The following is a 115,343-nucleotide window of genomic DNA, read 5'->3' as shown; positions in this document are numbered from 1 at the left end:
AAGGACTCACGGACGGCAGCTTAATTCGAGTCCTTCCGGAGTACACGCTGCAGAAGATGAACATATACGCGCTCCACCCGTCACGCAGATACACCGACGCACGCATCCGAACCTGGCTTGAATTTTTGCGTCAATTCATGCCCACCGTCATTGCTCGGGACGCGCATTTGCTTGAGGAGTATTCGGCGGCGCACTGATACGTCGGGGTTGGCGAAATCCGACTCACTAATCCCTTTCGGAATTGCACCCGACAATCCGGAACTTAGGCCCCAACGTCGGAGACCTTTCTTTCTTGTCCACGCGTGAATTCTTTTGATGGCTGCTGCGAAAAAGCGACGACGACACGATAGTTTCCGTCGTTCAGCCACGTTTGGGTGGACTGACGCAGCACGGTATCTTTCGCAGGCGTCCGGCATAGATAGTACGCTCGCTTTCAATGCATAAGCCTCAGGGATGTGTTCGAGGCGGAAGCCTGCCTGCGTGTACGGGGTGATGGTTGGTCGCCCAAAAGCACTTTGGCTCCGTCAGGGACTGACCAACCCAACCATGCAGTCTGGCGTGGCGAGTCAAGCGTCTGGATTTTTAGATGCCTAGGATGCCTCCTATCAGTCACGAGGAGCGTTCAACGTTCACCATAGATTGAAGCGGGTCCCGGCACTATTTGTATGGTAAGCCTGGGCTAAACATCTCGTATTTCTGCACAGACGAAAATCGTCAAATCTAATTTATACAGGTGAAGCCATGAAATTGAGATTTTCGATAAATTTCGGAATCTGGGTTGGAATCACGGCTGGAGCATACGTCTGGCTCTACCTCGTAAGTCCGCTCGCTGCCTTTGGTGTGCTTCCATGCACCTTCGTCGCGGTCCCGATTTTCATCAATGCTGGTGCCAAGCTCGAGCAAATTCCAAATCACATGACGAGTGCCGTCGCTGGTGTGCTATGGGGGCTCGTCTATCTTAAGGTGAGCAGTTTTATTATTTCCGCACACATCTCACCGCCGGTCGCGCTCGCCATCACTGTTCTAGTTGTAACTGCAGTATTGGTGGCTATCCATGTGTCGGTCAAACTATACGGGCTCTTTAGCAACATTCCACAGATGTTTGGTGGGATTGCGTGCTCGTTCCTTGTAGGCGGTGACAAATGGCCCTATGTGATGCTCACGCTGTGTCTTGGTGTCGTTCTTGGGTACATCAATTTTTCAGGCCTGAAGTTCCTCGACGAGGACGGACGTTGGCTGATTCACCGCAACAAAATCAAGCGAACCGCTTTCTAACCCCTTGAATGGAATGGAGTGCCTGCTCGTAAGTGTCGAACCATTCGAGCTCAGTTCCGGCAGCGCTCCGCGGATAAGTCGAAACGCCCGATTGCGCCAATCTAAGGCGCGCCCGCTGGTCCGTCGGCGACCACGGTCTGCTAATGGAACGCCGCACGGCACTGCCGCGCCCTCGGTGCCGAAACGATGGCAACGTCGCGGTGGCGAAAAGCAAGCAGCGTTGGTGTTCTGATGGCTTCGAGTTTCGTTGCGACAACGGCGAACCGCTGCGTGTCCGTTCCCTCAGGATTGCTGCGACCGCGAAGCAATGAGCTGGGCGGCGACGACCGGCGGCCACAGTCGCGACGTAGTGCGCGACGTCATGCTGGCCGCCGTTGAGAGATGCCGGGGCAAATCCAATAAGCGTATGGGCGATAGCAGTGAATCGATAGTGAGCTCGGGAAACCGTCGGCGTATCGGGGCGCAGGGCACAGCGGCTCAGTTACGCCGAGGCGCAAACCTTCCGAAGTTGGCTCCCGGCTCGGCGTGCACTCTCAACGAGTCCGCCTTCTCTTCTGTATGTTGTCAGTTGGTAAGGGAGCCCGTTTTGGCGACACCTGAGGCGAGATAGCCGCCGTCGACAGGCAACAACACGCCATTGATATAGCCCGAACTCCTGGCTGCGAGAAAGAGAATTGCGTCCGCCATCTCATAGACCGTCCCAAGTCGTCGGCTTGGGATCATCGACGAACACTCTGCGATTGTCTCTTCAGTAAAGCTTTCAGCTGTCATCGCAGTTCCGACGGGCCCCGGTGCAATAGCATTCGCAGTGATTCCGAGTGGACCAAGTTCCATAGCCAACTGTCTAGTTAGTCCAACAACCGCAGCTTTGGACGTCCCGTACGCCGCTCGTCCAATGCCCGCACGTTCCGCACTAACCGAGGCAACGTTAATAATTCTGCCATACCGAGCTCCGGCCATTGAATGGGCGGCACGTTGAGAGGCGAGAAACGTTCCTGTGACGTTAATGTTAAACACTCTCTGCCAATCTTCAAACTTGTAGTCGGAAAGGGAACAGATGCCGATAATGCCCGCGCTGTTCACCAATACAGCGGTCGGTCGACCTTTCCAGTCTTCGGCGGCCGAGAATGCAGCATTCACGGACTCTGGATTCGAAACATCGAGGTTCACGCTTAATGCGTCGGACCCCGCTTCCGAAATGGAGGCTGCCACGGTCTGCGCGCTCTTCACATTCAGGTCTGCGACCACCACAGAGGCGCCCAGAGGCGCCACACAAGCCGAAGGCTCTCGCCGTCCTTGCCCCAATTCCAGACCCTCCGCCGGTCACTACAACAGTCGTCGATTCAAAGCTCATTTTCGTCTCCGTTCAAGTCATCGCCAGATCGTTCAATCAAGTGCTTCCTCGCTGTCTACGGGTAAGAATCGCACAACTGCTTGATGAAATGGCGGCCGTTTGAGCGTCTGTCTTGTCGAGTCAAGCGCATTGGCAAGCTTGTCCAAGCGGGACCAAAAGTGGCTACCTACCATCGGTTGTCAGGTATAGCCCGAGACCGGGATTCTGGCTCGGTTGACCGCCTCACCTACCAAGTGCGACAGAACCCTGTCGCGGAAGTTTTTCTGAGAGAGATTGCTATGGACCGCCGCTCGTTCATCCGAAATGTCGCAGTAACGGCCGCGACAGGTGCCGCCGGATTTCCAATTGCGACCTATGCCGCCGACGAAATCGTCGTAGGCAGCATCCTTGACCTATCTGGCGGACTCGACATCTACGGCAAGCCCATGGCCGACTGTTTGACTTTAGCGGTCGACGAATGGAACGCCCGCGGGGGTCTTCTCGGTAAGAAGCTCCGACTTCTCTCCTACGACACGCAATCGAGCATGCAACTCTACGCGCAGTTTGCGCAGCAGGCCGCGTTAAAGGACAAAGTCTCCGTTGTGCACGGTGGTATCAGTTCGGCATCTCGAGAGGTCATTCGGCCTGTGCTTGACCGGTACAAGACGCTGTACTTTTACGAGTGCCTGTACGAGGGTGGTGTTTGTGACCGGAATACGTTCTGTATCGGGGTTACGCCCGGTCAGACAGTCGCAAAGTTGGTTCCATACGCTATGAACCTGTGGGGGAAGAAGGTTTATGTTCTGGCCGCTGACTACAACTATGGGCAAATTACGTCCCAATGGGTCAAGAAGTACGTACAGGACAACGGCGGCTCCGTCGCATCAATCGACTTCTTCCCGTTAGACGTAACGAATTTCGCATCTAGCATCGCAAAGATTCAAGCAGCTAAGCCTGACTTTGTCGTGTCTGCGCTTGTGGGTGGGTCACATATCTCATTCTATCGTCAGTGGGCGGCAGCAGGGATGCGCACGAAAATCCCCTTGGCTTCGACCACGTTCGGGCTCGGAAATGAGCAAGTCGTTTTGTCACCCGAAGAAAGCGACGGTTTCCTTGTCGCATTCAACTATTTTGAGGAGTTGAACAATCCTGCAAACGTGCAGTTTAAGGAGCGCTTTGCAAAACGCTTTGGGAACAATCATTCGCATGTCAGCGCCCAGGCCATCGGTACCTATCAAGGCTTCCACATCTGGGCGCAGGGCGTTGCGAAAGCCGGAAGCTTAGACAAATTGAAGGTTATCGAAGCTCTCGAATCAGGGGTCAAGTTCGACGGACCGGGAGGCAAAGTATCTGTCGACGCCGCGACGCATCACTGCATACTCGACGTCAGCCTGGCGGAAGTTCGCAATCACGGCTTCCGGATTGTCCAGACCTTCAATGCTCAGCCTCCGAGTGATACGAGCGCCGTCTGCAATCTCATCAAGAACCCTCGTGACAATCGGCAATATGTCATCAAGATTTGATGAGTGAGTCTGTCATGGATACCCTAATCATATCTGTCATTCAAATGCTTTATGCCGTTGCCAGTCTCGTCGTTGTGGCGTCAGGACTGGCAGTTATCTTCGGCATGGTGAAGGTCATAAACCTCGCGCATGGCGAATTTATGATGCTCGGTGCGTACGCGACAATTGAGTTCGCTCAATTGGGAGTCAATATCTGGGTCGCGATATTTCTTCTTGCGCCGGGGTTTGTCGCGTTAGTCGGGCTTGTTCTCGAACGTCTTGTCGTCAGACACCTGTACGGCCGTATGGTGGACACGATGCTGGCAACATGGGGGCTATCTCTGCTCCTGGTCGGAGTCGTCACTTCAATCGTTGGCAACACAACGACCGGAATCTCGGCCCCTCTGGGTACATTCACTGTCGGGGCCTACAGTGTCAGCACCTACACGCTGGTCATCATTTTTGTCGCCGTCGCAATTATCGTTGCAATGCGTTGGATTTTGACTCGAACGTCGCTGGGACTCATCGCCCGCGGCACCATGCAAAACGCGAAGATGGCGGACGTGCTTGGAGTGGACCCGAGAAAGGTCTACTCGGCAACCTTCGCCGTCGGCGCCGCGCTGTCGGGGCTCGCGGGCGCTCTGCTCGCGCCGCTGACAGGGGTCGTTCCCACGATGGGCGGCGCATTTGTTGCCAGAGCTTTTATTACGGTTGTAGGCGGTGGGCCGGCGTTGGTTTCGGGTCTCTTGAGCGCATCGAGCCTGTTCGGCGTGGTCAATCAGTTCGCGACATACATGTGGACTCCTGTAGCAGGGGAGGTTGCCTTGCTGCTTGCCGCAATCATCATGCTCCGTCTTCTGCCTCAAGGCATTACCGGTAGATTTTTTCGGAGGTCTCTGTGAGCACACGTACGAATCACGAATCGGTCGACGCCGGGTGCTCTTTAATAGAACACTTCTCCAAGTCCTGGTGCAGCGCAGCCTCTACGCTCGTCATTGGCTTCGGTTTCTATCTCGCGCTTCCCCTAGTGATGGACGAATTTTCGCTCATCCAAGCGACCGTTTACGCAGTGATGGGAATCCTGGCGCTCAGTCTAGGACTGGTTTGGGGCATGGGAGGAATATTGTGCTTCGGGCAGTCCGCGTTCTTCGGGCTTGGCGCCTATTCATATGCCGTGGCGGTCAGCAACATGGGCGACAGCACGGTGCCCGTGCTGCTGGCGATTGCTGTGCCTTCTGTTTTTGCGTTGATTCTCGGGTACCTCATCTTCTATGGGCGGCTCTCGGACGTCTACATGGGCGTCATTACCCTCACCGTGACATTGATTCTCTTCAACTTGATGAATTCCACAGCAGGTCCGGAATGGACGATTGGGAGCGCGGCGCTAGGTGGCTTCAACGGGATGCCGAATGTAGCGCCGTTGAATATGCCAGGGAATATCGACGACACCATCGGTCCACGGGGATTGTTCCATCTTGTCGTGGGCGCTCTTTTGGGCATCTACGCTTTGCTTCGTGTTCTGATGGCGCTCAAGTTCGGCCGCGTTGTGGTAGCGGTCAAGGAAAACGAGCAGCGCGCGTTGCTTCTTGGATATGACACTCGAGTCTATAAGCTTCTCGTCTTTGTTAGCGGCGCCGCAATTGCAGGGCTCGCGGGCTGCTTCTTCGTCAACTGGGGGGCATTCACTAGCCCAACTATATTTGGCCTTGCTCAGTCCGCGCAAATCATCATTTGGGTTATGGTCGGTGGCCTTGGGACGTTCATCGGACCTGTTCTCGGTGCCATTTTCATTCAATGGCTCACTACGCAGCTTGGCACACAGCAGACATTCAATGCGAGCCTAATTCTCGGCGCGATACTGGTTGTATTCGTTTTGCTGGTGCCTAGAGGAATAGTGCCGTCAGTAGGCGTTGTCATAGGATACTTCTTGCCCAGGAGGCAGAGACCCGTAGAGCTGCTGGATGGAGGCGGGAGTTCACTCGGCTCGGATACCGACTACAAAGGGCCATCCGACGTGAATCGCGGTAATTCTTCGCTCGATGTCGAAAAGGATGCTGTGCGATGACACTTCTGCTCGAGACAAGAAATCTGAATGTACGGTTCGGCGGCGTACATGCGACACGAGACGTCAACTTCGCGCTTGCCGAGAACGAACTGCGATGTGTTATTGGCCCAAACGGGGCCGGAAAAAGTACTTTCTTCAAGCTGTTGACCGGGCAGGTTAAGCCCACCTCCGGAGAGATTCTCTTTCGAGGAACCAACATCGCTGGAGTGCAGCCCCATGAGCCCGGGCGTCTGGGGATCGGTATCAAAACCCAAGTTCCCAGCCTTTTCAACGGACTAACCGTCTGGGAGAACATCTGGCTGGCCGCACGACGAACGCACAAGCCGGCGGAAATGAAGCGTGTTGTGCGGGAAGTACTCGAGCGAGTCGGGATGTCGCGCTTCCACGATTCGGTCGTTGGCGTGATGGCGCATGGCCAACGTCAGTGGATAGAGCTCGGTGTGGTCATAGCCGCGGACCCGCCGCTGATTCTTCTGGATGAACCGGCGGCCGGAATGAGCGACAGCGAAGTTGCGCGGACTGCGGACTTGATACTCGAAATAAATCGGAGACACGCGGTGGTCGTTGTCGAGCACGACATGAGCTTCATTCGTCGGATTGCGAAAAAGGTGACGGTTCTGCATCAAGGAGCCATCCTCAGGGAGGATTCACCCGAAAAAATCATGAGTGACCCCTTCATCCAGCAAATCTATCTGGGAAAGAAGCCGCAATGAGCGACACGAAGCCTATATTGGAAACAGAGAGCGTTCACGGTGGTTATGGCTCGATTCCTGTGTTGTCCGACATCTCACTGTCCGTTCAGGCAGGAGAGGCGGTCGGGATTCTGGGCCACAACGGAATGGGCAAAACCACATTGATGAGGACACTGATTGGGGCATTACCCGTTACCGCCGGCGAGGTTATATTTCAGCAGGAGCAGGTAACTGTGCTCCGCCCGCATCAGCGCGCGCGTCGAGGAATGGCTTACGTGCCGCAGGGCCGCGATATTTTCCCGCCGCTTTCGGTGTATGACAATCTCTTATTCGGCGCGCTGAAAGCTGGCGGCGACACTAAGTCCATCATCGAGGAATTGCTCGTTGATTTCCCCCGACTCGAGAGGCTGCTCGACCGCCTTGGGGGCTCACTTTCTGGTGGTGAACAGCAACTGCTCGCCCTAGCGCGTGCTCTGGCCGGGCGTCCGTCGCTACTGCTGCTCGACGAACCGACCGAAGGAATCCAACCTTCCATCATCGAGGAAATCGCGGAGACGTTGACCGAGCTTCGCAAAAAAAAGAACTTGACCGTTGTGTTGGTCGAACAAAACCTCGAATTCCTAATAGCGGTCGTCGAGCGGGTGCTCGTAATCCGAAGGGGACGGTTGGGAGGGGAGATTCCTCGAGAGTACTTAAACGACCTCGACCTCGTGAACCAATACGCTGGTGTTCACGCATAAACGGATGACTTGACGGGTCCATTCTTGGCTGGCTGAGGTTCCCTCGGTTTTTTGCCTTCCAGAGGCCCCTGGTCATGCAGCCGCATTCTCGGTCTGCCGAGCGTCGATCCAGTCTTGCAGGAACTGAACCGGTGATGAGAAGCAGAGCGAAGAATGACGACGACGGCGGGTATAAAACACTTCGATGTACTCGAACAAATCCGCAACGGCGTCACGTTGCGTGCGCTACTTCGTGCCATGCACCCGCTCATTCTTCAGGCTGTTCAAGAAGCATTCAGTCGGCGCATCCCAACAGCTGCCCTTGCGGCTCATCGAGCAGCGCATGCCGTACGAGCTCAGCTTGCACTGGAAGTTGTGGCTAGCGTATTGGCTGCCTCTGTCCGAGTGGTGGTGCACGCGGGCGCGGGCCGGCGGCGGAACCATGCCATCGTCAGCGCATTGGTCACGAGGTCCGCGGTCATGCGTGGCTTGACGGACCAGCCCACGACTTCCCGATTGAACAGGTCCTGCGTGACGGCCAGATACAGCCAGCCTTCGTCGGTCCAGATGTATGTGATGTCCGAAGTGAACAACTGATTGGGCTCGGCCGGCGTGAAGTTGCGTTTCAACGCGTTCGGCGTGACCGGCAGCTTGTGACGAGAATCGGTTGTCACGCGATAGCGGCGCTTGATACCGTTGTCGCTCATCAGGCGCTCCACTCGTGCTTTGCTGGCCGGAAAGCCGCGAGAACGAACCTCTTCGATCATGCGCGGTAAGCCGTACGCGCCTTTGAACTCGGCATGAATCGTCCGGATCAACGTCAGCAACTGTGCATCGGTCAGCCGCTGACGCTCGAGCGTGCCGCCGCGTTTCCAGGCGCGATAGCCGTTGACGCTCATGCTAAGGACCTCGCACAGCGCCGCCAGCGGATAGTGCCGGCATTGCATGTCAATCTAGGCGAACTTCACAGGAGGTCCTTCGTGAAGAACTCCGCGCTTTTTTTGCGATTTCCAACTCGATCTGCAAACGCTTATTCTCCGCGCGCAGACGAGAGAGTTCCATCTGTTCAGACGTGACGATCGTCGCCCCGGGGCAATTGAGCTTGCCGGCCTCGGACGCCTTGCCAGTTGCGCACCGTCTGCGTCGATATGCTCAACTCGCGGGCTACCGGGCTCACACTTTGCCCGTCCTTGACTCGCTGCACGGCTGCGGTCTTGAACTCTGCCGTGTACACCTGGTTCGGTACTTTGAACATTTCTTCTTCCTTCCTCTGGGTCGAGTTTACACACGACCTGCTGGAAGGCGGAATTTCGGGGGAAGCTCAGGCAGTTCTAGTCCAGCCGATTGGCAGGGCTGAACAAGACCTTCGCTTTTTCGCGCCATAGTCTCTCGTTGTGCGCACTTGATGGACGATATCCAAGCGATGCTCCTTCACAACGAGTAACCCAAAGACAGTGTCGCGCGACACCGCGCCCCAACCAATGTACTGCGCTGTTTCAAAATTGTGTAGGGCTTTGGACCGGGGAACAATATGCCGTCATACTAAATAATTGCCATGAAGAAACGAATCCTAACTGCGTCGCTCATTTCTCTCGGACTGAGTGGGGCCGCCTGGGGCCAAAGCGCGGTCACACTCTATGGACGCATCAATGCAAGCCTTGATTACGTGACAAATCAGGGGACCGCAGAAGGCTCCAAGAACGTCTTTCGGTTTGGTGACAACCGCTTTGCGGGGAGTTGGTGGGGTCTCACCGGAAGCGAAGACCTCGGAGGGGGCACGCATGCGGTCTTCAAACTCGAAAGCATGTTTAGCCCTGCAACGGGGAAGTTGGTGGAAAACCCGAGCGAATTCGACCGATACGCTTACGTAGGTCTCGAGAACGCAAGGTATGGTTCTCTGTGGCTCGGTCGCTCGATGAGCTTGACCGACACCATGGGATTCTATCTCGACCCGTTTGGTGAGCACGAGATTGGAATCGGCTCATTTGCTAAGGGGCGCGCATGGGGCTCACGTGCTAACACCGCGACCTATAATTCGCCCCAATGGGCTGGTTTCTCGTTCCGGCTGCAGAACGGTTTCGGCAATGATGCAAACGGATTTCAGCATAGTCGCCAGTTCAGTGCCGAGGCGCAATACACTATTGGAAACTTGACGGGCTATGGACTTTACGAAGAAGTACGGGACGCGAACGGGAAGTTATCAAGTCTTTACAGCGCTTCCCGAGAGTATATGGCTGGTGCGACTTACAAGCTGAACAATCTGATGTTGTACGCGGGCTATCAGCAGCTTGTTTCTTCGGGACAAGACACGGTCGCCGATACGAACAACCCGATGGCTGCAACTCGCAATCAGCAAGAGTGGGTTGGTCTCACTTATCAATTTAGCCCCGCGTTCCAGATGCAAGCGGCCTACTATCACGCGAATGTGAACAACGGTGGAGGGGTCGGGAACCTCGGTGTGATTGGTGCCTCGTACGCGCTGTCAAAACGCACTACAATCAATGGGACGTTCGGGGCGATTTTCAACGGCGGAAAGGCAAATTTCGCGCTGGAGACTGCAGACGTTGCTCCGCTACAAGGACACAACCAGCAAGGCGGATACGTCGGCATCGTGCATACGTTCTAATGATGAGTGGTGCCGGAGGTTTGCCGACGAAAAGGGACCGGCCATATATTTGGTGCGGCTTGAGCCTTCGGAAAGAGCCTTCGGCGCTCGAGATACTGTAGGCCTTCCGCCGCGCTTTGAAAGGAAGAACGGCGTGATTTCAATCTGCGCCGTTCCTGTGACGGTGTCGTCTGCGGTGCACAACGAAGCGATTTCTAGCATGTGTCTTGCGCGCCATTGCTGTTCGCGCCTGTCAGAAGGGTACTGGGCGCAGCGTTGAACGTCTTCCTAAAAACCCGCGAGAAATGCGACATATCGCTGAAGCCGCACTGGTAGGCGGCTTGCGTCACCATCTTGACGCGATGCTCGGAGAGGAGCGTAAAGCTGCGTTCGAGACGCCGGCGCCAAAGCTCCTGCATCGGTGCCAAGCCGTGACGAGCGAACACCCGCGAAAGCGTTCGCGCGGAAACATTGAGGCCGTGGGCGATGCTTGCGGCGGTCAATTCGCATTCGTCGAGGTGCGCATCCATATAGTTTAGAGCACGCCGGTAGACGAGATCGTAATGAGCTGGCGCCTCGGCTTGGTCCCATTGGACTTGCGTTTCCATCGCGGATGCGAGCGTATCTACAAATGCGCTCGCTAGCCTCGCCTGCGCGACCTGCGGTGCGTCCGGGCGCATGGCCATCGCTTCACGCAGCATACCCCTGAAAACGCCGGAAATTGGCCGGTCTCGGGCAATTGCGATGTTCATCATCGACTCGACGCGAGCAAGGCGAGAAGTCATCGCTTTACGCGGGATTCGAACGAGCAGCATCGAGTCCACGCTCAGGTCATGCACGAACGGACGGCCGGCGTCGTACAAAGCAATGTCGCCAGGCTGCAGCGATAACTCTCTGGTTGCCTGCGTCATTCTGCCGACGCCAGATTCAACCAGAATTGCCACGAAGTCTTCGTCTGGCGCCTGTCGAATGAACTGACTTGTGCGGTCGAAAACATGCTGGCGCGCACAGAATTCCGCAACCACCAGATTGCCCACAGTCTTGCCGTGGAGGGCACCTTCGAAGCTGTCGCGGCAACTAGAACTGCTTGCTGACGGAATGAAGTGCCTGCATATGGCATCGTTCCAGTACTCAAATCGCCGACCAGCTTCGGCCTGAGTAGTTGAGTAAATAAATTCCATGGCCGCTTCCATCATGTCGCCCCGTTTCGCGCCGTTCTCCGTCGGAGAATCGGCCCTTCTACGCTAACGTGGCAAAAATCAATTGGCAACCAGCGCGACTTCGGTAGAGGCTACTTGACCTCGTCGGTTTGGCCGGCGCGAGATGTCACCGATGCGGCGCGGTAGGATGCGATGCACCCTACCGGTTTCGCAACGTCAAAGGGGCTGGATTCCCTCGCAATCGACAAGAGCACCGATGCGGGCGTTACGCTTCTTCCCCGAAACGTTGTGCGTTACCGCGGAGATGCGTGGCGCGTCGGGAGGCGAGAGAGTCCGCAGGTTTCTCAAAGCTTAAAGAGATGGGCGCTCGACGTATATACGTGAAAACGTCCACTATGTAGCCATATGTGGCGGCACAACCCAAGGCTGACCACTTTCCCCGGTCTTGCGTGTCCCGCGCAGTCGACTATAGATGGCTGATTGGGACAAGCGGCTGGATTTTGACACTCCTACTATGGCTTGGAAGTCCACCGTGCTTACGGCAGGGTGACCCCATAGCGCAAAAGGAGAGCACAGGGAATGTCTATAGGTCCCGAATTGGCGTCAACCAGCCAATTGATGAAGATTGCGAGCGATTACGGCATCGAACTCGACCAATATGAGGCGGATGCTTACAAAGGGATGCTCGCCGCCTCTATCAAATCTTACCGCCGTCTCGACGCTATTCCGGAGCGCAAGCTTCCCGTGAAATATCCGCGTACGCCGGGCTGGCGGCCGACGGCCGAGGAAAACCCGCTGAACGGCTGGTACTACCGCTGCGAAATCAATGGAGCGAAGGAGGGCATTCTCGCTGGTGAGCGTATTGCGGTGAAGGACGTGGTCTGTGTCGCTGGCGTTCCGATGATGAACGGCTCGAAGCTGCTTGAAGGGTACGTCCCAGACGTCGACGCCACAATCGTCACACGAATGCTTGACGCCGGCGCCATCATCGCCGGTAAAGCAAACTGCGAAGACTTTTCGTTCTCCGCTGGTGGCATGACATGCAGCACGGGGCCGGTGGGAAATCCCTGGAAGCCGGACCATAATCCTGGAGCATCCTCGAGCGGAAGCGCGGCGCTGCTTGGCACCGGACAAGTCAATATGGCTATCGGCGGCGATCAGGGCGGTTCCATTCGTCTTCCCGCAGCGCTCTCGGGGTGTTACGGACTGAAGCCCACATACGGTCTCGTGCCATACACGGGCTGCGCGATGATTGAGACCACGCTCGACCACATTGGCCCGATGGGCAATAGTACGAAGGACGTCGCTCGACTCTTGACTGCCATCGCAGGCTACGATTTAGACGACCCCCGTCAGCAAGGCCGAATCATCCCGACGTACCGCGTGGACTACCTGGAAGGGCTGCAGCGCGGTGTTAAGGGCTTGAAAATCGCCGTGTTGAGGGAAGGTTTCAAGCAAGACAACACCGAATGGGGCCAACTGTCTTCAGAGCCTGAAGTTGACGAGTGCGTCCTCGGTGCGATTTCGAAGCTGCGGGAGATGGGTGCCACTGTCGAGGAGGTCTCCATCCCGATGCACTTGGAAGCGTTCCATATGTGGAATGCGATTGCGCTCGAAGGCGCGAACGCCTTCATGCTCAACGGTTTCGGCATGGGGTCGAACTGGCAAGGTTGGTACAACACGGGCATGGCTGAGGCATTGGCACGAGGGCTCAAGACGCATGCGCATGATATGCCGCCGACGGTGCGCTCCGTGCTTATCCGCGGCGAGTATATGCGCCGCTTCTATAACGGACGTTACTACGGAAAGGCGCAGAATCAGCGCCACTTGGTCAACGCTGCATACGATGCCGTCCTCGCGGAGTATGACGTGATTGCCTGTCCGACCACACCTCATCGCGCCACGAAGATGGTTGGACGTGACGCTTCTGCGCTCGAGACTGTGTCGAACGCGTTGGACCAGTTGCGTAACACCGTAGTCGCGAACCTCACAGGGCATCCGTCGATGAGCATCCCCTGCGGCGTCCGCGACGGCCTCCCGATTGGTCTCATGCTCACCGCCAAGCACTTTGATGACGCCACGCTTTTGCGCGCTTCGGCGGCTCTTGAGTCAGCGGGAGATTGGAAAAAATTCTAACGCGCGAGGGGGCAGTGGCCCCTAATTCACCTTGAACACATCGCCGTGCACAACCGTGACGTAAACGTCTCGAAACCTCCCGCGGCTAAATGGAGCAATGCTATGAGTCACGACCATCATCACACTGCGCCGCCAGCAGACATCGACTTGCGCGTAAAAGCGCTGGAATCGCTGCTGACGGAGAAGGGCATCATCGACCCAAGCGCCTTGGACGAACTGGTCTCTATTTACGAGAACAAGGTTGGTCCAAGAAACGGTGCACGTGTCGTTGCACGCGCCTGGGCTGACCCCGAGTACAAGAAGCGCCTGCTGGAAGATGGCAGCAATGCAATTGCTGAGCTGGGCTACAGTGGCGTTCAGGGCGAAGACATGACTGTTGTGGAGAACACGTCCTCTGTTCACAACGTCATCGTCTGCACACTTTGCTCATGCTATCCATGGCCGACATTGGGGCTGCCTCCCATTTGGTACAAGTCCGTCCCGTACCGTTCGCAGGTGGTTATTGACCCGCGTGGCGTCCTCAAGCAATTCGGCGTCAACGTGTCGTCGGAGAAGGAGGTGAGGGTCTGGGACAGCAATGCCGAGCTTCGGTACATGGTCCTTCCCGAACGACCGGCAGGTACCGAAGGCTTATCTGAAGACGAGTTGGTCGACCTAGTCACACGTGACAGCATGCTCGGCACTGGTTTGCCGAAAAATCTCTGACCCGCACGAGAGGTGGAAACTAATGAATGGCATACATGATTGTGGTGGCATGCAAGGTCTCGGTCCTATCGTCATTGACCAGGACGAAAAGCTTTTCGCGGCCGAGTGGGAAAAGCGTGCATTCGGGATGTTCATCGCCGTTTTCGCTGCCGGCGTATTCATTGTTGATGAGTTCCGGTACAACATTGAGGTAATGGACCCTGCCCATTACCTTGAGTCGAGCTACTACGAGCACTGGATTTTCTCGCTTGAGAAGATGTTGAACGACAAGGGCGTGCTGTCGCACGAAGAGGTTCAGGCGCGCATCAATCAATTGAAAGGGGGGCACTGATGCCAGTTCTAACGAAGGAAATGGTTTTGCCCTTGGTCATGACGGGCGCTTCGGCGCGCTCACCGCATCTGGCTCGCGCGAACTTCAACGCTGGAGACATGGTCAGAGCCAAGAACATCAACCCCGTCACTCACACCCGCTTGGCAAGATATGTGAGAGGCAAGGTCGGCACCGTTGTGCGCGACCAAGGTGTTTTCGGCACGCCGGAGACGATGGCGCATGGGAAGGGCGAGAGCCCACAGCACGTGTACAGCGTCGTCTTCTCAGCGACAGAACTGTGGGGTGCCGATGCCATGCCCCAAGACAAGGTCTACATCGACCTGTGGGACAACCACTTGGAGAAAATCGAACCATGACTTCAGAAGTCGATTTGGCTCAAGTTGGGCTGTCCAAGGAGGAGGGGCCGAGCTTCGACCAGCCTTGGCAGGCGCAGGCATTCTCCATCGTTGTGCAACTCTCGAAGGCCGGTGCGTTCACCTGGAAGGAGTGGGTGAAGACTTTCAGTTCAGAGATTCGTGAGCACCCCGCCAAAGCTGGCGAATCGACGAACTCGGCCTACTACCGCCAATGGATGGCCGCGCTTGAGACCATCGTCGCGCAACTTGGATTGGCTTCTTCGGAAGATGTGGAGACCCGCAAGGAAATGTGGCGCCAGGCCTATCTGAACACGCCGCATGGCGAGCCCGTCATGCTTCAGAACGCGCTGTGCGCACCTGCGCACTCGCACGAACATGTGGCGATGCGGACCCCCATCACTGTTAGCCCCGGTTTGTAATTTTCGTCCCGCTCTACAGCTAGTCTCGGCCGTTTGACCGAGACTAGCTGCGGTCTTGCGTCTCGAAAGAGTTCTTTCTGTCGAGAGGAATTAAATGCGGCAACACTACCTCCGGACACAACATGAATGTTAGCGTTGACTTGGCTCGCAGTCCCGGTACATTGCGAAGCAAGCTCGTCGGTATCTATTCCCTTCTCGCGCTTTTCAACGTTGGCGTCTGGGTTTGGGCATATTTGGCTCTGCGCGGGCACCCGCTGCTTTTTGGCACGGCTATCTTGGCTTACTCATTTGGCCTTCGCCACGCTGTCGACGCTGACCACATTGCGGCTATCGACAATGTCACCCGAAAGCTGATGCAGGAAGGTAAGCGCCCTGTCACTGTCGGATTCTTCTTTGCGCTGGGGCATTCAGCAGTAGTCGTCCTGGTCGCATTCGGCGTTGCAATAACTGCATCTGCCCTCCAGCAGCGCGTAGAAGGGTGGAAAGCGGTAGGTGGAGTCATTTCTACCAGTGTCTCCGCGCTTTTTTTGTTCCTGGTCGCGGCGATGAACATCGTCATTCTTAGGGGCGTATGGCGAGCTTTCCGTCGTGTTCGTCGAGGTGAGTCGTACAGCGAAGATGACCTTGACCTTCTACTTTCGAGCCGAGGACTATTGTCGCGGCTGTTCCGACCAGCGTTCAAGATGGTTTCCTCGGCTAAGTGGATGTTCCCGCTTGGGTTCTTGTTTGGCCTGGGGTTCGACACTGCAACCGAGGTGACCCTTTTGGGACTATCTGCAAGCCAGGCACAACAAGGCTTCTCGCTGGGCGTCATCATGCTTTTTCCGGCACTGTTTGCAGCGGGTATGTCCCTCGTTGATACGACAGACGGCGTTCTGATGCTAGGTGCATATGAATGGGCGTTCGTGCGGCCCATTCGTAAGCTTTACTACAACGTTGTCATCACACTGGTCTCAGTACTCGTGGCCGTGTTGATTGGTGGAATCGAGACGTTGGGCTTACTCGCAGGGAAGTTCAAGCTTGACGGCGGAATGTGGGAGTTTGTTGGCGCGCTCAATGAGAACTTCAATAACCTAGGATTCGCCATCATTGGCGTCTTTGTCTTGGCGTGGGCGCTGTCCTTCGTCTTTTACCAATTGATGGGTTATGACTCTCAGGACGCGTCGCAGAACAAGTCGGCGTGAGTCCTAGGTAGTCTGCTGGTTGTGGTCTCGTTGCGATGTCTTGTGGCCGAAATAGAGTCCTGGCGTGGAAGCTCGGGGCGCCGTCCTCTGTCCACATTGATGGGCACACCAGGCGTCTCAAGATTCGAAGTGCTGCTCCGTGGCACGATCAAGCATGTGCCGCAATTGCGCCGACCGGGTCCTTCCGTATTCCGACTCGAAGCGGTCTTGCGCCAGCACCCAATGCGGGTACGCCTCCACGATTTTGGCAATGCCAGCCTTGGTGACGCTGACCAACCTGGCACGGCGGTCCGCCTTGTCGACAGCGATTGTGATATAACCGTCGCGTTCAAGCGGCTTCAGATTGTGTCCGATTGTCGCACGGTCCATCGCAAGCAGTTCGCCGAGCGCCATCATCCGTAGTGGCCCGTGCTGCCTAAACAGATAGCCCAGGATCGTAAACTGGTTCGTGTTGATCCCTGTGGGAGCGAGGCACTCGTCGTACAACCGTGTTACAACGCGAGCGGCACGCCGCAGGCGCGCGCAGTTGCAATGCAACGGTGTGTCAGGATCGATTTCGTTTCTCTTGGTCATTGGTGAAAATTCATTGACAAGCCGCAAGCGCGGACTGGCGTCGACCGCGGCGGTCTCGACGCCGCCACGATGCTGTCATCATTCTCTTCCATAACGTCAAACGCGTTGCGTAGCCGGCGTTCCCAGCAAATATTAGTCTCGCATGATAGTGTTATTTGTATTATTGGTCGAGCGAAGGGATATTCATCAACAGGTGGAATGTGCGCCAATGTCCGCGCAGGTGCCTCCCCGTGGGGGCGTCACACGGCGCGGAAGTTGAAACTGGAGCCGTCTCCCACCGCTGTTAAGCGTCAAGGATCACATTGTCGAAACGTCGCAGCTGGCCGGGGGCGACGCCAACATTGTCACCTTTCCACGCTCGATTCTGGCGACGACCCCATCAACGTCGAGAACAAGGCGTTCGCGGCGCTGCATACCCGTCTCGAAGCGCAGGCCATGTTCGCGCTCGGACCGACGTAGGCGGTGCCGTAGCTGCGTGCAAGATTTGCACGGGTTGCTTGGAAAAGTTGGGTCATTTGTTTTCCTGATTAAATTTTCGAAGCGCGAAGAAAAGATCGCGCATTGAATCGAGATCAATCAGCCTCACAAATGCAAGCGTATCCTCGTAGGCTCGCAACCAGGGGGCCATTGCGGAAGCGACAGCTTTTCTTCCCTCGGTCGTCACGACGAGCTGACGTTTCCGTCGATCTCCCTTGTGGGTGATCGTAGAGATAAGCTTGCGGCGGAACAATGGTGCCAGATTGGCGGACAGATTCGATCGGTCCATTGCCAGTTCTACTGCCATGTCGCCGAAAACCAGTGGCTCTCGTTGATGCAGCAAGGCGAGCATACAAAACTGGGACGCAGTAACGTCGGTATGCCGGAGCTCGTCGTCAAAATGAGCCCAAAAAGCGCGCATTGCGCGCTGGGCGAAGAAATGGTTCAGCGCGAGAGCGGAGATTTCTCCGATGGAGAGCATCGACGACTCGCAATTCTGCGTTTCCATATCTGCGGTTCCGGGTGCGTAAGCGCTCAATTGCCAAGATTTTCGTGCTGCCGCAGAGGTCGTTGCAAGGCGCAGAAGTCGTCATGATCATGGCCCTGAAGCTAGTTACTCGTCTGTGCAAGGCTGGCCTCGTGAACGTGAAGCGCCGGCCATGCTGCGGCGGGAAAGAGGAGTTCACGCGAGCCCGAACGTTTTTCTCAAACTTGCATCGACTGGAGCGGCCGGCATAAAGCGCCGCAATTTGCGCAACAGGGATGCCTCGCCGGCCCGTGTGCGACGCATGCGCCAGGTGCCAAGCGCCGCTTCGACAATGGTGTTGGCCACCCCATCGGGTGGGGGAGCCCCTTTGATGCTGGCCACAACAGCGCTAGACGCAAGGGTGCGCTCACGGTCATAAGCGGGAATCGTGAGGCTCGCCTGAGGCGCGTTGATGTCCAGATTGGTCTTCGTAAAGGATGGTTCGACCAGCGCGACTCGGATACCGAACTGGCGGACCTCATGATCCAGTGTTTCGGTTAGGCCCTCGACGGCATGCCTGGACGCCGAATAGAGCCCCATGTAAGGGGCATGGAGGAAACCGGGCACGGAGCTGACATTGACGATCCTGCCGCTGCGCTGTGCCCGCATATAAGGCAGTACCGCTTGTGCCGTGTGTAGGATGCTCAAGACGTTGGTGTCGAACAGAAACGCGGCTTCGGTCGTCGCTGTTTCCTCCACCGCGCCGATCAGGCCCGTTCCGGCATTGTTGACGAGCACGTCGATCCGTTTGGCGCGGTCGATGATGGCTTGAATTCCCGACTGAACAGAAGCATCGTCGCGTACATCCATCTCGATGAATTCGACGCCGGCTAATGGCGCCGTTTTGGTGATGCTACGCACGGTGCCAAAAAACACGCCAACCGCGTTTGGCAAACTTCTCGGCAGCGGCGCGTCCGATACCTGACGACACGCCGGTCACAACGACAACGGTCGAATTCGACACGGTGGTTCCTTCTATACGATGAGTTAAACTTGTTTTAACTGCGGCTGTCGAGCGCGTCATGCAGCCTTTGTTCGGAGGGGTGTGCCTGCTCGCCTTGGTCCTTGCGTGAGCCAGCGAGACTACCGGGGCGGATCTTGAACCAGATCGAATACATCGCAGGCAGAAACATCAACGTCAGAATCGTCCCTGCGAACGTGCCGCCGATCAGGGTATAAGCGAGCGTTCCCCAGAACACTGAATGGGTCAGCGGCATAAATGCCAGGATCGCCGCCATGGCCGTCAGAACCACGGGCCGCGCGCGCTGCACGGTGGCCTCGACGAGCGCGTGAAATGGGTCCAATCCCGCGCGCTCGTTTTGGTGGATCTGCCCGATCAAAATCAGTGTGTTGCGCATCAGGATGCCTGACAGCGCAATCAGGCCGACTAGCGCATTGATGCCGAACGGCTGCCGGAACAGAATCAAGGTCGGCACCACCCCGATCAAGCCCAGCGGGCTGGTGAGGAACACCATCACCATCGCCGAGATCGAGCGCACCTGGAAGATGATGATGATGAGCGTGACCGCCAGCATGATCGGGAATAGCGGCAGCATGGCTTTCGTCGCTTTGCCCGACTCTTCGATGGTGCCGGCCTGCTCGATGCGGTAGCCAGTCGGGAGCTTGTCCATGATCGGCTGAAGCTGCTTGGTAATCGCCGTCGATACATCCGGCGGCTGCAAGCCGTCGGCGATATCGCCCTGCACCGTGATCGTCGGCACGCGATCGCGCCAGCGCACGACCGGCTCCTCCATGCGCACCTCGACCTTGCCCACTTGCGACAGCGGGACGCGTTGGCCGCCTGCGCCAGCCAGCGTGAATTCGCCGATTTTGGCCGGATCGAGCCGGGCGTCGCCGGCCGAACGCGCCATGACCTGCACGGTTCGAATATCCTCACGCACCGCGGTGACCGGTACGCCACTAAGAAGGAACTGCAGTTGTTGCGCCACGGCACTGGAGGTCAGCCCCATGGCCTGTAGCCGGTCCTGCTGCAACGTGAAATGCAGCGTGGGCGTGCGTGTACCCCAGTCAGAGTTGACCGTGCGCATCATTGGGCTGCGATCCATCACGTGCTCGACGTCGGCCGCGATACTGCGCAGTTTGTCCGGGTTCGGGCCGGAGATGCGGTAAGCAACCGGAAATGGCGAATACGGGCCGAATACCAGTTGCGTGACCCGCACGCGCGCTTCGGACGCGAGGCCGCCCGCGATTGCCTGACGCAGTCGCTGTTTCAACGCGTCGCGCTCTTCCTGGCTGTCCGTGCGCACTACGATCTTGGCAAACGACGGATCGGGCAGTTCCGGCCCCATGGCCAGGTAAAAGCGTGGCGCACCCTGCCCGATGTAAGCGGTGACGATCTTGGCTTCCTTCTGTTTAGCCAACCACGCCTCCACCTTCTCCGTAGCGGCGCTGGTTTGGGAGATAGACGTGCCATAGGGCATCTGCACCTCGACCAGCACTTCAGGGCGGTCGGAGATTGGGAAGAATTGTTTTTTGACCACGCCCATGCCGAGGATGGCCAAGACGAAGAGCCCCACGACTGAACCGGCAACCAGCCATTTGCGCGCGATGACGCGCGTGAGCAGTTGACGGAAGCGGTTGTAGCGCGGCGTGTCGTAGATCGCGTCGTGACCGCCTTCGACCTTCTTGAAATCGGGCAACATCTTCACACCCAGGTACGGCGTGAAAATCACCGCGACGAGCCAGGATGCGATCAATGCAATGCCGACGATCCAGAACATGTTGCTGGTGTATTCGCCGGCAGTCGATCGAGCAAAGCCATTGGGCATAAAGCCGACGGCCGTGACCAGCGTGCCCGACAGCATGGGCGCGGCCGTATGGCTCCATGCATAGGCCGATGCTGCGATGCGGCTATAGCCCTCCTCCATCTTCACCACCATCATTTCGATGGCGATGATGGCGTCGTCCACCAGCAGGCCCAGCGCCAGAATCAGAGAACCGAGCGTAATGCGGTCGAAGTTTTTGCCCGTCGCGGCCATTACCACGAACACGACGGCGAGCGTCAACGGCACGGCCGCGGCAACCACCAAGCCCGCGCGCCAGCCCATGCTCACGAAGCTCACGAGCATGACCACCAGCAAAGCGGCGAAAAACTTGAGCATGAACTCGTCGACCGCCGAATGAATGTTGACGGCCTGATCGGTGACTTTGGTCAGGCTCATGCCCAGCGGCAGTTCGGCGTTGACTGCGCCGACTTCGCTGTCCAACGCCTTGCCGAGTTCGAGCCCGTTCCAACCGTCGCGCATGACGATGCCCAGCAGCAGCGCAGGTTCGCCGTTGTTGCGGATCATGAATGTCGCCGGATCTTCATATCCGCGCGTGACGGTCGCGATATCGGACAGCTTCAGCGTGCGACCTTGCGCCACGATGGGCGTATCGCGGATCTTCTGCAGTTTATCGAAGGCGCCGTCCAGGCGAATGAACACCTCCGGCCCCTTGGTTTCGACCGAGCCGGCCGGCGTCAGGGCGTTCTGGCCATTGAGCGCGGCGAACACGTCTTGGGGGCTGACACCCAGCGTGGCCAAGCGGTCATGGGAGAATTGGACGTAGATACGCTCGGCCTGCTCGCCGATGATGTTGACCTTCTTCACGCCCGGCACGTGCAGCAATCGCTGGCGCAGCGTCTCCGCATCGCGCACCAGCAGGCGCTGCGGTTCACCCTTGGCCTTCAGTGCGAATATCGCGAAGGTGACATCCGAGTATTCGTCATTGACCATCGGCCCGATCACGCCGGCCGGAAGGTTGGCTGCCTCGTCACTGATTTTTTTTCGGGCTTGGTAGAACTGTTCCTGCACTTCCGACGGCGGGGTGCTGTCGAGCAAGGTCAACGTCGTGAAGGCCAAGCCAGGGCGCGTGTAGGTCTCGGTCCGGTCGTACCAGCGCAGCTCCTGCATGCGTTTTTCGATTTTCTCGGCGACCTGATCGTGCATTTCCTGCGCGGTGGCCCCAGGCCAGGCGGTGATGATGGTCATCACCTTGACGGTGAAGGCTGGGTCTTCCGCTCTACCCAGCTTGAAGAACGAGACGAGCCCGGCCAATGAGATCAGGCAGATGAGGAACAAGGTGATGGAGCGCTCGCGCACGGCGAGCGCTGAGAGATTGAATCGACCTTCGCTCACGGGCGGCCTCCCTCGGAAGCCACGGCGACGGCTCGAGCTGCGACCCGCACTTGCTCGCCTTCGCGCAACAGTTGCGCGCCGAGCGAGACGATCCGCTCGCCTTGCTGCAGTTGACCGGCAACGCGAGCGCTATCGTCATCCACATGCTGGACGGCAACCGGCCGCCAGGCGACCTTGGCGGGCTCGCCGCTGACGATCCACACGCCGGGGCCCTTGCCCGCGTCGAACAAGGCACCTATCGGCACCTGCAAACCGCCCTGCACCGAGGAACGTGCGTCGGTAATCTGGATCGTCACCGTCGAGCCCAACGGGGCGGCGGCCAACGCGCCTTGCAGCACATACCGCGCTTCGAAGGTGCGTGTACGAGGATCGGCCGCATCCGAGAGTTGGCGCAGCGTGGCCGGTTCGCTCGCGTCGTTGTTGCCGAACAGTGTGGCTTGCGCGACCGAACCGATGGCCGGGCGCAACGTTTCGGGCAGTTGGATCACGGCCTCGCGATGCCCGGCGTGCGCCAGACGCACGACGGGCTGCCCCGCGCTGACGACCTGACCGGGCTCGGCCAATGTTTCCATCACGACCCCATCGCCGTCCGCTACCAGCTCGGCATAGCGAGTTGCGTTGCGAGCAACGTCGGCGTCCGCCTCGGCCGCACTGAGTTGCGCTTTGGCGGCATCGGCTGCCGCCTTGACCTGATCGTAGGCCGATGCCGATATCGCACCGGTGCCGCGCAGGTCGCGGTAGCGCGCTTCCTCCTGCGCGCTCTGCTGCGCCCGGGCTCGCGCGGCCGTGACCGCGTCCTGACGGGCTTGCGCGGCAAGCTTTAAATCGATGGGATCGATGCGCATCAGCGGCTGGCCGCGCTTGACGGTTTGGCCGGCATCCACAAGCCGCTCCAGCACCTTGCCGGAGACACGAAAGCCCAAATCGCTCTGTACTCGCGCCGCGACGATCCCTGTGAACGAACGAGATGCGGGAATTGCGCCCTGAACGATGGCGGTCCGCACCAGCGGCGCCTCGGTGCGCGGATCGGACGGCGCTTTTGCGCCGCAGGCAGCTAGCGCGAAAGGCAGTGCTGAGACGACGGCAGAAATAGCGAGGCGACGCTTGCGCATGAAGGACCCATTGAAGAAGTAATCGGGGCCTTCATTGTGGTACCAGTGACTATGTTAGTCAATAGTCACAAAACCATTCTCACCTTACCGCATTTCACTTTCCCCTCAGGGCGACAGGCTGCGCAGCACGAGACTGGACAGTTGCGCCGGCGCCACTTCGATGTGGTCGAAGCTGTACTGCAGCAGCAGCGGGTTCAAGTACGGGCGTGCGACCAGATAGATCGCCATCGCAGTTTCGTCGAGCGGCGTTTTGCGCTCGAAGTCTCCGCTTTGCCGGCCTTCGCTCACGATGTCCCGAAGCAGTACCTGCGCGCGCTCTTCGTAGGCGAGCACGGCCTGCCAACGCTCAGTCGCTGCCGATGCGGCGATCTCGTAGAGCTTACGGTCCTGAAAAAACAGGCGGAGGCTCGCTTCGATGGAGACTTTGAACATGCGCCGCAGCTTCTCGGTCGGCAGATCCGTCTCTGCCACGGCCGCCGCGACCTCGGCTTCGATCTCGCGCAAGCAGTTCGCACAGATCATCTCGCCGATAGCCTGTTTCGACTCGAAGAACTTGTAGATGTAGGCCTTGGAAAAACCGATGGCCTTGGCGAGGTCGGCGACGGTCGTCTTTTCATAGCCGTACCGGTTGGAGTGCTCGGTGGCGGCGATAACGATCTGATCTCGTACCTCGTGGTCAGCGGGGCCGCGTGCGGGGGTGGGGGAGGTAGTGGCTTTTTTCATGGGTGTAGCGCAGAGGAATGGACAACTAGTGACTATTTGGTATTATAGTCACAACCAGACCTTGCGAAGACGCTCATGCTGCCCAAACACATCTTTGCCGCGCTCATTGTCGCCAGCCTCTCGGCAGGCTGCGCTGTAGGCCCCGATTATGTCCGGCCCAATGTCGCTATGCCCGAGCAGTTCCAGGGCCAGGTCGCGGTGGATCGCCGGCACGTGACGGCCAGTGCTGACCTTGTTACGTGGTGGACGGGTTTCGGTGATCCGCAACTGACACGGTTCGTCACGCTCGCGCTGGAACAGAACCTGGACCTTGCGCAGGCCGCCGCTCGCGTCTCGCAGGCGCGCGCGGGACTCGGGGCCGCGAACGCCGCGCTCCTACCGTCCGGCAACATCAGCGGCCAGGCGGCGCGAGTCTATCAATCTGTTGAGACCCCGCTGGGGCGAGTCCTGAATTCGACGCCCGGCTTCGACCGCTATGGCAATGACTACGAGGCCAATTTCAACGCGAGTTGGGAACTGGATGTGTTTGGGGGCCTGCGTCGCGGGCGGGAAGCGGCACTTGCCGAGTATCGGGCTTCGGAAGCGGGCGCGGTGGCCACGCGCCTGGCTGTAGCGGCTCAGACTGCCGATACCTACATCACCATTCGTGGATTGCAGGCCCGCCTGAAGGTTGCCCGCAAGCAGGTGCGGACGCAGCAGGATCTGCTCTCGACCATCAACCTCCTGTATGGAAAAGGCCTGGCGGCCGACCTTCAGGTGAGCCAGGCTGAAGGTGCGCTGGCCCAGGTTCAGGCATCCGTGCCAGTGCTCGAGACGGGTCTCGACGCAGCCATGAACGCGCTGGACGTGATGCTGGGTTCACAGCCTGGGACGCATCGGGCGGAGCTGGTTGAAACGGGCGACATCCCGGTCGCCCCGCAGATCGCGGCTACAGGATCGCCGGGAGAATTGCTCCGGCGCCGGCCCGACCTGATCGTGGCCGAGCGTCGTCTGGCTGCATCGAACGCGCGCATCGGCATGGCCATCGCCGAGTATTACCCCAAGGTATCGCTGAGTGGACTGCTCGGCAGCGCCACCTCGGTGGCCAGCGGTAACCTGTTCAGTAGCGGCGCCAATCAGGCCGCTGGTGTGCTGGGGCTGCGCTGGCGCCTGTTCGATTTCGGCCGCATCAATGCGCAGATCGAGCAGGCTAGGGGTCAGGAGGCCGAGATGTTGGCTGCGTATCGGCTTGCCGCGTTGCACGCTACCGAAGATGTCGAGAACTCGTTCTCGGCACTCGTCAAGCGCGAGGAGCAGGCCGCGGTGCTTACCCAGGGAGTGGACTCGCTTAGCCGTGCGCGAGCGGCCTCGTTCGCCGCCTATCAAAAAGGCGTCGTCAGCCTGATTGAAGTTCTGCAGGCCGACGAAAACTTGCTGCGCGCCTCGGATGAGCGGGTGCAGGCGCAAACGGAATCGGCACGCGCAGCCGTTGCTGCTTTCAAAGCACTCGGCGGTGGTTGGCAATCGAGCGATTCCGAGGCCGTGGCAAGCAAATAGCAACTGCAGACCTGATGGAGGGAAGAGGAGGAAACTTCGTCATCTGCGTTGCTTCATGGCTGTCGCCGAAGAGCTTCATTTCGCTGCGCTGCGGAGCGATCGAGCATCAAACAGTCGCCGCTCGGGCCTGCGATCAACTCACTTTCGCTGAGCCGAAAGTTGCCGAATGCCGGTGTTGCTGAATTCGGTCGTTCCAATCACTGAAAGAGATGAAAATGGAAAGCGATCAACCAAGGATTTCGCAGCAGGATTTTCTGCTCGCCGCAATGACGCAGTGCAGTTTGAGCCGCTATGAATTTGCCGCGCTTATTTCAGTCGGGCGGAGCACGCTCGACAAATGGCTGCTGCCTGACGACTCGGCGGATTTCAGGGCGCTTTCCGGAAGGGAACGCGCCTACATAGCTCAGGTCGTGCGTTCGAAGTGACGAGGGCGGCGATCCCACCCTCTACGGTGGCCGGTTTTCGCCATCCATTAAGCAGTGAGCTATCCGCGAAATTTCGTCTTCCAGGAGGTCGCATGCAATCTCGACCACGCTCCAGGGTCCGGCTGACGATGTCGGCGGACAGCAGCGCGAGTGTGTCGCTGTAAAAGCGCAGGACCAGCGTGCAGCGCAGATGGACACGGTATGTGAACCGATTATTGGATCTCCTTTTCGTGCTGGCGCGAGTGTTAAATCGCGCGGACGGCGGAGGTGAGGTGCTGTGGCCCCATTAGCGCGTGATCAGTCTCAGCTAATCGATCGTCTGCTACTCAACGTGGAGCGGCGTGGCAATCGCGCAGTATTTCGATCAGCGAAGTCGGGAAGTTTCGGAGCGAGTGATTGTGTGCGACTCGCCGTCCATTCTGGCGCGCGGTCGCAGGGAGGGGACGAACAGCCTCGCCGATCCAGTCCCTGCTTGGCATTGCTATCCCTTGCCTCAAAGCATTGGATGGACTGACTAGTGGTGCTGGAGGGCACGATGTTGAACATGTTGCAGTTAGAAACATTTGCCACCGTGGTCGAGCATCGACACTTCACACGCGCCGCCGCAGCGTTGAACATCTCGCGCGGTGCGGCTTCACGGCGGGTGAAGGTCCTTGAAGAGAGTTTAGGGGCATTACTGTTGAGCCGCGAGCCGCCTCTCACGCCAACAAAGGTGGGTGAAGACGTTCTGCGATACTTCATGTCGGTCCGGCTGCTGGAAGACGCGCTGCTTCAGCGGACCATGCCGGGTAGCGTGGCGAGGACTGCCATCGCGCTCGCTGTTAACGCCGATTCGCTTGCAACATGGTTCGAGCCTGTCGCGCGACAACTTGCACTCAATCATGTGGCGCTTGAGATCGTCGTTGACGATCAGGATCATACGCTTGAAGCCTTGGCGCGCGGTGACGTCAAGGGTTGCCTATCGACGCAACGCAAGCCCGTCGAAGGTTTTCTTGCCGACGCCGTCGGGCAGATGCGGTATCAGTGCGTGGCTACACCCCAGTTTGCTTCCGAGTACTTTTCGGGCGGCATGACTTTGCCCAGGGTACTGAAGGCCACGGCAGTCCTGTTCGATAGAAAGGACACGTTGCACGACACGTTTCTTGAGTTGTGTTTCGGCGTGTCAGTGGGCAAGTACCTGAAGCATTATTTTCCCTCCCCGGCGGCGCTGCTCAATGCAATCCGTGGCAACCTGGGATATGGACTCGTGCCCTCGATGCAGGCTGAGCCGCTGATTCATGCTGGAGAATTGGTTGCGCTCGCGCCCAGACATGACTTGATGATCGACCTTTATTGGCACCACTGGGAGTCGGAGCCTGAGCCACTTGCGAAAATCAGTGCATTGGTTGTCGATGCCGCACGCAAAAGCTTGGTGCAGGCTCACGGCAGGGAGGTTGCACCTCACGCGTCGGTATGACGCGTGGCAGTTCGTCCAGTTTCCGTCACACGTCGCCGACTACAGAAGGCAGCATGGTGCTGTATTTAGGAGCTCGCGCGCCTGACACCGAGCGTTATCTGCCGCGCAAGCAATATGCAGGTGGAGGCAAAAAGGCCGGCCGGCAGCGGGAGCCAACTCGCTGCATCGCTGATTCCGGTCCAATGGATGGCGGCAACAAGCAGAGATACCCCGGCACCGGCGAGCAACATCGTGGCTGCGCAGCGAGGGGGCACCCGCTGCCCGGTCTCATGAAGGATGAACAGCAATCCGACGGCCGCGACGTAGACGACGTTAAGTGAAACGATGGTCGAGACAATCGCCTGCCCGTCAGTCGCAATCGCAGATCCAATTGCGATAATCAGTATGCGCCGCCAGTAACCGCGGTGGCTATCGCCCCGCACTAACCCTTCCACTGCGCATGCCATCGCTCGGGTGATGGCGCTGCCCGAACCGAGCGCAGCAAGCAGAATGAAGCCCATGCACAGCGGCCCGATCTGCCCTCCGGTCTGAAGGATGATCCGAGGGATCGCGCTTGCAGCGTCCGTCAGACTGAACAGCTTTCCAGCATGTAGCGCCGAGACTACGGTTGCGGCGGGAAGAAATCCGGTAGCCAAGAGGAAGAGGCCTGCGAGTACGCAGCCGAGCCACGCATCCCGCGGTCGGCGCGCTGCGATGACAAATTGTTGATAGTCCGAGCCGGTGATCACCAGAAACCCGACTGCGGTGATGGTTACCAACGTCTCAGCTCGTGGAGCTCCACGCACTTCGCTGGCAAACGACGGCCATGCATGCAGGTATACGGGGAAGCCGCTTGACGAAATTAGCGCATGCACGAGTGCGACATTCGTTGCTAGCAGGCAGACCATGAAGACCGTCGCTGCCATGCCGAGGTCAATGGACGACATGACGAGCAAGCCAGCAGCAACGAGTGTCAGAGCATGCCTTGCCGGTAGTCCCATCGCGACAAGTACGGCGATACCGCCGTGGATCTGGGCGGCAAGCACGCCGGACATCCAAAAGAGCGAGAGAAGCGCCACAAGCTTGCGGACCACTGGCCCATAGCGCTCGCCGAACAGGTTCCAGATGAGTTCCCGTGTCCGCCACAGTGCCGGCGCCGCAAGTGCAAGTGCCAGCATGCCGAGCGCGGTGACGATCGCATACAGACTCCCGGCCATCCCTGCATGGATGGCCATCTCGCCCGAGCCAAGCAGGAACGCGACGCCATAGCTCGCGGAGACAAGCAATGCACCGACACCAACGGCACCAAGATTACGCTGCGTCATTGCTCGCTCCCGAGGAAATTGTCCATTCTTGGACGACCGCGTCAGGGCCGCGAAAATACGTATGGCAGACCCTGGCCGCTCCTGCGAAGGCGGGCAATGCCAGCAACGCCCGTTGCGCGTGAGCGAGGCGGTGATAGGGAATCGACGGAATCAGATGATGCGTTAGGTGGTAGCCGTTGTTACGCGGATGAATGATCCAACGCCATAGGCTGTGGGAAGAGATGTCGCGCGTGTAATCGAAGATTCCGCCCGGATACAAGCCGAAGTGATCGCACAGTTCGCGAAACGTGGTGATCGCATGAAAGACGGTCATTTTCGCCAGCATCCAGATGGCGAAAAAGAGCGCCGCCGTATGGATGCCCCATACAAGCGTCACGCCACCTAGTAGGGCCGCCCACCATCCCGTAATGCCGAGACCCCGGAAGCCGCCGACTCTTTGCAGATGCCCGAACGTTGAGCCAAGCCAGGTGGCCGGTGTGAGCAGCACTGTGAGAAACGGTTGCCACCAGCCGTCGCCGGGATGGTGCTGAACGGCGATGTAGTCGGGGTCGCGCGTCGGGTCGCCCAGCCACGCATGATGGCGCGCGTGAAGCTCGCGATACAGAGTGAGACTGTTGAAGAGCGCCGGCGCAACGAAAAGACGCGCCAGTGTGTCATTGACGCAATTCGAGTGTGCAAGGTTGCGATGGGCGGCATCGTGTAGCAGGTTGCCGAGTGCACGCTGTCGGTTGCCGATCCATGCAACAGCAGCAGGCGTCAACCACAATCCAAAACGATGCAGGATCAATATGGCCGCAGCGATGGTCAGCCAGTCGAACGTGATGTCGATCACGACCTTGAAGACATCGGGCGACGTCATGGCATGGTGCACTTGGCTCCATTCGGGAAATGACGAGCGGATGAGATCTTGGTCGCTCGTTACAGCACGATGACTCATGGGGAGCCTCCCGATCTATGAGTGACCGTGTGCGCCGGGCTGTCGGTGCAAAACGCAAGCCGGCGGCGAAGCGCAAACGATGACTTTGATCTTACGAAACGATCCTTGATGCGGTGCCGTGTTGCCCAAATTTGCACAACGTTGCGTTCTCGGTAGCAGCAGCATGCACATCGGTTTTCCGACGCGTTGGAATTAGAGCGGTTTAGGCGCGAGAGCATCACCACCCTAGGGCAAGCGCAGACGACGAAAAGTTGACCATGCGTACCGCCAGAAATTTGGTTCAGCGTGGCTCAACCAATGCGTCTGGAAGTCTCTTCGCACTTCAGGCGCGAGAACAAGCCGCGGTAGGGATACGACGAATCAAGCCAGGATTCCATGATTCGGGCATTTTTTTGGCACGCGGTTCTTGCTGCGACGGCCGACGATAAATGCACGCGGGCGGCGGTAGAAACTCTGCGGCACAGACTCGACGTCGACCGGCGATCGGACGGGACTGTCAGACTGCGGTGACGAAGAATGAAGCCGAGACGGTGATGCTGTCGGACCGCATATCCGGCAGGCGAGGGCGCGGACAGCAATGCATAAATCACTGGACGGGGCTGTCGGAGTGCTCCATCGAGATGCTGATTTGCATCCGACTTACGTCTCGAGGAATGGTGAGCTGGATACTAACGGGGGATTCGTCGCAGGGCGCAGACGTGCGCGAACGGTTACCACGCATGCGCAGGGTCTCTTCTTCTATCTCCCTGCCCAGCCGCTCGAGTTCTTCCTGCAGTTCTTCCAGTCGCGCCATGACCGATCTCCACGACGAATGCACGGTGTTGCCGATACAGCCGCGTGCGGCAAACCTGTAAGTCGGAAGATTAATCCTGGTGGACAACTGTTGCTCGCTGTTCAACATTTTTATGCGTTGTCGACGTTAGCGAGACAGCCGCGTCAGGCGACCAATCCGCGAATCCTTGAGGACGTCGTCGGCGCTCTCGCCCAGAAGCTGACACTGCTCGTAGAGAAGCCCGATGAGCCGCGCTTTCTTCTTGGCATCGAGGGGCACCGGAAGACGTTGCTCAATCCGGCCGATGGCTTCCATCACGTTGTCCAACGTTTTCTGCTCAAGTCGATACCGCACGTCGCGATCGAGAAGCATATGCCCGCCGCCTGTCAGCAGCCACACTGGATCCACGGAAAACTGCTCGTACAATGCGCGCAGCAATTCGACCGGTACCGCACGCTCGCCGCGCTCGTAATTCGCATAGGCGCGCAGCGACAGCCCGAGCTGCCGAGCCATCTTTTCTTGCGACAGGTCAAGGTGCTGGCGCACCTGCGCAACGCGCCGATGATAGTCCCCGTGATCCGCGGTGCTTGACATGTCTGTCTCGCCTTCCTAGAGTAATTTCGTACCTCGATTATAGGCACGTTCGAGTAATAGACAAGCTTGGACGTGCCTGGACTCAAAGAGCTGTTTGTGGATTTGTGATGCTTCAAAGCGTCGTGGAGGAAACGTGGCGAGTAGGCGGTTCTACACGCTGGAAGAGATTGCGCGCGAACTGCATATCGCGCCTGCTACCGCACGCAACCGACTGACGCTCGCGCTGCCGATGCCACCGTCGATCCGTGTGGGACGCCGTCGTCTATTCCCCATCGACGAGTATGAAAAGTGGATCGCCGCGCAATTGACGCACTATGGGAAGACCGACGCAGCGGGGGGCGCCACTGAGGACGCTGCTCGTGGTCCACATGGACCGTCGCTCGACGCGACGTAGTTACGTCACAGCTGTTCTATTCATTGAATTCCGCTCAAGCGATGATGCTGTCCTGGGTATCGCAACGTGCCAGTAGTTATCTCCTTCGTCTCCACCAAAGGCGGCGTCGGTAAGACGACCGTTGCCGCCAACCTTGGCGGCCTGCTCGCAGCCTTCGGCCTGAAGGTTCTCGCGATTGATGCCGATGTCCAGCCGAGTCTAAGCAAGTTCTTTCCCGTCCATTACCGTTCATCGCGAGGTCTGACTGCCGTCGTGACTTCAGGCGGCAATCCGTCGGCCGACTGCATCAGTCGCACGATTTTCTCGAATCTCGATCTGGTCTATTCCGATACGCCGGATGCAGCACTGCAGGTGTGGCTCAATCGCCGTGAGGATCGCCTGATGATCCTGCGCCGGGCGATGCGCAGCCCGCTCATCGAGCCTTATGACGTAGTGCTGATCGACACGCAAGGCGCGGTCGGCGAACTGCAGAAGTCCGCAGCGATGGCGGCCGACATGATGGTGTCGCCCGTCAAGCCCGATGCGCTGAGCGCTGGCGAGTTCGCCACCGGTACGATTGCCATGCTCAACGAGCTGAATCGGCTTGCCGACTTCGGTGAATCATTCCGTTCCGGCGACTTGCTGACACTGATCAATGCGCATGAACGCACCACCAATGCGCGGGCACTTGCAGCTGTATTGCGAGAGCGGTTCACAGGCCATCCGAAGGTGAGGGTGCTCGGAACGGTCATTCCGTCTGCCGCCGCCTATGCGGCAGCTGCGACGGCGCGCGTTCCCGTCCACGACTTTGATCGCCGCCGGCGGTTCGACAATTCGGCCTGGAACGTCATGCATCGCCTCGCGTGGGAACTGTTCCCTTCGCTCGCGAACGTCTATGCGGGGTCTCCGCAGCCCGCGGTCGACTGTGCGGTGCCTGTCGACAGCGGACAGGGAGCAGTCGCATGAGCGTGCCGGGAGAGCCGGTCAGCGCAGATCGTGAGCGTTTCGCCGCGCAGCGCCTGGACGTGCCGTCGCCGGCCGTGCGCACGCCCGATCCGCAGCTTACGTCGATTATTCGGCTCAAGATCACCGACGTGATGACCTATGAACGCAATCCACGTCGCGCGTCGCATGCGCGCATCGTGGAGCTCAAGGAGTCGATCCGCACCAACGGAATCGAGCAGATCGTGACGGTGACCCGCCGTCCGGGCGCGACAAGCTACATGGTGGCGAAGGGTGGTAATTCACGCGTGACCGCGGCGACGGCCCTTTACGACGAAACGCGCGACGACCGCTTTCTCTACTACGACTTCTTCTACGTGCCGTATCCCGGCGAGCCGAAGCTGCTGGCCGCTCACCTGCGTGAGAACGACCAGCGCGCCGATCTTTGCTTCTGGGACAAGGCCAATGGTTATCTCGCGCTCAAGGCGGATCTTGAAGCCGAGCGGGGTGAAACGCTTTCGCTGCGCGAGTTTTCGCGGCTGCTCGAACAAGAGGGAGCACCCGTAAGCCACGTGCTGCTTGCGCTGTTCCAGTTCGCGGTCGACCGACTGTCGGCACTCGGACCGGCCACGGTGTATTTGAGCCGCCGTGCGCTCGTCGATGTGATTCAGCCCGGCATCGGCATACTCTTGCGCCTGGCGCGACGCCTCGGTTTTGACGACCATTGGATGCAGGAGCGGGTGATCGATCCGCAACTGACAGGCATTGCTGCCCGATGCAGTTTCGACGATGTCGGCATTTTTGCCCAGCACGCGACGGAAAGGAGCTTCCCATTCGACACTGCACAGTTGGTGGACGGGCTGCGACTACGCCTGGCGAGCGAGCTTGGCGTGCCGCGCGGCGCGCTCGATCGGATGTGCCATCTGCTCGAGCGCATGCCGGATGCCGCAGCCGATGAGCTGCGTGAAGTAGGTGGCATTCAAGTCGCGCGACGTGAAACCTCATCAGTCGCATCTGCTCCGGACGCGAATAAGGCATCCGCAACACGGAGTTCATCGGCCTCATCGGCACAGGGCGCTGGGGGCGAGGCGCGCACCGCACAGGCTGCCGGCGGGGTTGTGCCCAACGGGACTGCTATCGAGAAACGGCTTGGCGAACAGAGCGCAGCGCCGGATGGCCTGCAACCGGCAGCGGATGACGGATCCATAGCGATCGCTGTTGACACTGATGGGATGCGCGTTGCGCAAGCTGCGTCGCCGACACAGGAGAGTGAGATCTTCCGGGAGACAGTGTTCGCTTTCGCGCGGAGTTGTGGTCTCGATGGGTGCGTGCGTGATGCGCCCGGGCTTCCGTACGGCTTCATGATCGAGCCGCCACCATCGAGCAGACCGCGCTTTTCGCCCGACGCTGGCGCGCAGCGTGACGAAGCTGCACTCACACGGTATCTAGGCTGGTGGTGGCTGGTCTGCCTATCGCGGCAAAACACCGCAACGGGGCTCACGCGCGTGCCGACCGATAGTCTCTTTGCGCAGATGGCTCGCGATGATGAGGCGTGGAACCGCACCTGTGACGCGAGCGTTGGCGAGCCGTTACTCGCTGACCGCATGGACGTGATGTTCGACGTCATGCTCAACCCGGATCACCCGATCGGTCAGTGGTGGGCTGAGCTCATTCGCGTGGCGCGCGCCTTCCGCGCGGCCTATCCCGAACGTTTTGCGCCGACGCGCTGGCCCGAACCCGGTGCTGACGAGCGGCTTCAGCGAGGGGGGCCGTGATGGACACCGCCTTCCTGCGTCTTGAAAACGAGGCGCTCGAACGTTTCGTGCTGCTCGAACTGATTGCCATCGCTTGCATGACAAAGCGGCCCGCTGTCATAGGCATTGAGGATCGGAAGGTTTCATGTGAAACAGGTTCGATCGATACCTCACGGATAGACCGATTACCAGATGAAATTCTGCGTGTGCTCGGCGACGTTCGTTCGTCGGCGCTTACGCGCGATCTATTGGGTGCCGGTGCATTGCGTGTCTTCGTGGATGCCGGCGCGTTGCAGCGTCGCTGTGAACTGATCGAGCGGCAGTGGTGCGATCAGGATCTGTTGCGCGCGTTCGTCGAAAGGCAGGCGAGCATCCCGATGATCCGCTCGTTTTTCCGCACGGCCACGCGCGCAACGATCACGCAATTGCGGTCGGAACTAAGTGTCACCGCGCCGACGAAACCGCGCGCACTCTCGCCGTCCGAATTGGACGCACTGTTCGATGCGTGGTGCGCGCTCAACGACATCGTCGATTTGCGCGAACGCTATCTGGCGCTGCATGAACGATGTGATGGCCAATGGTCACTCGCCACGCTTTTCGCGGCACTAAACGCGGACACGGGAGCATGCCGCCCATCTTCTTCCCATCAGGAGCTTCACTATGTACGACATGCGACTTGATCCGGATGGCAATCTGCTACCCGGCAAGACCTGGGACGATTCGCCCGGACTGCCGCCTGCTGAGGCCGAAATGGTTCTCTCGATGCTCGATGTTCCGATCACGATCGACCGCTGTTTCGTCGAGATTTGCGGCGACCTCGCTGCGGCCGCAATGCTCACCGAACTGTCGACGCTTGAAAGCGATACAGGGTGCCAACATGCCTGGCTTCGGGTCGCGCCCGAAGACTTCGAACGAAGACTTGCGCTCACTGAGCCACAGCAGCGCGCCGCGCGGCGGCTACTCCGATCGAAAGGTCTGATCGCGCATAGACGGCGAAAGACGCTCGAGGCGGAAGAGTTCCGCGTCCTGTGGCCGGCCGTCGTCGCGCTACTTCAGCGCAAGGCGGAGGAACGAACGGCGCATATCGTCTGGCCGCCCGTGCATCCGAGCCATCCGGACCAGCCCGAACAGCTAGAGGAGGTTGAATCATGATGCCCGGATGCCATCCCTATATCACTGAGTTCGAGGCGATGTGGGCGATTCTGAGGCCTTACCGGCCCATTGCTTTCGGAACACGGCTCGCCCGCATCACCGGACATCCGAAGCAGGCGCTCCTGCTATCGCAGCTCGTGTACTGGACCCGCCGCGGGCGTGATGTGGACGCCAACGGCGGGTGGGTCCACAAGACGCGCGAACACTGGCTGCTGGAGACGGGACTGTCGCGCGAGGAGCAGGAAAATGCGCGGCGACGCCTGCGGAGCATGAAACTGCTAACGGAATGGCGCGGTGGCCAACCCGCGCGTATGCATTACCGGCTGGAAGTAGAAGCAATCTCTAATGCGGTTCAATTCACTTGCCAAATGGTCGCGCAGCTCCCGTCGTCAATCGAATCGATGCGGAGGGACCCGTTCGCGGGTGACGCCCTGCTCGGGCCGGCTGTTGCGTACCGGCGTATTTTTGTCGACCTTGTCGGTAACGTGAACGCGGCATTACTCCTCTCACGCATGGTGCAGCTGCAGCGCAGGGAGGCCGACCGGCAATGTACCTGGTTCACGCTCACGGCCGGCGAATGGCAGCGCACGCTCGGCCTGAACCGGCGCCAGCTTGACAACGCGAGAGCGCGACTCGTGCGCCAGGGGCTAATTCGCGAGCTCACGCGCCAGTGCACCGGCCGGCGCGTGTTTACCCAACTCAATGCGGGCGAACTGAAGCGTCAGATTGAACGTCTTGTGTCGCGCGGTGATATGCGCGAACGGCTCGCGACACGCAAGCGCCTGCTCGCGCAGAGTCTGTGCGAAGAAGACGAGCGTGCCGCTGCTTCGACACCGCCAGTTGTTACCCCGGGTAACAGCTGTCCGGGCGGCATTGCAGTTCGCGCACCGCAGCTGTACGCGCGGACGACAGAACCCCCGAAGTCGCCAACCGGAAGTGTCCGACTGAATTTCAATGTGCCCGTGACGCCCCTGCGGTCGGCGGGTTTGGTCCATTACCGATGGTGGGAAACGTGCGTTGCAGACGCGCGCGTATACGGAAGGATTACATACCAGACTACAACCACCTGCGGCCCGGCGATCTCAGTAGGCGAGCGGCCGAATCCGGTTGTAGTGGGGATCGATTGTCCTTTCTCGCTACTGCTCGCCACGGATGACGTCGGTGCGCTCGCCTGGCCAGCGATGGTTGTCGAGCATGACCGGGCACTGATCGCCTCGCAGCTCGCGCGGATTCCTGCTGCGGACCGGCAGACGCTGCTGGACGAGATGGCGGCAGGTCACCGCCACCAGCCGGTGCAACTGCCCATCGCGTACATCGCAGGTCTCGTGCGCCGCTATCTCGCGGGAGACTTTATCGCCACCAGGGCGCATCTCGAACGCGCGGCACGGAAGCGGGCAACGCAGCGGGAGGGTGCGAATGCGGCTTCGCCAAGCCCCCACGACCCCGGCGACTTGCCGGCGTCGACGCGCGAGACCGCCTGCCGGCATCTGGCGGCGATCCGCGAAGCACTACGCGCACGGACGGTACATCAGCCGACGCGTCGATCGACGGGTGTGTTGGACAGTCAGGCAGGCACCCATGCGTGACCGAATTCGTCACGCTTGCCGAGCACACCCGCATGCCAGCTCGTGCTTGCCATTGTGCGCCGCTGTTGCCCGGCGTAGCGGTCGCCCGCGAATTGCGCGCGTGTTACCCCGGGTAACACGACGAGCACGCCGTTAGTTGTCACCGCAAGTCTGTTTTTGAGGAGCCTGACATGGACCCATTGCCCAGCGCTATCGATCCTTCTGTTGACGCCTTCGCACGCTCTGCGTCGTCGCCGTTTGCCGATGGCTACGACCTCGACGCAGAGCGAGTGACCCTCGCGCACCTCGTTGCCGAGGGCGATCCTGATCCGGCTGATCCGCTGTTCGGGCGTTATCAGCTGTTTCTCGAACGCGAGGAAGCGCTGAATCACATGCGCGAGGCACACGCGTTGCGACAGGGCAGCGATCCGCTGGTACGCCCGCACGAGGCACAGGCCATCAGCCGAATTGGCCAGCTCGGCAGCGACGGTGTGGACCGAATGCGGCTTCATACTCGGGATGCGATGCGGCTTTTTCTTGGTCGATCGATCGCGCCCGGCGAGCAGGGGCATCCGATGGCAGGCGGCCGCCGCGTGGCCGCGTCCCTGCGCGCGCTGTGGGCGCTGTCGGGCAACGACAATCCGTACGCGGACTGTAAGCTCATTGAGATCGCGGATCGCATCGGCGGTATTCGGCGCGCGAACGAGCTCGAGCAGCAGCATGCTCGCCAGTTGCTGGACGCCGCGCGCGAAAAAGGCCTCGAATATTCGGTGCTGCAATCGCGTGAACCTGCGCACGTCTCGCTCGAGTTTGGTTCGCCGTACGGTTACATGATCGTCATGCTGCTCGTCGAGCTCGACTATCTTGTGCGCCTCGTGCGTTCCGCGGTGTTGCGCGACCTGATGTCGTCGACCGACGGCTTCCGGCGCATCGGCTCGGCCAAGCACCGGTGCCTGTCCGTCTTCCATTTCGCAGTGCACTGCCAGCGCGTGCTCACGCGCGCCGAACTGCTGCCGCTTTCGCGCCTCGACTTCCTGCCGAATGCGGATGCTGCCGCACGCCAACGCGCCGAAGCGGCGCGCGCGCTGCTCGGTGTATTGCCGCGGGACGTCTTTACCGGCGCGCGTGAGCCACGTCACAGCCGGCGGCGCGTGAGCCGCCTGTCGGATGCGGAACTGCGTCTACTCGACAGTGTGCCGCTGTCCGGGGACGACGCGGTCGCGCAAGCTGCAGCAGACGCTCTGGTGCAATGATGCGAGGGCTGCGGCAATGACTGACCGACCTTCGGATCTGGATCGACGTTCAAAGGCCTTTAAGGGTAAGGGAGCCGGCAGCCCTGAGCCAGCGATGGTGCTACCTGTATCACGGATCGCGGGCGACGCCGGGATACGCGTGCTGCTGCGTTCGTACGAGCACTGGCTCGAGGACACTGTGACCGAAATGCAGACGCTGGCGCTGGAGAGCGCGACCACCGGGCTCGATGTGTCGCTGCGCTGCGTACGCATTGCACTGGCGAGCGGCGCGACGCGCCATCGTCTCGACTGGTTCGTCCGCGGTGAGCCGCATGCAGTCGCGTGGCCGCGCGCGAAGGACTGTTTCAATCGCATTCCCGCGCCGCTACGGACGTATCTGCAGCAGTGCCAGGTTCGTGCCAAGGAGCTCAACGCACTGGAGTCGGTTTTCCGGTATGCGGCGAGACAGCTCAGGATGTATCTGGAACACGGCACCGTGAAGCTTCGACGGGCTGGTGACAGCTGAGACAGCCGCAGCGTCTTGTCGTGGCGTGAACAAAGGGACATCAGGCTGACGCAGAGCAGCCAACCACAGTAGCAGGCAGTGGACAGCGCATTCGATGTACAGGGGTAATCCCTTGATGAACGGAGTCCTCAGTGGGCATCTACGCAGAACTGGTCGGCAACGTGCTGGCGTCGCCGACGATGAAACAGGTCAATACTGCCAGCGGTGCGCGGCGCATTGTCGAGCTGCGCGTCATGTCCGCCAGTTACCGGCGGCTCGAGGACGGCACGCTGGAGCAGCGCGAGGGACGAACATATCCCGTTGACGTGACCATCTGGAACGAGCGCCTTACCGATCGCGTCTTGCAGCACATCCGCACCGGCGCGAGCGTCGTCGTGAGAGGAGACTTCTACGTCAGCCCCTGGATCAATCGTGACAATGAGGCGGACGCTGGCGCGCATATCGACGCGGAGTCGATTTCGCTGAATCTCGTGCGCATCGATCAGGTGGTGTACCGCCCGCGCCAGACGCGCGAGTCCGATGTCCCGGCACAGGACGAAGGCGCCGGCGAGCCAGCCGGTCCGGCCGATGGCGAAGCGGAAGAGTCCACGGGCGAGGAACCAGGAACGCCGCCGGATCACGCAGACTCCGATGCGGCTACCCCCGTCCAGCCTGCAGGCCGGCGTTCGCGTCGGGCGGCGCGAGCCACGGCCGAATAGCTTGCACCTTCGTCGATGTCATGCGCGAGCGCACCGTTCGGCGTGCATGACTTCTACGCTGGAGTCCGGCGGAGGACACGAAAATGATGGACGTCAGTTCGCCGGCCATGCCGAACGTTGAGGAACTGCGGATGTTGCGGGCGCTGGTGTATGAGGGCATAGCGCTAGCGCGCCACGGGCAGTACGTTGCGCGGTTTCACAGATGGATCGTCCAGGTCTCGCGCGAGGGCCGCTGCAGCGCGGGTTGCTTTGCGCTGGTCACTGTCGAGATCCGCCACCCCCATGGCGAATTACTCGAGCGCGCCTGTCTGGTAGTTGATGAACGCGCCGACCGCGAGACAGGAGGCTGAGGGTGCTTGTGTCATCGCTGGATCGATGTCTTTCACTCCGGAGATTGCCGCGTTGAGGCACACGGCCGTGACCGTCCATATGCGACGCTGCGGCTATTGGCTTGCCATGTCGAGCCCGTCGAATCGGCGAGAGAGGGCTTGTGCGGTCAGCTGTCTTCGCGGTACGGTACGCGGATTCGTTTGCTGTAGTGGCCGTCCGCGTAGCCGACCATGCCATATTTTGCCGTCTTATTTTTGTATTGACAGAAGGAGAATTCATGAACAAGCAGGAACTGATCGATGCCATCGCGTCAGCAACGGGCTCGAGCAAGGCCATCGCCGGCGAGTCCATCGATGCTTTCATCGGCGCGATTACGGAGGCGGTGGTCAAGGGTGAGACCGTGCAACTAATCGGATTTGGCTCGTTCAGTCAGGGCAAGCGTGCGGGGCGCACGGGCCGCAATCCGGCGACCGGTGAGGAGATCAGCATCGCTGCCGCGAAAACGGTGAAGTTCACCGCAGGCAAGGGGTTCAAGGACGCGGTCAACGGCGGCGAGCGGTAGGAGCGTTATCCCATACCGAGACGTGGACGGCGGTTGCTTCGCCGGGTGCTGCTACCTGAGATGCGGCGCGAGCACGTTGCCGACGAATGCGGAGGTTGCACCCGGCTCGAACTGTTCCCGAAGCCGCGCGTTGAGAGCATCGCGGGAAGCGCCGCTCACGCAGGCTGCGTCGGTGAGCGCCGCATAGGCATCGAGCACATCTGCCGCCGTGATCTCGTATCCGGCGCCGGCGTCGACCCAGCGCAGTGCGGCCATGCCGCAGGTCATCGCGAACGCGGGTTGCCGCTGCACGAACTCCCGTGCTGCCCGAATCAGGGTGCGTGGATCGGTCGGGCTGGTCTGGATGAGCGACGTCGCGAGATCGAAGAGTCCCGCGTCCTTCGCGGACGCAAACCATTTGCCTTCCGAGCCCGGCTCGCTTTCAATCAGGTCTTGCAGGATTGCTGCCTGCGATCGCCCGGGATACTTCCTCGCGATCGCACGGAAGGTCGCGAGGTACGTCCCTGAGCGGTTAGCCGCGATCGCATACCGCCGGTAGGCCTCGTCCGTCATGCCGCGGGCGAGCAGGATCGTCTCGCAGGCGAGGGCGATCGCACTTTCCGGCGTATGGGCGTCACGAGACTGCTCGGCGTAACGCAGCGCCTCTTCGGGCCGGCCGAGTGCCACGAGCGCCTTTACACCCCATTGCCGGTACCCCCACCATGTCATGCGCGCCGAGTCGACCAGTGCGAGCAGTTCGTCGAATCGGTGCGCGACGTAAAGCGCACTCATGCACGCGGTAGTCCCGACAAAAAATCCACCCTGGCCGTCGGGGCCGATCACATGCGCCGTGATGGGCAGCAGCCTGTCCGCCCATGCGGATGCCATATCCGGCGTCACAGCAAGTTCTCCCCACACATCGGCGAGGCGTTCGATATACGGCATCTGGTCTTCCTGCAACGCCTCAAAGAGACGTTCCAACCACGCCTGTCTGATTGAGGCGTCAACGGTGGCTGCGGCAATTAGGGGAGCCAGTGCATCGATGGCCCGATTGACTGCGGTGCCCATCGCGCCGGACGAACTGTCGACCTGCTCCAGTGCCGGAGACAGTTTTTCGAGCAGGAGCACTGCGCCTTCGGCGGCAAGGACGGCATCGGAGCGCGCCACCTGCCGGATCTCGACGACCGCTTCCTTCAGCCGCTGGATCGGCAGCGCTGATTTCCAGCCGAAGGCGTTACGCCGGAAACGGGCGGCGAAGGTCCATCGATGTGAGCTCGTGTGTGACATTCCGGTTTTCAACGTTCAGCGCGTTTTCATGTAGTGCCGGTAGAGCGCATCGTGGAGATCACGCAGATCGCGGCGGCTCTCCATCAGTTCGTGGTGACGGCCTTCGCGCTCAAGCGCGAGCAGCCGAAGCACGAGTCTTGCTGCCCGTTCGGGCTCGGTGTCATGGCAGGATTGCGCCTGCTTCAGCAGCGGCGCTAGTCCGGTTTTCTGAATCAGCGCCCAGGCGGGAAACCACGCGAGGTCGGCGACATCGCCGCTTCCTTCAAAGGACGCATCGAATGTCCTGCGCAGCGTATCCAGCGAACTGCCCTCGAGATGGCGCAGCAGGCCATCGAAACGGGTGGGAGCAAGCCATGCGAGTTCGGCCAGAAGCGGCCAGGGGGCCTCGAGACCATCGAGCCGGTATCGGCATTCGGCCATCCACATCAGCGGTGCGGGAATGCGTCGCCAGGATTCGATGCGCATGACGGCGGCTTCAGCGGCTTTCCAGTCGCCCGTATGCAGGTAGAGCGCGGCGCTGTGTGCATCGGGCTGGGCCGCACGGAACGCCAGACTCGCAGCGCATTGCGCGAGTTCGTTCCAGAACGGCGCAAGCCAGGCGATGGCAGCCCGTTCGCCCATCAGTTGGTTCGCCGAGGGTCGGACGCGGGTCAGTAGCGTCTCCCGCGTGCCAAGCGCGGCGTCATGGTTCGCGAAGGGTAGGCTGCAACGTGCTTCGAGGGCGGTCACGAGCGTGTCAAGCGCCACGAATGCCGCATCGTCCGGATATTCATGCCCGAGGATCCGCAGCGCACGGCGGGCGCCGGAGGCATCGTGGTGTTGCAATGCCGACAGGACATCGTTGCGCAGCATCACATCACGGCTGTCGTCAAAAATATCGAGTTGCATGGGTCGGACTCAGAAGAGCTGGTCGCCAGGACTCACAAGGTTATGCCACTTCACTACTCTCCTCAACGGGCGTCCGTCTTCAAGGATGGACTCGATAACGGCGCGCTGGCCGCTCGCCTCGGCAACCACGCGCACCATCCTGTCCCGGTAGCGCATCAGCGCACCGATCGGCGGGCAAACGAGGCGCTTTCGTCTTCGGTCGGCTTTCAGCATCAGGACAGCAGGAGCGGGAACCTGGCGGATTATCCCACGCCTGCCCGCGCCAACGGCGGCTACCGGTTCACCGCACGCAGCAATGGCACACCGGACAGTCGGGCGATCGCGGCGACACCCTGGCGCTGGATGTGTGCGAGCGCGAGGTCCGAATCGAACCAGCTGTTGGACAGGCTGACGAGCACATCGGGCGAATGCAGCAGGATGCGCCAGTGCAGCCACCACAATAGGTCTTCATAGCAGATCGAGAAGGCCACGCTCTTGCCTGCAACCATGACGTATGGCTGGCTGAGACTCCCGCGGATCGCGCTGACGGCCGCACCGGGGCGCCACAGCGCCGCCGGCACCGGCTGGCGACTATCCAAGCGGCCGTGGTCCGCGCCGACGATGACAGCGCTGTCGGTGTACCGGAACGGCGTGCGGGACGCGGTCAGGTCCATGCCGACGATCAATGTTCGCTTAGCCGCGGCGAATGCCTGGATATCGTCACGCCACCAGTAGCCCATCGCCGGGCGCCACAGCCCCACGATTTCCTCCGGAAGGACAACAACGGTGGCGCCTTCGCTGAACGCACGCTGTGCGATGGTCTGGACCTGTTGCGTCCGGGCATAGAGCGACGCATAGCTGGACTGATCGAACCGGCCGAGGCGTGTGTCGAGTGCTGTCCACCGGGACGGTACAACTGGCGCGCTCGCCACACTTCGCGCGAGAAGGGATAGGACCGCCAGCAGCGTTGCAACCTGTCGGGCGAAGCGACCGCGTGAGACGGAGGCCGCGCACGCGGTGGCGGTTATGCCGAGCGCCAGGCCTGGCGCCTTCCAACCGGGAAACAGGGTGCTGGTGACATATGCCGGCGATAACCACCCAATGATCCCAAGTGGTGGTACGGTCACGAGCACCGTCGCGACGGCGGCGCACAAGGCGTGGCGTGCGGCGCTCGCGTCCGACTCGGGTTTGAGCACGGCCCACGGTGTCGCCAGCACGCACGCCTGCGCGATCCAGAACGAGAAGCCGAGCATCAACGCTTCGGGGCGCGTCAGATCTCCATAGCCGGAAAAGAAGCGCATGCTCACGACGGGAATATCCCGTGCGCCAGCAAGGTAATAGCCGATCCAGATCGCGAGTGCCGAGGTACGTCCACGCACGCGCGACCATACGGCGGGCAGGAGCAGTAGGAGCACCTGCCAGTGCCCCGGGTACCATGTGGCCAGCGCCACGAGTGCGCCGGTTGCGATCAACGCCACGCATGCGAGGCTGCGTGGGATAGACTGGACAGGAGGCCGCGTCGATGGAAGAAGTGGAGGCAGCGCAAACATGGGTCCAGAGGGAGGCAGAAGTTAGCGGCACGGTCGATGCCGGCCGGGCTTTCTCAGTGATGCGCGCGCTGCACTGTCGAGCATAGGACAGCTTTTTCGTTCGCGCTACGTCGAGAGATCAGCGTCGAGAGAAAAGACACCAACACAAAAAGTTATTCGCGGAATAGCGGGGAACGCAGAGAGAACTGTCGGCCAGAAGGCGACCTTCGCCCGACGCGTCGCGAGGACGTTCAGACGGCAGCTCCACCGGGCGGTCATTCGATCGCCGGATGCCGGCGTCGTGTCATCAGCCATTGCCGACGTTGGCGCGGCCTGGGCTCTACGTCGGCAATGTGACAGTGGCGGTATCGAGCAACCAGACGGCAGCTTTCCGTATCAGCGAACTCGCACTTTCGGCCATGAAGGGACATTCGTCGGAACCATATTCCGGCCTTCGAGGAGGCCGCTCTTCTACGGCAAGCGGCCGTTCTATCGCCGATAGCGAACGTGGTTTTTGGCCCAGCAAGCTCTTCTCTGACGACCGCGTTACCCACGTCCGTTCAACTTTTTTTGACCTCTCAAAACGGTACGAGACCGGGTTCGAATACAATTGCTGAGTGTATTCCCACGGCGCTAGGGCGCGGCACAAAAGGATTCATGAGCTTGGTCGACGACATCATTGCAGCGCTCAGCTCGCAAGACCATTCCTTGGTCGATGCTCTCCTGAAAACAAAAGTCCTGCTCCACGACATTGGACACAAAGAGCTCGTGCCATGGGTCAACAATGAGATCAACGGCTACCCGCCGGACGCCGAGCTGCCGGCGTATCGGCTTCTCTCCTCGCAAGTCTTGGGCAACGTCGCCGGCATGACGGTCCAATACACGGCTCATCCGTTGCCCATTGGCCATTTGACGGAAGAACAGCGGGCTCAAATTCAGACCGCACGCATGACCCAGTCTCTGGCGGTGCTCGAAAAATTCGCCGAGGGCGAGGGCGGCAGATTGGAGGCGCCGATTCCCCTCGAAGCGAATGGCCTGCTCGGCAAGACGCTCGCGCATGGCCTGGTCATCCAACGGGCCTGGTGCCAAATCAGCCAAGCGGAACTCCCCCAGATTTTTGTGCAAGTGCGATCGCGGCTGTTGGATTTTGTCCTCGAACTTCGGGATCGATTGGGCGAGAGCAACACGACTGAAAAGATCAAAGAGGCCGCCCTCGACGTCGATGCGCCGGGCCTTTTTCGCAGCGCGATTTTCGGCGACAACACCACAATCGTCCTGGGCAGCAACAACTCCACGCACATCGCGATCACCAACGGTAAAGGCGACTTTGACGCGTTGGCGACGGCCCTCCGATCGCGCGGCATGGAGGAGCCAGACATTGTCGACTTAAAGAACGCCGTCGCAGCCGACGAGGGCGCAGAAGAGGCCTCTGACGGCAAGCCCGGCCCGGCGGTGAAGGGGTGGCTCGGGCGGGTCGTCGCGAAGACAATGGATGGCACGTGGGCGATTTCAACCGCCGTGGCGTCCGCGACGATATCCGAAGCTCTGAAAAACTATTTCGGCTGGCACTGAGGCCTAGGGGCGGAAATGGCTTTGACGCAGATGCAGATAATCCAGTCGTTGGGGGAGGCGATGTCCTGGTTTGAGCGCGAGATCAATTGGGGCGTGCCACCCACCGAGCTAAGGCATCTTTGCGGGCGCATTGGCGAGCTCTATGCTGCGCTTTTGACTAATGGCCAAATGGCCACGGCTGTGAATCAAAAGGGCTATGACGTGGTCGCCGGCAACGGGGAATACATTTCCGTCAAGACGACAGCCAACATGTCCGCCAACGGCCATTTCGCTTTCAATCCCGTGACTCTGTCTCTCGCTCACCGGGTTATGATCCTGCGCGTGAACACGGACGAGATGCAGATCGAAACACTCCTCGACGCATCCGTCGAAGACGCCCGAAAAAAGATGCGGCCGATGAACGGAAAGCTTTGCCTTCCCTTCTCGCAAGTGGTGGACTATGTGGCATTGCCGAGCGATATCAAGGTGGTCCGCTCAGCGACCTATGGGGGCTACACAATTGACGAGATCGAAAACGGCTCGATTGTCGTCGACCTAAATGGCGAGGAGCAAACGCCCACGCTGCGCGCGCTTCGCAAGCTGGCCGGCGAACTGAACGTCAGCTTGCTGAGCGGCAGCGGCACCAAGCGCAATACGCGCGTGCTGGGCAGCGCGATCATTCGCGCGATTCATGCGGCCTCGGGCGAGAATCCTGCCGCCGCCGAGGGAGGCGATGCGGTCGAAATAGATGTGTGAGCGGGCTCCGCACCGAGGGAAGACCCCCACGTCCCAATGAGCCGTTTGGGGCGCACCTAGGCGCGCGATGTGGGCCTCCAATTGAGCTGTCTTTGCGGGGCCAGCGGGTATCTCGACAGTGTCGCGACACCGGCGCATCAACGGCGCATCAACGGCGCTTCAATTTGTTGCCGAGTTCGATGTCGAGTTGATAAAGGATCCGATCCGCGCTTTCAAAGGGCAATTCTGGCGAGCAAATCGCGCGCAGATCGTCCAAATATTCGAAGTAGTGATCGGCTGCGGCTTCGATATATTCGGCCACCCTCGACGCCGACTTGTTGGGCGCCGCTGCGTGTCCCGGCCCCCAAAGCATGCGAGCCGCCCGCTCATCGTAAATTTGAAATGCTTTCGGATTGACAAACCGCAGAAACGTCGATGCCATTGGCAACTGAATGCCCCTGCAAGCCAACATCGCGCACAAGGTCTTTTTCGCACCGCGGTGGACCCCGGGCGCCAAGTTTTTGAGTGCCCACAACTCAGCCAGAAGCTCATCGCTCAACACGGGATACCGATTCACTTTCCAGAGCGCGATTTCAAACAGCCGCTGCTGATTGAGGCCGTCGTTTGGCGTGTTGTCGATCTTCGCCGTGATCTCCGGCAAGTATTTGTATTTCGCCATAAGATCGGCTGGGTTGTCTCCCCATACATCTTTGTGGCGTTCCCGAAAAGTGGCGGCGTCCATTTGATGTTCCTGCTTGTTCTAAGGTGGCGTTGGGTGAAGGCGCCATCAAGAGCGGCTCGGCATGGCTCGTGGGCCGCTTTGAATCGCCTAATAAGGGCGCGCGCTTTTCGAATGGCCCCTTAGGGCGCACCCAGGCCCGCAAGGTAAGTCTTAAATTGAGCGACCTCGGCGGGCTCCGAGACGAGCGTCGCCAACGGAGCGAGATTCTCGGGCGTCAGCAATGCGCGAGTCATCCGGATCGACTCGCCAGCCCGTTCCAAAGAGAGTTCGACGCCTCCTGACCACTTGGACCAATAACTCAACTGCGAGGGCGACAAGTTGTCGATGTCCAGGTCGGCGAACGCTTTGAGATTCGTTTCCAAATCCACGATCAAGATCTCACGCAGATCGTTCTCAGAGCGGAGCGCGTGCAGGTGCCCAACGCGACCGACCACCGCCTCAACGTAATGCGGCCGTTTTACCGTGCGGCCCGACATCGCTTCTTCGCGTGCGATCTCCTCGCGGGTCGCTTCGCGAACCCCCATCACCTCATCGCCGCCTGTCCGCAACAATTGAACAACCCGGCGCACAATCGGGGCGGGGCAGCCAGAGTTGAGCACGAGCAATGCGCGCGATTTTTTGTGCACCCAATCAGCGCCCGGCGCGCCCGCGTCGCCTTTGCGCAGGCTCGCGACCGCAGCGTTTATTTCGTCCAAGCGAAACGAGAAACTCCAAAGCCTCTCGCGGTGTTCCTTGGCTGCGATATCGCGCGTGAACTGGCTGAGCATCGTTTCGAAATCAACACCGAAATACACTCGACCGCAATCCTTCCCAATGTTGGTTGTGCGCCCGTCTTTGGTCGCAACGAGGTAGCCACGGCCGTGGGGCGTGCGGCAATTCGACAGGCCGCACGGGATTTTGTCTCGCAAGGCATAACTGCCAATGATCGCTTCGAGCTCGTGCGCATTCGGATCCAGCTGCCCATCAAAGCCCGGGCGCGCCAGGATGTCGGCCCAGTCATGTATCCGGGTGAGTTCCTTTTCGCCATTGAGCGTGATCATGCTGTACTGCCTCCTGCGTCTTTGGGTTTGTTTGACGGGTTCCGGCTGTTCGCGGCGCTGCATTCCGCGGCTGTCCGATCCATTGGTCCCGGACGCGACCGCCGATGCGCCTGCAAGTATATCGTCCGATTGGGCGAAGGCCGCGGGCGAGCGCAAGCGTGTCCCACCACCCAATCGGTTTATAGGTCGGTTGGTGGGCCACTCGCATCGCCGTGGAGCGCACGCCCGGCGCAGGGCAAGGGACATCGTCCTCGATTAACAGATCGATTGGCGCGATCGGCCACTTTGGAGGAGGTTTCAGACCAGCGAGCCAGCTCGCCGACGTTGCTGGGCCGCTCTTGCGTCAGTGCATTGGGTGCCGAAGAGTGATAGATGCCGATCGACGATCCGCGTGTTGAGGTCGGACGCCTGCTGAAGAGAGCGCGGCTATCGTTCGCACTGGTCGCACCGATGACCGCTTCGCATCTATCAAGAGACGTTGCTGTGAATGGGACCCGAATGACAGCAACGGGGCGGGAAGACTCATTCGTCGATAGAGAGAGGAGACATTCGCCGACACGGGTTTGCGAATGTCAGTGAAGCGACCTTCAGGCGCCGCTCAGCGGCTGATCGGCGACCGTCGGCTATGGCCGAATTCCAGCCTCGCAATGCGAGTCAACAAACGTCCGCAGTACCTTGGAAGCCGCCCTATATGTCGCGCTGAGTCGACGGGCCGCGGTGGGTAGATCAGCGGCATCCACGGAAATGCGCGATGAACCAAAAAAAAAGCGCCGGTCCCGGAAGGGATCGGCGCTTTGAATGGGAGCGAAAAGGAGGCAGACCTTCAGGACCGCGGGGCGACAGCGTTGATGTAGAGGTAACCGGTATCGGCTTCGATCTGGAGATCGAAGCCTTCGTCGATCACGCGGTCGAAGACCGCATCGTTGTGGTCAAGATACTCGACGAAATCATCGCCGCCGAATTCTGCCCGGGCGCGCTCCCACCAGTCATCGAATGGCACCGTATTGGGATTGCATTCGCGGGCCCACGCGATGATGCTGCGTCGGCCGTTTTCCATTTCGCCTTTCTCCGAGAGCATGTAGACACCGTGATCCTTGACCAGCACGATTCGACATTGATGTGCGCGGGCTTCGCAGATGACGGGGTGCAGATCCGCTGCAACGAAGTGGATCATGACGAATTCCTCCATGAGGGGACGGGTTATCAAATGAGGTTCCGGCTATTCCTGACTCACCAGTTGCCGCGCGAGCGCAACTTCGATGCTCTCTCCGCCCTGATTGAGGATGTCGAGACCGGACTCGGGCATGTCGCCGGATGTGGACTGCGAGACGGCAATCTTCTGTCCCATCAGCTTCAGACACCGCATCTGCGTTGTGGCCTCGTAAGCGAGAAATCGCACGGTGACGTCATGCGTCTGACCGATACGCCAGCTCCGGCGTGCGGCCTGTTGAAGCGTGTAGGTATTAAAGCCGGACTGAAGAAATGCAATCGTCGGGAATTCAAGAAGATCAAGGCCGGTTTTGACCAACTCGGGGTTTGTGATGATGACTTCGGCGCCACGCTCCAGCTGGTCGGCGACCCAGTCCTCACGCTTTTCCGCAGGCACACTCGCACGAAGTACAGATGCCTTGACACCGACCGCATCGAGAAGATTCTTCAGTCGCACCGACGTGTCGCGCGTGCCGGTATAGGTCGTATAGACCAGCGTGCGCCGGCGGTTCAGCAGTTCGCCGCGCACGAGTCGCAGCAGCACTTCTTCCTTGGGACCGGGTTGATCGTCGCGCAGCAATGCAGGCACGCTGGCCAGGATCCGCTTCGTGCGAGGGTGCCGCACGATTTCGGGACGGAAACAACATTCCGGCCACGCGAGCAGCGCATTGAGCACCACGCCAAGCAGACTCTTGTCGCCGCAGCGTAACGCGGCGCGCAATTCTGATGTCAGTGTCGATTCGAGCGTGCGATAGGCGGCCGCCATCTCCTCAGTCAGCGCGACTGGCAGCAGGGATTCGTCATAGGGCGGCAGGACGTTCTGACCGATCTGCGAGAGCTTCAGGAAGGCCGTATACGGCACGACATACCGCATGATGCCCTTGGGACCGAAGCCCGGACCCTTCACCGTCGAAACGCTCTTGCGGTCGCCTTTCGCAGTGCGGTGCGAGCCTTCGTCGACCTGCTTGTGGATGTCGATGAGCACGCCATGCTCGCGCATGAACGCCATTGTTGCGGCCGCCATCGAGCCGTTGCTGTTGTAGTTAAACCCGTCGTCGATCAGCATGGTCGGGTTCAGGCGATAGAGCAGGTGATAGAGGTCGTCGGCATAGCCACCCATCAACGTCCCCGTGAGCAGCAACGTTTTCGACGCCTTCCGAGCGAGTACGCCCATTGCCTGGCCCTGGGCGGAGTTTTCGTTCTTGTATTCGTGGCCTTCATCGGCGATGAGCAAACCGAAGTAGCCCTGTGGCAGATACCGTTTAACGAACTCTGAGGCTTGATAGCCGCCCTGTCCGAACGAGATTTCGGTATGGGCGAGCGCGCGCTCCATGCGCTTCGCCTGCCGGTCCGAGAACACAAGTTCGCCGCTGTCGTCCATCAGGTTGATGAACTCGAACACGTTGTCCTGCAGCATGTCCGCGAGCATCGATTCGCCGAAGCGGGAGAGCAGGCGTTCGGCGGTTTTCTCGCCGACGGTCGGCATCTGAAGCAGTGCTCCCTTCACCAACTCGCGCATCGACCGCGTGCCCTGGCCTTTCGGTGCCAGGGTCCACAGGCGTTCGCCGCAACTGCACGCGCGACGCTTCTCGTTCAGCGCGGGCCGAGCCTGGGTGGGTGTCAGCGGATTGCCGTCTTCGTCGCACACGAACTCGCCGCAGGCAGGGCAGCAGGCAAACACGCGCGTGATTGCGTCAGTCTCCATATCGAGCGTTGCGACGCGGCGCGCGAAGGCAGGCTTCCAGTCGAATCCCATGCGCATGCGCACGCGGCCGAGAATGAAAAACTCGGGTACCGTTGGCCTCGAACGCATGATACGAAGCTGTAGGAGCTTGCGCAGTGTGTCCGGGCCATTGAGGATCCAGACGCGTGCACCCGGCACCGTCGTTCTGATTTCGCGGCGCCACTTGTAGACGAGATGCGGCGGTGCGATGACGAGCGTGCGCGGATAGCCGCAATGGTGGAGAAGGACGGCAACGCCGATGCCCATCAGCGTCTTACCGGTACCCATTTCGGCGTTGATGACACCGCCCGGTGCGTATTGCGTCAACAGTGTCGCGATCGCGTGAATGACTTCCCGTTGCGCCGGGAACGGTTGTCGCGACAGTTCGTCGAGCAGTGCGTCCCATCGTGAGGGGCGCTGCCCATCGTAGATCGACGGGTTTTGTTGGCGGACGGCGTCGAGCAGTCCGGCGCCGAAGTTCGAGATGAAGTCCGGCAGGGCGATCACGTCGCCGGCGTTGTCGTCGGCTGTGATGTCGTCGTGTTCGGCATCGCCGTCTACGACGGCGGATTGCAGATCTTCCATGATGCGTCTCCAGAAGATGCGGGCCACGTACCCCCGGAACGGGGCGCAGGTCCCGCAGATTAGGAAAATAGAGAGAGGGCCGCCAGCGCCTCCAAGGGCGGCAAGACCGGCGAGGGGTTAGTCGATTGCAAGCGCGCCGCTGCGGACCAAGCTGGAAATCGCCTCGGTGAACGAGCCAGGGAGTGCGGTCCGGAAAGCGTGGATGCGTCCGACGGGTGAATAAGGTGTCTGGTCGAGCCTGCTGACCATTTGCGCTCCGAGGCTGGCGAGGACCAGGGAGCGCCAGTGCGGCAGCAGCGGTATCGGACTGAGCTGTTCAATCAGCGACCACACGCGTGCTTCCAGCGACGCCTTGTCGTGCGCCTGGGTTTCTCGGTCAACCAGCAGCCATGCCGAGCCGGTGGCTTTTGACGGTGTCAGCAGCGACTCGTCGTAGATCCACGTATGCACGAGGTTGCCGAAGAGGTTGTCTTTCGGCAGACGACCGCTGTATTTGTCCAGCCGCCGCGGATCGCCGATAGGTACGGTGACGATCGGCTGGCTGCTGTCGGGGTCAAGCAGGGTGATCTGACGGATGCCGCCCTCCTGGACGCCCAGATGTAGCGAGGCGTAAAGCTGCTGAACGGCGCCATCGCGACCGAAGACGGACACGAAGGCGAGCTCGCCATCGGGTGCACGCACGCAGGCATCGATGAAGATGTCCTGCAGTTCCTTGATGGGATATAGCATGGGGTGCTCCAGCGTGAATGCCCGGCGCACCCATGGGGCGCTGACCCGGGTGGGTTAAGGAAGATTCCGGGGCGTCCGCAAGGGAGCCGCCGCCGCGCAGACGAAGGCGCCGGAAAGAAGCGGCTGGGGTACGGCTGAAGGTGTCGCGTCACGGGCGACAACGGGTCTGCTACCGGCAGACCAGCGGGAAAACGTGCAGCGCGAAGCGCTTTCCTTGAGCGTCCTGGTGAACGGTCGGGGAAAGCGCCCTGGAGACAGGGCGCACAGAGGTGTAGAAGGAACGGCCGCGGTCAGCAGCCAGTCAGCGTTCCGAGCAAGGCGCGAAGTTCACGGACCTGTCCGGCCGTGAGGGTCATCGACACCAAGGCTTCGGGATGCCAGGTCTCGATCGCAGCTGCTTGAGGCAATCGTTCGTCGACGAGTCGTGCGAACGCGAGGAGTTGGTGTGCGGCTGCGTGCAGTCGCACAGCACGGACCGAGACGTCGGCGGCCGGCCATGCCGTGACGCCCGTCGCATCGAAACTGAGGACCTGTCCGTCGAGTTCCTCATATTCGTCGTAGAGCAGCGGCATGTTCGGCGCGTCATCCCACAACGTACCGGCGTCGAATGCCGCACGCGCGATGGCGCAGGCCGCCTCCGCGCTGGCGGCCCGGATGCCGACGACGACCCGGTGCGCGTGGTCGAGGCTATAGCCGACCAGGTAAGCAGGCAGTGGCTGGTTCGTGGGGCTTGTATCAGTCATGATTCGGGTGTCCTTGCAGGGCGGAACCTGCCCCCTGCGGGGCAAGGCCCCGCGGGGTTGAAGACGGGACCCGCGCTAGCGGATCGTGACAACGCGGCCGAGATTCGGGCCGGGCGTGAAGTCAATGCCCGCGATCGTGGGAACGAACCGGTCGCGCATCAGGATCGTGGTCCGGATATCACCCTTGTCCGTTTCCTCGATCTGGACTTCCTGCTCTTTCTGCTTGACGGTGTCGCCGCGGATGAGCAGGCGTGTGCCATCAACGCCGGTGACCACACCGGTAATCTGGCCGGCCGCAAGCGCGAGGGCGAGGTGCCAGTCGGACAGGTCACGCAGGGGACGGCGAGGCGTGACCGCCTTTGCTGCGAACATCGCAGAGAACTGCGGCCAGAGCGTGGCGTGCTGGAGGCGTCGCAGTTCGTGCTGGAGCTGCGGCGCATCGATCCGTGTGGACATGAAGACCTGTTCACCGGCGGCCAATGGAATGCAGTACGGCTGTGCCGTCCAGGTCTCAGGCTGTTCAGGTGGCAGTTCGCCGTCGCTGATGCGGGCGAGACGTGCGGCGAGTGCAGTGTCGACACCATCCGCCCGACGCTTGACGCCGAAGAGGACGAGCTGTTTGAACGTCTGGTCGGGGGCGAGAAACACTTCGACGCGCGTGAAATTGCGGGCGATCATCGTGGCGAACTCGCGGTCCATCACGTAGTACGGCACGATCAGCACGAGCACGCCACCGAACGCGAGCCAGGGAACCGCCTTCAGATAGAAGAACTTCTCCAGACGGTCCGGCTGACGCTCGCCAGTCTGGGCCTTGTCCGATACGACGTCGCCATACGGCGGGTTCAGGAACAGCAGCCCCATGCTGCGGGCGGTGATGAACATGTCCTGGATGTCGGTGTGTGCCACGGTCTCCAGGACATCCTTCGCGTGCCATGCACGCTCGCGGTCATACTCGACGCCAAATGCGCGGATCGCATCAGGTGTTGCGGACTGCCTACCCAGTGCGTCCTTTAGCTCGTACAGCGCGGCGCCTTCGCCGCAACATGGATCGAGCAACCGTACGGGGCGGTCCGGATCGGCCAGCGCGAGCGCCGGGATGATCCGTCCGAGCGTGACGGCATCGGTCGGGAAGTAGCCGTTTTTCACGAAATTTCGGGCGAGGCGGGGAAAGATCAAAGCCATGTCGATCTCCAACGAATCGTGGCGCGCCGTTTCGCCGGAAGGCTCGGCACGCCGCAAGTGGAAGGAATCAGGCTTTCAGCCAGGTCTGGCTGGAGGCCTGGAAGGCGTAACCGAATGCGCGAAGCTGGTCGCGTTGCTGACGGAACACGCCGCGGTCAACGGTTGGGTCGAGCTTCACTGGCTGGCTGGCGACAATCGCATCGGCCAGCTCGGTTCCGAACAGGTCGGGCAGATACAGCTCGCCAGAATCGCCTTCGGTTTGCGCGGGGGACGGCCCCTGGTCAGCATGGGCGGGGGCTGCGGCACTGGGTATGCGTTCCTCGTCGGCCGGATCCGGCTCGGTCGAGGACGGTGCCTGACCGGTCTCGCTGAACGGCTCATCGTTGTCGAGTTGCACATCGGCCAGCCTCGCGCGGATCTCGACGGTGACCTTGCCGTACCACAGGTAGCTGTGCGGATAGATCTTGTCGATCAGGAAGGTACCGATGTAGGCGCCGGGCTCGAACTGCTCGAGCACCTTGTCCTTGACCTTGAATTCGCCGACGGATGTGGTCAGTTCGCCGACTTGGAACGGGCCGTTGCTGCCCTTGATGGTGCGCACGTCGAGCGTGCCGGAAAGAGAGATCACGATGCCTCCGGATAGTGAGGCGGGACGCACCCTCGCGGGTATGGCGTCCCGCGGGGTGGGTTGAAGCGATACGGATCGATTCTGTTTGCCAGCGTGACGGGCAGGTAACCGATGAGCGTGCCGGAAGAGGCTGTAGCTTTCATATGAAGCGGCGACGCACGGATCCGCATCGAACGGATCGAGAGCAATGGGTTTTCATCGAAGCGCCACCGGTGCCGCGCTTCAGAAATGATCGAATGAGGTGATGCGGTGACAAGTCTCTGGTCACACGCGCCGTTGTGAGCGAAGGTCGCGACCGATGACGGTACGCACCGAGCTGATAACGAAGACTGTCCAGTCGGCAAAATACCGTCCGTCGAAAACGATCGCTCCCGCGTTCAGCATGAGCTGGATCGGCATCGTGATCCTGCCGGTAGGCGTCTGCCCGTCGCGTCCGGCCATGTGCTCCATGTCGGGAAAGAGCCGATAACCCTCGAACGGATCGAGGAATTCGAGCTTGAGGTCGCGGGCCTCGACGGTGTGGCAATAACGCAGCCGGCCGATCAGCGGTCCATCAAACCCTGTAACGAGCGGGGACCCAAGCGGATCGTCGCGTCCATTGAAGAGCCCGAGGTAGAGGCCGTCGGGAAGATCGACGCTCTGCGCCATATAGCGCGGCAATATGCGCCCGTCGCGGCACTGAAAAGCCTGCTGCGAGGGATCGTCGTCATCATCGGGCTGGTCGGCGGCATGAAGCTGTGATGCCGGTCCCTGCTGGAAGCAGTTCCCGCGTGCCAGTGACCAGTGCCGCATACTCGTATCGGACTTGCTGATGGCAGGGCGGGAAGGGGTGATGGAAGTGCGGATTGACATCGTTGTCTCCGGAAATGTTGCGGAGACGCGCCCTGCGGGCTGCGTTCCGCAAGGCTTGAAGGGGGGCTGGGCGTCATTCCGTCCGCCCGTCAATCGATTGCCGCAAAGATCTCGCGCGCCTCGGGGTGAGATGGAACGAAGGCGAGCAGCCTGTGATAGAGCTCCGTGAAATGCGCGTCTTCTGTCGACCACGCCATGGCGTTTAGTGCGAAGAGGCTGGCAACAATACCGGAGGCGTCACTGCTCATTTCGCCGTCGTATCCGTTGCTGTCGCAGGTGATGGGCAGCGGGCCATCCAGACGAGGCGTCATGTAGAGCGCGCCGTTGGACAGCTCGACGTAGTCCCAGAATCCGCCGTGGTACGTCGCGCATAACGACGACATTGCGGTGTAAACAGCGAATTCGGCGCGGATCATATGCTTGCCGAAGTATCGCGGCAGGATTTCCATACGGCGGTCCTCGGGCACGATGGTGGCCACGATGCCGTGCGTTTCAGTGGTCTGGTTCATGACATCCTCCGGAAAACGAGCGGAGGATGGCTGCCCTCGCGGGGAAGCGCATTCCCCGCGAGGGTTGAACAAAGGAACTACTTGAGAGCGGGGAAGCGAGCTATTCCGGACCCGGCATCATGGCGACGCGGGTACAGCCGTGCAGACAATGGCACCGGAAGATGGCTGTGAAGGTGTCGCCTGACGCGGCGACAGACGGACCTGCAACTGGCAGGTCGGCAGTGAACACGTTATGCCTCATTGGCCCTCATTGGCACCGATCGGCAGTGAGGGCGAATGACGCATAACGCCTGGCAGTTAACCCCTGCCAGGCGCGTGTCTGGGCCGGAACGATCGATCCGGCGCAAACGGCACGGCGTAGTGGGGCCACCGTGGACCCGGTCGACGATCTGCGGGACGGTACCGGCTTTCCAGAGCGGGCTCGAGGAGTGTCGCCCTGGAAAACCGGCAGTCCAATAATGCGCGAGAGGAAGCCCCCGCACGAGGCGGGGACCGAGGGGCGCCGGTCATTCGGCGTTGGCGGACGGGTGACGGGCGCTCCCGTTCGCATGACGGCGCAGCGGCGGATAGCGGTTGCTGCGCGCGTTGGTGCGTTCGGCCGTCCGGTCGGCCGCTGCCGCATCGTTGCTTGAGGCTCCGATGTCGCGGCTGTTGGCCGGTTCGTCCGCAGAAGGCGTATCGCGGTGATCGCTATCGCCCGTCGACGGTTCATGCCCGTTGACGGTCTCCGAGGAAGTGTCGGCGCCTGCTTCAGCGTCGTCGTCTTCGCGGTCGCCTTCGTCACGGTAGACTTCCTGGCCGTCGACCTTGATCCAGAAGAGTTTGAGCAAGCGCCCCTTGAGGACAGCACCGGTCTCACCCGCGCGGTTGCCGGTACGCTCGAACGTACGGATGTAATGGTCCCCAGCGCGGAAGGAGACGAGGACTTTCACGTCCGGATCGTTGGCGTCGTTCATCACGGCGCGCACAGCTTCCTTCGCCTTCTCGCCCGAGACGATCAGGTCCAGCGGAAGATATACGACGCCATTCTCGACGTTCGGATCGCCGTGAAAGGCGGAGATGGCGCAGGCGAGGAAGGGCTTGGCCTTGCTGCGGCCATTGCCTTTCGCCGTAACATCGCGGACACGGGACAGATACCCGAGGCCGCGCAGATGAAGGTCGAAATACTTGCGGGGTTCGACAGACTGATTCATGACGATTCTCCAGAACGAAAAAGGGGAATCGCCAAGGCCCGTGTCGGGGAATGACAATTCCCCAGACGGGCAAGAACAGAAAGCTTCCGGTCAAAAGACCTGCGGTGGTCCAGACAGTGGGACGAAGCGAACCGCGAAAGGTGTCGCACGAGCGACTGTACTGCGAAGGATGCTGGATAGGCTCCAGCGGTCAACTTCAATCGCGAATCATAGTCGGCGATACCGAAAAATCAAGGTGGGTTGCCTGATCATTTTTGTTCGCTGTTCAAATGAATTTGACGGGATTGAACTTGATCTCCCGATGCGTCACGATGTCTCACAAGCGAAGACTTGGCAGGTCGACGGATGTGCCGGGGGCTGTGATTGCGGAAAGTGGGATTGCAGCAGGCGAACAATGCAATGTCACCTGAGTTCATCAAAATCCAGCATGGAAGCGGGAGAAACGCCGAGCGTGGCGGCCAGCACGCAGATGTTATAGAGGGCAATGTTGCGCTGCCCCCTTTCGATGCCACCAACGTACGACCGGGCTAGCCCACTTTCGAGTGCAAGGCGCTCCTGTGACCAGCCGCGCGCCTTGCGAAGCTCGACCAGGCGTTTCCCAAACAGGGCAAGGGGGTCGTACTGCATCGACATCTCGATCGGAAAGATATCGAAGCGTACGTATTTGACCTGTTTGAGGCCACGCTCTATCATGACACGCACTATGAGTGACAATCCTGCACGTCGGCGGCAATAGTTTTGATATTCAACGTGGGTACGGCTCGCGATGCCGCGGCCGGTGTACCTGCCTGATTGATCCTCTTCTTGTACAGGGAGCGCAGTGAGCCCACCCGTCTCGGATCTCGCACAATTGCTGGCGTCCATGCAGCCAGAGCTGAATGAAGGCGCCTATGTTTTTTCATCCGTGCTGGCAGACCGGGACGTGTCGCAGCTCGCTCCTCTGGCGACGTTTCGTGAGCGCGAGGGGCTGACCATCATCATCGATGAACCGACGGCGCTGCGCGAAGGGTTACCTGTTCTTTTCCGGGCAGCCTGGATCACGCTGAACGTCCATTCCGACCTGGAGGCTGTGGGACTCACGGCTGCAGTGGCTGAAGCGCTGACTAGGGCCTGCATCAGTTGCAACGTCGTTGCTGCCGCATTTCACGATCACATTTTTGTGCCCGTGGAGCGCGCGCGGGATGCGCTTGCTCAGTTGACGGACCTCCAGGCGCGGGCAGGACAGGGCGTGCCGGGCTAGCCGAACACTGGTCGGGAATGCTTCCTGCTTGGGTCGGTCAAGTCCCGCTTCCTCGCTGAATCGCCGCGACAAATTCCTGGCGAAACGCGTCAAAGAGCTGACTGATCCGTTCAGCCGTATCGCCGCCGAAAATCCGTGCGCGGCTTGCCATCATGTGCGTGAGTATCAGGGGCGACGGATCGTCCGGCGCAATGACCGCGAGGATCTGATCGCGCACTTCCGGCGTGACGATACCCGCCATGTCGCGGCCGAGGAGGGCCGCGCCGCCGATATCGGGATCGTGCTCGTGCCGTTCGATCAGGTCGAAGGCGTCGTCGGCATACAGCCTCTCGAGATTTCCTGCCTCGCCGTACCATGCCAGCAGGAAAAGCAGGTCGGTTGCGTCCTTGCGATCGACCGCGTGACGATCTTTCCAGGCGATGATCTTGAGCATTGCCTGCGCCGGAAGGGAAGCGACAGGCACCACGAGATCGGCATCCATGCGTACCGGCACAGCGACCTGCAGCGCCTGTTCGAAGCCGGCGACGTTCATGCGGATAACCTGATCGGGCGGCCAGGCGATTTCGCCGCCATCGTCTGCGATGCCCCCGAACGGTACGATATCGAGCCAGGTTCTGGCGCCAGTCTCAGGGGACTGGTAGTGCAGCCGGTGGGTTGTATTACCTCGCTGCTCGAAGTGGCCGGACGTGAGCAGCGCCGTTCTCAGTGTTTCATGGCCGGCCCAGCTTTCGATGGCGATGCCGATGTCAACGTCTGCAGTGGCCCGTGTCTGTTCGATATCGTGGACGTGCGTTAGCACGATGTCGCGTGCGCTCGCCCCACCGACAAACCACTGGATGCCCTTTTCGGAAGCGGCGGCAGCTAGTTCACGCAAAAGGGCCACGATTTCGGGCGGAAAAGGGCGATGGGGGCGAGGCTCAAGCGGGGAGATATTGTTCACGCACTAACCGGGCCGTTTCGAGATTGCGCGAGTCGCCACTCGCCACGAGATCCGCGTAGACGAGCAGGGGCGGCGCGATGTTCTGCGGAAGTCCAGCCGCAGGCTGGAGCTGGATCGGGGACCTCAGGAATTCAATGTTGCCGTTGCGATCAGGCCGCAGGCGAGCCTTCGCAATCCACTCCCTCGGGACCTCGCTGGCACAGTATACGGTGAATGTGGCTGGTTTCAGGTATTGCGTAAGGATGGCTGCTGCCGGCTCTCCACCAAACTGACACCGGCCGGGGAGCTCGGGAACGTTTCTCCACCAGTCGGGGATGTCGGTGCGGAAGTGGCCGAGCTGAAGTGATCCACGCAACAGTGTCGGGTACAACGTGGTCCATTCATCGATGAGCCGGCCTGCATCGGCGAACTGCATGCCGTGCCCGCCGGGCTGCTCGATGAGGTCGCGCCGGTCCAGCATGCCGTGAATGGCATTCTGGACCGTTCCGTGGCTGACGCCGGCAACCTGGGCGATATCCCGGTAGGTTTTTCCCAGCAGCGAAGGGACGGCGAGCAGGGCGAGCGCGACGCGCAGTGTCGACCTGGTCCAGGTCCGGCTATGTGCCTGCGGGTTGCTATCCGGGCGGGGGCGTCCAGACACGAGAATGACACTATCCCCTAGAAGAAGACTGGCGTTGCCGGCCAGATCAAGCGCATCGACCTGCATGTCGCGGCACGCATTGATCATTTTGGGGGATAGATACGATGTCACAAGCAGGAGCCGGTCACCGTCGCCCGGCGCGGCCTGCGCGCGGACAGCGGCCAAGGTGCCATAGCGGTCGATCGTCCGCTTGACATGCGCGAGGCGTTTGTAGCGGCGGGTGCCGACATGGAACTCCAGTACTGCATCCGCGCCGGACCGTGGCGGCGCCTTGCGCAGGTGGACAGGAACGCCGGTCGCATCGCCGAACGCGGTAGCGGCAGCTTCCAGCAGAGGAGGCAGATCGTGGTCGCCCGGATGCATGGCAAGGTCGTCGTTGTCCAAGTTTATTCATTGTACACGTACCGTGGACGGCCTGACCTTTTGGATACGATCGACCTTGACAAAAAAATATGGCTGTCCACGTAACGTGGACAGCCATAATAATTGGACAAAAGGCTCTTTCTACCGGGACGGCTCGTCGCGAGGATTGACGCTGCCGGCAGGGGCGTCTTTTACCGCCTGGGTTGAAGTAACCGGCGTTTGCTCCGATGGCCGAGCTAGCCGGAAGTGTGAGTGAACGTCGCTGATCGGACCCACAACGGTCGGTCAGTTAGTGCTGAAGCGGACATCCGTTTGGGTTGCCGTTCGCGACTCGCGGGTGGTGCAAAGGGTTACCCTTTCTCGTTAGCGGGTGTCAGTGAACGATGCCACGACCGCTTGCTGGACGGCGACGACTGCTGTGTCGCGCATCCTGACCGTGCGCCATCCAAGTTCAATGGGATACTTCGGTAGTGTGAGCGGACAGCCTAACTGGCGCAGCCCAGTCAGCCTGGATACGGCTGCCGCAGCGTGACTCGGTATTGTTGCCACGGCGTCCGACCCATGGAGCAGATACGGTAAAGCGGCGAAATGTGTTGTCGAAGCGGAAACAAGCCGCTTTCGTCCAACGTTGGCGAGCGCTTCGTCGACGATACCCACTACGCCTCCAGACGAGACGAGGATATGTGGCTGGGCAACGTACTCGTCAAGCGTCAAATGTCCCGCTCGACCAGGAAGCGATTTAGGGTCCATGAGACACGCGTAGTCGCCCTCGCCGAGCGACTGCCGACTCAGACCGCGTGACGAGAGTCCACCCGAAGCGACCGCGAGGTCGATTTCCCGGTTCAGAAGCGCTTCGGCCACGATTTGACTATGGGTTTGTCTGAAGATCAAACGTAGCCCCGGTGCTTTCTTCGCCACCGCATCCATGACACGGCGCCCAACTGCAATTTCAAAGTCATCGGACAGCCCTATTGAGACCGAGCGGCCTCGATGATCGGTTATGTCGATTGTCGTCATTGCCAGTGACTGCCGACATCGGTCAAGTGCCTCAGCGATAACCGGTTTCAATTCGTCCGCACGGCCGGTCGGAGCCAAGCCGCGCCCCGTTCGCGTGAACAGGGGATCCCGATATACTCCGCGCAGCCTTCTCAATGCCGAACTGACAGCCGACTGCGTCAGGTCGAGGCGGATCGCCGCTCGACCCGCTCCGCCTTCTTCGTACAAGGCTTCAAAGACCTTCAACAGGTTGAGATCCATCGCGGCGATATCAATTTGGCTCATATCATTTATGGAGAGCACGTGGTTGCTCGATTTTATCGGTCTGCGATGATCAACGCATCCTTTGCAGACCACGGAATCAACAATGCCTAAATCTATAGTTGCCGCGCTTCAAATCGGTTCATCCCCAGCGGGTAAGGCCGACACGCTCGCCCAGATCCTGCAGTTGGAGCAGCGAATCGTCGACTCTGAAGCGGCCCTGGTTGTCATGCCCGAAGCACTGCTGGGCGGATATCCGAAGGGCGAAATCTTTGGTACGCGACTGGGTTACCGGCTGCCTGAAGGACGCGAGGCGTTTGCCCAGTACTACGCCAACGCTGTCGACGTTCCGGGCCCGGAGACCGACGCACTGGTCGACTTTTCACGGCGAACGAACGCCAGTCTGGTAGTCGGCATTATTGAGCGGGCGGGTAGTTCGCTTTTCTGTACGGCCCTCTTCTTTGTGCCCGAGTCGGGACTTGTAGCAAAGCACCGGAAGCTCATGCCGACAGGCACCGAGCGGCTGATCTGGGGGCAGGGCGATGGTTCGACACTGCCTGTCGTCGAAACGGCGGCGGGTCGAGTCGGATCCGCCATATGCTGGGAGAATCACATGCCCTTGCTGCGTACCGCAATGTATGCCAAGGGTGTTGAGGTCTGGTGCGCCCCGACCGTCGATGAGCGTGAGATATGGCAGTGCTCGATGCGGCATATCGCACATGAGGGGCGCTGCTTCGTCGTCAGCGCCTGTCAGGTCCAGCCGTCGCCGCGAGAACTTGGTGTCGACGTGCCGGGTTGGGACGCTAACCGTCCGCTTATCCGCGGCGGCAGCATGATCCTCGGTCCGCTAGGCGATGTCCTCGCGGGTCCGCTTGTCGGCGAAGCGGGTCTTGTCGTCGCAAGTATCGATACCGATGAGTTGATCAAGGCGCGATACGACTTCGATGTCGTCGGTCACTACTCACGGCCGGATGTCTTTTCGTTGAGCGTCGACCAGCGTGCCAAACACACTGTCGCAATCCAATCGTGAGTCCAACTGGCTTGTGAAGCTGGCCGCGGCCCGGTGATGTTGCGAGCCGGCCGCGAACTTCGGCTGGCAACCCAACCCGGTGGGTCGCTCAACATTGAGGGACGTCTGAGCCCACCTCAATCGAAGAAAGGTCAAAGCAATGAGTGACGATTGCCACTATTTTGACAATCCGTCAAAACGCACGGTCCTGAAGCCATTTAGCCTTAAGGAAAAGAAGGGGCCGTAAATGGGGAAAAGCCACAAGAAGCAGCACTATGTACCTGCGTCCTACCTTAAAGCGTGGTGCGATCCCGATTGCCCCCCAACGCATGACCCGTACGTGTGGGTGTTTAAGCGCGATGGCACGAACGGCCATCGACGCGCGCCTCACAAGCTATTCACCGAGACGGACATGTACACGATCGAAACGGCAGACGGTGGACGAGATCTGCGGATCGAGTCAACGTTCTCGACGATCGAGGACAGATTCACGCGTATGCGAACCAGCAAGTTCAACTACGCGCGAGCGCTGACACCCGAGGAACACGCGTACCTCGGGAGGTTCGTCGCGGCCGCGCAGTTTCGAACAGCCGCGTCGCGAAATCACCATGCCGAGCAGTGGCAGAAAGTCTTGAAGATCGTTGATGACCTCGAGGCGAAGATGGCAAAGGCTACCGCAAAGCAGCGCGAGATGATGACGCAAATGCCAAAGGTTTCGAATGAGGCTTGTCCATCGTTGACGCATGCTCAGAACGGATGAACTAGCCCAACGGCGGGGTACGCCCGAATTTGCTGCGGTGCAGGATTCAGACTTACGTGAACCAAGTTCAAAGTTAAGCGAATCTCGACAGGAGGATCAGCAAAGCTGCAGAAAGCGCGGTGATTGAATGTTTCATCGATTGCAACTCCCGTCAGTGACGTTGGGCGGCAGCATCATGTCCCGCTGTGTGATGAACGTGATGCGTTGACCGGGCTCCAGCTTCAGGGTCGGCTGGATGTTCATGTTGCGCTGGAGAATGGTCTGGGTCGTTTGCGACAGGGACTGTGCTGCCGCTTCCGACAGATCGGTCGACGCGCCTCCGTTGATGTTGATCGTGGTGCCGCTCTGTTGACTCTGGTTGTGGCCGATCCAGGCGGCGACGCCGGCGATCAGGAAGGTCGACCCGAAGATCCTGAAGAAGTGGTTATTGACCTCGGCGGTGACGCCCGCCTCGCCGTCGGGATCGTTGCCGGTCAGTCCATCGAGACGCATGGTCGCGTGCCGGAAGATCATCCGGGTGGCAGCCATGAGCATCAGGTCCTGGCCGATTGCCACGTCGTTGTTCGTCCGCCCAAGAATCCGGGTTCCCTTCGGGATCAGCTTGCAGCTCCCGTCGATGCTGTCATAGATGTCGCGGTCGACCATCGCGCGGAAGGTACCGGGCATGTCGCTTTTCGCGCCCTGCAGGATCACTGTGGGAATCGGTGTGCCGCCCATCACCATGTACGGTGAAGCGATGGGGACCGGAACCAGCGGCTTGGCATCGTCAGTCGCTTCGCCCTGTTGTCTGACCCATTCGGCGTTGCGCCGGTCAGTGGCGCTCGACACGTTGGCGGGCGTGAGACCGGACGCGGTCGTCTCCGATGAACCACCCGGTGACGGACCGCCTGGCGCTGCCTGCAAGCCGGAAAGTTGCGCCAGGCTGCCGGCGATGCGATCGGTAGATAGCCCATTCCCCGTGGACGGGTTGCCGTTGCCTCCACCCGTGTCCTCGTAAGCGACGAGCGACTGGCTCTGCATGGCGTCGATCTGCCGTTGCAGCGCGAGTCGATCGGCGTCGTGATCGGGGGTGCCCGGGCCAGACGTCCGGTAGTTTCGGGGCACCGGGCCCGCATCGTCTCCGGGCACGCCCTTGGGGATGCCGTCGAGCGGTGTGCCGCCGAGCGGGGCGCTGGCTGCCGACGCGGCATCGCCCGCACGTGCCAGCGCCAGGTTCCGCTGGTCTTCGAGGCGCTTGCGGATTGCATCCGGTGAGGCCTTCGGCTGCCGCGCATCCGCCTCGATCTGCTCGCGCTCGCGCCGCTCGGCTGCGGTCTCGTGCGGATGGGACAGCGCGTGCACCAGGACGATCGCGAGCAGTGCGGAGCACAGCGCGATGAGCAGCGTTTTCGCGAGATTCCGGCGGATGCGTGTGAGCCTGGCTGGCTCAGGCGTGAGCGGGGTGCTGCTTTTTTCCCGGGCGGCCATGTTCACGGTTTCCCGTAGATGTTCTTCATGCGGGCCGAATCACAGCCGAACAGTCCGCAGCCTTTGCCTCGACCGTTAAAGACTTGTACTTCCTCTTTGCCGCGTTTGAGCAGCAGGCCGTATGGGGCGATTTGCTGCACCTCGAATAGGTCGTTGCCGAGCGGCACGAAGCTAGCGATCTCAGCATGGCCCTTGTCGTCCATCAGCAGGATCGCGGGCAGTTCGGCGCGGTGGGGAAACTGCAGATACGTGAACCTTCCGTCGTCAAAAACGGTCAATGGCGTGAACGGTGCATCTCCCTCCACGCGATAGTCGAAGTTCGCCTGGTCGAGTGCGATGCGCGGACCGCCTGAGCGCGCATCGACAGTCGACGCCGCCTGCGCGCTTCCGTTCGCCTGTGCGCCCGTGCTTGGCGCAGGAGCGTTGCCCGGGTACTCGATGCCGAAGGGCGAGACCTGTCCCGCTGTCATTTGCTCATCGGTATCGAGGTAGTGCCAGGAGACGCGGTGATAGACCGTCCCATTGTCCGATGAGCGCAGGTCCAGTTCGTAGCGCCGGCGCGACGTGATGATCGTCGCGGCATTGTCGAGCCCGGGCAGGCGCGCCTCGATGAACACGTCGCGCTTGGTGAGCGCCGTATGCTCGAGCCAGCGCTTGCCCGTATCGGACAGGTAGACGCCGGTGACTTCCTCGTCGGGGCCGAACGCCAGGTGCGTTTCCTCGTTGGTGCGCACAAGTACGGGATAGAGGTAGTCCGGGTCATAGTCGTAGACGACGAGTGACGAATCGTCGGGCGCCGGATATGGACCGTTGATGTGCGCACGGGACGCGGGCGTGTGTCGGGCGCGGAGCCGCGGCGTCGGCGTGCGAACGGCATTCTCCGTGGGCTGCGTCGGGGCTGTCGTCACCATATTTGCGGGCAGTGGCGTGGACGGTGCAGGCGATGACGCTGCGCCCTCGGCCCGGGCCGTCGCGGCGCACACCGCAAGCAGCACCGTGACGCACGAAGTCGAAAGAAGAAGCTTCATTGCGTGGCTCCGGGATTGACACCCAGATAGGGTGTAAGGCTGAAGTGGGTGATACGAAGCCCGATCGGATTGTCCTTCTCTTCGCCGGATTTCAGCGTTTCAGGCGCGAGAAGGAAGCTGATCGTCAGCAGCACCTGTTTCGGGCGGGAGGGCTTGCCGTTCACGCTCTCGATCACCGTGAAGATCAGGTAGGCGACCTGTCCATCGGGTGAGAACGAGGTGGAGTTCTCAATGAATTCGCGGGTGAGGCCGGGCGTCTGCACGACGCGCTGCGCGACCGGATCGGTCACGGTAATGTACGTTTCCAGCTCTTGCGTGGCGGCGCCAGACGTCCAGCCGAATGCGGCCGGGATCTGGCGCGTGAGCGTGTCCTGGCTGTCCGCTTCGATCGTGAAGACGCGCGACGCCCATTTCACGAGGAAATAGCGCTTGTTCGCCGCGGTGACCGAGTAGGTTTCGGCGTATCGGTCCGAGACCCATACGGCGCCACTCCTCTCGTCGTGTTCGACAAAATACGGACGCGGGCCGCTATGCACACTTTGCACGATCAGTGCAGCGCATTCACCGGCAGCGATCAGCGCGAACGTGGCGGCCACCTTGATTGCGAGCCGCTTTTCCCAGAGGGGCCGCTGGAAGGCGGCAAACCATGCCGTGACCGCTTCGCCGGTATGCGGTGGCGACGGAAGGTCGGCGACGGGTGTCTGGGTGCCGGAAGAGGCGCGGAAGGGCGGGTGTTTGTGCATGACTCAACCCTTCCGGCAGCAATATGCGCTCGGTGCTACACTGGGATCCAGTTCACCTGCTGCAGGGGTGCAGCCATGGCTAAGCTCAAGATCATCCTGCTGTACTTCATATTGCCGATCCTGCTGTTCGCAGCGTTCGTCCTGTATCAGGTCGGCGCGCAGCATTTCGGCGTGGCAATGATGCTTGTGGGAGCGGCCGCATTCATCGCCTGGTCTTGGATCGGGACCACACCGAAGGAGCGTGCGGAGGCGCAGCGCATCGATCAAGAGGTGCGGTACCAGCAGGATCAGGAATGGGCGTCGTACTACGCGTCGCACCAGCAAGATCACCATCACTGACCTCATTTGAAGATCCCCGGTGTGATCTGGCGACCGATCGCGCCCTTCCCAAAGCCCTTTACTGCTCCTCCGCCACCCCCGGTAACAAGCGCTCTCGCAATCTCGGGCACCTGCCACATCATGAAAGCCCCCACTCCACAGACGAGCGCGAGCGCCAGCATCGCCAGGTAGTTTGTCGCGTAGTACGCGTCGCTATTCGTGCCGTTCTGCGTCGCGCTCTGTTGTATGAGACTCTGGATGCCCGGCAGCACGCCGCTATAGACGATCGCCATCATCAGCCACGCGACCACCTTGAAGAGCCCTGCGGAAATCGTGAAGCGCAGCCAGCCATCGAAGAGGAATTCGCCGGCGGGCAGGACGTACCAGGGGATGAGTACGGGCCCGAGGCAGAAGGCGATGTCGAGCAGAAACGAGCCGAACTGCACGACCACCACGAAGATCATCGTCATCAGCGTGATCGCGATGATCGCGAGTGCCTTCGCGAGAAACGCCAGCAGGACCAGCGGCAGATTCTTGATGAGCGTCCAGACCGAGCTCAGACCTGCCGAATTCGTCCCGGCATCGCTCGCGGTCCCGCATTCCTGATGCGCGGTGTTCGGGATCACAACGCCATCGGGCGTCACGTCCGGCACCTGCTCGCAGACTTGGGCGGCTTCCGTCCGCACGCCCTGCATAATGGTCGAGGCGGCGTTGACCAGAGCTCGCAGCAGGTCACCGGGGTTGCCTTCGCCACCGGACACGCGCGAGGCCATGGTCTGCATGTTGTCGACGAAGTAGCTATGCACCGTGCCGGACCAGGCCGTGAGCATCACAAGGATGACGGCGCATCTGATCAGGTGACGGAAGAGGTTCGCGAAGAAGCCGGGGAAGTCACCTTCGAGCAGCCACAGGAACACGTGCCATGTCGCCATGATCAGGCCAAGCGCGGCGAGCAGGTCGATGCCGTCGGAGACGAACAACGTTTGCAGGCTCGTGCCCTTCGCCTGCATCGCGGCGAAGAGGGCGTTGAGCACAGAGATGACGTCGTTCATGACCTGGTCCAGTCGAATATGGGACGCCCCTACCGCAGACCGCCGGCAAGGCGCAGCAGCCCGAGCAGTAGGGCGAGCGGCAGTGCGATCCAGGCCGCCGCAAAAACCTGCGGATTTTCCGCGTGCACCACCAGCAGCCCGACGAGCAGCGACAGCCGGACGCTGCGGGTAATGCGCTGGTCGAACGTCCAGCCCGGATCGCGCTGATCGAATGGAATAACGCTGCGGAGCCGATATTCACGGATGGCGTGCAGCACCACACGTAGCTCGGCGGGCGTCGTACAGAGATGGCGGACTAGCCAGCGCAACAGCACAGCCGCTCCCCCTACTGGTCCTGCAGCAGGTCGAAGTCGGGTGCGCCCTGTGTCGTCTCTGCTGTTCCTGCTGGTTGATCTGGCCGAGCGCCGCAGCGCGCGCGGTGGCGAGCTTCGCCGCGTTACCCTGGGCCTGCGATTGTGCGATGCGGTCCTGCATCTGCTGCGCGACCTGCCGCTGCATGAGCGCATGCAGGTCGACCATCTCGCCTGCGAGCACGTTCGACTGCTGGTTCAGCATCTGCAGGCCCTGCACGGCGCCCGTGACGTTCGGAATCTGCGACTGGATCTGCTGCAGGTTCTGCGCGCGGTCGGCGAGCGTGTTCAGGTTCTGCATATCCTGCGTCAGTTGCTGCTGGTAGATGCCGCCGCGCGTCGAGGCAAGCGACGTGTAAGCCGACAGCCACAGGGCAGGCGACATGCCCGTCGTATTCATCTCGGTGAGGCTGCGGCCGAACAGGCTGCTCGTGGCGCTCGCCGCCTGCTCGAGCTGTGTGATGGCCGTGGAGAGCGACTGGAAGTTCGTGATCTGCGTGCGGTAGGGGGCGATGGTCTGGTCGATCAGCGACGCCGGAACCTGCTTCAGGTTTTGGACCATCGTGACGTACTGCTGTAGGCGGGTGAGTTGCGCCTGAACGTTCTGCTCCACCATCTGCGCCTGCTGGGCGACCGACGAAACGAGCTCGGCGTGGTTCAACAACTGCGTGATTTCGGTCGCGCCGCCCGTCATCCCGCCGCCGGCGCGGACGCTGCCCGTGTGAAGGACTAGGGCGAGGGCGGCGGCCACGCCGGCTCGACGAAGTACGGGCTCACGCATGATGGGCCTCCGATTCGGCCCATGCCGCCGTGTCCGTGCTGGGCTGTGCCATGGCCTCCTCGATGTACCGTGCCCTCCAGTCCGGATGACCGGAATGCAGGTGCCGGTCGAATATCAGCTGCGCGCTCAACTCCGACCGGAGGATGGCGATTGATGCCGGATCGAGCGGCACCGAAATTCGGCGCGATGCACCGCCCTGTTCGGTAATGAAGTAGTCGCGCTTCGCGATGAGCTGCTGGATCGTGCGGACCTGTCCGTCGGAAAGACCGAAATCGCGTTGATAGGCGGCTTTCGCGGACGGCGTGAAATTCTCGACTGGCACGAATACGCGTACGAGCACGTTGTCGCGGATCTGCGGCCAGATTTTCGAAGTCGAGACCTGCTCGGGTGACTGCGCATCCATCCAGACGCAGCCGAGCTTCTTGCGCATCGTGACGATCCAGTTGCCGATCTGCGCTGCGAACGCGTCGTCGTCAAGCAGGTTCCAGATCTCGGGCAGCATCACGAGCGTCGGGCCGATAACGCCCTTGGCACGCCGTTGTTCCATCGAATCCTGGATGCGGTACGTCACATACGACAGGAACGGCCGCGCGATCACAGGGTTCGCGAGAATCCGGTCAGTCGCCATCGACACCCATCGCGTGTCGTCGAAACTGTCGTTAAAGTTGTCGAAGTAATGCGCGTGTACGGCGGAGCCCACCCACAGGGCCAGTTCGTCGGCAAGCGGCCCCGCAGGTAGCGACGCGTGGACGGTGCGCAGTCGCCACAGGCGTCGGTCGGCGCGGCTGCGCGTCGCGGCAAGCGCCTTCTCGAGTTCGCGGCGGTCGCTCGCCGTCACGCGATAGGTGCCGCGCTGCTGCGCCAGCATCACGATCCATTCGGCGAGGAATTCCATGTGGCGCAGTTCCGCGAGCAGCACGAGCGGGTTCATTTGCGCCTGCTCGTCTGCCGAAGCGCCGGCTGCGCCATGATCGAACTGCAGGTGGCGGCCGCCCTGCAGGATGGTCGGGATGCGCATCGACAGGTCCTTGTCGAATCCGTACAGCCAAGCGTTCGGGTACTTGCGAAAGAGCGTCGCGCACAGCAGCATGAAGATCGTCTTGCCGAATCCGGTGCGGCCACAGACCAGCATGTGCCCGACATCGGCGAGGAAGGCGGTGAACCAGTAGGGCGTGCCGAACTCGGTTGGAAACGCGGCGAGCGCAGGGCAGAGCGTGCCGGTTTCCTTCGTCAGGTGGGCGTTGATCGGGTGCCCTTCGGAGACACCGCGCAGCGGCAGCAGGCGGGCAAGCGCTGCGGTATCGACGAACGACCAGCGCGCGCATTCGCGCCACATGCCGGGGATGCTCGTCGCGAAGGCCGAGAACGCGTGAAGCGTTTCGCGCACGGGCGCGAAATGCGCGGCTCGCAGCGCTTCTTCGACGGCGCGGTGGGTCATGACCACCTGCGCCCACGCGGCTTCGACGGCTGTGTCGTCATCGAACGGCGCCGTCTCGAAAACGGGCGAGAAGGAAAGCGCGGACAGGTTGTAGTACCCGTACATCTCCTCGGCCATTTCGACCTTGCCCACGCGCCGGTTCGCGTCGTCTGCGGCGGCGGAGCGAGACTGGTTCTGTCGCGCGCCGGACGTGTCGCCACCGCGCAGCGTAGCGGCGAGCAGTGAACGCGTGTCGAGCCGGCGGCCCTCATGATAGCGGCGCACGCTGTCGATGAAACGCATCGCGGCGTTGGGCGTGGTGAGACGGAAGCAGTGGCTGACCGTGAGTTCCCCGGGCACCTTCATCAGGCCGTCCAGGCTCGTGGGCAACATCGTGTCTGGCCAGAAGTCGCGGCGGGCAGGAATACCCGCCGCGATAGCGAAGCGCTGGCGTCCATGCGAATAGAAGTGCAGGTAGTCGTGACCTGGCCGGACCTCCGTATCGCACAGCGCGAGGTCGAGTGCAGGGATGTCCGGTATGGGCACGGCCGATACGTGATCGCTCGGCGGGGAGCAGCACGCATGCATGAACGCACCGAGTGCCGGACCACTCAGGCGCCGGCAGGCCAGGCGCGGGTTGCTCGCGACGAAGCCGAACAGGATGTTCTCGAAGGTTTCGACGACGGCGGCCAGTTCTGACGCCGTATAGGCGAACAGGTACTGGTCGGAGAACGTGCCGCGCACGGCCTGCATCAGCGCCTTGGCGATTGACAGCTCGTCATGTGTCATACCGTGCGTGATCTTGCCGGCGAACCGGTCGATGCCGACGTCCGGGGCCAGCGTGAACGTCACAAAATGACGGTTCGTATAATTGGCGCCGCGCTCGAACGTTTCGCGCCGCGCATCGTCGACCCGTTGCGCCACCGGATCTGGCATCGGTACAGTGAGATAGCGCGCGCTGCGACGGCGGTGAATCGTCCACCACATCGTGACGGGCCGACGGGCGATGTCACGCAGCGACGTAATCAGGTTCTCCATCAGTTCGAGGATATGGCCGGTCGACAACGCGTCGGCATCCGGTCCGGAGAACTCATAGCTCGCCATCACCGACGAGTCCTTGTTGACGATGAGCGTGTCGCTAAAGCGAAAGAGCCACGGCACCATCTCGGCGGTGGAACGGCGATCGCCATCGGTGCGCTGCGCGACCTGTGCGAGCGACTCGGCGTCAAACGGCGAGCGGGTCGGTTTCAGCACGGCATGCCTCGGGCGAAGCCTTTCGGGCGGGCATTGATCTTCTGACGCAGCAGCTGACGCGGCTCATAGTAGTCGCCCTGCCGGCTGTATTTCGCATAGCAGCGGATCTGGTCGGGATCGCGCCGCACGGCGAGCCACAATACGGGATGTGTGACCAGCACCGCGAGCAGTACCCAGCCGTTGCGCAGGCCTGCGGCGAACGTGATGACTATGGCACCCTGCGCGATGCACCATTTGCGGTCGATCCCGAGCAGCAGGAACTGTTCGAGCATGGTCTTTCGAACGCGCGCGGCGAGTGGGTCAAGTGGATCCAGCGGATCGACGGCGCCGACGGATGCGTCACGTGCGTCAGGGCGATGCGTATCCATGCCGGACCTCGTCAGATGGTGCCCGTGCAGGCAGCGCCGTGGTTGAACACCTGCGCCCACAGCAGCGGCATGTTCAGGATCGCGAGCGTGCCGAGCACGCCGCGCAGCACATGCGTCTTGATGTTGCTGCGACCATCGTCGAGCAGCCACAGCACGATGGAGCCGACGAGCGCCGAGAGCGACACGACCTCGAGCAGCTCGTTATCGAGCACGTCCTGGTAGACGGTGCACAGCCCGCCGTTCCAGATGCCCGCGTGTGCAATGGTCGGAATTAAAGCGAGCCAGAAGGCCGTGAAGAACAAGTGCAGTGCTCTGTGATGACGGATGACAATGGTTCGCCACGCGTCACGCAGATCCACACAACGGTTGCGAAGCGCGGTGATGAAGAGAAGGGCGGCACGGGGCCACCGGTCCCGTTGACGTGATTCATGCATGGGCCAGCTCCTCGTGGGAGGCGAAGCGGGAAAAGAGGCACCGGGTCTGATAGCGGCCGTCCCCTGCACAGAGCACCTCGCGGATTTCGACCGGGCCGCGCGCCGCGCCCTGGCGTTCTGCATGCACGAAGAACCGGAACGTGGAGGCGATCTTCTGGCGTAGGTCGTCAATCGACAGGAGCCGCCCTTCGTCGCTCATGCGGATGAGCGACTCCAGCCGCGCGGGGGCGGTGTCGGATGAGTCGGCATGGAACGAGACGATCGAGCCGGGGTGCCCGGTGTTGAGTGCTTCCATCAGGTCGAAGGCTTCGGCGCCACGGACCTCGCCGACGATGATGCGGTCAGGGCGTACGCGCAGCGAAAAGCGCACAAGGTCGCGGATGGTGATGCCGAGATTGGTCTCGAACGCGACGTGATTGGGCGCGTGCACCTGCAGTTCGGCCGTGTCCTCGATCGTGATGACGCGGTCTTCCTGCGGCATCGCATCGATCATCGCGTTGAGCATCGTGGTCTTGCCAGATGAGGTGCCACCGGAGAACGCGACGTTGATCCGCTCGCGCATGACCCATTCAAAGAACTCGCGCAGCGCGGCGCCGCCCGATGCAAGACGGCCCAGTAGCACGGCATTCTGGCGGCGCGCGGCGGGCGACTTCGTACCTGGCAGCACGTCGAATGCCCCGCTGCGCTCGTAGTCGGCTAGTCCAATGCGGCGGCGCGTGTGCTTGCGGATCGACATCATGTCGCCATGGACGGCCACAGGATGCCGGGCGGCGGCAATGCGCAGACCCGGCAGTCGGGCATCGAGCACCGGCGTCTGCTCCTTGGCATTAACGTTGGCGAGAATCGTGATGGCGCGATCCAGTGCGTCCGGATCCAGGTCGCAGCCGGGGACGTACGTTACTTTCCCGTTGCGCTCGACGAAGATCGCATCGGCGCGGTTGATCATGATCTCCTGCACGTTCGGATCGGCGAGCATCGGTTGAAGCGGGCCGAGGTAGTCGTTCAGTACCTCGATCGCGTATTCGTACGTGAGCCGGCTCATCGTCCAGCTCCCCATGTCGCGTGCCACGTGATCGGCCGGAACAGCTTTTCGATCAGCCCCGGGCCCTGCACCGCGAGCGGAGTGGCCGGCGCGGACGGCAGGGGCGGGGCCGTGTTGAGTGCGCGATAGACGCGGCGCGCGTAGGCAATGCGCTTCACGTGTGTGCCGGCGTTATAGGCGCCCACGGCATCCCACGTCAGGCCGAGATGGCGGAGGTTCTGCGACAGGACCCACGCGCCGACGTAGGCGTTGGTACAGCGGTCATGGAGGTCCGCACGTGAGATCCCGAAGCGCGAGAGCGTAGCGAGCCACCGGCTGTTGATCTGCATCAGGCCGATGTCGGTCGTGCCGTCTGCGTTCAGGCGGACGACATTCGCGCGCTGTCCGGATTCGATGGTGGCAATCGCGCGCACGAGCCGTGCGCTCACGTGATGAAACCGCGCGGCGTCGTCGATGCAGTCGGCCCGGGCAGTAGCGGCCGAGCCGCAGAGCACAGCACTAGCAAGAACGATCCCTACACGCTTCACCTTGACCTCGTCTGTTCGTGGCCGTGATCCGGTGACCACGACCTGGCCGCGCCAGCCATCAGAGAAAAAGGACCTGCCGGGGCGCGGGGAACACCCCGGCAGGCCAACAGCGCGCGTCGGCCCAGGGGGAAGGTCCGACGGGTTTACTGTAGGCAGCGAAGACGCGCGACTGGGAGGATGCCTGCCCGTATTCGCAGTTGGGCGAGCCGGTTTTTTTGAGGGCCGGAGATCGGCGCGTCTCGCGTGGGGCCAACCGTCCAGCGCAATGCAAAGGCGTCTGCAGAAGGCTGCAAAGGCAAGGGAAACAAAGGACGGCTCAAAGGGAAGGGCCCAATCCAAAGGCCGCGGGTGAAGCTGGGATGAATCGCATCACCCGCTCAAACGCGCAAACGGCGAAGGGCAAAAAAGGTGGACAAAAACGCCACGGCCTTTGCCGCAGAAGGCCGGGAAAGGACAGGCGGCGACGCGTAATCGCGGCGATCTGTCCAGCAGCATGACTGCGCGGTGCGGCACGTTCTCGTGCAGCCATTTGCGGCAGGCGCTGCGGGCCAGTGCGTACGGTTGAACAATGCGACGCGTTGAGTCGCGCGCCTCATGACGAGGTCAGTCCCGTTCTCCCGTTCTGCTGGAAACCCCACATGGCTTTTGCCAATGCCCTTAACTGGTTGAAGTTGCCACGATCGTCGATGGTGCAGGCGACGCCGCCGGTGCCGCCGGCTGCACCGCCCGCGCCGCCTGACAGGCACAGCGTGTCGCCTTCACCAAAGTATCTGCCGGTACTGGGATACCGTGAGCTGATTCAGCGAACGGGTGCGGAGGGGACAGTCCGGCGTATCGCCAGCAGTCTCGGGCTGTCGCCTGGGAGCGAGCAGCGTGACCTCGAACCGTTGCTGCAGCGACTCGCGGAATTCGTGCAACTCCTGCCCGCGTCTGAGTCGCATCATCACGCGCAACCGGGCGGCCTGCTGATCCATCTGCTTGAGGTAGCGCGCTTTGCGCTGCATTTCCGTGAAGGGTACCGGCTGCCGCTCGGGGCGAGTCCCGAAGACCAGATGCAGCATCAGGCGCGGTGCAGCTATGGGGTTTTGGTCAGCGCGCTGCTGCACGACATCGGCAAGCCGCTCGCGGACCTGAAAGTCGAACTGGCCATCGGGCATGACGTCCGTCCCTGGGTGCCGATGGCCGGCAGCATGAACGAGCAGGGTGGCGCGTGGTATTGCGTGGATTTCCCTGCGCCCGCCGAGCGCGATTACGGTGCCCATTCGCGTCTCGCCATCGTGCTGCTGCAGCGCCTCGTGCCACCGGCATCGTTGAGCTGGCTGGCCCAGTATCCGCCCGTGCTGCAGGAACTGGCTGCATACCTGTCCGGAGAGGCCAGTTCGAAAGACAGCGCGCTCGCGAAGATTGTGGGTGACGCGGATCGCCGCTCGGTCGTGGAAAACCTGCTGGCCGGTCCCCGTACGCGGTTCGCCTCGGCGCGCGCGGTGCCGCTGATCGAGCGGCTGATGGAGGGGCTGCGACGGCTTCTGGCCGAGGGCGGCATGTCGCTCAACCGCGCCGGCGCGACCGGCTATTGCGACGGCGAATCGCTCTGGTGCGTGGCGAAAACGCTGGCCGAGGCCGTCCGAGCTTACCTCGCTTCGCATGAGCAGCAACAGAGCGGCGCGGCAGGGATTCCGGCGGACAATAACCGGCTCTTCGACACCTGGCAGGAATACGGTGCGCTTGTGCCTACGCCGGAAGGCGGTGCCATCTGGACGATCGCAGTCGCGATAGGCGCATGGAAGCAAACCTTCACGGTTCTGCGTTTTCCGCTTGATCGGCTCTACGCCGAATCTGCTCACTACCCCCGCGCTCTGCCTGCGGGCTCGGTTCAGACCATCGAAGTGGGCGCCGAGCCGACCCCGGCGGCTGAATGTGTCGACCGAGCTGATGACGGTATATTGGCCGCGCGCGCAGAGCGTGACCGGGAACGGCCGTCCCCAGTCGGGGACCCGGTGACGGCGGCGGTAGATCAAAGCGTCGACGCGCCAGACGCCGCGGCGTCAACCGCGCGCGAAGAACGAGATCGGCGGGATCGGCATAAAGCGGACGATGACTCACCTGCGTCGCAGGAGCGGGCCGCTTCTGATGCCGGTGCTTCGTCCATGAACGACGGCGAGCCGGCGTATCTGCCGGACGCAGAGAGCGCTGCCGTGCTCAGTGACGAAGTGGTCGTGGCGCACGGCATGGGCAACGACGATGCACCCATACCGGATCAAGTGAGTGCGCCGGTTCGCCCGCGCGAAAAGGGGCGGGTTCCGTCGCGATCCATTGCCGCTCGGGCGGGGGCCCGGCAGCTGCGGCCGAATGCGGAACGATTCATGGCCTGGGTGCAGGAGGGCGTGGCTACGGGCGGGTTGCCGTACAACGAATCGATGGCCCGTGTGCATTTTGTGCCGGAAGGCATGCTGCTTGTGACGCCGGCGATCTTCCGGGATTTCGCGCAGGCGCATCCCGACGCGATCGAGCAGACGCCCACCGAAGATGGACGGACCCCGGAGCCGTGGAAGCAAGTCCAGCGCGATTTCCAGAAATCCGGCTATCCGGTGACAGCCGATGCCGGCGGCGCAGGCCGGTCCTATCTGCTCCACTACACCATCAAAGGCGCCGGCGGCCGGCAGCTATCTGTGATGTTCGTTCCGGAGCCGGGGCGGTTCTTCAATCCCGTGCCACCGCCGAACGCGATGATCCAGTCGAAGCAGAAGGCGGTCGCAACGGAAGAGGCGGATTTGCCTCAGTCGTCTGGGGTGTGATCGGGGGCATCGGGACAACGGCGATGGCGTATCCGGTCGAGAACTTCTTTCGCAGGCCCGTCGAACTGCTGTCCTCCGTGGCTGCGCTCGCAGCGACCGGCATCCTCTGGTCCCACGCGGCGCTCTTCCTTATCACGCCCGCCACGGGTGGAGTCTCGACCCTTGCGCTCCTGTCACTGGCCTGCGTTCGCGGGCGACAGGCATGGCGGTTGATCCATTTCCAGCGCAACCTCCGACGCTTGCCGCAGTATGTGATCCCTGCAGCCGACATTCCGTGCACCGCGAAGGAAGTGTTTCTCGGGCGCGGCTTCCGCTGGAGCGTCATTCACACGCAGCGGCTCTATCAGGCCCGTTTTCCCGAAAACCGCCGGCTGCTTGCCCGCAATGACTTGTACGACCGGGCGCGGGATCATGAGCGTCGGTATCCCGATAGCCCGATCGCGGGTGTGACGCGTTGCGGAGCATGGTGGAATCCGGTCGCGCCATTGCCTCAAGTCGGTGGTGATCCGGCACTGCATGGCGTCGAACCGGATGAGAGGGAGATCTGGTTCGACATCGGCGAGCGTGTGGGGCACATGGCGGTGCTTGGCACGACGCGCGTGGGCAAGACCCGGCTGTGCGAGGTCCTGGTTGCCCAGGACATCCGCCGCGGCGATATCGTGATCGTGTTCGATCCGAAAGGCGACGTCGACCTGCTGCTGCGCATGTACGCCGAGGCGAAACGTTGCGGGCGGGAGAGCGAGTTCACGTTTTTCCATCTGGGCTACCCGGACAAATCCGCGCGCTATAGTCCGATTGGCACGTATTCGCGGATCACGGAGGTGGCGACCCGTATCGCCGGCAACCTGCCGAAGGAGGGCCAGTCGGCCGCATTCCGGGATTTCGTCTGGCGCTTCGTGAACGTGATGGCGCGCGCGATGAGTGCGCTCGGCATCCGTCCGACCTACGAGATGATCTACCGGAACGCAGTGAACATCGACGCTCTCGCGTTACGGTACTTCCGCTTCTGGCTCGATCGCGATCACCCAGGATGGGAGGATGGGCTGGAACCGCTGGACAAGGAGGAGGCGAAGCAAGCGATGCGCCTGCAGCGCAACCAGGAAGTGCTGCAGGTGGCGAACCTGATCCGGCAGCAGGGCTGGACCGATCCGATCGCCAATGGCCTGCTGTCGGTCATCAGCAACGAGCGCTCGTATTTCGACAAGCTCGTGTCGTCGCTGTATCCGCTCCTGGAAAAGCTCACCACAGGGCGGACATCGGAACTGCTGTCGCCCGACTATAACGATCCCCATGATTCGCGTCCCGTGTTCGACTGGAATCGCGTGATGGACCGCGGTGGCATTGTCTATGTCGGACTCGACGCGCTATCGGATTTCGAGGTGGCGGGTGTGGTCGGCAACGCAATGTTCGCCGATCTGACGTCGAGCGCAGGCCGAATCTACAAGTATGGGCACAGCTACGGACAAAGCAACGTGGGCGGCAGGCGCCGCGTGTCGATCCATGCGGACGAGTTCAACGAACTGGTCGGCGACGAATTCGTGCCGATGGTCAACAAGGCGGGGGGCGCGGGTTACCAGGTCACCGCCTACACGCAGACGAGCGCCGACCTTGAGGCAAAGATTGGCTCACGCGCTAAGGCCGAGCAGATCTTCGGGAATTTCAACACGCTCGTGATGCTGCGCGTGAAGTACGTGACGACCGCGAAGATCCTGACCGACCAGCTTCCGATGATCGATGTGAAATCGCTCACGCTCGCCTCATCGGCGACGGACGCAGTACGGCGCGGCGAGGGCGTGCATTTCACGGCCCAGACACACGACCAGATTTCGGTGCGACAGGTACCGATGCTGCAGGCGTCCGACCTGACGCAGTTGCCCAAGGGCCAGGCGTTTGCGCTCATTGAGGGCGGCCAACTCGTGAAGGTCCGGCTGCCGCTGCTCGACGCGCACGACCCAATCATGCTGCCTGGGCTGGACGATGTGGTGGCGGACATGCGGTCCCGCTATGCGTCCTACGTTCAGGCCGTGTCGCCATTTGATGACGCCGGCGGCGTGTCACCCGACGCCATTGGTGGCGCGGTGGGCAGCTTCATGCCGGTAGAGATGGGTGCCAACGATGCGGTTTCGGTGTCCGGACCGTGGGCTATTGAAGGCAAGGGCGCCGGGTTCTGACGACACAGGAGCGATCATGGCCGCCAAGACGCGCGATGGCAATGCGGACGGAGTGAAGTCATTTTTCTGGGTCGTCGATCTGGCGATCCACGCGGCACTCTGGCTGCTACTCGCGAGTATTTTGGCGGTGCTGGCCGACCTCGCAGCGGCCCACTCGTTGTGGCGCGATGATCCGGTGGGCGGGATGCAGGAGCTCCTTCGCTATTACCTGAATGAGACCACCGATCCAGGACTGGCTGCGCGGGCGGCGGACTCCGCGTACTGGTGCTGGTTCGGCTGGACTGGCATTGATGCGTCAGCGCGGGCATCGGAGGCAGGCGTCCTGACATCACAAGGTCTGGGTTCATTCCTGCGGCCGGCATTTTCCGGCGCGACGCGCGAGGCGCTCGTTGTGGCGATGTACGGCATTAAGCTCTTCGGGGTTCGCATCGCAATGCTCATGATGACGGTCCCGCAGTTCGTGCTCGCGATTGCGGTTGCCCTCGCCGACGGTCTGGTTGCGCGACACGTGAGACGCTCACAGGGCGGACATGAGTCGGCGACGCGTTACCACCACGCGAAGCACTTGTTGACGTTCGGCGTCGTCCCGTTGACTGCAATCGTCTGGCTTGTGGCGCCGGTACGTCTACCTATCTTCCTTCTGTTCTGGCCGGTCTCGATGATGATCGTGGTCGGAATATGGAACATGGCCAAGTACTTCAAGAAATACACGTAGATCACAATTTGCCGCCCTATACTTCGGCCACTCAGAAAGGAGGGCAGGCAGGTCATGCCGCGACGAGTGGTGGTTCGGTGCTCGCCCGTGCACGGGCGGGGAGTATTCTCGCTACGGGCGCTGGAAGCAGGTGAGCGGATCTTCGAATATAAGGGGGAGCGGATCGCGTGGCGAATGGCGATCAGACAGTACAGGAAGAGTGGCGCTGTCGGCCATACCTATCTCTTCGGCCTGTCTGACGGGCGGGTGATCGACGGCGGGCGAAGAGGAAACAGCGCGCGCTGGCTGAATCACTCGTGCAATGCCAACTGCGAGGCAATCGAGATCGACGGCCGCGTGTTCATCCACGCGTCGAGCACGATTGCGCCCGGCGAAGAGCTTTTTCTCGACTACAGGCTCGAACTCGACGAGCCGCCAGACGAAGGGGCGAGACTGTGTTATGCCTGCCGCTGCGGTTCAGCAGCTTGCCGGGGAACAATGCTGGCAGTTGAATCATGGTGATGCCACCGACGGGCAAGTCAGCGGCGCTGCGACAGCGCAGGCGTCGATCGCTCTCGGGCCGAAGTTCGGTTAGCAAGCCAAGCTTCCAGTTCCGACTCGCGCCAACCCGTTGCACGTTCGCCGATGCGAATCGGCCGCGGGAACTCCCCGCGGCTGATCATTGCATAGATGGTGGCTCGGCACAGGCCGATCTTTTTCACGACATCCCTCATGCGCATTACCTGGTCCATTTTGTACGTCTCCGGGTTGCACTTGTCATGTGCGATTATCCACGGAGCTTGGCTGCCTGCAATGGACTAGCAAGGTGGCAACGGGATGTAACAGTTGGCATGGAGAGATCACGGCAGGCTTTCAGACTTAGCGCGACACGCTGGCGTTACATTTGGTAACTCTTTGGTGGAGTGCGGCATGCATTTTCGCAAAAGCGCAGCGAGTGGCTACTCCTATAGGAGTATGTCGCCGAGAATGATCTTCGCCAAACGCTCGGTGTCAGGTGAACGCGAGCAGCGTTTTACTTTGTCAGACGCTGATCTCCATTGGCGCTAGCTTTTGGTGAGTGCGTGTCTACCGAGAATGGGGCAGGTCGGCCAAAGCGGATCCAGAATGAGCGTGTGGTTCCGAGCTCGCGTCACGGCAACCCGGACAATTCTCCTGCTCTTGATGTACGGTGAGACATCATCGCGCCATACAAACGACGATTCTGCTTGCTTGCCTGTGTATCGCGCCTCCCGAACGACGATGACGCCGTCAAATTGCTTCCCCTTCGCTTTATGCACGTTCATTATTTGGATGCCGGTCGGTGGTTCTACGCCATCGAGAAGTTGCTCCTGGGCGAACGCCGAGTCGAGCGCCTCGGTCGCGCGCGTGTAAGCGCCATCGCGCAACCATTCATCGGACAGTGCGGTGGAGATACGATGCCCGCGCCTGAATGCAACCAAGTAGTCTAGCTGCGAAGCCGCCCGAATCAGATCTTCTTGACCACTCGCGCGCAGCGCTTGCTTGACGCGCGACCAGTCCTTTCCGGGATCGCCTGAAAATGGACTGGATGACAGCGAGTCGAGCACGGAGCGAAACGCTTTCGCGATGCTTATGTGCAAGCTCTTGCCGAACCTGATTTTCGCCGCTTGCTCTCGCATTTTTGCCACGGCCTTTTTTCCTTGCCCCGTTGCCGCTTTGGCTCTCGCAAGCATTTCCATGCAGGTTGCAATGTCGTTTTCGATTTCGTTGGCGCCTTTCGGTTCAAGCAGAAAAGCCGCCAGTCGCGCGCACAGCAGCGCCTCGGCCTCGTCAAACATGAGTCGATGAGAAACCGTCTTTCCAGTCTCGGCGTATTCGCTCAGGGCGTTCAACGCATTGGAAAGCCGCAGCGCGGACCGGTTGTTCGGAGCCAAGATCGCCACCGTTTCAACCGACACGCCGGTTTGCTCTTCGACGGAGCGATAAACGGCGCCCAAAGCGCGACGCAGAAGGTGATTCCAATTCACCTCGCGCGGGTTGTAGGAAATGTGGGATACGCCCGCGTAGGGGCCAGCGTGGAGGCGATCGAGCATGATGTCGTTGCCGAACTCGACGATTTGTGTGCCCGGGCTGCGATGATTCTCGGACCCGAAATCAACTTCTTCCGGCTGAAGGGCGGTTCGAATTTCGACGATGCGTTCCGGGCCAACGCCGGGCAGATAGTCAAAGAGTTGTTGGTCGAGGTCGGCTAGGCAGATGACCTGCGTATGCATCGCCAACAACTTCACGCATTCCCATGCGTGCATGCCGGTGTCTTGTGCTTCGTCGACGATGACGAGCGGGTAGCGCTTCGCAATGGATTCGCGAAGCAAGGCGCTTCGTTTCATGAGCTCGGCCGCATACCGCGCGAAGAGATCAAAGGCTACGCGACCCTCCTCGCGATATAGGCGCTCGCGCTCGACTTCCCACTCGGGCCACCCGTCGTCATGACGATCAATTCCGCCAGACATCGCGGCTTCGTCTTGCGGCAGCAGGATACTGAGCTTGCGAGGAGCGCCAAGAAGGTATGCGTTGCCTCTGAGGACATCCCAAAAAAACGAATGAAACGTCTGGATCGAGAGTCGCCCCTGCTCCTCCTTCGTTGCTTCAATCTTTGCCGCGTCGACGATTCGAGCTACCGCCGCCCGAGAGAAACTGAGAAACAGGACGGCTTGGCCAGGGCGAAGTCCCGCCTTGATTCGTTTGATCGATTTACGCAGAGCTACGGTGGTTTTGCCGCTGCCTGGGCCACCCAACACCAAGGCGTGCCCCTCACAGTCCAAAATGACCTGTCGTGGATCGATTGCGTTCATTCGTCGTCATCGATCCACTGATTTGCCCAGGGCAGAGGACCGGCAGGAGGGGCGCTCGGCGTTCCTCCCGGAAACGGAGAGGATGGCGACGTTGGGCTCTTCGGCGGAGGTGGCGCTGCGCCAAACGGCGGTGATTGCTGAGCACCAGGGGGCGCGGGAGCCGCTCCCGGAACTGGCGGCACCTGAGACGCAAACGCGGGCGGCGGCGCCGGAAACGCGGATTGTTGCGGCGAAAGCGGGGCGGTTTGCGGCGCAGCGTGGGAAGTCGCTGGAGGAAAGGCGTCCGTTTGCTGTGTGACCACCGGTGGCACGGACCCAGCTATCGCCCCCCATGGCGGTACGGTCTGCGTCGCCGGAGACAGCTGATCTTCCTCGTCGCCGTCATCAAGCGCTGTCGGCGCTGGATTAAGTGCATACACGTTCGCCAAAAAGTCGACTGCACTTTTCGGCAATTCATCGAACGCGCATTGCTCGAACAGCCTGGCTGCCCAGCCCGCGCCTTTTCCGCTCGAAAAGGCTTTCAGCGCGACATCGCGAACTCCCTCTGCATCGGGTTTCACGGCTGGGATGCCAACATTGCCATTCTCGCCGCTCGACTTGATCTCTTCGAGGAACGTCCACAAGCGATCGGTCGGGACCTCCTCGACGATCAACTGCTCAAAGCCCTTCCACTGATGCCTGTGGTCGAGGTCGAAGGCTTGGGCGTAATCGTTCAGCTTCGCTTGCGAGTGCTTCGGGTTGGTGTCGTGAAAGGCAATGGTGGTGAGGCCCAGTGTCTTGAAGAATTGTCCGAATTTCGGTCCGTTGCCGTCTCCGTCGGCGTTGAATAACGCGGCGCCTGCAATGTCCATCGGTTGGAGTGATTCATCGCGCTCCTCCATTCGACGCGCTATCACTGGCAGAGCGTGGAATTCGGTGATGCCTTCGACGACAATCGCGGTCTTGCCTAACATGCACTCGGATAATCCCCAGCGCGCGAAGCGTTTGAATTCGTTCTCCTTGAGCCCCGTCGCGTCGGAGACTCTTCGCGCGGATACGGTGCCATTATCGCGCGACAGAAGCAGGGTCTGGGTCGGCTCGAACTGCTCGATGACGAACGGCGAGTGCGATGTCAGAAACGCCTGGCTGCTCTTGGACTTCAGATAGCTCGCGATGCGCCGTTGCGTATGGGGCGGAACGGCTATCTCCGGTTCCTCCATCGCGAAAATGACAGTCGACGGCTTCAAGTCAGCTATTAGCGACAACATCGCTAGAATCAACGTGCCGATCGTCCCGGTGCCGGCATGCGGGAAGGGCACGTGGCTCTGGTCGGCCGAGAGTGCCAGAAAGAACGAGAGCGTTTTTCGAAGATGCTCACGAGTTAGATCGGAGACGTGGAGCTTTGTGGCATAACCTGGGTTTTCCAACGCGACGTAACGGCCGAGTCGCTTTTCCACCTTCCTCAGGATCGGCGCTATCTCGACGGCGCTAGCCTCGACGTCGAGCTTTCGCAACTGGTCGATCGTCTCTTCCCAGAGCTGGGCGCGGACCCCTTCGCCCTTTGTGCGTAGAATGATGTCGAGCAAGGAGCCGCGCTCGAGGCTCAGGGCTCGAGATCCGGTACGAACGGTGCGAAGGTATAGGAAACCAAAAAGCCGCTTGATCGGGCGGGGCAACGGCGTCAATTCGCCAACGGGTTTCTCGGGGCTGTAGCTGAAAAACGTATCTGCACGAAATTCGTCTTCTTCCGGGTCGTAGCGACCCACCGTTTCAATCCGAAGGCACCTGACGGCCTCGGGCTGGTTGGCTAAGTCGATTTCGCCGCCAGCGAGCAACCGTTGCTCTTTGACGTGCCAGAATTCAGTGTGCCCGCCACACTTCACGTCGATCTCATCCCCAAACTCGATCAGAATCACCTCGATGCGAATATTGATAAGCGTCGGTGGTCCTTCGGGGGAAGGGCGGTCGACATACTTCGCATTGTAGAAGTCGAATTCGTCGATTGGCGGATAGCGGTTCAGCCGGTCGGTGCCCAACACCAGATCAAGAGCTTCGCATATCGTGCTCTTGCCGACATTGTTCGCGCCGATAAGCAGAGTATGGCCATCGAAAAGAATTTTTGCGGAACGAACGCCCCGGAAATTCGCGATATCCAGCGAGACAACTTTCATTGAGTGCCTTGATAGATGTGGTTCCGATGCGCGTCCATGGCCGGGCTCGCACCAATCAAAATTTCACGGAGTTCTTCTAGCGTTGCAAGACAGCTTGGCGCTCTTCATTGTAGCGATTGGGCTCCTCCAACCGGATGAGACGTCTGGCGGCTGAACGACAAGGGGGATGGCAAGGCCGAGTTCAGAGCCGAAGGTCATAGTTGGTTTCCGCGCTGATGGTGTGCCGCGCAGTATGCGGTCTTCCGGTACGCGCGAGGGCAACTGGCCGAATGCGACAGCGGTGATGTCGCCGTCCTGTCCACTCATCTGCATCGAAATAGGTAATTGTAAACGGACTGCCAGTCAGCTTTCGTTATTCGCCCGAGGGGTGAGGCACGGGTTGGCCGTGCGATCCGATGGCCGACCGACAGCCTCATGGGTTGACCTTTGCCGCTTGTCGCGTTGCCTCCGTCGCATTCGGTTGCTGTTGTCAGTCGTGAACGGACATGCGCCAATCGGGATTGGGCGAGCAGGACGGTTGCAAAGCCAAAAATTGGGTGGTAAGATTATCTTACTACCCCGGTTGGGGACACTGAGGAGGCTGGCAAATGACGCAACTCGAGGTTGAAGAACTGTTGATCGTTGCGGTGACCAATGTTCAGAAGACGAGCGGTCGCGAAGAAGCGAACGTAACGGCGGAGACGGTGCCGCTCGATGATCTTCCGGGCTTCGACAGCCTTAACGGCGTGGAAATCACGGTTGACGTCATGGAGCAGCTCGAGTTGCCGTTGGAAGTGAACAACATTTTTGTTGCCGACGACAAGCCTCTATCTATCCGGGACGTCGCGAAGATGCTTTCTGCCGCGCACCCGAAGCTGAGCGGCCCGATTGGAGTGTGAGATGTCGATTGCGGAAAGATTGAAGGAGGCGCGGGAGATCGCTGGGCTTTCGCAGGGCCAGGTCGCGAAGCGCCTTGGCATGCACCGCCCAACCATTAGCGAGATCGAAGCGGGGCGCCGCAAGGTCGCAGCGGACGAGCTTGATCTGTTCGCTGGCCTCTACGACGTCTCGGTCGAGTGGATCGTCAACGGTTCTGTTAAGGATGAGGCGGCCGACGCCCGCATGCTGATGGCAGCCCGGGAGCTCAGCAAGATGTCCGATCAGGATCTCGACCGCCTGATGAATATGTTGCGGATGCTGCGGAAAGGCGAGGGCAAGTAATGTCGGACAAAAAGTCGCTATTCACTGCGGCAGTTGCGAAAGCGCTGCAGACTCGCAAGCGGTTGGGCATCTCACTGGAAGACGCTCTTTCGCCGCTTGACGCGGCAGAAAGACTCGGCGTCGAAGTTAGGCTTGCCGATCTTCCTTCCATGGAAGGTATGTACGTTTCTGGCGGCAGACCGACAATTGTCCTGTCAAACATGCGCCCATCCGGGCGCCGCAACTTTACTTGCGCACACGAGCTCGGTCATCACGCGTTTGGTCACGGCGAGCAGTTCGACGAACTCACCAGTGATCGGTCATACCGGCGCGCGACCGATACCAAGGAATTCCAGGCCGATACTTTCGCTGCGTTCTTTCTGATGCCCAAAAGTGCGCTAGAAAGTGGGATGTTGCGTCGTCAGCTCCGCTACGAAACGCTTGACCCAATTGCCGTCTATGGGTTGGCGAACTGGCTTGGCGTCGGGTATGCGACACTCGTGAATCATATGGTGAACGGTATAGGGACGATTTCCCGCACCGCTGGCGACCGATTGCTTCGTAGTGCTCCGCGCGATATACGGCAGCAACTCGTCGGTACGCCGTCGGCCGCCCGGCAGGTAATCTTGGCTGACGAGCACTGGCGCGGCCGCTCCATCGATTGTGAGGTGGGAGATCTGATTCGCGTCCCTCAAAACTGTCGCTACGAAGGTGCACTTGCTGCCAGCGAGATCACAGGCTTTGCACAGGCGCACTCACCGGGTATCTCGCGCGTCACGCATGAGGACGCCGGGTGGAGCGCTTTCGTGCGAACGTCCCCAAAGAACTTTAAGGGGCGCGCGTGTTTTCGTTTCGAAGAGGAAGCAGACGAATGATCAAGCCGCTTTTCAAATCGGCGTCCAGCATTTCTGAAGCGTGGGCGGAGGTCTTCCTTTCTACCATGGAAAAAGGAGGGGCAACCCGTCATCCGGTCGTCGTAACGATTGACGGGCTGCAACACAATCGCGAAATCGAAATCAAGTCGGTCAGGACGCGTCTCGACACTGAGTTGGCGGCTTTCTCGGAAAACAGGTGCCACACTGTCGCAAACACCATCTTCCCCATGTCCATGTGGAACCCGCGTCTGGACGATAACGCGGACGCGCTTTTCAGGCGCTATGAGCGCGCGTGGCCCGGGATCAAGAAGTGTGCTGCGAACAAATACGGCGTGTATTTTCGACGCCTCACCGCCTATCAGCCAAATGGGGTTCAGAAGCCGGTGAACCAGCTCGAAACTATCATCGACTCATACAAGCGTGGCAATCACCGCAAGAGTGCATTGCAGATCTCCGTCTTCGATCCGACGCGGGACCACACCGATCAGCGGCAAAAGGGTTTTCCCTGCTTGCAGCAGGTCTCATTTACTCCGCTTGAGAACCGACTGCTGTCGGTCACGGGATTCTACGCGACGCAATACCAGTTCGAGAAGGCGTACGGCAACTACCTTGGCCTCTACTGGCTCGGCAAATTCGTCGCAGCGCAGCTGGACATGACATTGTCGCAGGTTGTCTGTTCGGCTGCAGTGCTGTCACGCGGGAATCCTCAGGCGCATCAATTGCAGCCGCTGGCATCTGATATCCAAGACATGCTTACAGAGCTGCGCGCACAGCGGCAAAACCAGACATGAGCAAGAAGCAATACGTGAAACATACGATGTCCCACAACGCGACGGAGTCGCGAAAGAGCAGCCGACGTCCGACAGTTTTTTCGACTCTGGCACCGGCAGTACCTACAGAAGTATTCGACTCTTATTGGCGGTTTGCCGCGCTGCGTCAGGATGTTTTTTTCGCGCGTTTCGAGGGGCGGTCAAGGCCTTGGTCCAAAGATCCGATCCTCAACGAATACAAGTTCACCAATGCATACCGGGCCTCCGATCGCGTCAGTCAGTTCCTGATTCGCCATGTCATCTATGCCGGGCCGCAGGAACCCGATGAACTCTTTTTCCGGATACTGCTCTTCAAGCTGTTCAACAAGATCGAAACCTGGAAGCTGCTGAAAGCGACGCTTGGCGAAATTTCGTGGAATACCTATCGATACTCGGACTACGACCGTGTTCTCGCGGAAGCTATGTCGGCAAAAGCGACGATCTATTCTGCCGCATACATCATGGCGTCGGGTCATCAGATTTTCAATGTAGGCCGCAAACATCAGGGACATCTGAAGCTGCTCGAGCTGATGCTCAACGATGCGGTTCCACAGCGGATAGCTGAATGCGCGAGCATGCGCGACGCGTTCGAACTGTTACGATCCTATCCGCTGATTGGAGACTTTCTTGCTTACCAGCTTGTGACGGACCTCAACTACAGTGAGCTTACGTCTTTTTCTGAAATGGACTTCACGATCCCGGGGCCTGGTGCACGAGATGGGATTCGAAAATGTTTTCACTCCCTCGGAGGTCTGTCGGAAGTCGACATCATTCGACTTATGGCAGATAGACAGGAGTACGAGTTCGATAGGTTGGGGCTACAGTTTCGGGATCTTTGGGGGCGGCGACTTCAGCTAATTGACATCCAAAATCTTTTTTGCGAAGTAGACAAGTACGCTAGGGTCAAGCACCCCTCAGTGGCTGGTGTTTCTGGCAGAACGCGGATCAAGCAGAAGTTCAGGCAAACAGATGACCCGGTCCAGTACTTCTATCCGCCGAAATGGGAGCTCGCATTGCCGACGATGCCGCTGCCACAAGTACAAGGCAAACAACAGAGCGCATTATTTTGAGGGAGGCACGCGGTGTTATTTTCAACCTATCAACAAGAAGCGGAAAAAACGGATCAGACAGAAGCGCGGAATGCTGACGCGATGACCGGCATCATGGTTCCTTTGCTTGGCCTCGCCGGGGAGACAGGTACTCTACTCACGGAATACAAGAAGTATCTGAGGGATGGAGCGGCATACAGAATTTTTAACGAGAAAATCGCCGAAGAGCTTGGAGATATCCTTTGGTATGTGTCGACCATTGCTACGAAGCAGGGGCTTGATCTCGAGTCGATTGCACGGAGCAACCTTGCCAAGGTTTTTGACCGGTGGCATGAACACAGCAGTCCGCTATTTGGTCCCAAACTGTTCGACGACGGGCGACAAGAAAGCGAACAGTTTCCGCGACGCTTTGACGTGGTCGTGAATACGGTAGTCGATGACGATGGCAAGGAGCGCGTCCTCCTGACATTGGACGAGGAGCCGCTGGGTGATCCGCTCCGGGATAATACGTACGAGGATGACGGATATCGGCTGCATGACGTCTTTCATCTGTCATACGTTGCGGTGCTGGGATGGTCTCCGGTCATGCGCAAACTGTTCCGGAAGAAGCGAAAATCCGATCCCTTGCTCGACGAGAACGAGGACGGGGGGCGCGCCCAAGTCATTGACGAAGCGATTTCGGCGCTGGTGTTCGAGGAGGCTAGGAAAACTTCCTTCTTCGAAAATGTTCAGTCGCTGGATTACGAGTTGCTGCGCACGATCAAGGGATTGACGACAAGGCTCGAGGTCGGCCGGTGCTCGGGAAAACAATGGGAGGTCGCAATACTGAGTGGGTTCGAAGTCTGGCGTGCATTGCGCAATCGACGGAGCGGTACTATCCGCTGTGATCTCATCCAAGGGACGATCAAACTGATCTGACAGACGCGGTGGTAACGGGTCGAGGGCCTGTTACAGGTATGGAGGAGGGACGCCGAAATGTCCAAGTAAGCGGACAACAAGTCAATGACGCATACGGCGCTGCGTAATACACGCCGTATGGGGCCGACTCCGCGTATCCCGCTGAAAGGGAATTCCTGTGATAGAGGCCGATTGCCAGTGGAAGCGTTGGACGATGGGAAATCAATAGACTCGTCCTGCGCAATTTAGGACAACTCAGGAAAGGCTGGGGTGGTACTGAATGTTTCTCGCTACCTTCGACGACCGACAGTAGCGTCAAGGCATTGAAGAAGTAGGTCATAGGGTCCGCGTCTGATCCGGTCAAAGCCCTTCACGACACCGTGGATCCACGTCTGGCCTGGGTTGCCGAACTTGGACAGCCTGATTGAATAGTTTCCTTTTTCTTCGTCGCCAGTTCCGTCGTTTGCGATCTCGATCGTTCCTAGGTGGCGACGTCGAGACACGTCGCCGCCGGGCAAGATTTCAATCGTGACGCGAATCATTTTTTGTACCGTTCAGTTGTGTCATCGCGAGAGTCTAGCGAAGTCAAACACTAATGTCATCAGCAGTTGAAGCGATGTTGCGATTGGTCCGCTCCCGGGTCTCGCCAGCCGGAGTCGGCCACACTGGTCGATTGCTTTCCCGAGTCGTCGCGATCGATGGACCGACTGGATTCGCGTGACCGGATGGATGCGGTGCACACGGCTTCGCCATCCATGTCAGGTCAGATTGGGGCTTCTTTTGCCGGATCGCTTTCGATCGGCGTCGCGCTTCGCTCCTATTCGATCGACCGTCGACATAGCGTTCCGAAGACTCGGCGGATTAGACGCTGTTACGCGTAGGCTTTTCAAGGGGCATGCTGGGAAAGGCCAATACACTTCTTCGACGAAAAGGCCGGTGTCATCCTCGAGGGTAGCGAGATGTTCGTCGAGAACGGCGATTGCCGAGTCCGTCTCAGTCTCGCATGCCCACAAGCGCAGTTGCCGCGGTCGCTGGAAAAAATACGCGATGCGATCGCAGGCTTCCGCGAAGGCCAGTTCACTCCAATTGTGGGTCAGATTTAGCTGCGCGCCAACAGCCACCCAGCCTCGTGCTACGATTTCTTCAAAAAACGCGTCGATGCAATGCAAGCCACCGCTGGGTAAGCCGCACCAAAACCGGGGATATCGTTGGGCACAATAACAGAATGGTTCTACACCGCTCCTTTAGAGGATTTCGCGGTGCGACGCGGCGATCCGCTCGGCATGCGTCACGTCGCTGAGGAGATTGCCGAGTTGCTGGCTCCGGGGTTGTCGAATCGCACCATGGACGCGCGCTGGCTGTCGATCATGTGCTGGGCGCTGGAGCACGCGCACCCGGCGTGGCGCAAGTTCGGTGCTGGAGCTGACGAAGATATGGTCGCATCGCGTGATGCGGCGAGAAGTCTCTACACGTGGATTCGCCCGCTAGAACTGCTATGGATTGCGCGCACCTTCAAGGCGACCTCGGACCAGGCGGGCGAGCGTCGGCAATTGCCCGGCGTGCAGGCTGTCCGGCGATGGGTCAAGGGTGGCGCTACGCAGGCGCGCTTTGGCATGTTCCCCGAATCGTACGCACGCTATCGTTTTACCGGCGTGTACGGCGCGTATCGAGTGGCGTTGCGCTCGCTTCGGGGTCTTACGATCGGAGCGGATGGCTGGAGGCTCGACAGCCATGGCAAATCGCTCGCGGAAATCGTACATGGCAGTGTCCGGATGAGGCCCGTGCAGAGCATCGGTGGCAGGCGTCGTCCGCTGCCGGAAGAACATTGGCTCGAACGGTTTGAGTGGCATCGTGGCCGCGGTACGCCCACGTGTCTGCCGACAGTGTTGACCGATCCACGGCGTCTTCCTGCGGACGAGTTCAGGGTGTTGGCGCAGTCGCTGTTTTCCTCGGTGGCAGGCGACGATAACGGCCGGCGACGCAGGAGCGTACTTGAGGCCGCCGCGGCTTCCCGGGCGACAACGCGGCCCGCACTCTACGCGGACATTGCGCGCAGCCTCTCAGGCGAATCCTCGACCGAGCGCCTCCAATACTGGTCCGCATTCTCGGAGCTTGCTGACGCGGGAATTGCCGCGATGAATGCGTGCTGGAGTGTGGCTGGAAAGCGCGATGCGAGCGGCGGTGGAACGGGCGCGACATCAATTGATGGCGTACTCGCTCACCGTGACGTGGTTCATGCGTTGGACGAACTCGGGCGCGCCGCAAAACGCTGGAAGAAAGAAGGGACCTCGGCCGACTCGTTCTCCGTTGTCGATGTGTTGGCGGGCGGTATCGTCGCAGCCGGCACCGATCGCAGGCGCAGGTTGAAGGCGCTTGAACGGCATCATGCGACCTATGGCGGTGGCCTTCGCTGGCTCATGTTCAGCGGAAACGAATTGAAGCTGCTCGCGCCGTCGCGTGGCGGCGAGGCGAGTAACTATCGCGTGAGGATCGAAGCGCTGAGCCGTCTGGGCGTGCAGTGCGGCGTCATCAAGCGCATTCCCGACGCATTGCTTGGCGCGGATGCGTTCGACCCGGACGGAGCGATGTAATGGCGACGTCCAGTACGAAACGGAAGCTTCTGGCGCAACAATGGAAACCGCTTGCCGGGATCGGTCGAAGCGACACTGGCCGACTGCTCGGCGCGTTGCTCACGACCTACGATCCACCGGATCCGTCCGTATTGATCGAGCACTATCTGTCGCATTGGCTCGGCCTCGAAAACAGCTACGTCAGCGAGACGGACGACCGGCTACGCTACTTCGCCGAGCTTGAGGCGGCCCTGCGAGGTATCAAAGGGCGTATTGTGATCGTGTCGTCCGGCGGCGACTCGCGTGCCTGTGCCGAAGGCTGGATCTGGAATTACATCGCGCGCTTTCAGGTGGGCGCGACTGGCGCAGCGGCCCAGCACGCGAAGCTCTGGATGTTCCACTACGAAGCGACCGAAGCGGGCGCGCCGCAGACGCTCGAAATCGTCATCTCGTCTGCGAATCTCACGCAACCTGGATTGAGTAACCAGATCCAGAGCGGATGGCGCTGCGTTGTGCCGCTGGCCTCCACCGGATCGAATGCGCGGGAGAAGGGATGGAGTTGCTTGCCGAACTTTTTTGCGGAGCTCGGCCGGGCATCAGGCGTGGATAGTGCGCGGGTCGCTGAGTGGCGTGAGCTGCTGCGCCGGGCGGCGTGTCCGGAGGGCGTCGAGTTTGTCGCAAGCGTAGCGGGCAAGCATTCCCCTGCGACGCTGCGCACGCGAGACACCGCGTGGGGCATTTCGGGACTTGCGAATCTCTGGTCGCGCAAGCGTCCACGACAATTGACGGTGCTTACGCCAACCTTCGGAAGTTGGGACTGCGGCGCATTCGAGCAATGGTGCGAGACGGCAGCCGTAGAACCACATGATGTCGCTTCGGCATGGATCGGGTGCGAGCATCCTTGGGCCGACCACTGGCAACTGGATCCCTCCAGCGAGCGTGCGCTGACGGACGCGGGAATGCAATGGCGCGAGATCGCCGTGCCCGATGGCGTCAAGCAGAGTCCGCTAGGCGACGAACATAAACAGGAGGACCGGCGCTGGAGCCACGCGAAACTCTATGAGCTTCGCGAGGGCAATCAGCGGCGCCTGCTCGTGACCTCGGCAAATTTCAGCGAGTCGGCCTGGGGCCGGTGGAATCAGGACGGTAAGCTCGAGATCGGCAACTTCGAACTCGGCGTCGCGTTTCCGGTACGAGATGCCTTTGGCGGCCGGCTGGGGCAAGGCGAATTTGTGCGGCATACCTGCGAGGTCGATTACAGTCGCGACGCTGAGCAGCAGATCGGCTGGCTCGCGGCAGATTGGAACGGGAAGACGCTTCAGATCGGATGCCGCGCGCAATGCCCGCTCGTGGCCCGGATTGACGTCACGGTAGCGCGTGCAAAAAGTATCCGTCATCACAGGGTTGAGTGGTCGAACGGCGTACCGTCCCGGGCTGCGCTTGCGTGGCCCGAGGCCAAAGGAGATATCCCGGTCGCGGTGACGGTGACCACCACGAAAGGCGAATTGAGTACAACCCCGATTCACGACACCCGCACGAGCGACGATGGCCGCCTGCTTTGTCCTGACTATGACGAAGCGAAGCTGCGTGAAGCGGCTGACATTCTGCTCGAAGAAAAATACGGCTACGCGCGAGTACCGGACGAAGGCGATCGCAAGGGCTGCGGCAACGGCAAGCGTAAAGGCGCTGCCGGAGGCGACTATGCGGTCGACGCTTACGTCGATGCGCGCCGGCGCTTTCGCTGCGTCGACAACTGGTGGAACCATCTTCAGTCCGCCGACGAGAACTTGCGCAAGCAGATCGTCCGTGACGGCAAACGGCTTTACGAGCGATGGAGCAGAACGGGTGAGTCCGCTCCGAATCTCGGCGAACGCGTCGCCGCGCGCATTGCGGCCGACGAACTTCAATTGAGAATCCGGCGGGCACATGAGTCTGGACATCAAGGCACGTAGTTGGCAATTTCTCGACCGCAGGAAAGCGAAGCGCTATATCGAGTGCCACGACAGGCACCGAGCCCTGAATCCGGGATGGAAACAACTCAAGCTGCCGACGACCAAGCGCCAGTTCACCACCGCGAAAGCGATTCTCGACCGGATGAATGGCGGTACCGAGGGCATTCTGCTTGCCGATGATGCCGGTCTTGGCAAGACGACGGTCGCTACGCTGTGCGCACTGGTTTTCGCCGGAAACGGCAAGAGTGTGCGCATTCTCGCGCCGAACGAAGTGATGGCGCGCCGTTGGCGCCAGGAACTGGAGTTGCATATCGACGCCGTTGCCGAGCATGCACGCGCCCTGAAACTGGATACGGCAAAAAACCGCCTGCGGAGCCACATCGCGCGGCTGACCGACGGCACGATCGCGGTGTCGACGCATCACAAGGCGGAGAGGCTGGTGTGCGATCTGCTGATCGTCGATGAAGCGCACAGGGCGCGTTCGGAACATGCCAGCCTCGGCCAGGCTATTGGCGACGCAAGAAACCAGATCGGCCGGCTGCTCGTCATCACCGCGACACCCTTTAGCATCGATCCGAACGACCTGGCGACACTGCTCAAGCGCATTGGCGGTGCTGAGGCGGTGAAACCGATGCGGGATTACGCGGAGCTACTCACGAAGCTGTGGCGAGGACGCCATGCGAGCACGCCGCGCGAGATGGCGGTCGAGCTTGGCGAGGCGGCGCGCCTCGCGGTGAAGGAGATGAAGCCATTCGTGATCCGGCATGGGATCAAGGATCTGGCAGCCAGTGAGCGGAAAACGTTCGGCGAAATCCCGGATGTCGAGGACGCCGGGGCGACCACACCGCTCGAGGCCTCCGAAGAACTTCTGGAGGTGATGCTGCGGGCCGACCGTGCGCTCGAACTGGGGCAACGTTGCAAGGCGTGGGCGCACGTACGGCGCAATGACCCGCGCTATCACGTTTCGACGGGTAAGCTCGCGGAGGATCTCAAGGTACTGACGCACAAAGTCGCCGGCCGTGGCGGCGATGCCGAGGCGTTCGTGGCGCACCATCATGGACGCCGCGCGCAAACGGCGCTACGAACCATCGACACGCATCCAAAGATCGCCGACACCGTACGAATAGCGAAGTCGATTGTCGCTCGGGGCGAAAAGGTCTTAATCTTCTGCCGCCATCATCTGCCGGCAGCGGAATTGGCCGCGGAAATCGCCGGTGCGATCCGTTGGCCAGAGGAAGCCGTTGGTCATGCCGACGCCCTGGAGGTCTGGCGCGCGGCCTGGGATGAGGTCTTCGAGCAGGAATGGGAGGCCGTCAAAGGACGCGCCGCCGGGACCCGCCTCGACAATTTCATTGAATGGTTGTGCTCGGACGGCGTGCGTGCGCAGGTTGGTCACTGGCTTGGCGAGAACGCAGCACCGGATCGCGTTTCGAAGCGATCACTCAATGCCGGACTCGCGCGCGACACGAACGCCGGATACCGGATCGCCGTGCAGGCGAAGCAGTTGTACCGTCAACTGATCGATCGGGAGTCGGCCTCGACACGCTCAATCTTGTTGCGAAGCGATCCACAGAGGCTGCCGGGCACGACGCATGCACGAGTCGCCGCTGTCTGCGATCCTGGCGAAAGCGCGTTCGGGCAATCCTACCCGGATGTGTTCTTCGTGAACGCGCCTGATACGGTGGTGGCCGTGTTCAACAGTCCGTTCGGGCCGGATGTTCTGGTCAGCACGGACACTCTGAGCGAAGGCGTCGACTTGCACCGGTTTTGCCGCCATCTGATACACCATGAACTGGATCCGAGCCCCGTCCGGACGGTGCAGCGAAACGGCCGCCTGCGTCGGGTCGATTCCTGGGCGTCCAAAGTCGAGAAACCGATTCGCGTTCTTTATCCGGCCTTGATGGGTACGCGGGACGAGAAAGCTGTCGCAATCATGCGGCAACGGATTTCACAGTTTGATCTGCTGATGGGCGGCGTGCGCGAGGAGATCGATGCGGAGGCGGTCAATGACGATCTGACCGGGTTAGCGGAGATTCTCGACCAGGCGGGTGAAAAGATGCGCGGGTTGAACCTGCTGCCTTAAGGAGGGCGCTGGGGCTAGGAGTGAGGTATTGGCGTCGCCACGTGCGACAGATTGTGTCGACCGGCGGCCTTGATGACGTCCGTCACATCCTAAAGATTTTCCCCGGGCTGCCGATGACCGGGAGAGAGGGGGGGGTTATCGATCTGAAGTTACTGGACATGCAGGGAGGCTGGCATCATGTCGCTGCTGGAAGCTTGTGAAGAATCGCTGAACCGCTTTCTGGGACTTCATCCCCGTATGGCGCCGGATCACCGTGACTATCTTGTGGCACACGCGTATTGTGCACTTCACGGCTTTGCCGACGAGTTGAAGTTCGTGGAGGATATGGGCGCGCGCACGGCAGGCTGCGTACGGACCAGAGTGGGGGGCGGTCCAGCCCGGCAGACTTCGTGCGCCCCGATATGGCGCTGGGCGAACACAGCGTTGGTGTGATTCACGCCTACACTTCGTGGCTCAGTGAGCTGACCGTCGCGCGCCCGAATCAAGGCCAGATGGCATTTGTCGTGCGTCGTGCGCTGTTCGAGGGCGATCTGGACGGATGGGATGCTTATGTGAAACATATCAGGGAGGAGGCGCCGTGGTTTGCGCAGGCCGATCCCGTGTCGGAGTTTCGTAGCCGGTTGAGTCGTACTGCAGTCATGCTTCGCCCGCTTTTCGAGGCGCGTCGCTAATTATCGATGGAACCCGGGGGCATCGCCCCCTCGCAAGCTCGGCACCGACAGAAGCATGATGTGCCTACGATCGCTCCGCTTGGCGTCAACGTTGTGAGCACATCGTTACGCTGGGTTCGGGGCGGGTACAGTCTATGAAGCGAACAGGTGGCTTGTCGTCGATCTCCGTTTCCCTCAACGGCTTGCGAGTCATGCGGATACCGAGGCGACTGGCTTCCCGGTCATGGGCCATGCCTTGGCAACGAACGCAGCAAAGACGTCCAGTGTGCACGGGGACCCCGTCTCGCTAGTGACAGAAGCTGATGGCGTTCGCTATATCCTTTTTCACTTCCTGAACTAGTGCGTGTCGGCACGAATGCCACCGGATGGCGGAGCGGGACCGACGCCCGACTGAACGGGCCAAGCGGCAAACCCGTTGTACCTGTTCGATACAGCCGATACGATCAAGGGCGTTAAGGCTTCATGCTGAAGCGCTTTGGGGTAGTAGAGCAGAAAAATGAAAACAATCGAAATCGAAGTGAGCACTGCGTGCGGGACGGGAGGGCTTCCTGCCCAATTGCTGGCGCTGGCGGGGAAAAAAAACAGCTGGAGTGCGGACGAGCATAATGCGTTCGGTCTGATAGCCATTGTGACTTCGCCGCCCATGTATGTTGGCTTTTCACTCGCGGACACATGGGCACACCATCGCTATTTAGCGGCAGTCGATCCGTTCGAGAAGCACCTGGCACTTCGACAGGAGTGGAAAGACCTGGACCCGCATCAGAAAACCATTCTTGCCGACGACTGGGGGATGGGATTCCCTTTGCTGTATCTGATGGAGTCACTCGATCTTGTGCATTTCGCGTCGACTGATTACTGGGTCAAGTCGCTGGAGCTGACGACGGGAACCAAATTGGCGTTGAAAAAAGGCAAGCGGGGGCCGCCGAAGCTGCCCGATTTCGTGGGGATCGACACGGCTGGGCGTTACCATGCCATCGAGTGCAAAGGCACCCAGACATCACGGTCGGCACTCGCTTCGGCTATCGCGCACGGGGTGCCGCAGGTCGAAAACTTGCGCAGCCCTGGGGCTCTGCCTCCTGCGATGCACGCATGCTTCGATAGCTGGCTGGTAGCAGGGTTGTACATTCCCATGGCGGGCAAGAAAACCCGCCCGCTCCTTCAAATTGCGGATCCGGATTTTTCGGCCCTGTCGAGGCTGATTGAGCAGGCGGGAGGCATCGAAGCCGTTGGCAGGGCGATATCTCTTACCGCGTTGTGTCAGCAGCTTGCTGCCATCGGTCTGCGTCGACTTGCAACCGTGCTGTTTTCGGGGAGAGCACAGCGAGGGGATGTTGATCTCGTGCGTGCGCAGGCGGACCTCAGCGATGAGGCGCAGAGGGTAGGCTTTTACAAGACCGGTGACGCGTGGGTTGCAGATCGAGATTCACAGCTATTCAGGCCTGAACGATTGGACGCGGCTGCACACATCCGGCAAGCCAAGTCGTCCTATTCGGCGCCGGCGAAACTAGTTGAATCGTTGACGGCGACCATCACCGACAGCGGAGTTGTGGATCGTCAGGCACTCGACGGGATTCTTGCTGGGTTGCGCGAGACCCCGGATCAACATCCCGAATCAACACGTGCGCCGTTTAACGAGGGAAGGAGACCGACTCCATGGATATCTGTTGAAGAAGACGGGATGAGCCGACTGAAATCCGAGTTCGGGATTCAGATTGAGACGGTGCTCGAGGAACACTGAGACGACGGGGAAATATCCATCAAGCGAATCGTGACGTGACTCAATCGCGATCGTTTGACATGGTCAGGCAAACCTCAATACACAGGCCGCGAAGGGGCTAGGAGCATTAATGTCGAATCTACCCAAGAGGATCCGCGCGATCTTCGACAACAACCCGAAATTGTATGAGCTCATCCCTCGACCGGTGCTCATTTCGGAAAATTCGCTCGGATCTGCGCTCAATGTCGCTTTGAGCCACGGTGCGCGGGGAGGGAGGCAAGACGACGTTTTTTACCGGATCGTGTTCAAGAAGGACTCGTCTCGAGAGTTGATGGCGATCAATAGCGGAGAGCTCAAGGGGCTGCTCACGACGGCCTGCGTTGAAAAGGGGCGCATCAGCGCTGTGGCGGGCCTGGAGCCCGTGGAAGTCGATAGCGCGCATGCGTTGATGCCCGCCTTGTTGGGGCTCAGCGTTTTTGGTGCAATGCAGGCCAACCTGTCCTACATCGCGAATCTTTGTGTGGACATCAGAAATCACCAAATTGCCGAGGAGCAATCGCGTTTCGAGAGAATTTCCGCAGTCATCGTCGAATGTTTCGAGGCAATTCCAGATCTGGCGCTCGATAGCGCGATGAAGCACGCCTATCTCTCGCGGATCGCAAAGAACAACGACGACTGCCTCCAGATGTTCTTCTTGCAGAAGGAGAACTTTAGGCGCCTCTTGAGATCGCAGCCCGAGCCTTTTTCAGCTAGCTACAACGGCTGGTTGTCGGACGGACCGTCCGGCCCTTGCTACTTTCCTGGCAGATTTTTCGAGTCTGATGTTCTGAATCACCCCGTGTTTGCCGTTTTTGAGCGCTTGGCGGCGGGAAAAATCTGCGAGATCATCATCAGCGGCAATTTCTCTGAGGAGAACATTAGCCGATATAAAAAGGCCGTCGTCCGGGCCCAATCGCAGCTGATGGAATTGCTTGAGCACCGACTGGACGCTTTTGAGCGCTTCACGAATGACGCAGAAACGGAGCTTGAGAATTCAGCTCAACTCCCGGACTACGAACGCGAAAACAGGCTGAGCCATCTCGCTAGTCACATATCCTTTGTGGCACGAATTCGGAGTCGTCTCGACCAGCTCTTGGACATTAAATGCAGTAGTTTTGATATTTTGGCCCGTCTTGCTAACCAGGACGAAATCGATGCATTTCTCATCAACGGTGCGCTGGTAAGAAGCGGTCTGCAAGACGCTGGAGAGGTTGTAGCGTCAACGCCAGCATCATGCTAGGTTGACTTTTACGGTGAGATGACGTGATCTGTTGCGAAAGCGCGATATGAAGAAGGGGAAGTTTAAGGAGTCGTTCGGCGTAGGTTTGGCGACCGAGCCTTGGCGGATAAGCCAACTTCACTACTTCGACGGTAGCCACTCATTATGCTGCGTTCCGTGTCTGTCGTTCTGCTTGGACCTTATCGATGTATGTCTGCCAGTCGTTCATGAGTAGGCGCCGTTTGTCGAAAAGCGCTCCGCGCTGATACGCCGCCTCGCTGTCGTCCGCCAGCTTATGCGCCAATGCGTGCTCGATGGGTTCCTTCTCGTGATGTGATACTTCACCAGCCCAGTCGCGGAAAGTACTACGCATGCCGTGCGGAACGACAGGCCGGTCATCCTCCATCGGATCGACCCAAAGGGGCAAGCTTGCCTTCTGACGGCGACCGTTGATGATCTTGATGACTTTTCCCATGGCCGCATTCGACAATCCCGCGTTGCCGCTCGGGAAAACGTAGGGGTTTTTGCTGTCGGAATCGCGCTCGGCCAGCATGTCCTCAAGGATTTCAACAGCGCGGGGCGACAGTGGGATGTGATGCGCGCGGCTTCGCTTCATCCTCGGACCCGGAATGACCCAAATCGCATTTTGGACGTCGATTTCATCCCACGTCGCACCAATGGTCTCGTTAGTCCGCGAGGCTGTCAGAATTGTGAATTCCAACGCGCGCGCGGCCACACCTGGGCGTTCGCGTAACTCCTGGACGAATGCATTTATCTGCCTGTACGGCAACGCGGGGAAGTGTGACTCGTCCTGTACCTGGCTTGGCTTCGGCAGCAGGGTATCCAGGTGGTTGCGCCATGCGGCTGGATTGTCGCCAGTCCGTAGTTTGCGCGTTTTCGCCCATGCGAGAATCCGTTCGATTCGGCCGCGGACGCGGGATGCAGTTTCATTCTTCGTGATCCAGAGCGAGTTCCGCTCTAGAACGCGAACGATGTGGTGCGTGTCGATGTCGCCAACGTCTAGGGCGCCGATGCTCGGACTCGCGTAGGTCGCCAGGGTGTTGGCCCACTGCTCGGCGTGTTTCGCGTTCTTCCAACCGCTGCGATGTGCCTCAATGTATGCAGCACTGCACTGGTCGAAGGTCATGCGGCTTGCCGCCTTCGCCTTGACCGCCGCGCGCTCTGTTTTGGGGTCGCCGCCACCTGCCAGAATGGCGCGCTGCTCGGCCGCTTTTTCACGGGCAGCCTTGAGCGTTACCGCCGGGAAGGCGCCTAGGCCGACGTCGTGCGTTTTGCGGTGCCGCGTGTATCGGAATACCCACGATTTTGTTATCGTCCTGCTCACCTGTAGCCACAGACCGGCGCCATCGCCGTAGTAGCCCGGGACTTTCAGTTCTTCCACGCGTCGTGCCGACAGCTTGTTAGTTCCTCGCGCCATGAATTGTCCGCCTAACCGATCTACCCACGTTTCTACCCACGTTCCGGTCGTTGATTGTCCTGTTCAAGAGTAGACGGAATTAGACAAAAAAATCAAGTAAAACAAAGGCTTGGGTTGCATAGAGTGACGCGGCGTGAGATGCCGGTATAGGCGGAGACGGACTCCGTCTCCGCCAGCAATGGTGGCGAAACCCCGCAGAGTCTAGGCTCTGCGGGGTTTTTGTTTTTGCGCGGCTTGATTTTGATCTCGCTCGATACTTCAGCGATGTCAGCGGCATTCCCAGCCCTCCAGCGTGTGACCACGTCCTACGTGAATAGGCAGGTCTGCTGATCAATGCATGGCGCCGTTAGGCCGCCACGCTGGTCCGCAGAAAACCGCGCCAGATCCAGCGCGGCAGGCAAGGAGTCCGCATGACTGATCCCGTCGTGCCGCTGACCGAGACCGCCTCGCTTAGAACGCGTGCCGCAACCCCACCATGCCGACGAACTGAGACGGACCCGATGACGGCGTCGTGTTCTGCGAGTCGCCGACCACCGCGACCGCGTTGGCGATGGTCACACCCGCTGCCCGACGAGATCAGCGACTTGCCGCCTGCATGCTGATAGGCCTCGATCGCGTACAGCGTGGTGCGCGTCGACAGGTTGTAGGTCTGTTCGAGCGAGATCTGATGATAGTGCGCCGGATCGCTGATGCCGTTCGCCTTGCTTGCCTGGGTGAAGCTATAGCCGCCGCCGACCGTCACGCTCGGCGTGATCCGGTACGTCGCGATCGCACCGTACGTGTTGAACACGGCCTTGTCGAAGAACAGCGAGCCGTGGCCCGGCGCGTACTGCACATTCGAGTAGTTGAGGCCCACCATCAGATCGTGCCACGTATAGCGACCCGCCGCGGCGAGCAGTTGCGCGCTACGCGCGCTCGCGTAACCGTTGTTGACCGGCGAGTTGATCGCGAAGCTGCCGAGCGCCGCGCTCGTCGAAATGTCCTTCAGCTTCACGTAGCCGGCTGCGAGCGACACGGGCTGGAAGTCATAGCGCAGCGCCGCGCTGAACAGGCTGCCGTTCGCGACGCTGCCGGGCACGCCGCCGAGACCATACTGCGCGCTTGCCTGCAGGCCCCCGATCGTCGGCGATAGGTAGGTTACCGAATTATTGAAGCGCAGCGTCGTGTCGAGGGCGTCGAGATCGCCGGGGTGCGCGCCGGTCGCGCCGGTCAGCACGCCGGTCGGTCCGAGCGCGCCGACCATCTGGAAGTAGGGTGTGTACTGGCGGCCGAGCGTCACCGTGCCGTAGCGGTCGTTCGCGAGGCCGACATAGGCCTGGCGATTGAACAGGTAGCCCGCGGTGCTTTGCGCGCCAGTCAGCGAATTGAAGCCGCTCTCGAGCCGGAAGATCGCCTTCGTGCCGCCGCCGAGATCTTCCGAGCCGAGGAAGCCGAACTTGCTCGCCTGCAGGTTGCCCTGGCTCATGTAGAAATTCGAATGCCCCTTCTGGTTGCTGGCATAGGCGAACGCATTGTCGACGACGCCATACAGCGTGACGCTGCTTTGCGCCGATGCGCTGGTGGACAACGCGGTGCCCGCAAACGGCAGGCAGCAGAGGACGAACGCGCGGGTGCGCGCGCGCTGGTTTATTTTCATGATTGGGATGTCTCCAGACTGATGGGACGGCCTGATCCCTCAGGCCGGCGCGGTGGGTTGTTCAGTGCGGCACCGAATCGTCAGGCAGCGCCAGCCGTGCGCGGTGTGATCGGTGACGAGCGTGCCGTTAGCGCAGACGACCGCGCGTGTTTCGCGCATCGGCACGAACACGCGCACTTGCGGCTGCACGCGCGGCATCCATTGCGAACGCTCGAGCGTCACCCGCAAAGTGTTTGCGTCGCCCGTCAGCGTGACGTTCCAGCGGCCTTGCTCGCCGTTGCGCCAGGCTTCGGTCTCGCCGTCGTCCTCGATCGAGCCGCCTTGCGCGGTGCCCGCGTCGGCAGACGGCACCGCGAGGAATGCGCGTTCGTCGGCAGGGCGGCCAAAATGCTGCTCGGCGATGTTGAGCGGAATCACGCTGCCTTCACGCAGCAGGAACACCGGCCGCTCGAACGGCGCGGGCAACGTGACGGTCTGGCCGCCGTCGAATGTTTCGCCGCTCCAGTACGACACCCAGCGCGAACCGGCCGGTAGATACACGGCGCGCGTGCTCTGGCCCGGATCGACCACTGGCGCGACCAGCATCGACGAGCCGAGCATCATGTCGTCGCCATCGACGAGGCAGCGCGGATCGTGCGGAAACTCCGCGAACAGCGGCCGCAGCACCGGCTCGTACGCACGATGCGATTGCCACAGCAGCTCGTAGAGATAAGGGATCAGGCGATAGCGCAGCTTGATCAGGTCTGCCACGTGCCGCGTGACTTCGGGATGCATCCACGGCTCGTTGACGGTGCCGTCGTCGTTCCACGAGTGAATCGAAAAGCGCGGCAGGAAGATGCCGAACGCGACCCAGCGCGCAAACAGCTCCGGCTCCGGCGCCGGACCCGAGAAGCCGCCGATGTCGTGACCGCTATTCGACACGCCCGACATCGCGAGCCCGAGACCCATCTTCAGATTGAAGCGCAGCGTTTCCCACGACGTGTAGTTGTCGCCCGACCACGTCTGCACGTAGCGATGCATGCCGACGCCGCCCGAGCGCGACACGAGGAACGGGCGCCTGTCAGGCGCGTGCTCGCGCTGCGCGTCGTGCGACGCGCGCATCATCAGCTGCGTCTGCAGCACCTTCGCCTGGTGTGCCGGATACGGCTTGCCGAAGCCGCGCGCGATCGCATGCGGCGACCAGATCTCGAACTCGTTGTTGTCGTTCCAGGTGGCCGCGATGCCGTATTTGAGCAGTGCGTCCTTCACGCGAGCTTTCCACCAGTCGATCGTCGCGGGATTCGTGAAGTCGAGGTACGCGCCGACTTCGTCCCAGAACTGCACCCATGCGGGCTCGCCATCGGGCGCTTCGATCAACAGGCCGGCGTGGGCGACGTCGTCGAACGCTGGGTGGTCTTGCAGCAGACACGGCTTGATGTTCGCGCACAGACGCACGCCGTGATCGAGATAGCTCCGCACGAACCCGTCGATGTCCGGAAACCTGTCGTGATTCCAGTTGAACACGTAGCGCTTCGGCCCGATCGACGTATAGCCCGACGACAGATGGAACGAATCGCACAGCACGTCGTGTTCGCGGCAACGCTCGATGAATTTGCCCATCTGCTGTTGCGCGTCCGGCGCGTCGGTATAGCTCATCGTCGAGCCCGAGTAGCCGAGGCCCCACTTCGGCATCCACGCGGGACGTCCGGTGAGCCACGTGAAGCGGCGCACCGCGTCGAGCGGCGAGCCGGGCGATGCGATGAAGTAGTAGTCGAGATCGCCATGCTCGGCGATGAAGTGCCGATAGTGGCCGTGATAGTTGTCGAGCTCGCGGCCCATGTCGAAGCGACAATCGGCGAGCGTGTCGTAGAACAGGCCGAAGCCCGTCGACGTCTGCGGCTGCCACGTCACGTAGAACGGGATGTGCTTGTACAGCGGGTCCGTGGTGCGCGCGCTGTAGCCCATCGCGTCGATGTTGCGCATCTCGTAGCTTTGCTGCGCGCGATCGAGCGAGCCGGCACGCTCGCCGAGGCCCACGTACATTTCGTCGCGGCGCCGCTCGACGTAGTGATAGACGCGCGAGTCCCACCAGCCGAAGTTGTACGCCTGGGTCTTGCGATCGCTCATCACGCGATGCCATGTACCTTCGTGCAGGATGTCCCAAGCGCAGGCGCCGCCTTCGAGCGCCACGCTCACGCGCACGCGCGCCGTTTCGATCACGATGTGACCGGCTGCTTCGTTCACCGTGAACGGCGGCGGCGTGAAGCCGCTCAGGTCGCGGCGCTCGCGGCCTTCGAGCGGCACGTCGTCCATCCCGGGCGCGATCGCCCATGTGCGCGGGCCGCGCGTTTCGCCGTCCGGCAGCACGAGCACGCGGATGATGTCCTCGGCGAGCACGAACAGCTCGATGCGGCAATTCGGCTGCGCGCTTAGCACGACCGGGTTGGCCGCCGGGTCGCCAGCGTGGGGGACGAGCGCAAAGCGCGGCGGATGTTTGAGATTGATCTGTGAACGCATGATGAGTCTTCCAGGAAGGTCAGGCAGCCGTGTTGACGCTCAGTTCGGCGCGGCGCGCGCGGCCGTGGCGCGGCACACCGCGCATCAGGATGATCAGCAGCGTCGCGCCGATGATGTCGAATGCGCCGAGCGCGCCGAACAGCGGCGTGTAGCCGATCGAATCGGCGAGCGCGCCGACCATCAGCGAGAAGCCGAGGCCGCCGATCCACGCGGCCATGCCCGCGAAGCCGGCGACGGTGCCGACTTCGCCCGGATCGAATACGTCGGCGGCGAGCGTGTTGACGAGCGCCGAGATCATCTGGTGCGCGAAGCCGCCGACGCAGAAGAGGGCGATGGCCTGGTAGGGCGACGCGACGAGACCGATCGAGGCCGGCCCGATCATCATCAGCGCGCCGAGCACGACGCCCGAGATGCGCGACCAGATCAGCGGCACGCGAAAATGCTTCATCAGGAATGGCGACAGATAGCCGCCGAACAGACCGCCCAGGTCCGCGGCGAGAAACGGCAGCCACGCGAACATCGCGATCTGCTTCAGATCCATATGACGCTGCGTGGCGAGATACAGCGGAATCCAGAAGCTGAACGTCTGCCACGCGGGCTCGGCGAAAAAGCGCGCTTGCGCGATCGCCCAGAAGCGGCGCGTGCGCAGCACTTCACGCACGCTCGCGCGGCGCGCGGCGGGCGGTGCCTGGCCTTCGACGATCGCGGCGCGCTCGGCATCGCTCACGCGCTTGTGCTCGGCGGGCGAGCGGTACAGCACGAACCATGCGGCGGCCCACACGAAGCCGAGCGCGCCAGTCACCGCGAACGCGCTCTGCCAGCCGTAGCGCAGCGACAGGAAAACGACGAGCGGCGGCGCGAGCAGCGAGCCGAGCGAAGTGCCCGCATTGAAATAGCCGACCGCGACGGATTTCTCGCGATCGGGAAACCATTCGGCGACGACCTTCATGCCGGCCGGAATCGCGACCGCTTCGGACAGGCCCATGAAGCCGCGCAGCGCCGCGAGCGAAAACCAGCTGCCCGCGAAACCGTGGAACACGCCGGTCAGCGACCACAGGCACGCGAACAGCGCGAAGCCGAGGCGCAGGCCGATCAGATCGATGATCAGGCCGCAGACGGGCTGCATCACCGTATAGCCGACCTGGAACGCGCCGACCACGTACGAGTACTGCCGCGTGTTCATGTGCAGCAGTTTCATCAGCTCGGGCGCCATCACGCCGAGCGCGTTGCGCGACAGATAGTTGACGATCGTCCCAACGCACACGAGGGCGATGATCCACCAGCGCAATCCCTTGATCGTTTTCAAAATCAGTCTCCGTGGCGCATTGAGCGGTTGCTTCCGACGCAGTGCTCGGGCATGCGCGAATTCGAACATTTATTGGTTTTCAATGGCAGTCATCCTATCACTTGGAAACGACCTGGATATCGGGGAAAACCATAGGCGGTGCCACGTGTTTCCTTGATTTTTCTCGATAATTTAATATTTTTTTTGCCACGTCTCCGAGCGGTGATCGGATGACTGTGGTGAGGAATATCGAACAGATATGTTCTTTCGAACTTTAAAATGTTCGTTTTCGGGATGTCAGTCAGGCCGCGAGCCGGCGCCCGCGCGGAGGGTGCTTTTCACCGCCGTCTGGCGTGTGTAACCAGACATTACGCCGCCGCCGGCGAGGCGATTTTCAGCATCAGTTATTACAAAGTTGAAATACGCGTGTTGCTGCCTTTGCGTTATATTTCCGCCAACAAAACATGTTCCTACAAAGGTGATCAATGAAGTCCGCTCGTCTTGTTCCGCTTGTGTTCGGCGTGTTGACGTTGGCTGCATCGGGTGCCGCGATGGCCGCGGGGCTCAACGTTGGGGTCAATATCGGCATTCCCGCGCCGGTCTACGTCGCACCGGCGCCGGTCTACGCACCGCCGCCGCCTCCGCCGCCGCCCGTCGTCTATCAGCCGGCTCCCGTGTACTACGGCGGTCCGCAAATCGTGATCGGCTGGCATGGCGACCGTTACTGGGACGGCCATCGCTACTGGGCGCGCAACGACTGGTATCGCCACCATCCGCCGGGCCGCGGCGACTATGCGCGGGGTCACTACGACCAACATCGCGGCTGGCACTGAGTCGCCACTGCGTCAGCGCTGAAGCGCGCCAACCGGCCGCAGCGATGACAGAACCGCCCTTGGAGGGCGGTTTTGTTTTTTGTGCTGAAACATCCGTCGCTGACGCATTTCGTCGCAGTCGCCCGCCAGATCGCGCAAGCTAATTGGGTAGAATCCCCCACATCGCCACTGCCCATTTACCAGCACGACTCCATGACAACTGGCTCGCGACGGGTTCAAACGCCTGAGGGACTTCGACACAGCGTGATCCACGGACCCTTGCGCGCCGCGCTCGCCGTCGCGTTGCTGTGCGCGAGTCTGCTCGTCGCGCCGCACGCGCATGCCGCGCATGCGATCGCGCAATACGGCGAGCCCAAATATCCGGCCGGCTTCAAGCACTTCGACTACGTCAATCCCGATGCGCCGAAAGGCGGCACGCTCGTGCTCGCGAACCCGAGCCGTCTAACGAGCTTCGACAAGTTCAATCCGTTCACTCTGCGTGGCAATGCGGCGCCCGGCCTCGAATTGATGTTCGAGAGCCTGACGATCGGCAGCAGCGACGAAGTCGCGTCCGCCTACGGGCTGCTCGCCGACGACATCGTCGTCGCGCCCGACGGCCTGTCGGTCACGTTTCACATCAATCCGCGCGCGCGCTTTTCGAACGGCGACCCTGTGACCGCCGACGACGTCAAGTTCTCTCTCGACACGCTGAAGAGCCCGCAGGCCGCGCCACAGTTCGCATCGCTTTTCAGCGAGATCAAGCGTGCGGTCGTCGTCGATCCGGCCACGGTGCGCTTCGAGTTTCGCGATCGCGATCGCGAGTTGCCGCTGCTCGCGGGCAGCATGCCGGTGTTCTCGCGCAAGTGGGGGATGAAGCCCGACGGCAGCCGTGTTCCATTCGACCAGCTCGCATTCGAAAAGCCAGTCGGCAGCGGGCCGTATCTGATCGACAGCTACGACAACGGCCGCACGATCACGTTCAAACGCGACCCGCACTATTGGGGCGCCGATCTGCCGGTGCGCGTCGGCATGAACAACTTCGATCGCATCGTCTACAAGCTGTATGCCGATAGCACCGCGCGGCTCGAGGCGTTCAAGGCTGGCGAGTACGACGCGCTGGTCGAATATATCGCGCGCAACTGGGTGCGGCGCGACGTCGGCAAGAAGTTCGACAGTGGCGAGTTGATCAAGCGCGAGTTTGCGCAGCACAACGGCACCGGCATGCAGGGCTTTTTCCTGAACACGCGCCGGCCGCTGTTCCAGGATGTGCGGGTGCGCAAGGCGCTCGATTTCGCGCTCGACTTTCAGTGGCTGAACCGCCAGCTGTTTTTCAACCAGTACACGCGCATCGACAGCTATTTCGCCAACACCGAATGGCAGGCGAAGGGGCTGCCTTCGCCTGGCGAACTCGCGCTGCTGGAGCCGTTTCGCGCCCAACTCGACCCGGCGGTATTCGGGCCGCCGCCGAAGCAGCCCGATACCGATCCGCCCGGCTCGCTGCGCGCGAATCTGCTGCAGGCGCGCGATCTGCTGCAGCAGGCCGGCTGGACCTATCGTGACGGCGCGCTGCGCAACGCGAAGGGCGAGCCGTTCCAGTTCGAGATACTCGACGACTCGGGTTCGGCCTCGTCGATGGAGCCGATCATCGCGACCTTCACGCGCAATCTGCAAAAGCTCGGCATTACCGCGAACTTCCGCACCACCGACTTCGCGGTCTATCAGAAGCGGCTCGACGCATTCGACTTCGACGTGACGACGATTCGCATGCCCGACGTGCAGGTGCCGGGCTCCGAGCAGATCACCCGCTTCGGCAGCAAGGCCGCCGATACCCCCGGCTCGGACAACGCGATCGGCCTGAAGTCGCCGGCCGTCGACGCGGTGTTGAACGCGCTCGTGCATGCGCAAACGCGCGAACAGCTGACCGATGCCGCGCACGCGCTCGACCGTCTGCTGATGCATGGCTACTATGTGGTGCCGCACTGGTACAGCGGCACCCATCGCGTCGCGTTCAAGCGCGGGCTCGCGTGGCCGAAGACTTTGCCGCTGTACTATGGTGCGGAGGGCTGGATCACGACGATGTGGTGGTACGAGGATCCGCGGGCGCGCACGCCCACGGGCAGCGCCGACTGATCCGCAGATCCATCGCCCCCACCAACGCGTTCGCACTGGAACACCGCCTATGTGGAGCTACATCCTCAAACGCCTGCTGCTGATGATCCCGACGCTGCTCGGCGTGCTGACGCTGACCTTCGTCGTGATCCAGTTCGTGCCGGGCGGCCCCGTCGAGCAGATGCAGCACGAACTGCGCAAGGGCGCGGAGGGCGCCTCGCCGTTCGGGCTGCGCTCGCATAGCGGCGTCGATGCGCAACAGATCGCGCAACTGAAGCAGCTGTACGGCTTCGACAAACCGCCGCTCGAACGCTACGTGCTGATGCTCAAGCGCTTCGCGACCTTCGATCTCGGCCAGAGCTATTTCCGTCACCAGAGCGTATTGTCGCTGATCGTGTCGAAGCTGCCGGTGTCGATCAGCATCGGCCTGTGGACGTTCTTTCTCACCTATCTGATATCGGTGCCGCTCGGCATCGCGAAGGCGGTGCGCAACGGCTCGCACTTCGATATCGCGACGAGCCTCGTCGTGCTGGTCGGCTACGCGATTCCGGGCTTCGTGCTCGGCGTGCTGCTGCTCGTGCTGTTCGGCGGTGGCACGTTCCTGCAGCTGTTTCCGCTGCGCAACCTCACTTCCGACAACTGGGACCAGTTGAGCCTCGTCGGCAAGATCCTCGACTATCTATGGCATATCACGCTGCCGATCACGGCGTCGGTGGTGGGCAGCTTCGCGGTCGTCACGATGCTGACGAAAAACGCGTTCCTCGACGAAATCCGCAAGCAGTACGTGCTGACCGCGCGTGCCAAAGGTTTGTCCGAGCGGCGCGTGTTGTGGAAGCACGTGTTTCGCAATGCGCTGCTGCCGCTGATCGTCAATTTCCCGGGCGCGTTCATCGGCGCGTTCTTCACCGGCAGCCTGCTGATCGAAACGCTGTTCTCGCTCGACGGGCTCGGGTTGCTGTCGTATGAATCGGTAATGCGGCGGGACTATCCGGTCGTGCTCGGCACGTTGTATCTGTTCACGCTGATCGGCCTCGTCACGCGGCTGATCTCCGACCTTTGCTATGTGTGGGTCGATCCCCGCATCCAATTCGAACAACTGGAGCGCTGATGAATCGAGCTCGCCTTTCCGCCGACGCGGCGGCGCGCACCGAACCCGCGCGGGCACTGATGTCGCCGTCGCCGGCGCGTCGCGTGTGGCAGCGTTTTCGCCAGCAGCGTCTCGGCTACTGGAGCCTGATCATCTTCGTCGTCGCGTTCGCGGCGAGCCTCGTGGGGCCGCTGTGGTCGAACGACAAGCCGGTCGTCGTGCGCTACGACGGCCATCTGTATTTCCCGCTCGTCAAGACTTACGCCGAGACCACCTTCGGTGGCGACTTCCCCACGCCGGCCGATTATCTCGATCCGTACATCCGTCACCGCTTCGATGCGCCGGGCAACTTCGCGCTGTATCCGCCCAATCATTACTACTACGACACGCTCAATTACTTTTCGAAGACGCCCAACCCGGCGCCACCGTCGCGCGAGAACTGGCTCGGCACCGACGACCGCGGCCGCGATCTGTTCGCGCGTCTGCTGTACGGCTTCGGCGTGTCGGTCGTGTTCGGCCTCGTGCTGAGCGTGATCAGCACGATCGTCGGCATCGCCGCGGGGGCGGTGCAAGGTTACTTCGGAGGGCGAACGGACATCGTCGGGCAGCGTCTGATCGAGGTCTGGAACGCGATGCCGCAGCTCTATCTGCTGATCATCTTTTCATCGATCTTCGAGCGCAGCTTCGCTCTTTTGATCGTGCTGCTGTCGCTGTTCAACTGGATCGGCCTGTCCGACTACGTGCGCGCCGAGTTCCTGCGCAATCGCCAGCAGGACTACGTGCGCGCCGCGCGCGCGATGGGCCTGTCGCATTGGCAGATCATGTGGCGTCACGTGTTGCCCAACAGTCTGACGCCGGTCATCACGTTCCTGCCGTTCAGCATGAGCAGCGCGATTCTCGCGCTGACGAGTCTCGACTTCCTCGGCCTCGGCGTGCCGCCGCCGACGCCGAGCCTGGGCGAACTGCTCGCTCAGGGCAAGGCGAATCTCGACGCGGGGTGGATCTCGGTGTCGACCTTCGGCGTGCTGGTGGCGATGCTGCTGCTATTGACCTTCATGGGCGACGCGCTGCGCAACGCGCTCGACACGCGTATCTCCGATGCGATACACGCCGGAGGTGGTCAATGAGCGCGCTGCCGCAAATCGATCCGCGATCGACGGACATGCCGCTGCTCGAACTCGACCATCTGCGTGTCGCGTTCGGCGACACGGTGGCCGTCGACGACGTCACGCTCGCGATCGCGCGCGGTGAACGCGTCGCGCTCGTCGGCGAATCGGGCTCGGGCAAGAGCGTGACCGCGCTGTCGGTGCTGCGCCTGCTGAACGACGCGCAGGTGAGCGGGGCGATCCGCTTCGATGGCAAAGATCTGCTCGCGAAGAGCGAGCGTGCGATGCGCGGCCTGCGCGGCTCGGACATCGCGATGATCTTCCAGGAACCGATGACCGCGCTCAATCCGCTGTATACGATCGGCGACCAGATCGCGGAAACGATCGTCGTGCATGACGGCGTCAGCGCGACCGAAGCGTGCAGGCGGGCGGTCGCGCTGCTCGCGCGCACCGGCATCACCGAGCCGGAGAAGCGCATCAACAGCTACCCGCATCAGCTCTCGGGCGGGCAGCGGCAGCGCGCGATGATCGCGATGGCGCTCGCCTGCCGGCCGCGCCTGTTGCTCGCCGACGAGCCGACCACCGCTCTCGACGTGACGATTCGCGCGCAAATCGTCGAGCTTCTGCTGGAACTGCAGCGCGACGAAGCAAAAAAGCGCGGCATGGCCGTGCTGCTGATCACGCACGACCTGAACCTCGTGCGTCACTTCGCGCAGCGCGTCGCGGTGATGGAGCGAGGCGTGCTGGTCGAAACCGGCACGGTCGAGCAGGTGTTCGAGGCGCCGCGCCATCCGTATACCCAGCGGCTGCTCGCGAGCCGGCCGCAGCGCGAGGTCGTGCCGGTGCTGCCGATCTCGCCGGTGCTGCTCGAAGCGCGCGATGTGGCGGTCGACTTCAGAACGAAACTGACCGGCCTGCGTGGCTGGTTCGGCGCGGGGCGGTTTCGCGCGGTCGACGCGGCGAACGTGTCGGTGCGCCAGGGCGAGACGCTCGGGATCGTCGGTGAATCGGGATCGGGCAAGTCGACGCTCGCGATGGCACTGCTCGGTCTGCAGCGCACCGCGCATGGCGAGATCCAGTTTCAGGGCAGGGCGCTCGCGAGCTATCGCGGCGCCGAAAAGACCGCGCTGCGCTCGAATATGCAGGTCGTCTTTCAAGACCCTTTTAGTTCGCTTTCGCCGCGGCAGACGATCGAGCGGATCGTCGGTGAGGGGCTCGCGCTGCATCGGCCGCAGATGACTCCGCAGGCGCGGCGCGACAAGGTCGTCGCGGTGCTGCGCGAAGTCGGCATCGACCGGACTGCGCTGTATCGCTACCCGCATGAATTTTCGGGCGGGCAGCGGCAGCGCATCGCGATCGCGCGCGCGCTGGTACTGGAGCCGCGCGTGCTGATCCTCGACGAACCGACCAGCGCGCTCGACGTATCGATCCAGCAGCAGGTGCTCAAGCTGCTCACCGGTTTGCAGCACAAATACAACCTCGGCTTCGTATTCATCAGCCACGACCTGGAAGTGATCGGGGCGATGGCGCACCGAGTCGTGGTGATGCAAAACGGGTCGATCGTCGAGACCGGCGAAGTCGAGAAAATTTTTGCTGCACCCGTGCATCCTTACACGCGAAAGCTGCTGAAAGCGGCGCTTGATCGTTGATTTTTCACCCTTTCCCCAATTGAGTGCGTCTGTCGATTGATTTTTCCTATTCCTTTTGACAGGCAAATACTTACTGGCTAGTATCGAGCAAACTTTTTTTCTAGACCCCTGATTTTTTGGCAAAAACTACCGACCAATGCAGCACAGAAACTTCACCCAGGCTTGCACGCGCGTCGTCGCCGGGATGTTCATTGGCGTCTTGATGGCAGCAGCTCCCGGCGCGTTCGCCGACGAAGTAAGCGGTTTTAATCAGAATGCCTCATATCCGCCCACCAACGGCTCGGATCCTCTCTCCCTTCTCACTCCCCAAACCAAGGCCGCAGGCGGCGAAAGCGGCAGCGCCAAATCGTTCCTTTCGGGCATGGCCGGCAAAGCGGGCGACGTGGTGGTCGGCGCGTTGAACATGATCGGCGTTCGCTACCGTTGGGGCGGCAATACGCCTGATTCGGGGCTCGATTGCAGCGGTTTCGTGCGCTACGTGTTCCAGGACACGCTCGGTCTCGCGCTGCCGCGCCGTGCCGAGGAAATGAGCCGCCTGGGCGAGAAGGTGCGGGTAAGCGACCTGAAGCCGGGCGATCTGGTGTTCTTCAATACGATGCGCCGCACGTTCTCGCACGTCGGCATCTATATCGGCGACAACAAGTTCGTGCACTCGCCGTCCACCGGCAGCACGATCCGCGTCGACGACATGGATGACGGCTACTGGGAAAAGCGCTTTACGGGTGCGCGTCGGATCGAGACCTCGTATCAGGCCGACGATCTGCGCAAGCGCGTGACCGCGACGATCGGCGGGAATAACTGATTCGGCGCCAGGCCTGGCGATAAAAAAGCCTGCTTCGTGCGTCGCCGGGCTTTCAGGCTCCCATGAGCCGCGCGGCGAGCTTGCGCTGCAACTCCGGCATCATCTTCGCGACCGCTTCCTCGCCGGCGAGGATCGCGGCGTTGCGCTGTGAGAAATCGCTGCCGCTCATCGCCGCGAGATTCGGCCGGATCACCACGTCGGCGTACTTGTCGAGCTCGTAGGCCTTGATCGTCTGGCCCATGATCGTGAAGGTCTGCATCAACACGTCGAACGAGCTTGCCGTGACGCCGTTTTCCGGTCGCTGGGAGATATCGACGGCGATCACGAAATCCGCACCCATCTTGCGCGCGAACGACGCCGGTACCGGACTCACGAGACCCCCATCCACGTACTCGTGACCGCCGATCTTCACCGGCTCGAAAATCGACGGCACGCTGCACGACGCGCGCACCGCGATGCCGGTGTTGCCACGCTGGAACAGGATCGGCTGGCCGGTTTGCAGATCGGTCGCGACCACGCCGAGCGGCCTCGCCATCTTCTCGATCGGGCGGTTGTTCAGCGTCGTGTTCAGGTAGTTCTGCAGCGCCACACCCTGCAGGAAGCCGCGCGTACGAAACGGCATCGCCCAGTCGCTGATCGACGCTTCGTCCATCGACAGCGCGAGCTTGTTCAGCGCGAAGCCGTTCATGCCCGACGCGTACAGCGCGCCGACGACGGAGCCGGCGCTCGTGCCGGCGATCAGGTCGATCTGGATATTGCGCGCCTCGAGAGCCTTGATGACGCCGATGTGCGCAAAGCCGCGCGCGGCGCCGCCGCCGAGAGCGAGCGCGACGCGAACCGGCTTCTGTTGCGCTTTTTCAGGCGGCGGGGGAACGGCGGGCGTCGCGGTGATCGGCGCGCCATCGAGTTTGCCGGCGGTCGTGGTGCAGGCGGCAAGCACCGCGGATGCGGCCGCTAGC

General features: G+C 60.9%; 103 protein-coding genes and 6 pseudogenes (2 of these 109 running past the window's edge). 58 read left to right on the top strand and 51 right to left on the bottom strand.

What is annotated here, in order from left to right:
- From OKW37_RS16080 to OKW37_RS16070, 3 genes and pseudogenes are all read left to right on the top strand, one after another.
- Nucleotides 1-197 (top strand): annotated as a pseudogene (locus tag OKW37_RS16080) (LysR family transcriptional regulator); it begins 717 nt to the left of the window's first position.
- Nucleotides 198-741: 544 nt separating this feature from the next.
- Complete coding sequence (locus OKW37_RS16075) at nt 742-1,275, top strand: DUF1097 family protein (RefSeq protein WP_429405342.1); 534 nt, start codon at nt 742-744, stop codon at nt 1,273-1,275.
- A 128-nt stretch (nt 1,276-1,403) separates the two neighbouring features.
- Nucleotides 1,404-1,672, top strand: a pseudogene (locus OKW37_RS16070) (IS3 family transposase); the annotation flags it as partial.
- Between the two features lie 167 nt (nt 1,673-1,839).
- On the opposite strand, the gene OKW37_RS16065 reads toward OKW37_RS16070, so the two are convergent.
- Nucleotides 1,840-2,523: an SDR family NAD(P)-dependent oxidoreductase gene (locus OKW37_RS16065; RefSeq protein ID WP_429405344.1), complete on the bottom strand. Its 684-nt coding sequence runs from the start codon at nt 2,521-2,523 to the stop codon at nt 1,840-1,842.
- 384 nt (nt 2,524-2,907) lie between these two features.
- On the opposite strand from OKW37_RS16065, the gene OKW37_RS16060 reads away from it, so the two are divergent.
- From OKW37_RS16060 to OKW37_RS16040, 5 genes are read left to right on the top strand one after another with little or no spacing between them, the layout of a single operon-like run.
- On the top strand, nt 2,908-4,131 hold the full coding sequence (locus OKW37_RS16060) for an urea ABC transporter substrate-binding protein (RefSeq protein ID WP_429405346.1): 1,224 nt from the start codon (nt 2,908-2,910) through the stop codon (nt 4,129-4,131).
- A gap of 14 nt (nt 4,132-4,145) precedes the next feature.
- Nucleotides 4,146-5,012 carry a branched-chain amino acid ABC transporter permease gene (locus tag OKW37_RS16055; RefSeq protein ID WP_429405349.1) on the top strand — a complete coding sequence of 289 codons (867 nt, stop codon included), beginning with the start codon at nt 4,146-4,148 and terminating at the stop codon, nt 5,010-5,012.
- Complete coding sequence (locus OKW37_RS16050) at nt 5,009-6,175, top strand: branched-chain amino acid ABC transporter permease (RefSeq protein WP_429405351.1); 1,167 nt, start codon at nt 5,009-5,011, stop codon at nt 6,173-6,175. The genes OKW37_RS16055 and OKW37_RS16050 overlap by 4 nt, the downstream gene beginning before the upstream one ends.
- Complete coding sequence (locus tag OKW37_RS16045; RefSeq protein ID WP_429405353.1) at nt 6,172-6,888, top strand: ATP-binding cassette domain-containing protein; 717 nt, start codon at nt 6,172-6,174, stop codon at nt 6,886-6,888. The genes OKW37_RS16050 and OKW37_RS16045 overlap by 4 nt, the downstream gene beginning before the upstream one ends.
- Complete coding sequence (locus tag OKW37_RS16040; RefSeq protein ID WP_429405355.1) at nt 6,885-7,607, top strand: ATP-binding cassette domain-containing protein; 723 nt, start codon at nt 6,885-6,887, stop codon at nt 7,605-7,607. Before OKW37_RS16045 ends, OKW37_RS16040 begins: the two co-directional genes overlap by 4 nt.
- A 72-nt stretch (nt 7,608-7,679) precedes the next feature.
- Here the strand turns inward: OKW37_RS16040 and OKW37_RS16035 are convergent.
- Nucleotides 7,680-8,841, bottom strand: a pseudogene (locus OKW37_RS16035) (IS3 family transposase).
- Between the two features lie 300 nt (nt 8,842-9,141).
- Between OKW37_RS16035 and OKW37_RS16030 the strand changes: the two are divergent.
- Nucleotides 9,142-10,212, top strand: a complete 1,071-nt coding sequence (locus OKW37_RS16030; RefSeq protein WP_429405357.1) for a porin — start codon at nt 9,142-9,144, stop codon at nt 10,210-10,212.
- Between the two features lie 194 nt (nt 10,213-10,406).
- Here the strand turns inward: OKW37_RS16030 and OKW37_RS16025 are convergent, their stop codons facing one another.
- Complete coding sequence (locus OKW37_RS16025; RefSeq protein ID WP_429405359.1) at nt 10,407-11,372, bottom strand: helix-turn-helix domain-containing protein; 966 nt, start codon at nt 11,370-11,372, stop codon at nt 10,407-10,409.
- 558 nt (nt 11,373-11,930) lie between these two features.
- On the opposite strand from OKW37_RS16025, the gene OKW37_RS16020 reads away from it, so the two are divergent.
- The 6 genes from OKW37_RS16020 (at nt 11,931) to OKW37_RS15995 (ending at nt 16,482) form a co-directional block, all read left to right on the top strand.
- The gene (locus OKW37_RS16020; protein WP_429405361.1) at nt 11,931-13,487 is read left to right on the top strand and encodes an amidase; all 1,557 of its coding nucleotides are present in this window, start codon (nt 11,931-11,933) and stop codon (nt 13,485-13,487) included.
- 102 nt (nt 13,488-13,589) lie between these two features.
- Entirely contained in the window at nt 13,590-14,192 is a 603-nt protein-coding gene (nthA, locus tag OKW37_RS16015; protein WP_429405363.1) for a nitrile hydratase subunit alpha, read from the top strand.
- Nucleotides 14,193-14,214: 22 nt separating this feature from the next.
- Entirely contained in the window at nt 14,215-14,523 is a 309-nt protein-coding gene (locus tag OKW37_RS16010; protein ID WP_429405365.1) for a hypothetical protein, read from the top strand.
- Nucleotides 14,523-14,879: an SH3-like domain-containing protein gene (locus OKW37_RS16005; protein ID WP_429405367.1), complete on the top strand. Its 357-nt coding sequence runs from the start codon at nt 14,523-14,525 to the stop codon at nt 14,877-14,879. The genes OKW37_RS16010 and OKW37_RS16005 overlap by 1 nt, the downstream gene beginning before the upstream one ends.
- Entirely contained in the window at nt 14,876-15,298 is a 423-nt protein-coding gene (locus OKW37_RS16000; protein WP_429405369.1) for a nitrile hydratase accessory protein, read from the top strand. Before OKW37_RS16005 ends, OKW37_RS16000 begins: the two co-directional genes overlap by 4 nt.
- Nucleotides 15,299-15,420: 122 nt before the next feature.
- Nucleotides 15,421-16,482, top strand: a complete 1,062-nt coding sequence (locus OKW37_RS15995; protein WP_429405371.1) for a HoxN/HupN/NixA family nickel/cobalt transporter — start codon at nt 15,421-15,423, stop codon at nt 16,480-16,482.
- Nucleotides 16,483-16,599: 117 nt separating this feature from the next.
- Here OKW37_RS15995 and OKW37_RS15990 read toward each other — a convergent pair whose 3' ends face one another.
- The 6 genes and pseudogenes from OKW37_RS15990 to OKW37_RS15965 all read right to left on the bottom strand — a co-directional run bounded on the left by OKW37_RS15990 (nt 16,600) and on the right by OKW37_RS15965 (nt 24,032).
- Nucleotides 16,600-17,055: a MarR family winged helix-turn-helix transcriptional regulator gene (locus OKW37_RS15990; RefSeq protein WP_429405373.1), complete on the bottom strand. Its 456-nt coding sequence runs from the start codon at nt 17,053-17,055 to the stop codon at nt 16,600-16,602.
- 511 nt (nt 17,056-17,566) lie between these two features.
- Nucleotides 17,567-18,040, bottom strand: coding sequence for a MarR family winged helix-turn-helix transcriptional regulator (locus tag OKW37_RS15985; protein ID WP_429405375.1), 474 nt, complete (start codon nt 18,038-18,040; stop codon nt 17,567-17,569).
- A 174-nt stretch (nt 18,041-18,214) separates the two neighbouring features.
- A pseudogene (locus OKW37_RS15980) lies at nt 18,215-19,022 on the bottom strand (oxidoreductase).
- A 34-nt stretch (nt 19,023-19,056) separates the two neighbouring features.
- Entirely contained in the window at nt 19,057-22,197 is a 3,141-nt protein-coding gene (locus tag OKW37_RS15975; RefSeq protein ID WP_429405377.1) for an efflux RND transporter permease subunit, read from the bottom strand.
- On the bottom strand, nt 22,194-23,309 hold the full coding sequence (locus OKW37_RS15970) for an efflux RND transporter periplasmic adaptor subunit (protein ID WP_429405379.1): 1,116 nt from the start codon (nt 23,307-23,309) through the stop codon (nt 22,194-22,196). The genes OKW37_RS15975 and OKW37_RS15970 overlap by 4 nt, the downstream gene beginning before the upstream one ends.
- A gap of 105 nt (nt 23,310-23,414) precedes the next feature.
- Nucleotides 23,415-24,032 (bottom strand): TetR/AcrR family transcriptional regulator, encoded by a 618-nt coding sequence (locus OKW37_RS15965; protein WP_429405381.1) that lies wholly within the window; start codon nt 24,030-24,032, stop codon nt 23,415-23,417.
- A 75-nt stretch (nt 24,033-24,107) separates the two neighbouring features.
- Here OKW37_RS15965 and OKW37_RS15960 point away from each other — a divergent pair, with 75 nt between their 5' ends.
- The 4 genes and pseudogenes from OKW37_RS15960 to OKW37_RS15945 all read left to right on the top strand — a co-directional run bounded on the left by OKW37_RS15960 (nt 24,108) and on the right by OKW37_RS15945 (nt 27,449).
- Nucleotides 24,108-25,568: an efflux transporter outer membrane subunit gene (locus tag OKW37_RS15960; protein WP_429405383.1), complete on the top strand. Its 1,461-nt coding sequence runs from the start codon at nt 24,108-24,110 to the stop codon at nt 25,566-25,568.
- 215 nt (nt 25,569-25,783) lie between these two features.
- On the top strand, nt 25,784-25,993 hold the full coding sequence (locus OKW37_RS15955; protein ID WP_429405385.1) for a transcriptional regulator: 210 nt from the start codon (nt 25,784-25,786) through the stop codon (nt 25,991-25,993).
- A 197-nt stretch (nt 25,994-26,190) separates the two neighbouring features.
- A pseudogene (locus OKW37_RS15950) lies at nt 26,191-26,283 on the top strand (cob(I)yrinic acid a,c-diamide adenosyltransferase); the annotation flags it as partial.
- A 245-nt stretch (nt 26,284-26,528) separates the two neighbouring features.
- Nucleotides 26,529-27,449, top strand: coding sequence for an HTH-type transcriptional regulator ArgP (locus OKW37_RS15945; RefSeq protein WP_429405387.1), 921 nt, complete (start codon nt 26,529-26,531; stop codon nt 27,447-27,449).
- Nucleotides 27,450-27,514: 65 nt separating this feature from the next.
- On the opposite strand, the gene OKW37_RS15940 is transcribed toward OKW37_RS15945, so the two are convergent.
- From OKW37_RS15940 to OKW37_RS15925, 4 genes are all read right to left on the bottom strand, one after another.
- A complete protein-coding gene (locus OKW37_RS15940) occupies nt 27,515-28,753 on the bottom strand; it encodes a sodium:solute symporter (protein WP_429405390.1) in 1,239 nt (412 codons plus the stop codon).
- Nucleotides 28,740-29,690, bottom strand: a complete 951-nt coding sequence (locus tag OKW37_RS15935; protein ID WP_429405392.1) for a fatty acid desaturase family protein — start codon at nt 29,688-29,690, stop codon at nt 28,740-28,742. Before OKW37_RS15935 ends, OKW37_RS15940 begins: the two co-directional genes overlap by 14 nt.
- A 586-nt stretch (nt 29,691-30,276) precedes the next feature.
- Complete coding sequence (locus tag OKW37_RS15930; protein ID WP_429509871.1) at nt 30,277-30,483, bottom strand: hypothetical protein; 207 nt, start codon at nt 30,481-30,483, stop codon at nt 30,277-30,279.
- A gap of 126 nt (nt 30,484-30,609) precedes the next feature.
- Nucleotides 30,610-31,056: a helix-turn-helix domain-containing protein gene (locus tag OKW37_RS15925; RefSeq protein ID WP_429405396.1), complete on the bottom strand. Its 447-nt coding sequence runs from the start codon at nt 31,054-31,056 to the stop codon at nt 30,610-30,612.
- 133 nt (nt 31,057-31,189) lie between these two features.
- Here OKW37_RS15925 and OKW37_RS15920 point away from each other — a divergent pair, with 133 nt between their 5' ends.
- The 11 genes from OKW37_RS15920 (at nt 31,190) to OKW37_RS15870 (ending at nt 40,190) form a co-directional block, all read left to right on the top strand.
- A complete protein-coding gene (locus OKW37_RS15920; RefSeq protein ID WP_429405398.1) occupies nt 31,190-31,450 on the top strand; it encodes a DNA-binding protein in 261 nt (86 codons plus the stop codon).
- Between the two features lie 66 nt (nt 31,451-31,516).
- A complete protein-coding gene (locus tag OKW37_RS15915) occupies nt 31,517-32,395 on the top strand; it encodes a ParA family protein (protein ID WP_429405400.1) in 879 nt (292 codons plus the stop codon).
- Nucleotides 32,392-34,146, top strand: a complete 1,755-nt coding sequence (locus OKW37_RS15910) for a chromosome partitioning protein ParB (protein ID WP_429405402.1) — start codon at nt 32,392-32,394, stop codon at nt 34,144-34,146. Before OKW37_RS15915 ends, OKW37_RS15910 begins: the two co-directional genes overlap by 4 nt.
- The gene (locus OKW37_RS15905; protein ID WP_429405404.1) at nt 34,146-34,805 is read left to right on the top strand and encodes a hypothetical protein; all 660 of its coding nucleotides are present in this window, start codon (nt 34,146-34,148) and stop codon (nt 34,803-34,805) included. Before OKW37_RS15910 ends, OKW37_RS15905 begins: the two co-directional genes overlap by 1 nt.
- Nucleotides 34,786-35,277 (top strand): hypothetical protein, encoded by a 492-nt coding sequence (locus OKW37_RS15900; protein ID WP_429405406.1) that lies wholly within the window; start codon nt 34,786-34,788, stop codon nt 35,275-35,277. Before OKW37_RS15905 ends, OKW37_RS15900 begins: the two co-directional genes overlap by 20 nt.
- Nucleotides 35,274-36,863 (top strand): hypothetical protein, encoded by a 1,590-nt coding sequence (locus OKW37_RS15895; protein WP_429405408.1) that lies wholly within the window; start codon nt 35,274-35,276, stop codon nt 36,861-36,863. Before OKW37_RS15900 ends, OKW37_RS15895 begins: the two co-directional genes overlap by 4 nt.
- Before the next feature lie 170 nt (nt 36,864-37,033).
- Complete coding sequence (locus tag OKW37_RS15890; RefSeq protein WP_429405410.1) at nt 37,034-38,095, top strand: PFL_4669 family integrating conjugative element protein; 1,062 nt, start codon at nt 37,034-37,036, stop codon at nt 38,093-38,095.
- Nucleotides 38,096-38,189: 94 nt separating this feature from the next.
- Entirely contained in the window at nt 38,190-38,600 is a 411-nt protein-coding gene (locus OKW37_RS15885) for a hypothetical protein (protein WP_429405412.1), read from the top strand.
- A gap of 131 nt (nt 38,601-38,731) precedes the next feature.
- Nucleotides 38,732-39,298 carry a single-stranded DNA-binding protein gene (locus OKW37_RS15880; protein WP_429405414.1) on the top strand — a complete coding sequence of 189 codons (567 nt, stop codon included), beginning with the start codon at nt 38,732-38,734 and terminating at the stop codon, nt 39,296-39,298.
- Between the two features lie 83 nt (nt 39,299-39,381).
- Nucleotides 39,382-39,648 (top strand): hypothetical protein, encoded by a 267-nt coding sequence (locus OKW37_RS15875; protein ID WP_429405416.1) that lies wholly within the window; start codon nt 39,382-39,384, stop codon nt 39,646-39,648.
- A 257-nt stretch (nt 39,649-39,905) separates the two neighbouring features.
- Nucleotides 39,906-40,190, top strand: a complete 285-nt coding sequence (locus OKW37_RS15870) for an HU family DNA-binding protein (protein ID WP_429405418.1) — start codon at nt 39,906-39,908, stop codon at nt 40,188-40,190.
- A gap of 51 nt (nt 40,191-40,241) precedes the next feature.
- On the opposite strand, the gene OKW37_RS15865 is transcribed toward OKW37_RS15870, so the two are convergent.
- From OKW37_RS15865 to OKW37_RS15850, 4 genes are read right to left on the bottom strand one after another with little or no spacing between them, the layout of a single operon-like run.
- The gene (locus tag OKW37_RS15865) at nt 40,242-41,456 is read right to left on the bottom strand and encodes a hypothetical protein (RefSeq protein WP_429408387.1); all 1,215 of its coding nucleotides are present in this window, start codon (nt 41,454-41,456) and stop codon (nt 40,242-40,244) included.
- Nucleotides 41,457-41,471: 15 nt separating this feature from the next.
- A complete protein-coding gene (locus OKW37_RS15860) occupies nt 41,472-42,344 on the bottom strand; it encodes a hypothetical protein (protein WP_429405420.1) in 873 nt (290 codons plus the stop codon).
- Between the two features lie 9 nt (nt 42,345-42,353).
- On the bottom strand, nt 42,354-42,557 hold the full coding sequence (locus OKW37_RS15855; protein WP_429405422.1) for a hypothetical protein: 204 nt from the start codon (nt 42,555-42,557) through the stop codon (nt 42,354-42,356).
- Between the two features lie 59 nt (nt 42,558-42,616).
- Nucleotides 42,617-43,801 (bottom strand): conjugal transfer protein TraB, encoded by a 1,185-nt coding sequence (locus OKW37_RS15850; protein WP_429405424.1) that lies wholly within the window; start codon nt 43,799-43,801, stop codon nt 42,617-42,619.
- Between the two features lie 714 nt (nt 43,802-44,515).
- Here OKW37_RS15850 and OKW37_RS15845 point away from each other — a divergent pair.
- On the top strand, nt 44,516-45,424 hold the full coding sequence (locus tag OKW37_RS15845) for a hypothetical protein (protein WP_429405426.1): 909 nt from the start codon (nt 44,516-44,518) through the stop codon (nt 45,422-45,424).
- Nucleotides 45,425-45,439: 15 nt separating this feature from the next.
- Complete coding sequence (locus tag OKW37_RS15840) at nt 45,440-46,159, top strand: DUF6998 domain-containing protein (RefSeq protein ID WP_429405428.1); 720 nt, start codon at nt 45,440-45,442, stop codon at nt 46,157-46,159.
- Nucleotides 46,160-46,307: 148 nt separating this feature from the next.
- On the opposite strand, the gene OKW37_RS15835 is transcribed toward OKW37_RS15840, so the two are convergent.
- The 12 genes from OKW37_RS15835 to OKW37_RS15780 form a co-directional block, all read right to left on the bottom strand.
- Nucleotides 46,308-46,880, bottom strand: a complete 573-nt coding sequence (locus OKW37_RS15835; RefSeq protein WP_429405430.1) for a hypothetical protein — start codon at nt 46,878-46,880, stop codon at nt 46,308-46,310.
- A gap of 119 nt (nt 46,881-46,999) precedes the next feature.
- Nucleotides 47,000-47,920: a hypothetical protein gene (locus tag OKW37_RS15830; protein ID WP_429405432.1), complete on the bottom strand. Its 921-nt coding sequence runs from the start codon at nt 47,918-47,920 to the stop codon at nt 47,000-47,002.
- Between the two features lie 823 nt (nt 47,921-48,743).
- Entirely contained in the window at nt 48,744-49,094 is a 351-nt protein-coding gene (locus OKW37_RS15825) for a DUF3085 domain-containing protein (RefSeq protein ID WP_429405434.1), read from the bottom strand.
- Nucleotides 49,095-49,139: 45 nt separating this feature from the next.
- On the bottom strand, nt 49,140-51,437 hold the full coding sequence (locus tag OKW37_RS15820; RefSeq protein ID WP_429405436.1) for a DEAD/DEAH box helicase family protein: 2,298 nt from the start codon (nt 51,435-51,437) through the stop codon (nt 49,140-49,142).
- Between the two features lie 117 nt (nt 51,438-51,554).
- Complete coding sequence (locus tag OKW37_RS15815) at nt 51,555-52,166, bottom strand: hypothetical protein (protein ID WP_429405438.1); 612 nt, start codon at nt 52,164-52,166, stop codon at nt 51,555-51,557.
- A gap of 290 nt (nt 52,167-52,456) precedes the next feature.
- Nucleotides 52,457-52,909, bottom strand: a complete 453-nt coding sequence (locus tag OKW37_RS15810) for a hypothetical protein (RefSeq protein ID WP_429405440.1) — start codon at nt 52,907-52,909, stop codon at nt 52,457-52,459.
- 75 nt (nt 52,910-52,984) lie between these two features.
- A complete protein-coding gene (locus OKW37_RS15805; protein WP_429405442.1) occupies nt 52,985-54,103 on the bottom strand; it encodes a DUF6094 domain-containing protein in 1,119 nt (372 codons plus the stop codon).
- Between the two features lie 55 nt (nt 54,104-54,158).
- Nucleotides 54,159-54,719 carry a DUF3275 family protein gene (locus OKW37_RS15800; RefSeq protein ID WP_429405444.1) on the bottom strand — a complete coding sequence of 187 codons (561 nt, stop codon included), beginning with the start codon at nt 54,717-54,719 and terminating at the stop codon, nt 54,159-54,161.
- 264 nt (nt 54,720-54,983) lie between these two features.
- Nucleotides 54,984-55,571 carry a hypothetical protein gene (locus OKW37_RS15795; protein ID WP_429405446.1) on the bottom strand — a complete coding sequence of 196 codons (588 nt, stop codon included), beginning with the start codon at nt 55,569-55,571 and terminating at the stop codon, nt 54,984-54,986.
- A gap of 89 nt (nt 55,572-55,660) precedes the next feature.
- Complete coding sequence (locus OKW37_RS15790) at nt 55,661-56,080, bottom strand: antirestriction protein (protein ID WP_429405448.1); 420 nt, start codon at nt 56,078-56,080, stop codon at nt 55,661-55,663.
- A 506-nt stretch (nt 56,081-56,586) separates the two neighbouring features.
- Complete coding sequence (locus OKW37_RS15785; protein WP_429405450.1) at nt 56,587-57,273, bottom strand: DUF3577 domain-containing protein; 687 nt, start codon at nt 57,271-57,273, stop codon at nt 56,587-56,589.
- Between the two features lie 402 nt (nt 57,274-57,675).
- Nucleotides 57,676-57,900 (bottom strand): helix-turn-helix domain-containing protein, encoded by a 225-nt coding sequence (locus tag OKW37_RS15780; protein ID WP_429408389.1) that lies wholly within the window; start codon nt 57,898-57,900, stop codon nt 57,676-57,678.
- Between the two features lie 193 nt (nt 57,901-58,093).
- Here OKW37_RS15780 and OKW37_RS15775 point away from each other — a divergent pair, with 193 nt between their 5' ends.
- Nucleotides 58,094-58,513, top strand: a complete 420-nt coding sequence (locus OKW37_RS15775; protein ID WP_429405452.1) for an ACT domain-containing protein — start codon at nt 58,094-58,096, stop codon at nt 58,511-58,513.
- A gap of 37 nt (nt 58,514-58,550) precedes the next feature.
- Here the strand turns inward: OKW37_RS15775 and OKW37_RS15770 are convergent, their stop codons facing one another.
- The 3 genes from OKW37_RS15770 to OKW37_RS15760 form a co-directional block, all read right to left on the bottom strand.
- A complete protein-coding gene (locus OKW37_RS15770) occupies nt 58,551-59,453 on the bottom strand; it encodes a nucleotidyl transferase AbiEii/AbiGii toxin family protein (protein ID WP_429405454.1) in 903 nt (300 codons plus the stop codon).
- Nucleotides 59,431-60,456, bottom strand: coding sequence for a type IV toxin-antitoxin system AbiEi family antitoxin (locus OKW37_RS15765; RefSeq protein ID WP_429408391.1), 1,026 nt, complete (start codon nt 60,454-60,456; stop codon nt 59,431-59,433). Before OKW37_RS15765 ends, OKW37_RS15770 begins: the two co-directional genes overlap by 23 nt.
- 363 nt (nt 60,457-60,819) lie before the next feature.
- Entirely contained in the window at nt 60,820-61,737 is a 918-nt protein-coding gene (locus OKW37_RS15760) for a LysR substrate-binding domain-containing protein (protein ID WP_429405456.1), read from the bottom strand.
- 82 nt (nt 61,738-61,819) lie between these two features.
- Between OKW37_RS15760 and OKW37_RS15755 the strand changes: the two genes are divergently transcribed.
- Together OKW37_RS15755 and OKW37_RS15750 are read left to right on the top strand one after the other, a co-directional pair.
- Nucleotides 61,820-62,743: a carbon-nitrogen hydrolase family protein gene (locus tag OKW37_RS15755; RefSeq protein WP_429405458.1), complete on the top strand. Its 924-nt coding sequence runs from the start codon at nt 61,820-61,822 to the stop codon at nt 62,741-62,743.
- A gap of 226 nt (nt 62,744-62,969) precedes the next feature.
- Nucleotides 62,970-63,482, top strand: a complete 513-nt coding sequence (locus tag OKW37_RS15750; protein WP_429405460.1) for a DUF4238 domain-containing protein — start codon at nt 62,970-62,972, stop codon at nt 63,480-63,482.
- Nucleotides 63,483-63,614: 132 nt separating this feature from the next.
- Here the strand turns inward: OKW37_RS15750 and OKW37_RS15745 are convergent, their stop codons facing one another.
- From OKW37_RS15745 to OKW37_RS15735, 3 genes are read right to left on the bottom strand one after another with little or no spacing between them, the layout of a single operon-like run.
- A complete protein-coding gene (locus OKW37_RS15745; protein WP_429405464.1) occupies nt 63,615-64,949 on the bottom strand; it encodes a TrbI/VirB10 family protein in 1,335 nt (444 codons plus the stop codon).
- Nucleotides 64,950-64,951: 2 nt separating this feature from the next.
- Nucleotides 64,952-65,977, bottom strand: a complete 1,026-nt coding sequence (locus OKW37_RS15740; protein ID WP_429408393.1) for a TrbG/VirB9 family P-type conjugative transfer protein — start codon at nt 65,975-65,977, stop codon at nt 64,952-64,954.
- On the bottom strand, nt 65,974-66,720 hold the full coding sequence (locus OKW37_RS15735) for a VirB8/TrbF family protein (RefSeq protein WP_429509869.1): 747 nt from the start codon (nt 66,718-66,720) through the stop codon (nt 65,974-65,976). Before OKW37_RS15735 ends, OKW37_RS15740 begins: the two co-directional genes overlap by 4 nt.
- Before the next feature lie 75 nt (nt 66,721-66,795).
- Here OKW37_RS15735 and OKW37_RS15730 point away from each other — a divergent pair, with 75 nt between their 5' ends.
- Entirely contained in the window at nt 66,796-67,059 is a 264-nt protein-coding gene (locus OKW37_RS15730; RefSeq protein ID WP_429405466.1) for a hypothetical protein, read from the top strand.
- A gap of 2 nt (nt 67,060-67,061) precedes the next feature.
- Here OKW37_RS15730 and OKW37_RS15725 read toward each other — a convergent pair whose 3' ends face one another.
- From OKW37_RS15725 to OKW37_RS15690, 8 genes are all read right to left on the bottom strand, one after another.
- On the bottom strand, nt 67,062-68,090 hold the full coding sequence (locus OKW37_RS15725; RefSeq protein WP_429405468.1) for a type IV secretion system protein: 1,029 nt from the start codon (nt 68,088-68,090) through the stop codon (nt 67,062-67,064).
- Between the two features lie 29 nt (nt 68,091-68,119).
- Nucleotides 68,120-68,347 carry a hypothetical protein gene (locus OKW37_RS15720; protein WP_429509868.1) on the bottom strand — a complete coding sequence of 76 codons (228 nt, stop codon included), beginning with the start codon at nt 68,345-68,347 and terminating at the stop codon, nt 68,120-68,122.
- Entirely contained in the window at nt 68,328-69,191 is an 864-nt protein-coding gene (locus OKW37_RS15715) for a conjugal transfer protein TrbJ (RefSeq protein ID WP_429509867.1), read from the bottom strand. Before OKW37_RS15715 ends, OKW37_RS15720 begins: the two co-directional genes overlap by 20 nt.
- Before the next feature lie 22 nt (nt 69,192-69,213).
- A complete protein-coding gene (locus OKW37_RS15710) occupies nt 69,214-71,892 on the bottom strand; it encodes a VirB4 family type IV secretion system protein (protein ID WP_429405474.1) in 2,679 nt (892 codons plus the stop codon).
- Complete coding sequence (locus OKW37_RS15705; protein WP_026226266.1) at nt 71,886-72,164, bottom strand: VirB3 family type IV secretion system protein; 279 nt, start codon at nt 72,162-72,164, stop codon at nt 71,886-71,888. Before OKW37_RS15705 ends, OKW37_RS15710 begins: the two co-directional genes overlap by 7 nt.
- A 107-nt stretch (nt 72,165-72,271) precedes the next feature.
- Nucleotides 72,272-72,694, bottom strand: coding sequence for a hypothetical protein (locus OKW37_RS15700; protein ID WP_429405476.1), 423 nt, complete (start codon nt 72,692-72,694; stop codon nt 72,272-72,274).
- The gene (locus tag OKW37_RS15695) at nt 72,687-73,736 is read right to left on the bottom strand and encodes a CpaF family protein (RefSeq protein ID WP_429405478.1); all 1,050 of its coding nucleotides are present in this window, start codon (nt 73,734-73,736) and stop codon (nt 72,687-72,689) included. The genes OKW37_RS15700 and OKW37_RS15695 overlap by 8 nt, the downstream gene beginning before the upstream one ends.
- The gene (locus tag OKW37_RS15690) at nt 73,733-74,263 is read right to left on the bottom strand and encodes a lytic transglycosylase domain-containing protein (protein WP_429405480.1); all 531 of its coding nucleotides are present in this window, start codon (nt 74,261-74,263) and stop codon (nt 73,733-73,735) included. The genes OKW37_RS15695 and OKW37_RS15690 overlap by 4 nt, the downstream gene beginning before the upstream one ends.
- A 638-nt stretch (nt 74,264-74,901) precedes the next feature.
- Here OKW37_RS15690 and mobH point away from each other — a divergent pair.
- The 4 genes from mobH to OKW37_RS15670 are packed head-to-tail and all read left to right on the top strand — an operon-like array spanning nt 74,902 to nt 80,445.
- Complete coding sequence (gene mobH / locus OKW37_RS15685) at nt 74,902-77,058, top strand: MobH family relaxase (protein WP_429405482.1); 2,157 nt, start codon at nt 74,902-74,904, stop codon at nt 77,056-77,058.
- A gap of 23 nt (nt 77,059-77,081) precedes the next feature.
- Nucleotides 77,082-79,229, top strand: coding sequence for a type IV conjugative transfer system coupling protein TraD (gene traD, locus OKW37_RS15680; RefSeq protein WP_429408395.1), 2,148 nt, complete (start codon nt 77,082-77,084; stop codon nt 79,227-79,229).
- A 16-nt stretch (nt 79,230-79,245) separates the two neighbouring features.
- Complete coding sequence (locus OKW37_RS15675) at nt 79,246-79,944, top strand: DUF4400 domain-containing protein (protein WP_429405484.1); 699 nt, start codon at nt 79,246-79,248, stop codon at nt 79,942-79,944.
- Between the two features lie 54 nt (nt 79,945-79,998).
- The gene (locus OKW37_RS15670; RefSeq protein WP_429405486.1) at nt 79,999-80,445 is read left to right on the top strand and encodes an SET domain-containing protein; all 447 of its coding nucleotides are present in this window, start codon (nt 79,999-80,001) and stop codon (nt 80,443-80,445) included.
- A gap of 17 nt (nt 80,446-80,462) precedes the next feature.
- Here OKW37_RS15670 and OKW37_RS15665 read toward each other — a convergent pair whose 3' ends face one another.
- The 3 genes from OKW37_RS15665 to OKW37_RS15655 form a co-directional block, all read right to left on the bottom strand.
- The gene (locus OKW37_RS15665) at nt 80,463-80,675 is read right to left on the bottom strand and encodes a helix-turn-helix transcriptional regulator (RefSeq protein ID WP_429405488.1); all 213 of its coding nucleotides are present in this window, start codon (nt 80,673-80,675) and stop codon (nt 80,463-80,465) included.
- Between the two features lie 312 nt (nt 80,676-80,987).
- Entirely contained in the window at nt 80,988-82,754 is a 1,767-nt protein-coding gene (locus OKW37_RS15660) for a UvrD-helicase domain-containing protein (protein WP_429405490.1), read from the bottom strand.
- Nucleotides 82,751-84,904, bottom strand: coding sequence for an ATP-dependent nuclease (locus OKW37_RS15655; RefSeq protein ID WP_429405493.1), 2,154 nt, complete (start codon nt 84,902-84,904; stop codon nt 82,751-82,753). The genes OKW37_RS15660 and OKW37_RS15655 overlap by 4 nt, the downstream gene beginning before the upstream one ends.
- A gap of 587 nt (nt 84,905-85,491) precedes the next feature.
- Here OKW37_RS15655 and OKW37_RS15650 point away from each other — a divergent pair.
- The 12 genes from OKW37_RS15650 to OKW37_RS15595 all read left to right on the top strand — a co-directional run bounded on the left by OKW37_RS15650 (nt 85,492) and on the right by OKW37_RS15595 (nt 99,985).
- The gene (locus OKW37_RS15650) at nt 85,492-85,782 is read left to right on the top strand and encodes a hypothetical protein (protein ID WP_429405495.1); all 291 of its coding nucleotides are present in this window, start codon (nt 85,492-85,494) and stop codon (nt 85,780-85,782) included.
- A gap of 1 nt (nt 85,783) precedes the next feature.
- The gene (locus OKW37_RS15645; protein ID WP_429405497.1) at nt 85,784-86,104 is read left to right on the top strand and encodes a helix-turn-helix domain-containing protein; all 321 of its coding nucleotides are present in this window, start codon (nt 85,784-85,786) and stop codon (nt 86,102-86,104) included.
- Nucleotides 86,104-86,958, top strand: a complete 855-nt coding sequence (locus OKW37_RS15640; protein ID WP_429405499.1) for an ImmA/IrrE family metallo-endopeptidase — start codon at nt 86,104-86,106, stop codon at nt 86,956-86,958. Before OKW37_RS15645 ends, OKW37_RS15640 begins: the two co-directional genes overlap by 1 nt.
- Nucleotides 86,955-87,749, top strand: coding sequence for a hypothetical protein (locus tag OKW37_RS15635; RefSeq protein ID WP_429405501.1), 795 nt, complete (start codon nt 86,955-86,957; stop codon nt 87,747-87,749). The genes OKW37_RS15640 and OKW37_RS15635 overlap by 4 nt, the downstream gene beginning before the upstream one ends.
- A complete protein-coding gene (locus tag OKW37_RS15630; protein WP_429405503.1) occupies nt 87,746-88,837 on the top strand; it encodes a nucleotide kinase domain-containing protein in 1,092 nt (363 codons plus the stop codon). Before OKW37_RS15635 ends, OKW37_RS15630 begins: the two co-directional genes overlap by 4 nt.
- Before the next feature lie 12 nt (nt 88,838-88,849).
- Nucleotides 88,850-89,734: a nucleoside triphosphate pyrophosphohydrolase family protein gene (locus tag OKW37_RS15625; RefSeq protein WP_429405505.1), complete on the top strand. Its 885-nt coding sequence runs from the start codon at nt 88,850-88,852 to the stop codon at nt 89,732-89,734.
- 1,238 nt (nt 89,735-90,972) lie between these two features.
- Nucleotides 90,973-92,304, top strand: coding sequence for a hypothetical protein (locus OKW37_RS15620; RefSeq protein ID WP_429405507.1), 1,332 nt, complete (start codon nt 90,973-90,975; stop codon nt 92,302-92,304).
- 455 nt (nt 92,305-92,759) lie between these two features.
- Nucleotides 92,760-94,235 (top strand): hypothetical protein, encoded by a 1,476-nt coding sequence (locus OKW37_RS15615; protein ID WP_429509865.1) that lies wholly within the window; start codon nt 92,760-92,762, stop codon nt 94,233-94,235.
- Nucleotides 94,210-96,318 (top strand): SNF2-related protein, encoded by a 2,109-nt coding sequence (locus tag OKW37_RS15610; RefSeq protein ID WP_429405511.1) that lies wholly within the window; start codon nt 94,210-94,212, stop codon nt 96,316-96,318. The genes OKW37_RS15615 and OKW37_RS15610 overlap by 26 nt, the downstream gene beginning before the upstream one ends.
- 401 nt (nt 96,319-96,719) lie before the next feature.
- Entirely contained in the window at nt 96,720-96,989 is a 270-nt protein-coding gene (locus OKW37_RS15605; RefSeq protein ID WP_429509864.1) for a hypothetical protein, read from the top strand.
- A gap of 496 nt (nt 96,990-97,485) precedes the next feature.
- Nucleotides 97,486-98,727: a hypothetical protein gene (locus tag OKW37_RS15600; protein WP_429405515.1), complete on the top strand. Its 1,242-nt coding sequence runs from the start codon at nt 97,486-97,488 to the stop codon at nt 98,725-98,727.
- A gap of 109 nt (nt 98,728-98,836) precedes the next feature.
- A complete protein-coding gene (locus OKW37_RS15595; protein WP_429509862.1) occupies nt 98,837-99,985 on the top strand; it encodes a hypothetical protein in 1,149 nt (382 codons plus the stop codon).
- Between the two features lie 142 nt (nt 99,986-100,127).
- Here OKW37_RS15595 and OKW37_RS15590 read toward each other — a convergent pair whose 3' ends face one another.
- The 4 genes and pseudogenes from OKW37_RS15590 to OKW37_RS15575 form a co-directional block, all read right to left on the bottom strand.
- On the bottom strand, nt 100,128-101,402 hold the full coding sequence (locus OKW37_RS15590; protein WP_429405519.1) for a tyrosine-type recombinase/integrase: 1,275 nt from the start codon (nt 101,400-101,402) through the stop codon (nt 100,128-100,130).
- A 450-nt stretch (nt 101,403-101,852) separates the two neighbouring features.
- Nucleotides 101,853-103,038, bottom strand: a pseudogene (locus OKW37_RS15585) (porin).
- A gap of 39 nt (nt 103,039-103,077) precedes the next feature.
- The gene (locus OKW37_RS15580; RefSeq protein WP_429405523.1) at nt 103,078-105,534 is read right to left on the bottom strand and encodes a TIM-barrel domain-containing protein; all 2,457 of its coding nucleotides are present in this window, start codon (nt 105,532-105,534) and stop codon (nt 103,078-103,080) included.
- A 19-nt stretch (nt 105,535-105,553) separates the two neighbouring features.
- On the bottom strand, nt 105,554-106,840 hold the full coding sequence (locus OKW37_RS15575; RefSeq protein WP_184056975.1) for an MFS transporter: 1,287 nt from the start codon (nt 106,838-106,840) through the stop codon (nt 105,554-105,556).
- A gap of 464 nt (nt 106,841-107,304) precedes the next feature.
- Between OKW37_RS15575 and OKW37_RS15570 the strand changes: the two genes are divergently transcribed.
- The 6 genes from OKW37_RS15570 to OKW37_RS15545 all read left to right on the top strand — a co-directional run bounded on the left by OKW37_RS15570 (nt 107,305) and on the right by OKW37_RS15545 (nt 114,384).
- Entirely contained in the window at nt 107,305-107,652 is a 348-nt protein-coding gene (locus OKW37_RS15570) for a hypothetical protein (RefSeq protein WP_184056973.1), read from the top strand.
- A 192-nt stretch (nt 107,653-107,844) separates the two neighbouring features.
- Nucleotides 107,845-109,761, top strand: coding sequence for an extracellular solute-binding protein (locus OKW37_RS15565; protein ID WP_429405526.1), 1,917 nt, complete (start codon nt 107,845-107,847; stop codon nt 109,759-109,761).
- A gap of 49 nt (nt 109,762-109,810) precedes the next feature.
- Nucleotides 109,811-110,848, top strand: a complete 1,038-nt coding sequence (locus OKW37_RS15560) for a microcin C ABC transporter permease YejB (RefSeq protein WP_090800650.1) — start codon at nt 109,811-109,813, stop codon at nt 110,846-110,848.
- Nucleotides 110,848-111,954 carry an ABC transporter permease gene (locus tag OKW37_RS15555; RefSeq protein ID WP_429405528.1) on the top strand — a complete coding sequence of 369 codons (1,107 nt, stop codon included), beginning with the start codon at nt 110,848-110,850 and terminating at the stop codon, nt 111,952-111,954. Before OKW37_RS15560 ends, OKW37_RS15555 begins: the two co-directional genes overlap by 1 nt.
- Entirely contained in the window at nt 111,951-113,582 is a 1,632-nt protein-coding gene (locus OKW37_RS15550) for an ABC transporter ATP-binding protein (protein ID WP_429405530.1), read from the top strand. Before OKW37_RS15555 ends, OKW37_RS15550 begins: the two co-directional genes overlap by 4 nt.
- A 136-nt stretch (nt 113,583-113,718) precedes the next feature.
- On the top strand, nt 113,719-114,384 hold the full coding sequence (locus OKW37_RS15545; RefSeq protein ID WP_429355731.1) for a C40 family peptidase: 666 nt from the start codon (nt 113,719-113,721) through the stop codon (nt 114,382-114,384).
- A 52-nt stretch (nt 114,385-114,436) separates the two neighbouring features.
- Here the strand turns inward: OKW37_RS15545 and OKW37_RS15540 are convergent, their stop codons facing one another.
- Nucleotides 114,437-115,343, bottom strand: the 3' portion of a protein-coding gene (locus OKW37_RS15540) for a patatin-like phospholipase family protein (protein WP_429405532.1). The gene runs 41 nt beyond the window's last position; the window shows 907 of its 948 coding nt (coding positions 42-948); its start codon lies off the right edge, out of view — the gene reads right to left on this strand; its stop codon occupies nt 114,437-114,439.

This window comes from Paraburkholderia sp. MM5482-R2 (genome assembly GCF_050436125.1).
In the GTDB taxonomy this organism is placed as follows: Bacteria; Pseudomonadota; Gammaproteobacteria; order Burkholderiales; family Burkholderiaceae; genus Paraburkholderia; species Paraburkholderia tuberum.
The sequence above is the reverse complement of the archived record's forward strand: the minus strand, read 5'-3'. Positions and strand labels throughout refer to the sequence as shown.

Excerpts from the sequence above, each read along its gene's own strand:
- OKW37_RS15670 (WP_429405486.1), top strand. The coding sequence starts at position 79,999 with ATGCCGCGACGAGTGGTGGTTCGGTGCTCGCCCGTGCACGGGCGGGGA.
- OKW37_RS15725 (WP_429405468.1), bottom strand. The coding sequence starts at position 68,090 with ATGAACGACGTCATCTCTGTGCTCAACGCCCTCTTCGCCGCGATGCAG.
- OKW37_RS15580 (WP_429405523.1), bottom strand. The coding sequence starts at position 105,534 with ATGCGTTCACAGATCAATCTCAAACATCCGCCGCGCTTTGCGCTCGTC.
- OKW37_RS15550 (WP_429405530.1), top strand. The coding sequence starts at position 111,951 with ATGAGCGCGCTGCCGCAAATCGATCCGCGATCGACGGACATGCCGCTG.
- OKW37_RS15700 (WP_429405476.1), bottom strand. The coding sequence starts at position 72,694 with ATGCATGAATCACGTCAACGGGACCGGTGGCCCCGTGCCGCCCTTCTC.
- OKW37_RS15885 (WP_429405412.1), top strand. The coding sequence starts at position 38,190 with ATGGTGCTACCTGTATCACGGATCGCGGGCGACGCCGGGATACGCGTG.
- OKW37_RS15820 (WP_429405436.1), bottom strand. The coding sequence starts at position 51,437 with ATGGAAGATCTGCAATCCGCCGTCGTAGACGGCGATGCCGAACACGAC.
- OKW37_RS16045 (WP_429405353.1), top strand. The coding sequence starts at position 6,172 with ATGACACTTCTGCTCGAGACAAGAAATCTGAATGTACGGTTCGGCGGC.
- OKW37_RS15960 (WP_429405383.1), top strand. The coding sequence starts at position 24,108 with ATGCTGCCCAAACACATCTTTGCCGCGCTCATTGTCGCCAGCCTCTCG.
- OKW37_RS15870 (WP_429405418.1), top strand. The coding sequence starts at position 39,906 with ATGAACAAGCAGGAACTGATCGATGCCATCGCGTCAGCAACGGGCTCG.
- OKW37_RS16010 (WP_429405365.1), top strand. The coding sequence starts at position 14,215 with ATGAATGGCATACATGATTGTGGTGGCATGCAAGGTCTCGGTCCTATC.
- traD (WP_429408395.1), top strand. The coding sequence starts at position 77,082 with ATGGCGTATCCGGTCGAGAACTTCTTTCGCAGGCCCGTCGAACTGCTG.
- OKW37_RS15560 (WP_090800650.1), top strand. The coding sequence starts at position 109,811 with ATGTGGAGCTACATCCTCAAACGCCTGCTGCTGATGATCCCGACGCTG.
- OKW37_RS15990 (WP_429405373.1), bottom strand. The coding sequence starts at position 17,055 with ATGACCAAGAGAAACGAAATCGATCCTGACACACCGTTGCATTGCAAC.
- OKW37_RS15765 (WP_429408391.1), bottom strand. The coding sequence starts at position 60,456 with ATGCATCCGGGCGACCACGATCTGCCTCCTCTGCTGGAAGCTGCCGCT.
- OKW37_RS16075 (WP_429405342.1), top strand. The coding sequence starts at position 742 with ATGAAATTGAGATTTTCGATAAATTTCGGAATCTGGGTTGGAATCACG.
- OKW37_RS15825 (WP_429405434.1), bottom strand. The coding sequence starts at position 49,094 with ATGATCCACTTCGTTGCAGCGGATCTGCACCCCGTCATCTGCGAAGCC.
- OKW37_RS15655 (WP_429405493.1), bottom strand. The coding sequence starts at position 84,904 with ATGAAAGTTGTCTCGCTGGATATCGCGAATTTCCGGGGCGTTCGTTCC.
- OKW37_RS15875 (WP_429405416.1), top strand. The coding sequence starts at position 39,382 with ATGATGGACGTCAGTTCGCCGGCCATGCCGAACGTTGAGGAACTGCGG.
- OKW37_RS15750 (WP_429405460.1), top strand. The coding sequence starts at position 62,970 with ATGGGGAAAAGCCACAAGAAGCAGCACTATGTACCTGCGTCCTACCTT.
- OKW37_RS15600 (WP_429405515.1), top strand. The coding sequence starts at position 97,486 with ATGAAAACAATCGAAATCGAAGTGAGCACTGCGTGCGGGACGGGAGGG.
- nthA (WP_429405363.1), top strand. The coding sequence starts at position 13,590 with ATGAGTCACGACCATCATCACACTGCGCCGCCAGCAGACATCGACTTG.
- OKW37_RS16000 (WP_429405369.1), top strand. The coding sequence starts at position 14,876 with ATGACTTCAGAAGTCGATTTGGCTCAAGTTGGGCTGTCCAAGGAGGAG.
- OKW37_RS15925 (WP_429405396.1), bottom strand. The coding sequence starts at position 31,056 with ATGTCAAGCACCGCGGATCACGGGGACTATCATCGGCGCGTTGCGCAG.
- OKW37_RS15545 (WP_429355731.1), top strand. The coding sequence starts at position 113,719 with ATGCAGCACAGAAACTTCACCCAGGCTTGCACGCGCGTCGTCGCCGGG.
- OKW37_RS15795 (WP_429405446.1), bottom strand. The coding sequence starts at position 55,571 with ATGTCAATCCGCACTTCCATCACCCCTTCCCGCCCTGCCATCAGCAAG.
- OKW37_RS15890 (WP_429405410.1), top strand. The coding sequence starts at position 37,034 with ATGGACCCATTGCCCAGCGCTATCGATCCTTCTGTTGACGCCTTCGCA.
- OKW37_RS15900 (WP_429405406.1), top strand. The coding sequence starts at position 34,786 with ATGTACGACATGCGACTTGATCCGGATGGCAATCTGCTACCCGGCAAG.
- OKW37_RS15790 (WP_429405448.1), bottom strand. The coding sequence starts at position 56,080 with ATGAACCAGACCACTGAAACGCACGGCATCGTGGCCACCATCGTGCCC.
- OKW37_RS15930 (WP_429509871.1), bottom strand. The coding sequence starts at position 30,483 with ATGGCGCGACTGGAAGAACTGCAGGAAGAACTCGAGCGGCTGGGCAGG.
- OKW37_RS15830 (WP_429405432.1), bottom strand. The coding sequence starts at position 47,920 with ATGATCACGCTCAATGGCGAAAAGGAACTCACCCGGATACATGACTGG.
- OKW37_RS15735 (WP_429509869.1), bottom strand. The coding sequence starts at position 66,720 with ATGCACAAACACCCGCCCTTCCGCGCCTCTTCCGGCACCCAGACACCC.
- OKW37_RS15840 (WP_429405428.1), top strand. The coding sequence starts at position 45,440 with ATGGCTTTGACGCAGATGCAGATAATCCAGTCGTTGGGGGAGGCGATG.
- OKW37_RS15660 (WP_429405490.1), bottom strand. The coding sequence starts at position 82,754 with ATGAACGCAATCGATCCACGACAGGTCATTTTGGACTGTGAGGGGCAC.
- OKW37_RS15635 (WP_429405501.1), top strand. The coding sequence starts at position 86,955 with ATGATCAAGCCGCTTTTCAAATCGGCGTCCAGCATTTCTGAAGCGTGG.
- OKW37_RS15955 (WP_429405385.1), top strand. The coding sequence starts at position 25,784 with ATGGAAAGCGATCAACCAAGGATTTCGCAGCAGGATTTTCTGCTCGCC.
- OKW37_RS15965 (WP_429405381.1), bottom strand. The coding sequence starts at position 24,032 with ATGAAAAAAGCCACTACCTCCCCCACCCCCGCACGCGGCCCCGCTGAC.
- OKW37_RS15940 (WP_429405390.1), bottom strand. The coding sequence starts at position 28,753 with ATGACGCAGCGTAATCTTGGTGCCGTTGGTGTCGGTGCATTGCTTGTC.
- OKW37_RS15665 (WP_429405488.1), bottom strand. The coding sequence starts at position 80,675 with ATGGACCAGGTAATGCGCATGAGGGATGTCGTGAAAAAGATCGGCCTG.
- OKW37_RS15810 (WP_429405440.1), bottom strand. The coding sequence starts at position 52,909 with ATGACTGATACAAGCCCCACGAACCAGCCACTGCCTGCTTACCTGGTC.
- OKW37_RS15630 (WP_429405503.1), top strand. The coding sequence starts at position 87,746 with ATGAGCAAGAAGCAATACGTGAAACATACGATGTCCCACAACGCGACG.
- OKW37_RS16030 (WP_429405357.1), top strand. The coding sequence starts at position 9,142 with ATGAAGAAACGAATCCTAACTGCGTCGCTCATTTCTCTCGGACTGAGT.
- OKW37_RS15835 (WP_429405430.1), bottom strand. The coding sequence starts at position 46,880 with ATGGACGCCGCCACTTTTCGGGAACGCCACAAAGATGTATGGGGAGAC.
- OKW37_RS15570 (WP_184056973.1), top strand. The coding sequence starts at position 107,305 with ATGAAGTCCGCTCGTCTTGTTCCGCTTGTGTTCGGCGTGTTGACGTTG.
- OKW37_RS15565 (WP_429405526.1), top strand. The coding sequence starts at position 107,845 with ATGACAACTGGCTCGCGACGGGTTCAAACGCCTGAGGGACTTCGACAC.
- OKW37_RS16060 (WP_429405346.1), top strand. The coding sequence starts at position 2,908 with ATGGACCGCCGCTCGTTCATCCGAAATGTCGCAGTAACGGCCGCGACA.
- OKW37_RS15780 (WP_429408389.1), bottom strand. The coding sequence starts at position 57,900 with ATGCAGTACGACCCCCTTGCCCTGTTTGGGAAACGCCTGGTCGAGCTT.
- OKW37_RS16055 (WP_429405349.1), top strand. The coding sequence starts at position 4,146 with ATGGATACCCTAATCATATCTGTCATTCAAATGCTTTATGCCGTTGCC.
- OKW37_RS15605 (WP_429509864.1), top strand. The coding sequence starts at position 96,720 with ATGGCGCTGGGCGAACACAGCGTTGGTGTGATTCACGCCTACACTTCG.
- OKW37_RS15695 (WP_429405478.1), bottom strand. The coding sequence starts at position 73,736 with ATGAGCCGGCTCACGTACGAATACGCGATCGAGGTACTGAACGACTAC.
- OKW37_RS16025 (WP_429405359.1), bottom strand. The coding sequence starts at position 11,372 with ATGGAATTTATTTACTCAACTACTCAGGCCGAAGCTGGTCGGCGATTT.
- OKW37_RS15640 (WP_429405499.1), top strand. The coding sequence starts at position 86,104 with ATGTCGGACAAAAAGTCGCTATTCACTGCGGCAGTTGCGAAAGCGCTG.
- OKW37_RS15815 (WP_429405438.1), bottom strand. The coding sequence starts at position 52,166 with ATGCTATATCCCATCAAGGAACTGCAGGACATCTTCATCGATGCCTGC.
- OKW37_RS15995 (WP_429405371.1), top strand. The coding sequence starts at position 15,421 with ATGAATGTTAGCGTTGACTTGGCTCGCAGTCCCGGTACATTGCGAAGC.
- OKW37_RS15895 (WP_429405408.1), top strand. The coding sequence starts at position 35,274 with ATGATGCCCGGATGCCATCCCTATATCACTGAGTTCGAGGCGATGTGG.
- OKW37_RS15785 (WP_429405450.1), bottom strand. The coding sequence starts at position 57,273 with ATGAATCAGTCTGTCGAACCCCGCAAGTATTTCGACCTTCATCTGCGC.
- OKW37_RS16040 (WP_429405355.1), top strand. The coding sequence starts at position 6,885 with ATGAGCGACACGAAGCCTATATTGGAAACAGAGAGCGTTCACGGTGGT.
- OKW37_RS15705 (WP_026226266.1), bottom strand. The coding sequence starts at position 72,164 with ATGCTCGAACAGTTCCTGCTGCTCGGGATCGACCGCAAATGGTGCATC.
- OKW37_RS15730 (WP_429405466.1), top strand. The coding sequence starts at position 66,796 with ATGGCTAAGCTCAAGATCATCCTGCTGTACTTCATATTGCCGATCCTG.
- OKW37_RS15755 (WP_429405458.1), top strand. The coding sequence starts at position 61,820 with ATGCCTAAATCTATAGTTGCCGCGCTTCAAATCGGTTCATCCCCAGCG.
- OKW37_RS15970 (WP_429405379.1), bottom strand. The coding sequence starts at position 23,309 with ATGCGCAAGCGTCGCCTCGCTATTTCTGCCGTCGTCTCAGCACTGCCT.
- OKW37_RS15645 (WP_429405497.1), top strand. The coding sequence starts at position 85,784 with ATGTCGATTGCGGAAAGATTGAAGGAGGCGCGGGAGATCGCTGGGCTT.
- OKW37_RS15650 (WP_429405495.1), top strand. The coding sequence starts at position 85,492 with ATGACGCAACTCGAGGTTGAAGAACTGTTGATCGTTGCGGTGACCAAT.
- mobH (WP_429405482.1), top strand. The coding sequence starts at position 74,902 with ATGGCTTTTGCCAATGCCCTTAACTGGTTGAAGTTGCCACGATCGTCG.
- OKW37_RS15740 (WP_429408393.1), bottom strand. The coding sequence starts at position 65,977 with ATGAAGCTTCTTCTTTCGACTTCGTGCGTCACGGTGCTGCTTGCGGTG.
- OKW37_RS15860 (WP_429405420.1), bottom strand. The coding sequence starts at position 42,344 with ATGCAACTCGATATTTTTGACGACAGCCGTGATGTGATGCTGCGCAAC.
- OKW37_RS15610 (WP_429405511.1), top strand. The coding sequence starts at position 94,210 with ATGAGTCTGGACATCAAGGCACGTAGTTGGCAATTTCTCGACCGCAGG.
- OKW37_RS15905 (WP_429405404.1), top strand. The coding sequence starts at position 34,146 with ATGGACACCGCCTTCCTGCGTCTTGAAAACGAGGCGCTCGAACGTTTC.
- OKW37_RS15745 (WP_429405464.1), bottom strand. The coding sequence starts at position 64,949 with ATGGCCGCCCGGGAAAAAAGCAGCACCCCGCTCACGCCTGAGCCAGCC.
- OKW37_RS15935 (WP_429405392.1), bottom strand. The coding sequence starts at position 29,690 with ATGAGTCATCGTGCTGTAACGAGCGACCAAGATCTCATCCGCTCGTCA.
- OKW37_RS16005 (WP_429405367.1), top strand. The coding sequence starts at position 14,523 with ATGCCAGTTCTAACGAAGGAAATGGTTTTGCCCTTGGTCATGACGGGC.
- OKW37_RS15595 (WP_429509862.1), top strand. The coding sequence starts at position 98,837 with ATGTCGAATCTACCCAAGAGGATCCGCGCGATCTTCGACAACAACCCG.
- OKW37_RS16020 (WP_429405361.1), top strand. The coding sequence starts at position 11,931 with ATGTCTATAGGTCCCGAATTGGCGTCAACCAGCCAATTGATGAAGATT.
- OKW37_RS15590 (WP_429405519.1), bottom strand. The coding sequence starts at position 101,402 with ATGGCGCGAGGAACTAACAAGCTGTCGGCACGACGCGTGGAAGAACTG.
- OKW37_RS15985 (WP_429405375.1), bottom strand. The coding sequence starts at position 18,040 with ATGGAAACGCAGAATTGCGAGTCGTCGATGCTCTCCATCGGAGAAATC.
- OKW37_RS15865 (WP_429408387.1), bottom strand. The coding sequence starts at position 41,456 with ATGTCACACACGAGCTCACATCGATGGACCTTCGCCGCCCGTTTCCGG.
- OKW37_RS15555 (WP_429405528.1), top strand. The coding sequence starts at position 110,848 with ATGAATCGAGCTCGCCTTTCCGCCGACGCGGCGGCGCGCACCGAACCC.
- OKW37_RS15760 (WP_429405456.1), bottom strand. The coding sequence starts at position 61,737 with ATGAGCCAAATTGATATCGCCGCGATGGATCTCAACCTGTTGAAGGTC.
- OKW37_RS15675 (WP_429405484.1), top strand. The coding sequence starts at position 79,246 with ATGGCCGCCAAGACGCGCGATGGCAATGCGGACGGAGTGAAGTCATTT.
- OKW37_RS15855 (WP_429405422.1), bottom strand. The coding sequence starts at position 42,557 with ATGCTGAAAGCCGACCGAAGACGAAAGCGCCTCGTTTGCCCGCCGATC.
- OKW37_RS15945 (WP_429405387.1), top strand. The coding sequence starts at position 26,529 with ATGTTGAACATGTTGCAGTTAGAAACATTTGCCACCGTGGTCGAGCAT.
- OKW37_RS15910 (WP_429405402.1), top strand. The coding sequence starts at position 32,392 with ATGAGCGTGCCGGGAGAGCCGGTCAGCGCAGATCGTGAGCGTTTCGCC.